Here is a 113594-nt window from a genome sequence, read left to right as displayed (position 1 = left end):
GCTCATCCGGGTGTTGCTCGCCTGGGTGGATCGGCGGGTTCCGGCCGGCCGGGCCTCCGCCTCGCCCGCCGGGGCGGTGGACCGCCCCGCCGCCGAAGCCAGCCGGTCGCCGGGCCGTGCCGCACTCCCCCTCGGGGGACGTCGGCTGGCGCTGCGCACCACGGCGGGCGCCGCGGTGGTGGCCATCGCCATCATGGGCGCCCCCGCGGTGGCCGCCGCTCCGGCCCAGACTTCCGACCCCCTGGTCATCGCCCACCGCGGGTGGGTGTGGGGCGGGGTCGAGAACACCCTGGGCGCCTTGGAATCGGCGGCCACCCAGGACCCCGATCTGGTGGAGGTCGACGTCCAGCAGACCAAGGACGGACACTTCGTCGCCAGCCACGACACGAACCTGCTGCTCCTGACCGGCCACAACGTGGACATCTACGATCTGACCCTGGCCGAGGCCGAAGCCACCACGGTCAGTGCCCGGGGCTTCAGCGACCACATCCCCTCGATGCTGGACTACGTCCGCCGGGCCCGGCAGTTGGGGATCAAGCTCCTCATCGAGCCCAAGGTCCACGGCCATGAAACGGACGACTACCTGGACCGCTTCATCGCCGAGCTCGCCTCGGTGGGACCCCTGGACGACAACATCTACCATTCCCTGGATGCCGATCTCGTGGAATCGCTCAAGGCCCGGCGCCCCGACCTGTCCGTGGGATACACCATCGCGATGACCGTCGGCGGGATCCCGGACGTGAACTGCGATTTCCTGGTCGTGGAACAGGCCTCCTATTCCAAGCAGTTCCTGGACCAGGCCCGCGCGGCGGATCTGCCCGTCTATGTGTGGACGGTCAACCGCGAGGACCGCATCCGCAAATACCTCTACGACGGCGTCGCCGGAATCGTCACCGACCACCCGCAGCGGGCCAGGACCCAACGGTCCCGGGTCCACGCGCATCCGGGCACGGCGTTCCCGCTGCGCGATGTGGTCAAGCATCTGGCCAGCGTGATGCCGACCTCGCATTAGGTACCAGGGGGAATGTCCCAGGCCCCGCAGGGGTTGGCCCGGATATGGACCTGACCACGATTCCCCTGACCACGATGGATGAGCGCACCACGACCCTCAACGACTACGCGGGCCAGGTGGTCATGGTGGTCAACGTCGCCTCGCGCTGCGGACTATCCGGACAATACGAGCAGCTCGAGGAACTCCACCGCACCTATGCCGATCGCGGTTTCACCGTCCTGGGTTTCCCCAGCAACCAGTTCCTCCAGGAACTGCGCAGCAACGAGGCGGTGCTCCAGTACTGTTCGACGACGTACGGCATCACCTTTCCGGTCTTCGACCGCCTCCGCGTGAACGGCCGGAACGAGCACCCGCTGTATACGGAGCTGAAGAAGACGAAGGACGCCACCGGGAAGGCCGGACGCGTGCGCTGGAACTTCGAGAAGTTCCTCCTGCTACCCTCCGGACAGAGGCTGCGCTTCCGTCCCCGGACCACACCGGATGCCCCGGAAATCATCGCGGCGATCGAAGCCAACCTCCCCGACCAGCCACCGACCGATCGGACACGGAACCAGCCATGATCCTTCCCGAGCCGCTCATCCCCGTCTTCCTGAAGGCCACGAAGGCCGGAGAAGAGTTCATCTCGGAGGCCGCGGCCCACCGACGGGTCCGCGAAGGCACGCTCCGCCCGGCCCCCTACGGTCCACCGCGGGGGCTGCGGAACGACGTCGGCATCACCGTGGCGCGCACCGCGGCCGGATGGCCCGCCTACACGCTGCGGCCCCGCAATCCCGGGGCCCGGGGGCACCTCATCTACGCCCACGGCGGCGGATGGGTCAACGAGATCTCCCCCCAGCATTGGCAGCTCGCCGCGCAGATCGCCGCCGAGGCACGGACCACCGTCCATGTGCTGATCTATCCACTGGTCCCCTTCGGCACGGCCGGGAGGGTCGTCGACGGTTTCACCACCGAGGTCCTGAAGTGCCTGGAGAGCGCCGAACCCACCGTCCTGGCCGGGGACTCCGCAGGAGGCCAGATCGTCCTGTCGACCCTCCTGCACCTGCGCGACCGGCACCAGGTGACCCTGCCGCGGACGATCGCCATCGCCCCGGCGGTGGACCTGTCCATGAAGAACCCCGAGATCGCTGCCGTCCAGCCCAGTGATCCGTGGCTCGGCACCCGGGGCACCCAGGTCTTCATCGACCTGTGGCGGGACACCCTGGACGTGGATGACCCCACGGTCAGCCCGCTCAATGGTGACTTGGAGGGTCTGGGCCCCGTGACGCTCTTCTCCGGAACCCGAGACATCCTCAACCCCGACGGCCGGCTCTTTGCACAGCGCGCCGCCCGGGCCGGCGTCGACGTCGAATACGTCGAAAAGCAGGGGCAGCTCCACGTGTATCCGCTGCTGCCCACGGCGACCGGGCGTGCCGCCCGCCAGCACATCGTGGCGCGGGTCCGCGAAGCCACCGCGTAGCCGTCTTCCGCCGCCGGGCCGCCGTCAGCCGGCTCAGCTGCCGCGGACCCCGACCCTGAGGATCTGATCGTCCTCGGGACCGGGGCTGCCTCGTCCGTCAGTGTTGTTGGTCAGGATCCAGAGGTCCCCGTCCGGGGCGGTCGTCACCTGGCGCAGCCGGCCGAACTGTCCCACATAGTGTTCGGTCGAGGTTCCATCCTCAAACACCGGAACCATCCGCAGGGCGGCCCCCCGCAGATTGGCGATGAAGATCGCCCCGGCGGTGATGGTCATCCCACTGGGGCTGGCCTCGGCGGGAGGCCATTGCTGGACGGGATCGGTGAAAGCGTCCTCGTCGGCGATGCCTTCCACCGTCGGCCAGCCGTAGTTGGCCCCGGCGGTGATCACGTTGAGCTCATCCCAGGTGCTTTGCCCGAATTCGGTGGCATAGAGCGTGCCCACGGCGTCCCAGGCCAGCCCCTGCGGGTTGCGGTGCCCGAGGCTGTAGACGTAGGAGTCCTCGAAGGGGTTCGAGTCCGGGATTCCGCCGTCGGGCTCCATCCGCAGGATCTTCCCGCCCAGGCTGTCCCGGTCCTGGGCCAATGAGCGGTCGCCGGTATCCCCGGTGGTGGCGTAGAGCATCTTATCGGGGCCGAACCCCAGCCGCCCGCCATTATGGTTCGTGCCGGCGGGAATCCCGTCGAGCAGGGTTTCGACACTGCCCAGTGCCAGCGACCCCGGTTGGCCAATGAGTTCGATACGCTGGATCCGGTTGCCCTCGGCCCCGGTGGAATAGGCGTAGAGCTGTTCGGTCCCGCGCATCGCCAAGCCCAGCAGCCCGCCTTCCCCGCCATGGACCACTCCGGGGACGACGCCGATCTCCCGGGTTTCGCTGTCCTCCCCCAATTCGAGGATGCGCCCCGAGTCCCGTTCACTGATCAGGGCCGTTTTCTCGCGGAAGACCACCGACCAGGGCGCTTCCAGATCCTCGGCGACCACTTCGGGATCATCCTTCAACACGGACAGGGTCGGGGCGGCTTCTGCGGGCCGGATGGACGAACCGGCGGGGGCCGATCCCTGCCCGGGCGCCGGGGGTGCAGACTCGTCCGTGGGAGGTCCTGCGGTGCAACACGTCAGTGCCAGAGAGGCGACGAACCCGGTGACAGCGAGAAGCGAACCGCGCGGCACGTGCATGCATGGCCTCCTGGCCGGCTGGCTGTTCACCAGGCGTGGGCAGCAACCTCGCTGGCGGGAACGCCGCAACCGGCTCCGACGGCGGCCCCTTCCGCCCAGTATGGACGCTGGCCTGCCAAAGCGCACCCGTGGCACGCCCGGGCGATCCGCCGGTCCGGCCTCCACGGCCCGGGACCCACGTTGACGGGCGGGCGCCCGGCTGAAAGGGTTGGTGCTCTTCGACCACCCAACCTCCGAGGGACCCCGATAGATGAAGATCGTGATGTATCTGGCCGCAGTCGTCGGCGGCCAGGTCTTCACCACCGGTTTGCTGGCGTGGGTCCTGGCCACCTCCTCGGCGAGGTCCCCCGGGGCCGTCCTGTTGGCGGCGTTGGCGCCGACGGCCTTCGTGGGGGCCGCCTGGTGTCTGGGGACCCGCAGCGTCGACGCGCCGGTGCGGACCCCGGGCACCGCGTGGACGGCTGCCTTCGGCACGGGGTGGCAACGCAGCGGATCGGCCCTGCTGGCCATCGGCATCCTGGCCACCCTCGCCCACGCGCTGACCAATGGAAACTCCGTCTGGCCCGCGCTTGTCCTGGTGGCCAGCGGCTTCGTCTTGAGCGGCTTCGGGATCGGCACCGGGCGGTGGATCCGCGCCCGCCGCCCGGATGAGCTGATCAGTGGGCCACGCAGGATGCCCGCGGCCGAACGCCTCCAACGGCAGATGGCCTGCCTGGTCGCGATCGGCTCACAGGCCATCTTCTGGATTTCATTGCTGGCCGGGGCCCCTTCCCGTCCCACCGGCGACACCGGACAGCTGGTCTACCACCTGCTGGGCAACACCCAGCTGGCCCTCTACGCTACCGGCCTGGCCGCCATGATCTGCGGGGCCTACCTGCGGGACCAGGTCCTGCACGATGCCCGGGTCAACAGGGACCAGACGGCGCTGTTGCGTCGGATCATCCGTGGGAGGACGCCGCTGCCCCAGGACGCCGAACTCCGCCGCCAGGCGCTGCGGTTCGCGCTGTCCATGCCCTACCAGTCGTTCTTCCGGGCCATGGTCTTCCCGCTGTTGTTCCTGGCGCAGGCGCTGCAGTACTACGTGGGGGTCATCCGGGGCGAAGGATCGTTCTTCGGCCAAGTCACCTCGTTCGCTCTGGCCGTGGGCCTGGTCCTGTCCACGGCCCACTTCCTGCGGTGGGGACGGGCGGCCCGCCGCTTCGCCCGGCGACAGCCGCAGGGGCCCCCGGTCACCACCCCCGGGGGCTGACACCGCGCGGACCCCGGTCGCCACCGGCGGATTCAGCGTCCGGAGCCGGCCTCCCACAGCGGGACCGGGACCGTGCCACAGGAGCGGCCGCCGGCATCGAGCAACCGGCCCGCCCGCTTATAGTGCCGCACGGTGGCCTGCCGGGATACCACCGTGCACCCCGGGGCCCGCCGGGCCAGCTCCACCTCGAGCCCGCGGACCTCGGAGAACTCATGCACCCACAGGGTCGCCAGCAGGTTCGCGGCCCCCAGCACCTCGGCGCTGAGCCGGCAGCCGGGAAGGTTCCCCAGATAGGCCCCGATCTCCTCCACCGAGGTCGCCGGAACGCTGAGCAGCAGGGAGACCTCGCGTTGTCCTGCCTCGATCTCCAGGGCGGCGTCGCAGCGCAGGGAGAGGAACCCCGAATCGAGGATCTGGCTGATCCTGCGTTGGGCCGTCTGCGCGGATACGCCGCATTCCTGCCCCAGCCGGGCCCAGGACATCCGGCCATCGGAGGACAGCCCCCGCACCAGGCGGGTGTCCAGCGCGTCGGGGACGTGGCCGCCCCGCACCGGCCGTGCCGGGGCGCCCAGTTGGCGTACCTGGGCCGGCTCCAACGTCCCGGACCGCCATTCCGAGGCCCCGCGGTGCAGGGTGGTGGAGAACATCACGTCACGGTGGACCAGCCCGGGAAGCTCGGCGAAGGAGCGGGTCAGGGTGCGCATCAGCTCGTCGTGGGAGGAGGCATAGCAATCGACCAACAGGTCGTGGGGTCCGGAGACCAGCGAAACGGTGGCGAACGCCGGATCCAGGCAGAGCCGTTCGATCAGTTCCGCCTGTCGGGCCGGGGTCGAAGTCAGGTAGGCGAAGGCCGACCAGCCGGCCTCGAGGTACTTCGGCCCCGGGAACGGGGTCACCCAGGCGATGCCGGCCTCGCGCAGGGTCTCCCAGCGGCGGGCCAGGGTCACCGCCGAAACGTCCAGGACCGTCGCGAGCTGCTCCCAGTCGACGCGAGGGGCAATCTGCAGGGCGTGGATGATCTTGAGATCAAGTTCCGAGATCATGGACGATTCCTTCGTGAGTAATCCAAATAATGATGTTTCCACTGGATTTTCCGTGCCCTGACCGTACACCTTCAAAATAGGTGATGTACCGCACATCGGAGGTTCGGCCCCCAGGGCCCGGCCCCCGGCAGAGCCCACCCACCAAGGATTCCCCATGAGAACCACCCACGAGGCCTCCGCACCCATCGTGCGGCGGACCATCACCGGCATGATCGTGGCCATGGCGCTGATCGAGGCGCTCAGCGGCGTCACGCAGGGCTATCTGAACCCGATCCTGCCGGCCCTGGGCCCGAGACTGGACATCGACGACCCGACCATCAACGGGATCTTCCTGATCTCCAACGTCTCCTTCGCGGTGATGACCCCGATCATCTCCCGGCTCGGTGACAGCTTCGGTTATCGACTGGTGCTGCGCTGCTCCACGGTCGTCGTCGCCGCCGGGGTCCTGCTCATGGCCCTGGCCCCGACCCTGCTCACCGTGAGCATCGGCGTCGTCATGCTCACCTGCGTCGTGGGTTTCATCCCGCTGATGATGGGCATCCTGCGCGTGACCAGCTCGGCCGACACCCGGCGCGGCGTCAGCGTCATGATCGGCACCTTGATGATCATGGTCGGATTCGGCGGCCTGCTGGCCGGTCTGATCGGGGCCCACGATCCGGCCCGCGGGTTCTGGGTCGGGGTGCCGTTCGCCCTTCTGGCGCTGCTCATGACGTTCTTCCTGCCCGACGCCGGGGCCCCCACCCGGGAGCCGATCGCCCTGCTGCCGATGACCTGCTGCTCCCTGGGGCTCGTGGGCCTGGTCATCGCCCTGTCGATGGGCCCGGACTGGGGCTGGCTGTCGGCGAAGACCCTGCTCGCCGGGATCATCGGGGTGGGCCTGCTGCTGTGGTGGACCCGCATCGACGCCCGCGCCGAGAAGCAGTTCATCAACCTGCGCCTGCTGGCGGTCCCGCGCGTACGCAGCGTCTCGCTGGCCACGTTCTTCTTCGGCTTCGCCTCGGTCAGCTATTTCGGGACCAACGGGATCTTCCTGCACGCCGACGCCGAGGCCGCCGGCTACGGTTTCGGACTCGATCCGCTGGCCATCGCCCTGGTCCTCGCCCTGGCCTCGGTCCTCGCCCTCGGCGCCTCGCTGCTGACCGGCCGGGCGCTGACGGCGATCGGCGAACGCACCACCTTGATGCTGGCCGGGGCGACCCTCGCCTCGGGGTTCGTGGTCATGGCCCTGGGGCACGGCTCCTTCACCGGATACTGCGCCGGCTTCGCCTTGTTCAACATGGGCATGGGCATCTACCAATCGGCCACCCGGGCGCTCTCGGTCGAAGGGGTCCCGCTGGAGGAAACGGCCACGGCCGCCGGACTGAACGAACTGGCGCTCTCGGTGGGCATCGCCGTGGGTGCGGCGGTGGTCAAGATGCTCTCCTCCACCTTCGCCGCCGACGGCCATATCCTGATGAAGGGGATGATCGCCATCTGGATCACCCTGATCCTGGCCGCCCTCGTCGCCACCTTGTTTTCCCGCGGGTACACCCCGGTCACCGCATCCGCCCCCACCGAAGAGGTCACAGCATGAATCCGCACCAGACCCGGCACGACGCCGGTCCCGCCATCCAGGAACCGGCCTCCACGATCTCCCGGGCCTTGGACCGCGATCGTGCCACCGTGCTGGAACTGAGCCACGCCCTGCATGCCGACCCGGAGCTCGGCGGGAACGAACACCGCTCCGCGGCCCGGGTGCGTACGGTGCTGGCCGGGGCCGGCTTCGACTTCCCGGACCACCAGCCGGACTCCCCCACCGCCTTCCATGCCACCACCGGTTCCGGGGATCTGGTCGTGGCCGTCTGTATTGAATACGACGCATTGCCGGGGCTCGGCCATGCCTGCGGACACAACGTCAACGGGGCCATGGCGGTGGCCACCGCGCTGGCACTCGCCGACGTCGCCGAAGAGCTGGGCCTGACGGTCGAGGTCTTCGGTACTCCCGCGGAGGAGACCACCGGAGGCAAGGTCGATCTGATCAACGAGGGCTTCTTCTCAGGGGTCCATCTGGCCTTAATGGGCCATGCGGCCGATACGGACGGGGTCGGCTCCGCCTCGTTGGCCCTGGGCTGCTGGGACGCCTACTTCTCGGGGGTTCCGGCGCATGCGGCAATGAACCCCGCGGCAGGGGTCAACGCCCTGGACGCGGTGGTGGTGGCCCAGACGGCCATCGGACTGGCCCGTCAGCAGCTACCGGCCGGGGCGATCGTCTCGCTGGTGGTCCTCGAGGGGGGCACCGCCGTGAACATCATTCCGGCCCGGGCCCACGCCCGGGTGGAAATGCGGGCCCCGTCGGCCGAGACCCTGGTCCTCATCCAGGACAAGATCCGCACATGCCTCGAGGCAGGAGCCCTGGCCAGTGGCGCCACGCTGGAGATCGAACCGCAGGGCCACGATTTCGCCGATCTGCGCCAGAACCGTTTCCTAGCCGAGTCCTATGCCGCCGCGATGGTCGATCGGGGCCGCGAGGTGCCGCTGCTGGAGGCTCCCGCGGCGTCCACCGACATGGGCAACGTCTCGCATCTGGTCGCCTCGATCCACCCGATGGTGGGATACCCCACCGACGGCGCCACACCCCATACCGCCGAATTCGCGTCCTTCGGAACCAGCGAGGGGGCCGATCAGGCAGTGCTCGACGGCGCCTACGGTCTGGCCATGGCGGCGGTCGCCGCCGCCACGGATCCGCGCGAACGATCCCGGCTTCAGTCGGGGATCAGTCCGCGGTGACCCCTGAACCGGCTCGCGGGGCCTGGCGCAGTTCGAACCACCGGTAGGCCTCGGTCCTGGCCTCTTCGGTCAGCACCGTGTACGCGGCAGGTTCGGCGCCGGCATCGCGGGCCGTCTGCTCGAGGTAGTCGCGCAGCACCCACACATCGACGGGGTCCACCAGTTCGCGTAGCTCCAGCGCCGCGTCGAGCGCCTCGTCGCTGAATTCGAGGTCTTCGCAGACTTGCTCCCGGCTCCGACCGGACAGGGACAGGTTCTTTGCGAGCTCTTCGCTGGTGACCTGGCGTTCGGCTGGTTTCAACGTCATGGGTCGCTCCTTCAGCTGATGGGGTCCTTCCCCTGAACCCTACGCGTCCCCGTCAACCCGTGGGCCTCTTCGTCCGGACTCACGTGCGAAGTCCGTGCCTCAAGCAAGACAAAGCATGCTCGAGCGCGGACTCGTGAACTTTCACGCGCCGGATTCGGCCAGCGCTTCACGGATGATTTTAGAACGGGTCTTCCCCTCACGCTCGGCGCGTGCGTCAACGACTGAGAGCTCTTCCTCGGTCAAGCGAAGCGCGACGACCTGAGACGGCCTCGAGCCACGCCCCGGACGGCCTCGGCCTCGCTTCTTCAACGTGTCGGCGAGAGCCGCTCCGCCCCAGGGGCACCGCCACTCCCGGGCACCATGCGCCCGCCGGATTCCAGGATCCGACGGACGTCGCGGTGCCGGCCCCCCGCCCCGGCAACTTCCCCAACTCGGGCTCGGCCACCGGCGTGGGTGGTATTGATGGCTTCCAGCACGGCGGGGGCCTCAGCGGCCAAGGACTCCATGAGCCGCGAGATGGTGACTCCGAGGCAACGAGCCAGAACGCCGCCGGGTCTTGCGCGACGAATGGTTTGCGCCACGGCAGAACGCGGTGTTCACGGCTGTTGGCAGGCTGACGGTTTTCGCAGTCCCGGTCAGCAGGATGGTTCCGGCTTGGGACGAGACACCGGTCCCGTGCGAATCATCTTGAGGTCGAGGTAGCAAGGAGCAAATTTCTTCATCGTCAGGGTGCTCCTTTTCCGGCCGGAATTAAAGACGAAGTTGGGTCTTGTGTTTTTTAATGTGACTCACATAACATTCGTTGTGTAATGAAATTACAGACCTGCTAGCGGCCTTACAGAAAGGAGATCCATTATGCGTGGTGGCATCAACCCCCGTCCTACCCGCCCCTAATGACTTGCTGAAGTGCCCTGTATGCCATATCGATGGCCAGCAGGGCACTTCTCTAATCAAGAAAGTACTCGTATGAATATTGATGGCATCTATGACAGCTATGTCCGCTCTAGTGCTCGGTACTGCCGCGACCTCTTCCGCGCGGCTCAAAATTTCTTCGCAGCGAATGCTCTTGTCGAAGATGTCATCACTGGATCGGGAGTCCCTACTCCTCCTCAGGTCGACGCCATCTCTTCAACCTTCGCTAAAACCAGCACCTGTGCCATAGAAGCGGTGGCTTCAGTCCAAGAATTCGCCGCGGCGCACAACAACTATCCAGATCAGCAGCTTCTCGTGGATTCTGATACCCAGCAGTGGAGGCTCCGTCGGATAGCTGAGCTCGGGGAGCGGATCGCCAATATGACTTCTGCGCTGAGTTCTGGGGCCGATCTGCAGGAGCAGATCTGGGCTGAGCCAGAATACACTCGCCTGTTCACGGAAATGGCTGACATCGTATGTACAAGCGTGACCTGGCAGCGAAGTTTAGCCCTCGAGACACACGGGGAGTTGTGATTTGAGCATCGCCGACGAGAATCACGTCGACTCCGAGAGCCAGCCGAATCCTTTTCGACGCCTTGCTTTCCGGCAGTGGTATGCAGCTACAACACTGCTTGCTGTGAGCACTTCCACCATGGTGGCAGTAACGCTGGCACTCGTCGACGTCACGGCCAGTGTCGCCCTGGCCGGTCTGATCAGCGGCCTCATTCTTGGAATCGAACTGCTGGTAGTGCCCATAGGGGGTGGCTTGGCTGACGTGATCTCCCGTCGGACGCTGTTGCGCCGTGCGCTTTTCGCGGCACTGGCCGCGAACACCGTGCTCGTCGCCTTGCTGACCACCCTGACCCTGGCAGGGGGTGAAGGAAGAGCCTGGATTGCCTGGGCAGTGGTCGTTGCGCTCGTGGTGTCGGCGGGTGCGGCGGGAATCGCCGATCCCGCCCTCGACGCCTCGGCCCGGTCATTGATTAAACCTCCAGAGTTTCCGCGCGCAATGAGTGCCGAACAGGCACGCAGCTCCACATTGCAGATCGTCGGCAGTCCCGCTTCGGGTGGACTCTACGCCCTCATACCGTCAGCCCCGTTTATGCTTCGCGTTTTATGCGACCTGGGTTTCCTCCTGACCTTGCGACACATTCGCCAGGACCTCGGCCCCGTGACACATGAGGGACTAGATAAGGACTCAGGTGCCTCCCCTCGCCGCCGATATGCTCAAGCGCTCCTGGGGTACCGGGAGGCTTTGTCGTTTCTACGTCAACACCGTGCCTTACGGCGAGTTCTGGTCGCTGCGCCACTGGTTAATCTCATGGTTTTTTCCGGTACGTCCTGGACGGTTTTGCACCTGGCCTCAACAGGGGTGAACGCGCTAACAACGGGGATCACCGTCGCCGGGTTTGCTGTCGGTGGACTGATTGGCAGTGCCATAGCCCCGGCACTGACAGATCGATTCCCCCCTGGCCCCCTGGCGATCGTCGGGCTGTCTTGGATGACCGCCATCTTTGCCGGGCTATTTCTGTGTGACGGACGACCGTGGACACTGTTTGTCTTGGGCGTCCTCGCAATGCTTCCTTCTCCTGCGCTCAACGGGGGGCTGTTCGCACACGTGTTCGCCGAGACGTCTCCAGGCATGCAGGGACGGGTGATGGCCACCTTCAGCCTTGTCGGCGGACTCGCCACGGTGGCTGCTCCGATCGTTGCAGGAGCCGCCATTCAAGCTAGGCTTGACGCAACTTTGGGTGTCTTCACCTGCGCAATTGGCGCACTCGGAGTTCTGGTGTTGCTCACCTCTCCAGCAGTGCGGGCCATGCCCCGTCCGTGACCGGTTCTCCTCTTTGGCGTCGCGACTGATCGGACTGAGCGAAGACATGGGCCATGGGCATCGGTGGAACGTCACAACAGGAGGAGTAGCCGCCGAAAACGGTTGAGCGGCCTCATATAGATCCTCCTCAGGCCACCATTCCATGATTGGGCCGTACCGAAAATCAGCTCCGTAGGGGTATCGAATCCTGGAGTAGCGGCCTAACCTTTGGGACACTCGTTTGAGCCTGGGCCTTTCACCGGGCTCCGAATTCCAGGGACCGGCGAAAGACCGAAGCAGGGAGCTCGCGAGCATCCGCCGCGTCCAGAGTGTATCGGCTCCGGAGGCCCGCCTGTTTTGACCTCGGACTGTGATCGGTGCCATCCTACTGTTCATGAACCTGTCAGACAGCTGGACAGCAGGACAGCAACCGATCGAGCGCACGAGCGCCCCCGAAGCGGTCTTCGCCTCCCTGCGAAAGGCCATCGAAGCCGGCGACCTGCCCGTGGGCACCAAACTCAGTTCGGAGGCAGCCCTGGGCGCCCGCTTCGGCGTCAGCCGTTCGGTCGTGCGCGAGGCCCTGCGCTCCTGCGCGTCCCTGGGTCTGACCCGCACCGAGACCGGCCGCGGCACCTTCGTCATCGCCGACCACGCCACCACCGACCTGGTGCTGGGCACCTTCTCCTCCACCGACCTCCTCGAGGCCCGCCCGCATATCGAGGGCCCGGCGGCCCGACTGGCCGCCGAACGACGCACTCCCGCGGATCTTGAACGCCTGGCCTCGCTCATGGAGCAGATGCGGACCGAGGAAGACGCCGAAGCCTGGGTGGAACTAGACACCACCTTCCACCTGGCCATCGCCGCCGCCGGGGGCAATGGCGTCTTCATCAAGGTCATCGCGGACATCCGCGAGGCCATGGCCCGCCAGTCCGAGACCATCAACCTGGTCTCTGGCCGCCGCCGTGCCTCGGAAGCCGAACACCAGAAAATCGTCTCGGCGATCCGGGCCCGTGACCCCGCGGCCGCCGAAACCGCCCTGCAGGAACACCTCGGAGCCGTCCACGGCGCCGTCGACCATCTCGTGAAGAACGGATCCCAGTGAATCTTCCCTCCCACGCCCCGCTCGCCGTCCAGACCCGAGGCGATGCCGTCGAATCCGTCCACTACGGATCCCTGATCACCACCGCACCCGACGGGAGCATCTCCTCCAGCATGGGCGACAGCCAGGCGGGCTTCTACCCGCGCTCGGCCCTGAAACCACTCTTTGCCGTGGGCATGGTGCGCGCCGGCCTGGCCGTGTCCAGCGAACAACTCGCCCTGGCCGCGGCCAGCCACTCCGGTTCCGAGCGCCATCAGGACATCGCCGCCTCCACCTTGGCCGACGCCGGAATGGACGCCTCGGCCTTGGCCAACAGCACCGACCTGCCCTATGGCGCCGAAGAACGAAGCGCCTGGCTGCAAGCTGGAAACGGCCCCACCCGACTGGCCCAGAACTGCTCGGGCAAACATGCCGCGCTCGTCGCCCTCTGCGTGAAACGTGGCTGGCCCGTTCAGGGCTACCTCGACACATCCCACCCGATCAACGAACTACTGCGCAGCACCGTCGAGGACCTCACCGGCGAGAACGTCGGCACCACCAGCACCGATGGCTGCGGAACCCCCGTCTACACCCTGTCCCTGGCCGGGGTCGCCCGGGCCTTCGGCCGGTTGGCCGCGGCCGCCGAGGGCACCGCGGAACGTGCCGTGGCCGATGCCATGCGCGCCCACCCCGAGCTGGTCGCCGGCGAGGGACGTGATGTCACAGCCATCATGCGCGCCGTCCCCGGGCTGGTCGCCAAGGACGGTTTCGAGGGCATCCAGGCCATCGGCCTGCCCGACGGCACGGGACTGGCCCTGAAGATCTCCGACGGCGGGGACCGGGCGCGGATGCCCGTCGCCGCGGCGGCCCTGTCCCGGCTGAGCGACGATCCCTCCCTGGCCGCGGCCCTGCACCCCTTCCTGGCCGTCGGCGCCCTGGGCGGCGGCGAACGCGTCGGCGAACTCACCGCCGTCCCCGCCTGATACTTCCGGGACCGGCCGACACCGCCGTCGTCCCCTCCCCCGCTTTTCCCATACCCACCCAGAGCAACACCCTTCAGGAGCATCACCCCATGTCCATCAGCACCTTGGCCGCCACCCGTCTCGAACACGATCTGATCGGTGACCGCGAAGTCCCCGCCGAAGCCTACTGGGGCGTGCACACGCTGCGCGCCTCGGAAAATTTCCATATCACCGGCCAGCAGGTGGGCTCGAACCCGCACCTGATCCGCGCCCTGGCCCTGGTCAAGCAGGCGGCGGCCCGGGCGAACCGCGAACTCGGTCTGCTGGACGCCACCCGTGCCGAAGCCATCGATGCCGCCTGCGCGGAGATCGCCGGGGGCGCCCTGCATGACCAGTTCATCGTCGACGTCCTCCAGGGTGGTGCCGGGACCAGCACGAATATGAACGCCAACGAGGTCATCGCCAACCGGGCCCTGGAGATCCTCGGCCACGCACGTGGGGACTACCAGCACCTGCACCCCAACGACCACGTGAACCTCTCCCAGTCCACCAACGACGTCTACCCCACGGCAGTGAACGTGGCGGCCTCCTTCACCGCAGCCCCGCTGCTGGCGGCCATCGAAGAACTCGAAACCGCATTCCAGGCCAAGGCCAGCCAATTCCGTACCGTGGTGAAGATGGGCCGCACCCAGCTGCAGGATGCCGTACCCATGACGCTGGGCCAGGAGTTCGGCACCTACGCAGTGACCATCCGCGAAGACCACGACCGGTTGGCCGAGTCCCTGGAGCTGGTTCATGAGATCAACCTGGGCGCCACGGCGATCGGCACCTCGCTCAACGCCCCCGACGGCTATACCGAGTCCGCCTGCCGGCACCTGGTCGAACTGACCGGTCTGCCGCTGACCACCTCCCCCGACCTGATCGAAGCCACCCAGGACGTCGGCGCCTTCGTGCACCTTTCCGGCGTGCTCAAGCGCGTGGCCGTGAAGCTCTCCAAGATCTGCAACGATCTGCGCCTGCTGTCCTCCGGCCCGCGGGTGGGTTTCAACGAGATCAATCTGCCGGCCGTTCAGGCAGGGTCCTCGATCATGCCCGGCAAGGTCAACCCGGTCATCCCCGAGGTCGTCAACCAGGTCGCCTACCAGGTGGTCGGGCACGATGTGACGATCTCGATGGCCGCCGAGTCCGGACAGCTCCAGCTCAACGCGTTCGAACCGGTGATCGTGCACTCCCTGTCGATGTCGATGCGCCACCTGGAAGCCGGCTGCCTGACCCTGGCCCGCAACTGCGTGTCGGGTATCACCGCCAACGAGGACCTGCTGCGGGCCAACGTGGAGAACTCGATCGGCCTGGTGACGGCGCTGACCCCGCAGCTGGGGTACGCCACCTCGACGGCGATCGCCATGGAGGCCCTGCATTCCGGCCGCGGGATCGCCGACCTGGTGCTGGAGCAGAACCTGCTCAGCCGCACCGAACTGGAGGAGCTGCTGCGCCCGGCACGCCTGGCCAACCTCTCCGAATAGCCCCTGTTCCCCGGGGCCACGCGCCGCCCCGGGGACCGGCAGGCCTTGACATTGGATTCCCTGGTTGAAGAATCGGAAGATGAGCACCCCCGTAACGCAGACGTTCACCGCCTTGGGCGATCCGGTGAGAGCGACGATCGTCGACCACCTCTCCGCGACGGATGCCACGGTCGGTGAGCTGGCCGCCCTGTTCGAGATCTCCCAGAGATCCCTGACGCGGCATCTGGGCGTGCTGGAACGCGCCGGGCTGATCACCCGCCGTCGGGAGGGCCGGACGCGCCGCGTTCAGTTGGAAGAACAGACCCTGGATGCCGCGCACCATTGGCTCCAGGAGCGACGACGTCGGCTCGAGCACCGCCACCGACGTCTCGGCGCCGTACTGGCCCGCCTTCCGGAGCACTCCGATCCAACCGTCAGGGGAAAGATCATGAATCCGCACGACATCCACCATCCGGGACTGACCGAACACCGCCGCGTCGGCGAACAAAGCGTGGTGCACCGGCGCGAATTCTCCGCCCCGGCCGCCTTGGTCCAGCGCGCCCACACGGACGTGGAACTGTTCAGGCAATGGATGGGCCCGCGGGGGACCACAGTCCGCGTGGAACGCTTCGATGCGGTCACCGGAGGGGCGTTCCACTACATCGTCGAAGCCGAGGGTGGCGGCAGCTGGCCGTTCCACGGCTCCTATCATGTGGTCTCTCCCGGGCTGATCGTGCATACCTGGGAGTACGAGGAGGACCACGACGTCACCTTGGAGACGCTGCATTTCGTCGATCACGGCGACGGATCCAGCGCCCTGGAGGCCACCTCGACCTACCCGTCCAAACACGCCTGCGACGCCATGATCGATTCGGGCCTGGACGCCGGGATGGACGAGGACTTCGAACGTCTGGACACCGTGCTGAAAGAGGCCCTCGGCTGAGACCTTCGGCGAGCTTGCCGCCTCAGGGCCGCCGGCGCCCCGCCCACAGTCCGGTGAGCAGCGGAACGGCAGACCCGATCATCAGGACGTTGCCCAGCACCACGTCGTCGGGACGGACCAGGGATCCGGCGATGAGCACGGCACCGAAGACCAGGACCGCCACCGCCCGTTGGATGGTGCGCTGCAACCCTGCGACTTGGCGTTCCAGCCGGGGGCTGGCCACCGAGAGGGTCCCGTCTTCGATTCCGGTGATGAGGCCATCCAGGCGTTTGGGCAGCCCCACGGCGACCTTGGCGACATCGAGCCCCTCGCGGGCGACGTCCTGCACGAAATTTCCGCGCTCGTCGCGCAGCAGCTGCCCCGCATAGGGCTCCACCGAGTCCCAGAGGTTGAACTGGGTATCTAGCGTGCTGCAGACGCCCGAGGTCAGGGACATCGCCCGGATGATGAGCAGGAAGTTCTCCGGCAGCTGGAACGGCAACGACCTGACGACGTCCCCGAATTCGGCGGCGAATTCGCGGAACTCGCGCGGGTCCACGTCCTTCAGCTCGGCGAAGCCCATCCCCCCGAAGCGGGCGAAAAGCTGCGTCATGGCCCGCTCCAGTTCGCCCGTATCGGTCGAGGGCACCAACACCCCCACGTCGCCGATCGCGGCTACGAGCCCTTTACCGTCCCGGGAGGCTGCGGCGATCAGTAGTTTCCGCAGTCCGCTTCGTGTACTGGGCGGGACGTCCCCCATCATGCCGAAGTCGATGAACGTCAGCTTCCAAGGGTGCTCCGCAGAGGAGTCGCCGGTTGGGGTGACGAAGATGTTTCCGGGGTGAGGATCGGCGTGGAAGAAACCATTGGTGAACATCTGGTCGAACATGATCGAGGCGAAAACGGGGGCCACCTGTGCCGGATCAATGCCTGCAGCACGAAGCGCCACGGCATCGGTGATCTTGATGGCGGTGACGTCCTCCAGGGTGAGGACGCGGCGGGCGCTTCGCTCCCAGACCACGGCAGGTACGGCCACCCGATCGTCCTCGGCGAATTCGGCGGCGAAGCGCTCGGCATTGGCCGCTTCCTGCAGATAGTCGATTTCCTCGCGGCTCGTCTGGGCGAATTCCTCGACCAGCGCCGGCATATCGGCCCGTTTGGAGACCAGGCGCACATGGCTGAGCCAGCCGCCGACTTTGCGCAGGGCCGCCAAGTCTATGTCGACAATGGCCTCGATGCCGGGTCGTTGAACCTTCAGCATCACCGTGTCGAAACCGGTATCGGCGGCCAGGCTGGGAACCAGCCGTGCCCGGTGCGCCTGCCCGAGAGAGGCTGCGGCAATGGGTGTCTCCTCGACGGCGGCGAAGACCTGCTCCAGCCCGGCACCCAACTCAGCCTCGGCAAGGGCCCGGATCGCGGGGAACGGAACAGGAGGAACCTCGTCCTGCAGACCTTCCAACTCGGCGGTGATCTCCGGCGGAAGGACGTCGAGCCGGGAAGACATGAACTGCCCTACCTTGATCATCAAACCGCCCAGTTCCACCGCAAGCCGATGGAAACGCTGCGCAAAGCGCCGCATCCTTTCGGTCCGCCCCCGGTCCGCCATCCATCTGAGCCCGATCCGTGGAAGGAACAGTTCGAACCACCAGGTCACCACCAGGTGCCAGGCCGCGAAACGCAGGATGCGCCGATAGCGGGCACGGGTGTTCCCGGCCCCCGCCACCGGATCTGCCCGATCCCGACGAACCGACGCCACCCCCGTCAGCCCTGGGCGAGGATCGAGTAGAGCCGACGCCGGGCCTCGTCGAGCACCGTCACGGCTTCCTGCACCTGTTCCGGAGTTCCGGTGCGACCGACCTGCGACGCTGCCTGGGCGAGTTCCACACCGGCCTTGGGAAGCGCCGCGAAACCTGAGCCTGAGGCTGCCCCGCTGGTCTCCCAGGGAGCCGGCTCATCGTTGTCAGCGACGTCTTCCCGGCCCGCCTCGGTGAGCGAGTAGATCTTGCGTCCATTGGATTCCTCGGAACTGATGAAACCCTCGTCGGCGAGTAACTGCAACGTGGGGTAGACGGAGCCGGCACTGGGCTTCCAGCTACCACCGCTGCGCTCTTCGATTTCGCGGATGATCTGATATCCGTGCATCGGGCGCTCTGCGAGCAGGGCCAGAACCGCTGTGCGCACCTCGCCGCGTCCGGCACGCGTGCCCGGGCGTTTCCCGAATCGTGCTCGCAGCTCTTCCACGGCCTGCCACATACCGTCCATGTTGTTGCCGTCGAATCCACCTGACGGATATGAATTACGCATTTTGGTCTCCTTCGGGAATCGCTAACGATGTACAGCGATACTCAACGATATATCGCGATACACGCAAAACCAAGGGAATTAGCCCCCGCTATCCAGCTCCGCACAAAATGAAGGGCCCGCATCCCACGTACCCGAGGACCTTCTGGCGATCCACGCCCACGCTTGGGGCGCTGGCCTTATTGAGGGCTGGCCGACGTGCTGCCTCGTTTTTGAAGACGCGGAACGACGATACCGAAAACACAATACGCAAGAACCCAGGCGACGAGCCCGATAACTAGGAAGTACCCTCCGATGACCAGAATGTCCGTAGCTGTTTGTGCGGGGAACCAGCCACTCAAGCACAGAGCGGGAAAAACCGTCAGGGCCATCACCAAAAAGTGAATAACCGTCTGGCGCCTCAGGGTCCACGCTTCAACGTCGTAGATCACCGAAGCCGCCATGACCGAAGCAACGATGACACCGACAGTCAGCGTGCCGCGTGCGTCTGATGTCTGGTCCAACGCGGCCAATCGCGCCGCAATGCCCGACATGAGCACGAGCGGAATACCGCCCCGTAGCGCTGCTTTCCCCCAGAGCTTCATGACTCAATCGTAGCCGGAGTGGCAATCCCGGGTCGGCCGTCCATAGCTGAAGGAGCGAAGAAGTTCTGGACGAAAACCACGCGCGGATCGGCGCCCTCCCGAAAAACGTATTCGCTTCCAGCGCTCTCCGGTATCTTGTCCTCCATGGTCCTCAATGTGCATGAGCGAAAAATCGCCGCACCCCCAGCAGTGGTCGCTGAGTTGATCGATTCACTGGCCAGCTCCAATGATCGCCTCTGGCCCAGCAATGACTGGCCTGCCATGTGCCTGGACCGAGGACTCGAGGTAGGTTCCGCCGGCGGGCACGGCCCGGTCCGCTACACCATCGAGCACTACGAACCGGGCCGACGGGTGAAGTTCCGGTTCACTGGTCCGGAGGGCTTCCACGGACACCATTCCTTTGCGGCCTTCAGTAACTCAACCGACTCAACGCTGCTTCGACACGAACTGTTCTTGAGGCCGCGGGGTATCGCACTCATCACCTGGCCGTTGTTCTTCAGGCCCCTCCACAACGCCCTAGTGAAAGAAAGTCTGGATCGCGCCGAACGGGAATGCGGTGCTCCAGCCAGATCGCCCTCTCGTCGAACTTTGTGGACCAGAGTGCTTCGGGCCGCACTCTCGCAGCCACTCACACCGCACCGAAAGAACAGCTAAGGAATCCTGGGCCCGGGGTCCGTGTTCAGCGTGACGAATCCTCCGTGGTTAGGGTTTCGATCTGCGCGCGCGGCAGGAAAGCAACATAGACACAGATCGCGGCGATAAATAGGAACACGAAGCACAGCAAGCCCCAGCCCACCGAATCGCTCGAGGCCTCGTAGGGCACAACGCCGACGATGGCCAAAATACTGGCCACCGCAAAACCAATCAAACCGAAGCCACCGGCCTCAATCCCGACGGCGATGGATTTCCCGGTTTGAAACCAATGGCTTTCCTTCAAGAAGCCCCTTGCTGTCGCACCACCAATGATGAACGCCACCGCTGCGAGGGAACAGGCCCCTACCAGCAGCAGTGAAAGAGAGCCATATTCGACGCTGTCGGTGCCGACATGGACAACGGCCCGACTCGGTAGCCATGGGCCCCAGACCAGATAGAGGAGGGGGACTAGGACGATGGAGCTTGCGGGGGCAACGACCAACAAGGCAATTACCCTGCTTCTGCCACTAGTCCGCGAGGACTTAGGTCCGTCAGGAAGTTCAGTCATTTCCCGCTACATCCCCTCTGTAGTGGCCAAGCATCTGCAGCTTCGGCCATCGTATGGCACGGATCAGCGGCGAAAAGCCTTCCGCGCCTCGCAAGCTTCTTTACGATTCGCCAACCACCGTGATGAGGTAGCTGTTGATGTCGGCGACCTTCGCTGATTTCGCCGTGCTTTTGAAACGCAGGACATGGCAGAACGCGGTTTCCGTCCCATCGGCTAGCCGCAGGACCCCATCGACCCCGGCACCACGTCCGTGCGTCAGGAACGTTCCAAATTTCAGCTCGTCAACCGGGGGAAGGGCCAACGCCAATTCCCGGGCTGCCGCGCGCCCGGTCACGGTCTGCCGCCCGACCACCGTCCAGGAAACTTCCTCGTCGAGCACTGCCTCAAGGTGTTCGACGTCGCGTTGCGCGAGGGCGACCACCAGATCCCTGAGGATTTCCTTGCGCGGGGAATTTCCGCAGTCCGGTTCTTCGTCAATGGTGACCATGCGCCGAGTGTACCCAGCATCGCCCGCCGGACCCTCGTCGTACCATCGGTCCATGGCCCTTCGAATTCGCCCTGCGACCCCGGCCGACGCGGCATCGATCGAAGCGCTAGAGAACGACGCCGACCGGCTCTTGATCGACTGGTTGTCCCCTGCTCATTGGCCCCCTGCCCCTTCCGGTGCCTCCAGACTTTCAGCGGACGGATACCTTCTGGTTGCCGAAGAGGGCATTCCACCCGCCATTCTCGGCTTCGTTCATGTCCTGGAAGTCGAGGGGCTGGCCCATCTGGAACAACTGTCGGTGGCCCCCGCACATGGCCGGCAGGGCTATGGCCTACTCCTCCTTAATGCTGCCCTCGCTGAAGCCCGGGTACACGGATATGACCGGGTCTCCCTACGGACCTATGCCGACGTGCCCTGGAATGCACCGTTCTACTCCCGAGCCGGTTTTGTCGAGGTGCTCCCCGCGACCGACTTCCACCGTGGCTTGATCGATACCGAAGAGGATCTCGGGCTGCCTGGCTACGGCCGCAGGGTCCAGATGACGGCATCGCTGAACGACCGTACCGTGGGGCCATGACTTCACCATTGACCGGCGAACAGCTCACCGCCCTCTACGACGCTGAGAACCCGTGGTCGGTGGACGACGCGTTCTTCCTCACCGTCATCAACGAGCTCCCGAGCAGCCAGGTTCTTGATCTGGGATGCGGCACTGGACGACTCACCCGGGCCGTCGCTGCCGATGGTCATCACGTCGTCGGCATCGATCCGGATGCCGAGGCCCTTGATGCCGCACGGAGGAAACCGGACGCCGAGAACATCAGGTGGGTTCACGGAACATCAACCAGGATCCCCGACGGGGTTCTCTTCGATACCGCCATCATGACCTCCCATGTGGCCCAAGCCATTAGCGACGAGGCAGCCTGGGCCCAAACCCTTGAAGGTCTTCATTGGGCACTGGTCCCCGGCGGACGTTTGATCTTCGATTCCCGCGATCCTGCGGCCCGTGTCTGGGAGCGGTGGACTCCGGCCAACACGCGGGATACCTACACACTCCCCGATGGCACGACCGTCGAAACGTGGATTGATTGCACTGTCCCTCGCGACGGGCTGGCACTTCTGACCGAACACCGGCTCCGTCGCGGCCGTGAGGAAGAGACCGCCACGCTGATTCTCTCCTTCCGCACTGAAACACAGCTGCGCCAGGATCTCGCGGTAGCAGGGTTCACTCTCGAACAGGTGCTCGGCGGTTGGGCTGGCGAAGTCATCGGGGAAGGCCAGGGTGAACTGATCGTGATCGCCCGCAAGCGAAGCTGAACACGCGCAAGGACCGGGGCTGTGGCTGTCGCTGGGCCACGACAGATCCATTCGCCCCTCGTGCCCTTGGGGGGCCTGGCTTGCGGGCACTCACAGCTCCACGGTTCAATGCCCCCATGTCAGACTGGGTCGATGATCCCCCAGCCCGACTACCTCAACTACGCAGCGAAGATGCGGCACCTCGTCCTATCCGGCGTCGATATGGAGGTCGAGGCCCGGTTCCTCGACATGATCAGCGGTCGCGGCGCCCGGATCCTCGACGTCGGCTGTGGGATCGGCACTGCCGTTGCTGCCTTGCGCGGCAGAGGCCATGCGGCATACGGGATCGATCCCACCCCCGCAGTCCTCGACGTGGCAGTCGAGCTCTACGAGCCCTCGTGGTTTCGTCCTCTCGGCGCCGTGGAGATCGCCCCGTCACAGCTGGTTCGCCAGGGTCTCCCCGGCTCCTACGATGTCGTGCTCATGTCGGGAAACGTCCCGGCGTTCCTCTCCGAAGCAGAACTCGAGGAAGTCATCGGGCACGTGGCCGAACTGTTGGATCCCGGTGGAACGCTGGTCATCGGAACCACCAGCGCGATCCGCGGCGGGCCCGGAGACCAGGATCAGGCGGCGGCATCAGCCGGCCTGAAGCTGGTTCAGCGCTATGCCGACTGGCATCTGGGCCCGTTCGACGCCGGTTCTCCTTGGTCGGTCGCTGTTTTCTCGGCACCCGGCACGCCGGATCCGCCTCAGGGACCCGACGGGATCTTCATCCTGCGCCGATGACCGCGTCGGTTTCGAGGTTCGTGCGTCGTTGGCCCGTCCTGGTGGCGCCGATCCCTGCGGCGATGACCAAGACGATCCCGATGACCGCTGCCGGACGCGGGACCTGGTCCAGGATGGTCAGCCCGATCAGCACGGCGATCGCCGGTTCCAGACACATCAGGGTCCCGAAGGCGGCGGTGGTCAGCTTGCGTAGGGCCAGCATCTCGAGGCTGAACGGAATGACGGGCAACAGCAGGGCCAGCCCGAACCCCCAGAGCAGGATCGGCCAGTCCAGGTTTCCGAGAACGGAGGGCCCGACCGCGAGCGTGGCGACGATCCCGGCCACCGGCATCGAGATCGCCAAGGCACTGATCCCCGAAACAGCGTCACCGGCCTTCTGGGTAAACAGTACGTAGCCGGCCCAGCAGGCGGCAGCACAGAGCGCGAAGAAGATCCCCACCGGGTCCGTGGCGCCCAACCACGGTTCGGTCAGCCCCAGGACGCCGGCCCCGGCGACCAAGGCCCACCACCGGGCCGGGCCCCGGCCCTGGACGATGGCCACCGACAACGGCCCGAGGAATTCCAGGGCGCTGGCAGTACCCAACGGAATCCGTTCGATGGCGAACATGAAGAAGATCGTCACCCCGCCGGTCGCCACCCCCAGCAAGGCACTGGTGCCCAAGGCGGCCCGGCTGTACGTGACCTTCCACGGCCGTCCCACCACGACCAGGATCACCGCCGCCCAGGACAGCCGCAGCCACGCGACCCCGGCTGGACCCAACGTGTCGATGAGTCCGACGGAGACGGCCAACCCCAACTGGACGCAGACCATCGCGGCGAGCGCCATGAGCGAGCCGGTGCCTGCCGAGTTCTGCGCCAGGCGGGGTGAGGAGTTCATGGGTCCATTGGAACGGAAACACTCCGTCAACGTCCACGTGACAATCCACAACGGATCATCCAGCATTCCTGCACAATAGAAGAATGGAAACCCGGCGTCTGCAATATCTCTACGAACTCTCCCGCATGGGCTCGATGCGCGGGGTCGCCGATCTGTTGGGGACCACGACGTCCACGGTCTCCCAGCAGATCGGTTTATTGGCCCGGGAGACCGGCGCCCGGCTCCTGGAGCCCGACGGTCGCGGGGTGCGGCTGACCCCGGCGGGGCGCCGTCTGGCCGATCATGCCGAGGCCATCCTGACCGCCGTCGATTCGGCGCGCCTGGATCTGGTTCCGGGGGCGGCCCCCTCGGGGACCCTGCGAGTGGCCGGTTTCGCCACGGCGATCCGCACGACCTTGATGCCGATCATCGCCGAACTGGCCGAGCGCCATCCCGGCATGGACATCATGGTCTTCGAACACGAACCGGCGGAGGCGCTGAAACTCCTCGGCGTGGACCAGATCGATCTGGCCCTGACCTATGACTACAACTTGGCGCCCGACCAGGTCGACGCGGGGGTGGACACCTTGCCACTGTGGAGCACCCCGTGGGGCCTCGGCGTACCGACGGCCGCCGCCCACCGGTTCGGGTTCTTTCCCGCCACAGGCACCCAAGACAGGTCGGGGACCACCGCCCCGGATGCGGCCACGGTCTTCTCGGCCTTCCGCGACCACGACTGGATCGGGAATTCACGCAATATCGCCGACGAGACGGTGTTGCGCATCATCTCCTCGATGGCCGGATTCGAACCGGCGCTGCGCCACCAGTCCGACAGCCTGGACCTGGTCGAGGACCTCATCCTGGCTGGTCTCGGCGTCGGGTTGTTGCCCCAGAACCGGCCACCGCGGGAGGGGATCACCATCCTGGAACTGCATGATCCAGAGGTCAGGCTGCGTGCCTTCGCCCGCATCCGGCGCGGTCGCAGCGCCTGGCCGGCCCTGGCACTGGTCCTGGAACGGATCAGTGCTTGACGTAGCCGCTGCGCCCCGCCACCATCCCCGCCGGGAGTTGGACGACCAGGGCCACGAGCAGGACCCAGAGCAACGTCGTCCAGCTGCCCGTGAGGTCGTGCAGCACCCCGGCCAACAGCGGTCCGCTGGCCGACATGGAGTAGCCGATGGTCTGGGACATGGCGCCCAGTTCAGCGGTTGCCGAGCCGCCGCGGGCCCTCAGCAACGGCAACGAGAAGCCGACGCCGGTCATGATCCCGAAGCCCACGCCCATCAGCAGCATCCACAGCAGGGTCGGCCCGGTGGGCGCCACCAGGACACCGATGATCCCCGCGACGGTCAACAGGGTCCCTGCCACGGCCCCGCCGATCTGCGAATGGTGGCGGGCCACGGCGATCGAGGAGATCAGGGCCGGAACGATGGCCGCCAGGTTGGCGATCGACAGGGCGTTGCCGGCTGCGGCGGCAGGCATCCCCGCATCCATGAGGATCACGGGCAACCAGGCGTTGGCCGTATAGAAGACCAGGGAGAGCACCGCGAAATACACGGTCACCGCCCAGGCCAACGGCTGGCGCCAGACGGAGACCCCGCCGTCGTGCGTTTGAAGGTGTCCGGCACCGGTGGCCGGTTGCTTGCTTCCGCGCAGGAAAGGCATCCAGACGGCCAGGCCGATGATCGGCAGGACCCCCCAGAGGGCCAGCGCACCGGACCAGTCCAGGCCCAATGCGCGCTGCAGCGGCAAGGTCAGGCCGGCGGCCGCTGCCGGGCCGGTGAACAGGGCGGTGGTGTACAGCCCGGTGAGGATCCCGGTGCGTCCGGCGTAGTCGCGTTTGATCAGGGCCGGGAGCAGGACGTTGCCGAAGGTGATGCCCACGCCGACCAGCGCCATCCCGGCGAAGAGGAATCCGGTGCCCGGCAGCATCCGCAGCCCGGTGCCGGCCAGGATGATGACCAGTGCACCGGAAATCGTGCGTTCGATGCCGAAGCGGCGTCCGATCCGTGGTGCCTGGGAGGAGAGCAGGACGAAACTGAGCAACGGGGTGGAGGTCACCAGCCCGGCGATGGCCGAGGAGAAGCCCAGCGATTCCTGGATCTGCCCGATCAACGGGGCCACGGCGGTGATCGGCGGGCGGAGGTTCAGGCCCACCACGACGACGGCTACCGCGGCGAACCACAACGGCACCAGCGAACGGTGCGGGGCCGCGGAGGGCTCCTCCGGTGCCGTTCCGGCGCCGGGTTGGGCGGTCGATGGTGCAGCGGTCGATGGTGCGGCGGTCGATGGTGCGGTCTCTGCTGGGTTCATCGTCGTCCTTCGGTGGTGGGGCCCGACCAGCCTAGAAGGACCCTGCTACCCTTTCAACATGGCCAATAACGAGTTTGAGCATTACAAAGGGTGGGCGGTTGACCTCGCCGTCGACCTCGTGAACACGGCGGCGACCGATGATGACCGGCTGCGCGATTCGGCGGACGTGGCCGAACTACTGGCCAGACACCATGTGGCGGCGCGCCGCCCGGCCACCGACGACGATGCCGCCCATCTGCGGGCCGTCCGGGGGCAACTGCGCGTGGTGATGGACGCCGCCGAGATCGGCCAGGCCGCCCCGGCACTGAATTCCCTGGCCGCCGAGGGAGGGTGCACCCCACGGCTTTCCAACCATGACGGGCACGACTGGCATCTGGACCACCACATTCCGGGAGACCTGCTGTGGCGGCACGTCGCCGCCGAATGCGCTGCCGGACTCATGGACTTCATCCTGCGGCATTCCCCGCGACGGCTGCGCAGCTGCGCAGCATCCGACTGCTCCCGCTACTTCGCCGACCGCACCCGCAACGCCTCGGCACGTTTCTGCCCGCAACGCGGCTGCGCGAACAGGACCCGGGTGCGCAGGCACCGCCAGGCCAGGGAACTGTAATGCCCTAATCTTCCGCCGGGGCGTTCCCCGGTGGTGAAGAACACACCCTCAGAGGCGTTCGCGGATCAGGGCGCAGGCACTGGGGATGGGTTCGATGATCTCCACGGCACCGCCCGTGGCCAGCCGACGGGCCGCCTCACTCAACGGTCCCCCGGCGATGATGACGGCGCGGGCGCCGGCCGCCCAGGATCGAAGTGCCGCGCTCTGCAGTTCGGCGAATTGTGCCTCGGGGTCGGTGGCCAGCTGCAACGGGCCCGCGGCAGTGGTCTCGACCCCGCAGAAAAGCCCCGCCTCGGCATGCTCGTCGGCGAGCCGTTCCAAAGAGGAAACCAGACGAGGAGTGGTGGTGGCCATCCCGAACCGTCGGCCGCCCCGGGCCGCGGCCAGGATGGATGCCTGGCCGATGCCGACGACGGGGATCCCCAGTTCCCGGGCCAACCGGCCACGGCCCGGGTCCCCGAAAGCCGCCACGACGACGCCGGCCACCCGGCTGCCTTGGTCCGAGGCCAGGATCTCGTGGACGGTGCGGCAGACTTCGGTCGCTGCCTCGGCCAGGGCCCCGGAGTCCAGGATCATCCGTGGTCCGGAGCGGGCCGTGACCGCGCGCAGTTCATATCCCGAGCCGGCCAGCTCCCGCCCGGCGATGTCGGCCATCAGGGCGGTGGTGTCCTCGTTGGTGTTCGGATTGACCAGCAGCACCAGGCCGCCGGTTCCGGCCGGGGTGGTCATCACGGGTGGCGGACCCCGGACCCCTCGAGCACCGCCGCATAGCCTTCCCGGTAGCTCGGATAGGAATACGTGTAGCCGCTGGCACGGAGCAGGTCGCCCCGCAGGCGTTTTCCTGCCGGCTCCCCCGGGTTCGGTGCTTCCTGCCAGGGCATCCCCAGGCGTCCGGCGAGGAAGGAGAGCACCTGCAGCTGGCTGACCGGCTCCTCGTCGACGCCCAGATACAGCGGGCCCGGCGCATCCACGGCGGTGGCCAGATGCACGATCGCTCCTGCCGCGTCGTCGCGGTGGATGCGGTTGGTATAGCGCCCGGGGACGGACGGGTCGACCTCCCCGGTGCGTACCTGGTCGATCAGGCGCGTCCTGCCGGGCCCGTAAATACCTGACAGGCGCAGCACGGTGCCCTGGGGGGCACGGGCGGCCAGCAGCTCTTCGGTTTCACAGAGCACCGCGGCCGTGGCTGTTGGCGGATCCACGGGGCTTACCTCGTCCATCCATGCCCCGTCGACGTTGGGGTAGACCGCCGTGGAAGAGACCAGAATGATGCGTTCGGGGCGCACACCGTCACGTTCGAGTGCATTCAGGACGTTGGCCAGCCCCTCCCGGTAGACCTGCCGGTAGGCGTCCGCGTTGCGTGCCCCCGCCGCCGGCGCCACGACCACGATGCTGGTGTCAGCCGGCACGGGAGGCAATTCGCCGGTCAGGTCCGCGACCACCGGCTCGATGGCCCCGGGCAGCACCTCGGGCGAACGCCGCCAGCCGACGACGCGATGTCCGAGCGCGGCGAAGCGTAGTCCTGCTTCGGTCCCCACATCGCCACATCCGGCCATCAAAACAGTCATGTTTGGTTTTCTCCTTGAAGAAGTTTCGGGCCTTCCATCCTATGCGTGGTGACAAACTCCAGGCTTCGGTAGACCACCCGGAGGACCGTTGACGACTTCAGATGGTCACGTACTCGTGGGTAAGCAGATTTTTCCACCCGTTCTACATAGGATGCGGATCATCACGTCTTGTGTCCCGGGCCGCCGAGTACCGGGAGGTCTCTCCAGGGGAAACGATGAACTTTTCACCACGCCGTCCCGTGGCACGCTGCGTCGTGGCACTGGTATCGCTGGTCCTGTTCACGGCCTGCGCCGCACCCGCACCCGGACCCCATACGCCACCCCCCGAGAGCACTACCGCCACCCCGAGTGCCGCGGCCACCGATTCGACCCGGATCCGGATGCTGGTGCGTTCCGTGGCCGATGGCTATTTCGAGTTCGAGGCGCCACCGACCTGGACCGTGGAGAAGCTGGAGGTCGATCCTCTGCTGGCCCACCGCCCCGAGGCCGGCCACCTCCGGGTCCTGAATGAAGAGGGCAAGGTCATGGCGGAGTTCGTCTCCGGCGACGCCCCGATGGCGGAGGCGGAAACCGGCGATCAGGACCGGCCCTACACCAGGTTCGATTCGGCCCCGACGTTCATCGAGGACCACGCATTCGTCTACGACGCACTGGGCAAGGACGGTTCGGACGCCTCGATGGCCCTGAGCCCGCAGGAGGAATCCGATGATGAAGTCTCCGCCCTGCCCCGCCGCTTTTCCTATGTGGGCGGCAGCGGCGTGTTCCGCCGGGAGATCGGACCGGATACCCCGCTGGCCGGGGTGTCTTCGAAGCTGAAGGGGACGAAGCGGCTGGAGGCCTACACCCGCACCCATGAATACCTGCAGATCAAGGCGATGCTCACCTCGCTGCAGCAAGCCAAGACGACGCATGTCTCCCCGCCGTGACTTCCGGGTCCGTCACCGCATCCCGGCTGCACTACCCGGCCCTTCCAGAGTCATGAACTCATCCCCCTTGATTCTCCTCATCAGTCGCCTCCGGGCGCGCGGCCCGTGGCGGATGACCGGCCTCCCCCCCAACTGAGAGGCGTAGGCTGAAGCCGCGGTTTTCTTTCACTGTGGGGGGCAGCGAGCATGGGCATGAATTCGAACATCGATATCGCTTCGCTGAATATTGCTGAGCTCACGAGCCTTTCGATCCTCATCGTCGTGCTCACCGTGGGCGTACTCGTTTGTTCTGCACGCATTGCGGTTCGGAACAAGTACCGCAAGCTCGACGAGAGTTCCTTCGGGCCCGGGGTTTCCACGGCTGAAGTCGAGAATCATCAGGTACCCACCCCACTGATGAACCGGGCCACTGGATCCACTGGTACCGGCAGGAGGAGTCCCTGATCGGTGCATCCAGGTGACCCATTGAACCCAGGTCGGCTCGCGGGACCTGCCCCGCGCTGTGCGTTACTCGCCCGTCATGGTGCGCCGGGCACCTCCCTGCCCTGTCGGGTGGACGTTGACGACGGCGGACTGATGATCGAGTTCCGTGCAGTTCCCATCAAGACCCCGGGCAGCCAAGGTCGCCGACCGAGCGGCCTGGCAGTAGCGTGGAGAGAACCAGCCTCCGGGCACCTCGACCAGCGGGAGTTCCACCCAATAATGAAAGTCGCAGCCTTCCTCGTCGCCACCATCGCCGGCACCCTGGCCGTCCTGTGCGCGACCTACGGTGCAGGCCAGGCGGCCCCGGGGTCGCCGGTGCCTGCGATGGTGGCCGGCCTGGGCCTGCTCGTGGTCCTCGGCTCGCTGTTCTGGTGGGGATTCCGGCGGGCCTTGTCCGTGGCCAGCATCCGACGCCGCGAGGGTTCCGCCCTGTTCTGGACCGCCGAGGCCCGGCAGCTGGTCGGCCATAAATTCGCCCTGGTCGGCGCCATCCTCGGCACGGGGCTGGCCGTCAGCGTCATCGCCTTCGCCCTGACCGGCGCCACCGATCTGTCCCCCGAAGCGTTGGGGTCCCTGTCCTTCCAACTGCAGATGGTGTTTGTGGTGGCCGGCCTCACGACCATCATCGTCACGTTCGAGTTGAACAGCGCCCTGCGCAACGCCGCCGAAGCCGCCCCCGGGGAGATGCCCCGGATCAACCAGGCGGTCCTGGGCGGCAAGGACGTCGACCTCACCGACCCTCAACGGCGTGCGGCGAACCGCATGGCGCTCGTCGTCCCGGTCGTCCTGCCGTTGCAGAAATTCGGGTTGTTCTACCTCTACGGCTATTTCGCCACCGCCTTCATCGAGACGCTCCTGACCGGTGAACGCCAGGTGATGCCCGCCGTGCTCCTGGTCTTCATGGGCGTCGTCGTACTCATCTACCTTCCCCATCTGGCCCGGCAGATCCGCCATGCCAGCCATTACGCCCGCACCAACACGCCCCAGCCCGCCCACTGAACGCCCAGACGCCCGGGGCACGAGGACTACCCTCGGCCCCATCGCCGACCCACGGGAGAACAGTCCTCCAGATGAAACCCACCCTCTTCCAACTCCACCTCCTGCTGGCAACGCCCGTGGTCCTGCTCGGGACCCAGGTCGCCGGCCAGCTGGCCCCGGCCTCCCCGGCTCCGGCCCTGTTGTCCGGCCTGGGCCTGTTGCTGCTGTTCGCGGCGCCGCTCTGGTGGCGGCTCAGGCATGCCTTCTCGGAACCCAACCCATTGGGTGGCGGCCCTCCGGAGCAGATCTGGACCGCGGATACGGCCTCTGAGGTCTTCGCCCGTAATTTCGCCCGGACCGGAATCCTCCTCGGGGTGGCCCTGGCGATCAGCGTCATCGTCTTCGCCCTGACCGGTGCCCACGAGCCACCGGACCAGGCGTTGGAGGTGCTCTCCTACATCATCCAGGGGCTCTTCGTGTTGACGGCCTTCACGCTCACCATCACCTCCGTGCCGTTGGATACCGCCTCCCATGACGCGGTCGGTGACTCCCGGAAGTCCATGAAGCGGATCAACCAGGTGGCCTTGGGCGGCAAGGACCTCCCCCTCACCGAGCACGATCGACTGGTGGCCCTCCGCGTGGCGATCGTGGCACCGCTCAGGCTGCGTCTACGGGGCTTCGGCATCACCTTCTTCCTCGCGTTCCTCGCCGTGGGCTTCGGCAGGAACATCGCGCTGGGCGAGGGCGACATCTTCGACTTCCTCCTCCCGGCCCTGCTTCTTCTGCTCGCCCTCATCCGGATCCCCTATGTGGCCGGGCAGTTACGTCGGGCCCGCCACTACGCCAGCGAAAACCTTCCCCGTCCTCTCGCCGAACGCTCAAGCGCCAACGTGGAGGACCGATGAAAACGTGGTTCTTCCTGACCTACACCATCAGCGGAACCGTGCTCGTCCTGTTCGCGGCCCTGGGCGCCGGCCAGTTGGCGCCCGGGTCCCCGGTTCCTGCCCTGGTGACCGGGCTGGGGCTCTTGGTGATCCTGGGGTTCCCGCTCTGGTGGCGGCTCAGGGACGCCTTTTCCACACCGGATCCGCTGCGTGGCGGACGGGCCATCGCCTCCTGGGCGGAAGCCACCCCGGTCATCTTCGCCCGCAGGTTCGCCCTGGTCGGCGCCGTCCTCGGCGGTGGGCTGGCGATCAGCGTCGTCCTCTTCGCCTGGTTCGGCGCCACCAATCCACCCGCCGCGGCGTTTGAAACACTGCTCGGGTACCTCCAGGCGCTGTTTCTGGCCGCCGCCTTCACGGCCATCTTCTCCGCGACGTCCGTGGGGCAGGCACTGCTGCGTGCCGCAGGAAACAGCCAGGAGCAGTTGAAAAGGATCAACCAGGTGGTCCTGCGCGGTCGGGAGATGGACCTGGACGGACAGGAGCAGATCCACGCCGCCCGCGTCGCCTCGGTCCTGCCGGTGTCCGTCCCGTTGCAGACCTACGGTTTCGGTTACCTCTTTGCCTCGACGGGCACGATCTTCGCCCGCCAAGCCCTCGTGGGTCAGGGCGGTTTCTTCGGTATCCTCTTCCTGATCCTGCTGGTGATCTTCGTGGCGGTTCTGGTGCCCCGCACCATGCGCCAGGTGCGCAAGGCCCGCCGCTACGCCAACAAGCACGCCGGTCTGCTCGCCGAATGAAACTGCCCTACCGTTGCCCCGCCTTGGACCTCCACAGCAGATACACGAAATAGGGGGTCCCCACCAGGGCGGTCATGATGCCCGCGGGGATTTGCGCCGGGGCGATGACCGTACGCCCGATCGTATCGGCCAACACCACCATGCAGGCCCCCAGCAACGCGGCAACCGGCAGAACCCGGGCATGGCGTGATCCGACCAGGCTCCTGGCCGCATGCGGTGCAACCAGACCGACGAAGGCAATAACCCCCACCGATGACACGGCGCCGGCCGTCAGCATCACGGCCGTGGCGAGCAGGACCAACCTCGCCGGGGCCAGGCTGATGCCCAAGACCCGCGGCGAATCGTCATCTACGGCCAGCAGGTCCAGGTCACGACGCGCCCCGGCCAGCACCGGCAGCGCGAGCAGCAGCGCCACCAGGGGCGGCAGCACCGAGTCGAAGCTGCGCCCATAGGTCGAGCCGGAGAGCCAGGTCAACGCCTTGGCCTGGTTATGCGGGTCGGTGGAGACCAGGATGATGGCCACCAGGGCCGCCAGCCCGGCGGAGATCCCGACGCCGATGAGGACCAACCGGTTTTGTTGCAGCCCACCGCGGAAGGCCAACCCGAACACCAACACGGCGGTCAGGGTCGAACCCGCCAGCGCCGAGCCGGTGATCAGCCAGGCCCCGGCCAACGGCACCGTGGTGATCACCGCAATGGCCGCCAGTCCCCCACCCGCGGAGACGCCGAGCAAACCGGGTTCGGCCAAGGGATTACGTGAGATGGCCTGGATCAGGGCGCCGGCGAACGCCAGGGCGGCCCCGGCCAACAAGGCCACCACAACCCGCGGCAGCCGGGTGTTCAGGACGGCGGTGACCGTCGGGCCCGCGTTCCCCATCAGCCAGTTCGACAGATCCCCGAGCAACAGTTTTGCGTCCCCCAGCAACGCCCCGGCCCCGAGCAAGCCCACCAGCAGGACCACGAGCCCGGCCACCACCGCCAGATACCTGGCCGGAGACCTCAGCTTCGCCAGGGTATCGCCCATCATGGCCGTTCCGGCATCTCTCATCCGGTAGGCCAGCACCACCAGGAACACCGCCCCGAACACCGTGGTGACGGCTCCGGTGGGCACCTCCACCCCGGCTGCGGCCCCCAGGATCAGGCGCACCAGCACATCCGCACCGATCACCACGATGGCCCCGACCAGTCCGGAGACCGGCAGCAACGCCCGGTGTCGTATGAGTCCGTCGACCCTCGTGGCCAGCAACCTCACGATCGCCGGGGCACAGAGCCCGACGAAGCCGATGGGGCCGGCAATGGTGACCGAACAGGCGGCGAGCAGGACCGCCAGAACGACGGCGGCAATTCGTCCGGCCCGCGGGTCGGCTCCCGCCAGCCGGGAGGCATCATCGCCCAGCGAAAGCAGATCCAACCGGCGGGCCAGCAGGAGCAGACCCACCGCACCGAGCAGGATCAGCGGGGAGAATTCGCGTAGATCGGTGCTGCTGGTATGCCCGATGCTGCCACTGCCCCAGGCCAGCAGCCCGGTGGTTTCCTGGTTGAAGAGCAGCAACAGCGCCGAGGTCACCGAGGACAATCCCAGCGCGATGGCGGTTCCGGCCAGCACCAGACGCATGGGCCCGCCGCTGCCGGAACCTCCCGCCCCGGAGAGCCCCAGGACCAGCAGGGCGGCGGCCAGACCGCCGATGAAGGCCAGCCCGCCGGAGGCCAGCGAAGGCAGGGCCACCCCGAAGGCCGCGACGGCGACGATGACCAGATGGGCCCCGGCGTCGACCGCCAGGGTGTCCGGGGAGGCCAGCACGTTGCGGGTGGCCGATTGCAGCCCGGCCCCGGCGAATCCCAGCGCCACCCCGACGAGCAACCCGGCCAGCAACCGCGGAATGCGTGAGGCCTGCAGGACGGCGGTCTGCTGGTCGGTGCCTTCCCCGCTCAGGATCCGCAGCAGATCGGCCGCCCCCACGGTGGCGGTGCCCTGGCCCAGGTGGATCAGCCCCAGCAGGACCAGCAGGCCCAGCCCGCTGGCGGCGACCACGGCGATCCCCCGGCCCCGGCGTCCCGGCGTCGTCCGCCGTTCTGGGTCCTGGGGCGGGGAGGCCCGTTCGGTGTCGAGACTCATCCGGCGTTCAGGAAGCGGTGAGGGTGGAGACCAGGGACTTGACATATTGAGTCATCGAGGAGGGGCCGCCGAACATCCAGATCCCGTCATCGAGGCGCTCCACGTTCCCGTCCTGCACGAAAGGCAGTGACGTCCACACCGCATTATCCTTCAGCGCGTCGGTGAAGTCCCCGTCGACGGGGCTGCCGATGTAGACAAAATGGTCGGTTTTTAGTTTGGTCAGCGCCTCGACGTCGGTCGTGGCGAGCCCATAGGCGGGGTCGCCCTCCAGGGTCCATGGTGCTTCCAGGCCCAGCTCGGTATTGATATCCGTCAGCAACGATCCTGCGGGGTAGGGCCTCAGGGACACCTGGCCGTCGGCGACCCAACCGTCGGTGAAGGCCACGCGGGCCCCGTCCAGCCCGGCATCTGCGAGGGTGTCCCGCCCCTCGGCGACGGCCTTCTCATAGTCGTCGATGGTCGCCGCGGCGGCTTCCTCGGTGCCGGTGGCCTGAGCGATCAGGTCCAGGTTCTCGGTGGCCTGGTCAATTTGCCGGCTGGCATCGGCCGGGGTGATCACGAAGACCGGGGCCAGGTCCTCGAGCTGGGCGATGACGTTCTCCGGCAGATCCGTGGTGGCCACGATCAGATCCGCGTCCAGCGAAGCAACGGTCTCGAAGCTGGGCTCGCCCCGGGTGCCGATGTCGGTGACCGTATCGTCCAGGGGTTCGGCTGTCACCCAGTCGGTGTAGCCCTTGACGTCGGCCACCCCGACGGGCATCACTCCCAGGGCGACCAGGTCCTCCACGACAACCCATTCGGTGCCGACGACCCGGGTGGCCGGCGCGTCGAGTTCGATCTTTTTTCCACGGGTGTCCGTCAGGGTGACCGGGCCGGCGGACTCGGCCGGGGCCTGACCGTCAGCGGTGCTCCCGGCGGGTTCTTCGGTGGTACCGCAACCGGTCAGCAGCAGGGTCGCAGTGGTCAGGATGAGCAGGGGGCGCAGGAGCTTCATGGGGCAGGGGTTCCTTCGGATCGGTGGTCGGAGGCAGGGGTGTTCCACCGCCGGGGCGGGCGGCGGGCGTGAAGCCGGCAGGTTAGACGAGCGCGCCGGCGCGTTTGCCGAGGGCGTGGGTGCGAAGCCGTCCCGTGAACGGGTCGGTATGGGTGACGACGTCGATGCCGTAGACCCTGCTCAGCAGCCCGGATTCCAGGGCTTGCTCGGCCGGGGCGTTGGCGAGGATGCGGCCTTCGGAGAGGACGGCGATGCTGTCGGCAATATCGGCGGCTTCGTCGAGGTCATGGAGGACGACGCCGATGGCCACCTGATGGTCGCGTGCCAAATCGTGGATCAGGTCGAAGATTTCGACCTTATAGCGCAGGTCCAGATGGTTGGTCGGCTCGTCGAGCAGCAGGATCGAGGTGTCCTGGGCCAGGCAGCTGGCCAGCCAGACGCGTTGGAGCTGACCTCCTGAGAGTTCATGGACACCGCGGTTCGCCAGCTCGGTGATCCCCGTCAGCTCCATGGCGTGTTCGATCGCTGCCGCCCCGTCGGGGTCGGCCGCCCGCCAGCGTCCCCGATAGGGGTGCCTGCCGAATTCCACGACGTCGCGCACACTGAGCCCGTTCGGGACCGGACGGCTTTGCGCCAGCAAGGTCACCCGTTGGGCGAACTCACTACGTTTGAGGGCCAGGGCATCGGTGCTGGCACTGGCTTCTTCCAGCTGCAGGGCCCCTGACTCGGCATCATGCAGCCGGGCCAAAGCGCGCAGGAGCGTCGATTTGCCGCTGCCGTTGGGGCCCACCAGCGCCAGGATGCGGCCGGGTTCCAGCGTGAGGAACGCATGGTGGACGACGTCGGTGCTTCCGTAGCGCAGGTTCAACCCGTCGGCCGTGAGCATGACATTAGGTTTATTGGACATCACGCAAACATATTAGCTTAGGCTCACCTTACTGACCAACCTGTGGTGTGATCCGCATCGGTGTGGGAACCCCATGCCCGGAACCGTGAGCTACTCCCCCGCCACATCGCGGCGCAGTTCGCGTTTGAGGATCTTATGGCTGGGCCCCAGCGGGAACTGGCCGACGAAGCGGATGCGCCGCGGGTATTTATGCTTGGCCAGCCGGGTCCTGCTCCAGGCGATGATGTCCTCCGCGGTGGGCTCTGCGCCGTCGTCCCCGGTATCCCTGATGACCACGGCACAGATCTCCTCGCCGCGTTCCTCGTCGGGAACCCCGATGACCGCTACCTGCTCGATGCCGGGGCAGCGGGAGAGGACCTCTTCGACCTCTCGCGGGTAGACGTTGAATCCGCCGCGGATGATGACGTCCTTGGTGCGGTCGAGCACCGTGATGAAGCCGTCGTCGTCCATGGTGCCCAGGTCCCCCGTGCGGAACCAGCCCTCGATCATCGCCGCTTCGGTGGCTTCCGCGTTGCCGAGGTAGCCGGCGAAGACGTTATGCCCGCGCACCAGGATCTCACCCAGTTCGCCATGGGGCAGTTCGGCAAGGGTCTCGGGGGTCGTGCGGTCGCTGATCATGACGTCGACACCCCAGATCGCCGGCCCCACGGTGCCCGGTTTCACACCGGCGTTAGGGGTGTTCGTGGAGACCACCGGTGAGGTTTCCGAGAGGCCGTAGCCCTCAAAGATGGTCACGTCGAAGGCGGCGTTGAACCGCTCCATCAACGTCTGCGCCATGGCAGCTCCCCCGGAGACGCAAAGCCTGAGTCTCAGTAGTTCGGATTCGCCCTCGGCGGAGGCGAGCAGCTGGTGGAACATGGTCGGCACACCATGGAAGACGTCGACCTGGTGCTCGCGGATCAACCCCAGCGCCCCGGCGCCGCTGAACCGGGGCAGCAGCACCAGGGTGGCGCCGAGCCGGAAGACTGCGTTCATGCTCGCGGTCTGCCCGAAGACGTGGAAGAGCGGCAGGCAGCCCAGCGCCACGTCGTCGTAGTGGACGTCGTTGGCGTCCACCGCCGATACGGTCGCGTTCATCACCATGTTCACCTGCGTCAGGATGGCCCCCTTGGGGGTGCCGGTGGTCCCCGAGGTGTAGAAGACGACGGCGGGGTCCTCGGCTTCACGCGCCACATAGTGGGCCAGCTTCGCCGGTTCCAGTCCAGCGTCCAGGCCCGGGTCTTCCGCGTCCGGCTGTGGCCAGGCGCTGGTCACCACCGGGATCCCCACTTCCGCGGCCGCGGGACCTCCGACCGGCAGGAAGGAGGGGTGGCAGATCAGCATCGTGGCGCCACTGTCGGCCAGCACGTGCACGACCTCCGGGACGGTGAGCAGCAGGTGGACCGGTACGACCACCCCGCCGGCGGCGAGCACGGCATAATAGGAACGTGGGAAGTCCACGACGTTGGGGCTCATGATGGCCACCGCGTCACCGGCGCGGATCCCGGCACCGGCCAACGAGGCCGCCTGTTGAAGCGCTTGGCCCCATAGCTGTGCGTAGGTGTAGGACGTTCCTTCGCTGATCACTGCCGTCTTCTGCGGATACTTGCGCGCCGACCCTTCCAGAACGGCGGCGAGGGATAATGCTGTCATGCCGGGTTTTCCTTCCTGGGATCCGATACGGATGGGGCTGCCAGCAGGGCGGCCACCGAGGTTTCCAGCACTGCTCTGGCGTCGGCAACGGAACGTTCCAGGTACTGGCGCAGCAGTTGCCAGCTGGCCCAGTCGGAGGCGACGACCAGGGCCGCGACGAGTCGTTCCCGCTCCCCCGCCTCATGCCGATCAAGTTCTTCGGCGAAATGGGCTTCGATTTCTGCGCGAATTCTCTCCAGGTTCTGACGCAGATTCTGTTGCAGCACGGGTGAGAAGGGGCGTTGCACATCGGCTGCCCGCGCCAGTGGTGCCAGTTCCTCCAAGGCTGCGGCCCGGTGGCGCGCGTAGGCCTGGATGCGTGCGGGCAGGCCGGTGCCCTCGGGCGGCGGGGTGAAGGCCGAGGCCCGGTCATCGAGTTGTCGGCGGGCGGAGGCGGCCATCACCGCCTCCATATCGGTGAAGTGGCCCCAGAGCGTCCGGGGGGACACCCCCGCGCGTTCAGTCACCTGGCGGGCGGTGGGTTTGAGTTCCCCGTCGGTGATCAGCCCCAAATGGGCGTCGACGATCTGGGAGCGGGTGCGTTCGGCCCGGGCGCTGCGGCCGTCCACGTCGTTCATGCTCGACCATTTCCCGGGGCGCCCTGGCCGTCCGGGGTCGCCTCGGTCAGCCAGGGGGCCGGTTCCAGCGTCGGATCCCCGGTGGCCCGGGCGTGCTGGCGGAGCCGATCGGCGATCCGGGCGCACCCGATCTGCTGGGCGTAGAACATGGGCCCTCCCCGGTAGGCGGGCCAGTTATAGCCTTTGACCCAGATGAGGTCGATGTCCCCGGGGCGTTCGGCGATGTCCTCGGCGAGAATCCGGGCACCTTCGTTGATCATCGGGTAGAGCAGCCGTTCGAGGATCTCCGCGGAGTCGATTTCCCGGCGTTCGATCCCCTGTTCGGCGCTGGCAGCTTCGATGATGTCGGTGACTGCGGGGTCCTCCTGACGCTCACGGCCCTGGTAGGCGAAGAAACCTGCTCCGGTCTTTTGCCCGAACCTGCCGGCCTCGCAGAGCGCGTCACTGACGGCAGCTGTGGTGCCCCGGGCCTGGCGGTTGCGCCAACCGATATCCAGCCCGGCCAGATCGGCCATGGCAAACGGGCCCATGCGGAAACCGAAACCGGTCAACGCGTCATCGACCTGCCCCGGAAGCGCCCCTTCCAGCAATAAGGCCTCGGCCTGGCGGGCGCGGACTTCGAGCATCCGGTTGCCCACGAACCCATGGCAGACCCCCACCACGACGGGGCATTTGCCCAGCCGCCGGGCCAAGGAAACCGCTGTGGCGAGAACCCGGGTCTCGGTGGCCTCCCCCCGGACGACTTCCACCAGTTCCATCACATTCGCGGGGCTGAAGAAGTGCATTCCCAGCACGCGGCCGGGATGGGCCGTGGTGGCGGCGAGTGCGTCCACATCGAGGTAGGAGGTGTTCGTGGCCAGTACTGCGTCCTCGCTGGCGTGGGCATCCAGTCGGGCGAAGATCTCTTTTTTGACGTCCAGGTCCTCAAAGGCCGCTTCGATGATGAGGTCTGCCGAGGCCAGGTCGGCGTAGTCGAGGCTTCCGCTGATGCGAGCAAATTGTTCGTTGGCCCTCTGGGGGCTGCGGCTGCCGTGGGAGACCGAAACGTCCAGAGTCGCCCGGACCTGGGTCAGGCCGCGGTCCAGGGCTTCGGCAGAGGTTTCCACCACGGTGACCGGAACCCCCGCGGTGGCCAGGGCCAACGCGATGCCCCCGCCCATGGTCCCGGCACCGATGACTCCGGCATGCCGCACGTCGCGGGCGGCTGTTTCTCCCGGGGCGGTGGCGAGGGCCCGGGGCGTGCGGCTGGCCCGTTCGGCGGCGAAGAGGTGGCGACCGGCCGCCGATTCGTCGCTGGCCAGCCGCTCCAGGAACTTCTCGCGTTCGAGCTCCGCCCCGGCGTCGAATCCCTGCTCGATGCCTGCGGCGAGGGAGTCCACTGCCGCCCGGGCCGCGAAGGGGTCCTTGGCCTTGCGCAGTGCCGGGGCCGCGAGGCGTTCGATGGTTCCCGGAACGGCTGAAGCTTCGGCGATCCGCCGGTTCAGGTCACGGGTTCTGGTGGGGGGCGTCGACTCGGTTCCGGGCTCCTCGTCGAGCCGGGAAGCCGCCCAGGCGACGGCGGCACAGGAGAAATCCCCACCATCAAGAACCGCGTCGATGAGCCCGTCACCTTCGGCAGTGGCTGCACCGACGCGCGTTCCGGTCAGGATCATGGCCAGTGCCCGTTCGGGCCCGACGAGTCGCGGCAGCCGCCCGGTGCCGCCGGCCCCCGGGATGAGCCCCAAGGTGATTTCCGGCAGCCCGAGCAGGGCCTCGGGGTGGGCGACCCGCCTGTGGGCGGCCATCGCCAATTCCAGCCCCCCGCCCAGGGCCACCCCGGAGATGGCTGCGGTCACCGGCAGGGCCAACGACTCGATCCGGTCCACGAGTTCGGGCAGCGAGATCCTGTCGGTGGAGCCACCGAATTCGGTGATGTCGGCGCCGGCGGAGAAGGCCTTCTCCGTGCCCGTGAGCACCACGGCGCGCACACCTGACAGATCCGCCACGTCATCGAGGGCCTGGGCGATCGCCGTGCGGGCCGCCTGCCCCAGGGCGTTGACCGGCGGAGCCAACAGGGTCAGCAGGACGACGTCGTCGTGCCGGGAGAGGGCGACCCGGGGCGCGGGGCGGGAGCTGCGGTCGGTCATGGAGCCCTTCCGGTGGGGGTGCAGGTACTGGCAGGCTATTGATTCGGCGGCAGGGTTATTTGAAGGCTGAGATGCCGGTGATGTCCCGGCCGACCAACAACGACTGGATCGAGTCGGTCCCTTCATAGGTGCTGACAATGTCCATATCGGTCAGATGCCGGGCGATATGGCGTTCGATGAGTACACCGTTCCCGGCGAGCATGTCCCGGGCCTCGTTGCAGATCCATTTGGCCTTCTGCGCGGTGGACATCTTGACCATGGAGGCCATCGGACCGGTGAGTCGGTCGGTCTCTGCCAGCTCGGCCATCCGGGTGCACATCAATTGCATGGCGGTGAGCTCGGAGAGCATATTGGCCAGCTTGTTCTGCACCAATTGGAAGCTGGCGATCGGTTGGCCGAATTGTTCGCGCTGACCGGCGTAGGTGGCGGCGATTTCGTAGGCGGCCATGGCGTGGCCTACCGCTTCCCAGGCGGCGCCGCCACGGGTTGCGGTGAGTACCCGGGAGACATCGCGGAAGGAGTGGCAGTTCTCCAGTTGGTTGGCCGCGGGAACGCGCAGTTCCGAGATCACGATATCGGATTGCCGGATCGCCCGTTTGCCCATTTTCCCGGTGATCACGGTGGGTTCGTATCCTGCGGGGTAGGTACCGTCGTCGTTCTTCTCCATGACGAATCCCTTGACCTGGCCGTCGGCTGCGTCACGGGCGAAGACGACGACGATATCGGCGGCATCCCCGTTGCCGATCCAGCGTTTATGCCCGTTGAGGACCCATTCTCCGCCCTCGCGGCGGGCGCTGGTTTCCAGGGCAACGGAGTCGGAACCGTGCTCTGGTTCGGTGAGCGCGAACGCCCCCGTGCGCTGAAGCGTGGCCATCTCCGGCAGCCAGCGTTGGCGTTGTTCCTCGCTGCCGAGCATGGCGATGGTCCCCATACCCAGCGATGAGTGCACGCCGATATAGGTGTTGATGGAGCCGTCGCCGCGGGAGATTTCGCGGGCGACGATTCCTGCCGCCCGGCGGCTCAACCCCGGGCACCCGTACCCTTCGATGGTGCCGCCGATGATGCCCAGGCCCGCCAAGCCGGGGCGAAGCTGGTGCGGGAACTCGGCCCGTTCCCAGTACTCATTGATGATGGGCAGGACATCCGTATCGACGTAGGCTCGGATCCTGTCGCGCAGGGCGATCTCCGCATCGTCGAGTTCCTCGTCGAGCAGGAAGTAGTCGCTGGTGACCGTCATACCGTTTTTCACGCTGCCATCCTGTGGTGGGGGGAACTGGCGGGTCGAGCAACCCGAACAATTTGCACACTAACTGCAAATTGTTTCTCGGGCAAGGGTTTTCGGTGGACCGGCGACCGTCTCAGCCGGCCGCCGACCGTGCTGCGGCGATGAAGGCGCGGATCAACCCGGTGTCCTTGACCCCGCGCCGGGATTCCACCCCGCTGGAGACGTCGGCGCCCGTGGCCCCCGAGCTGTTCAGCAGGGCCGCGACATTGTCCACGGTGAGCCCTCCGGCCAGCAGCCAGAATCCCTCAGGGGCCCGGCCGGCCAGCACCGAGGGGTCGAAGGTCTCACCGGCCCCGGGGTCGACGGCGTCCAGCAGGATCCGCTCGGCGGCCCACTCGGCGCGATCGGCCGAGGACAGGGCGGCATACGCCGGGGCGGAGAAGGCCCGCAGGGTGCGATAACCAGCCTCCTGGGCGGCGCGGATATCGGCCAGGGGTTCTTCACCATGCAATTGGACGGTGGACACTCCTGCCGCTGCCGCGGTGGACAGGACGACATCGAGGGGCTGGTTGCGGAAAACCCCTACGGTTTCGACCGTTGCGGGGACGTCGTTGATCAGTTGGCGGACCACCCCCGGCTCCACGGTCCGCACACTGCCGGGGGCGAAGATGAATCCCAGGGCATCGGCCCCGGCCTGGACGGCGGCAGCCACGGTTTCGGGCGTGCTCAACCCGCAGATCTTCACATAGCGTTCGGTCATGTCCGGGCTCCGCTCCTCGCCTCCGCCCGGCAGCTCGCCGGGGTGCTCCCCTAGTATCCTGCACGGGGCCGTGCCTCGGCCAGCCGTCCGAGGGCAGGGCCGGCGGATCAGTCGCCGGGTCGGTCGCCGTCGGAAACCCTGGTGTGGATGCGTTCGCCGTCTCCCCCGAAAATGCTCAGCACCTCCACGGATCGGCCATCCGCCGATCCCATGGCGTGCGGGATCCGGGTATCGAATTCGGCGGCCTCCCCGGGTTCGAGCACCAGGTCCCGATCCCCCAGCAGCAGGCGCAATTTCCCGGAGAGCACATACAGCCAGTCGTATCCATCATGCACGCGGGGCTCCGGCATGACTTGGCGTCCCGGATAGGTCATCCTGAACGTCTGCGTGGGCGAGTTCGGCGGAGACAGCCTGAGGGTCTGGATGCCGTGGTGCATGCTGCGGGTGGGGCGGACGCGCGGGTCGGGCACCTCGGCGGGGATGAGCTCGTCGATGCCGATGCGCAGCGCTCGGGTCAGCGGCAACAGCAGTTCCAGGCTGGCCTGGCGCTTGCCCGATTCAAGCCGCGAGAGCGTGGACACCGATATGCCGGTCTTGGAGGCCAGATCCTCCAGCGTCCGATCCTGCTTCACCCGGGCAGCCCGGAGTCGGGGGCCGATCTGCTCGAGAACCGTATCCTTCACATCTTTCCCTTCTTGCTGTTTCTGCAAAGATATTTGCCATCATAGCAGTGGGGGTTCCACAGTAGAAGCATGAAAACCAACAGCAACTACGACGTCATCATCATCGGCGCTGGCGCCGCGGGTCTCAGTGCAGCACTGATGCTCGGCCGCTCGCTCCGCAGCACGCTCGTCCTGGACACCGGCACCCCGCGCAACCGCTTCGCCGCAGGGATCCAGGGTGTCCTGGGCCACGACGGCACCGCCCCCGAGGACTTCTTGGCCCGCGGCCGTTCCGAGGTCGCCGGCTATGGCGTCCAGTTCGGCACGGCGGCAGCCGCAACCGTCGTGGCAACCGACGCCGGTATCACCGTGACCGATACCCAGGGCCGGCACCATGCTGCCCGCCGCCTCGTGGCCGCCACCGGAATCAGCGATGAACTCCCGCCGCTGCCCGGCCTCGCCGCGGGCTGGGGAACCGATGTGCTGCACTGCCCGTATTGCCACGGCTGGGAGGTCCGCGGTCAACGCCTCGGCATCCTGGCCACCTCGCCCATGGCCCTGCACCAGGCGCAGCTGATCCGCCAGTGGAGCGACGACGTCGTCCTCTTCAGCGCCGGCGCCGGGCCCATCGACGACGCACTGGCCACCACCCTGGCCTCCCGGGACGTGGTGATCGACAACCGGCAGGTCACCGGCATCCTCAGGAACGACGCCGGGGCCCTCACCGGGGTGCGGATGGTAGACGGCGGGCAACGGAACCTCGACGCCCTTTTCACCGCCGGTGAACTCCACCCCCAGGACGCCTACCTTGACGGACTGGGTTTGACGCGGGAGCAGACACCTTTTGGCAGCTTCATCGCCGCCGATCCCACCGGCAAAACCAGTCACCCGAGGATCTGGGCTGCCGGAAACCTCGTCGCCCCGATGGCCAATGTGCCGATGAGCATGTCGGCGGGCACGATGGCTGGCAGCATGGTCAACATGGATCTGGTGACCGAGGATTTCAACCACGCAGCACAGCAGGTTCACGCGGCATGAACGAACGGAGCAGCACCGACATGGAGCACCAACACCACCACGACGAGGCGCCCATCGAGCCGCGCGCCTTCTGGGAAGCCCGGTACGGCGAGCGCGAAAGGATCTGGAGCGGGGCTGCCAACCGGGCCCTGGTGGACGTTGTTTCCCCGCTGAAACCGGGCAGCGCCCTGGATCTGGGCTGCGGGGAAGGCGGGGATTCGCTCTGGTTGGCCGAGGCCGGCTGGACGGTCACCGGGGCGGATATTTCCACCACGGCCCTCGGACGGGCCGCCCAGGAGGCCCGCTCCCGCGGCCTGGGCGCCGAAGACGTCAACTGGCTTCAGGTCGATCTGGGCGAGGACTTCCCTCCGGGGACCTACGATCTGGTCTCCGCCTGCTTCCTGGCTTCCCCGGTGGACCTGCCCCGCGGGGAGGTCCTGCGCCGGGCCGCCGAAGCCGTGGCCTCCGGCGGCACCCTGCTGATCGTCTCCCATGCCGCCATGCCACCCTGGTCCCGGCACCGGCACGATCCCGGCGAGGCCCCCACCTCCCACGGCCCCCACGACTTCCCCACCCCCGCCGAGGAACTCGAACTCCTCGGACTCGACGAGGACCGGTGGACAGTCGTCACCGCGGAGGCCAGGCCGCGGCAGGCCACCGGCCCCGAGGGCGCCGTCGTCGACCTGGAAGACACCGTCATCGTCGCCCGGCGAAACTAGCAGGACCGGGCCCAGGGCATTGCCGGCCCCCGCGGCCGGCGGCCCTGGCCGGGCGGCCGGCTCAGAGCAGGCCGAACCAGCCCTTGGCGATGGCGGCGAAGGCCCCGACGAACGCGATGATCAGGATGAATGCCCGGGCATGACGGTCATGGACGTGGCGCTGGAGTCGTTCACCGCCGAAGATCCCCACCACGATCGCCAGGACGATCAGCGCCCAGTACCACCAGGGCAGGATGAGTTGCTGCTCCGGGGCGAGGAGGACCTTCGACACCACGGAGACGGTTCCGGTGACCGCGAAGAAAGGTTGCATGGTGGCGGCGAAGGAGCGTTGATCCCAACGGGTGAGGACCGCGTATGCACTGACCGCCGGGCCACCGACCCCTGCCATGGAGCTGGTCAGCCCCGACAGCGCCCCGGCGGCGGAACGGATGCCGGGGCCTCCGACGGCGACGCTGGAGCGGGAGAGGCCCAGCGAAAGGAGCAGGGCGATCAGCACGATGATGCCCACCGACAGGGAGAGGACCGCGGACTCCAGCCGGGTGGCGATGAGCGCCCCGATGACGGAGCCGACGACGCTGAAGGCGGCCAGCCAGCGGAACGCGGACCAGTTGATGTCCTTCCAGACCCGCGGGGTGATCAGCGTGGAGGAGACGACGCCGCAGATGTTCACCAGCAGCACCCCCTCATGGGGGCCGAGCAGCAACACCAGGAACGGTGAGGCCAGCATGGCGAATCCCAGCCCGGCGACCCGTTGGGCGACGGCACCGATGAACACCAGGGAGGCCGCCACGGCCAGGAGTTGAAGATCCACCGCTACAGCCTACTGGGGGGCCCTTGAAGTTTGCGTCGGTTCCGAGGAAGCTGAAAAAATCCCCACCGGGCCACGGCAACAATCTCCAGGAGGTACCTCCCATGGCAGGAACGGTCAGCGACTTCGTGATCGAGCGCATCAGGGATTGGGGGGTCAGCCGCGTTTTCGGTTTCCCCGGGGACGGGATCGGCGCCTTCGACGGCGCCCTGGGCCAGGCGGAGCGTGAGGACGACGGGGTGGATTACATCCGTCCGACCCACGAGGAGATCTGCTCGCTCATGGCCACTGCCCACGCCAAGTTCACCGGCGAGGTGGGGGTCTGCGTGGCAACCTCCTCCCCCGGGGTGTTCCATCTGCTCAACGGGCTCTACGACGCCCAGATGGACAACCAGCCCGTCGTGGCCTTCGTGGGGCAACAGGGGCTGAACGCGCTGGGCACCTTCGGCCAGCAGGTCAGCAATCTGGAACGGGCGTTGGCGGATGTTGCGGTCTACGTGCAGACGATCGTCTCCCCCGAACAGGCCCAGGCCGTCGTGGACACCGCTTTCCGCACCGCCCGCGTCCGGCTGGGCCCCGCCGTCGTCATCCTCCCGCACGATGTCCAGGACCAGAAGATGCCCGCACTGCGCCCGCAGAGCTGGGTCTCGCGCTCCAGCGCCGTCGCCCCCTCCACCGCCGTCGTCCCTGCCCACAGTGAGATCCTCAAGGCCGCCGAGATCATCAACGCCGGCTCCAAGGTGAGCTTCCTCGTCGGGCACGGCGCCAACGGGGCCACCGCCGAGGTCCTGAAGGCCGCCGAACTCCGGGGCGCCGGGATCATCACCGCGTTGCGGGCCAAACAAGTCATCCCCTCCGAGGTGCCCCACCATTCCCAACAGCTCGGACTGCTGGGATCGCGGCCCAGCGTGGAGCAGATGGCCGACTGCGACACCCTGGTGTTGCTGGGCACCAACTACCCCTATGCCCAGTTCCTGCCGGAATCAGGGCAGGCCCGGGCCGTCCAGGTCGATCTCAAACCCGAACAGATGGGGCTGCGCTACCCCACCGAGCTGAACCTCTGGGGGGACGTGAAGGAGACCCTCACCGCCCTGATCCCCCATCTGCAGGCCACCACGGACTTCTCCTGGCAGGAGCGTGTCGCGGCGGGCATGAAGGAATGGGAAGCGGAGATGGAGGCCGAAGCCATGGTCTCCTACGACGACGGGGTGAACCCGCGCCGGGTCTACCACGAGCTCAACCAGCGTCTTCCCCCGCGCGCCATCGTCACCGCCGATGCGGGCTCGACCGCCGACTGGTACGGCCACCACATCCGGCTGCGCGAAGGGATGATGGGGGACCTCTCCGGACGGCTGGCCACCATGGTGGCGGCGATGCCCTATGCCACGGCCGCGAAATTCGCCCACCCCGAGCGCAGCGTCATCTGCACGATCGGCGATGGCGCCTTCCAGATGCTGGGCATGAACGAGCTCATCACGATCAAGAAGTACCTCTCGCGGTGGCAGAACCCGCAGCTGATCATCCTGGTCCTGCATAACGACGACCTCAACCAGGTCTCCTGGGAGATGCGCACCGAGGACGGCAACCCGCTGTGGCCGGCTTCCCAGGACGTGGAGACCATGGACTATGCCGGCTACGCCGAACTCCTGGGCTTCCAGGGGATCCAGGTCAGGAGCGATGACGAGGTCGCCGCCGCCTGGGATGTCGCCTTCGCCCACCGGGGGGTGACCCTCATCGATGCCTACACCAGCAAGAGCGTCCCACCGCTGCCTCCGAAGGTCGCCTTCGAGTTCGCGAAGAACACCGGGATGGCCCTGCTCAAGGGCGACCCCGAGGGCCTCGATGTCATGGCCGATACGGCCAAGGCGGTGTTCACCGAAGGGGTGGAGCGGGTCAAGGACACCCTGCATCTGGGGCACGAGCAGAAGCCGGAATCCGGGAACGGGCGGTAACGCGCAACCGGGGACGAATAAGCCTTGCTGGGGGCAGGGCACCGGCCTACATTGGAAGGAACGTCAGCTCCGTTCCCAGGGGAGGAATCATGCGCGTCGTTCTGATCATCATTCGGCTGCTCTTGCTGGTGACGGCGGTCGTGGCCATCGTGGGTGCTTTCACGGTCGTGGGCAGCGAAGCAGGTCGTGAGTTCTTCCACAGCAACCAAAACATGTGGTCGGGCCTGCTGGGTCTGTTCGTGGCCTTCTCGGCCGGGATTTCCGTCGCCGGCGCCGTGAGCCCACGCTGGATCCTCGCCCACCCCGGCGGCGCCCTCTTCGCCCTGGTGCCCCTAGTGGTCCTCCTGCTCATCAGGTTCTATTCGGCGTTCGATCACCCCGTCACCCTGAACGTGGCCCTGCTGGGTGCCTTATTCGCGCTGCTCGCACTGCTTCTGCAGCCGGCCGCAGCGCTGGCCCTGCGCAAGGAAAACGCCCGACGCCCCCGCTCGGTGGACCGCGAACGGGCCTTCTAACTGAGTCCGGCTTCATCCATCGAGACGATGACCCGGCCCTCGCTCGTTCCGGCCAGCAGCGATTCGAAGGCCCGCGGCAGACTCTCAATCCCGGTGAATCCGGTGTGGATCCCGCGGACCGTGCCCTCGCGCACCCATTGGCCGACCTCGGCCTCGAACTGGGGGCGCAGGTCCTCGTGTTCGGTGACGGTGAAGCCGCGCATGGTCAGTTCCCCGTAGATCAGCCGGGTGTAGTTCCGGGGTGCCCCCGACCCGGTGCCCTTCGCCACCGCCCCGCAGATCACCACGCGGCCGCCGTGGCGGAGCATCTCCAGGGCGGCTTCGAGTTGGTCGCCGCCGACATTGTCATAGTAGAGGTCGATCCCCTCGGGCGCGGCCTGCCGCAGCAGGTCCAGGGCTTCGCCATCATGCCGGTTCACGGCGGCGTCGGCCCCCAGCGTGCCGGTGATCAGTTCGACCTTCTCCGCCGAGCCGGCGCAGCCGATCACCCGGGCCCCGCGGGCCTTGGCGAACTGTACGGCGCAGCTTCCCACCCCGCCGCCGGCGCCCGTGACATAGACGTCCTCCCCCGGCTGGACCCGGGCGACATGGATCATCCCGGTATAGGCGGTGAAGCCCACATGCCCCAGGATCGTGAGGTGGTCCTCCAAGGCCAGGTCCTCGGCTTCGGCGCCGATCCGGCGCAGTTCCCCGGCCTCGCAGACCTCGATGCTGCGCCAGTGGACCTTTCCCACGGCCAGATCCCCGACGGCGAACGCCTCGCTGGCCGATTCGATGACCTCGACGACTGCGTCGCTGGCGGGGGTGTCCCCCACCCCGATGCCCGGGCCGTAGGCCGTGCCTTCGCTGCCGATCCGTGAGGCCAGCCCGGCATTCAGGCCCAGGCGGCGGATGGCCACAAGGACCTGCCCCGGTCCGGGGTCGGGCGTCTCGGCGTCGAAGACCCCGAAGTCCGCTGCGGTGACGGTGGAGTCGGGCAGGGCCGTGAGCTGGATTTCCTGACTTTTCATGCCCCCACCGTAGACCCGCCCCGTGCCACCCCCCAAGGTTTGGCACGGGACGGGAGTCATGCGGTCTTCCACCTCCGCCGGGGCGGATTCCCGGCTCTAGACCGGATGCGTGGAGACGAGTTTGGCGTGGACGACGATGTTGTCCTCATGCCGCAGGGTGGCCTTGTCGAACGGTCCCCCGCAGGTGATCACCCGCAGCTCGGCATCGTCGGTATTGGCGTAGGTCCCCGCGCTGGAGAAGGCGTCCTTCTTGGTCTGGATGATCTGGGTGACCTTGAAGACGGCGACCTTGCCGTCGGCGCGGGTCACCGAGATCTCGTCCTTCTTGCGCAGGTCCCCGAGCTTGAAGAACACCGCCGGGCCTTCGTCCTTGGTGGCAGTGACATGCCCCAGCAGCACGGCGGGGCCTTGTTCACCCGGTGAGGGGCCGCGCTTATACCAACCGGCCGGTGCGTCCGGGTCCAACGGGGGGACCCCGATGGTTCCATCGGCCTTGAGGCCGACGTTGAGCAGATCGGTATCGACGTCGATGGCCGGGATCTGCAGGCGGACCGGCTGCGAACGCTTCAGCGGCTTCGGAGCCGGAGCCTGGGTCTGCTTGGGCTTGGGTTTCGGTTTCGGGGCCTTCGACGATGACTCGGTGGTGGTCTTGGTCGGGGTGGCCGACGGCATGGCCGTCGGCGGTGGCGAGGTGGTGGGGGGCGCGCTGGGCGTGTCCGCGATGGCCTCGGAGGCCGGCGGCGAGGGCGGTGGTGCTTCCCCCCGCGCGCCGACTCCGATCAGGACTGCTCCGACGAGGCCGACCGTTGCGGTCACCGCTATCGCGGTGATGCGACGACCGCGGCCGTTGCGTGGGTTTTTCCGTGCGTGCTTCATCGGTTCCAGTCCTTTTCTTCTCCGGGGGTGCCTTTCCTAGTTCTGGTCTGCCTGACGACGGCGGACCATGAAGACACCGGCGCCGGCAGCTGCCAGAACCAGGCCGCCACCCAGGGCCATCGTGGAGGCGTCCATGCCGGCGGTGCTGCCACCACCGGTTTCAGGGTTGCCCTGAGGCATGTCCATCTGCCCGGCCGTCAACGTCCCGCACAGTGCGGGCGCGGTGGCTGCCAACGGCAGTTCGGGAACCAGTGGTGACTTGGCCTCCTGGGCGTCTGCGCCCAGGGTGGCCGGGTCGAGTCCGTGCACGACGACGGAGGCCTGGCCGTTCTTGATCCCGTCGATCGTCTTCTGGTTCATTTCGAAGGTGCGCTCATAGGTGAAGCTGTCACCCATGCCGGCGACTTCCAGGTCGGTGGCCGCCTTGGCACTGGTGTCTCCCTTGGTGGACAACGTGGTGGCCACCTCGCCGTAGGCGGAGCCGCCCTCGGGGGTGCTGACCACGCCGTCGCCGTTCTTGTCGTTGGCGATGGTCGGGCACTTGCCCGTGTCGTTCACGGTCACGTGGACGTGCTGGACGTGCGGGTACGGGTCGCCGTCGAAGGACTTGGCCAGGCCACTGACCTTCTCCGAGACCGTGGCCATGTTCCCGTCCAGGGTGATCGAAGCGGATCCGGAGGCCCCGCTGCCGTTTTGTTCGGTCAGCTGGGCCGAGTAGGAATCCGCTGCCTGGGCCCCTGCCGCGGAGAACGCGACCATACCCAGCGCCATTGCCGGCACGGCCAGTAGTTGGAGGTTCTTCTTCATGATCTTTTCCTTCCATCGGTGGCCCCCGTCTGAAGCGGCGGAAACCGGTGTTCGTGATGCGTTCATGATTCACAACACCTTCTGGTGGTGTCGCACAACACATTCGGAACCCTGCGCGTGTCCGGATTGGAAAGATCGTGAATTATTTTTCTGCCGCGCCTGAACCACCTTCGGCCAACCGCCGTTTCGTCTTGGCGGTGGCCGTGGAAGACCACGGGTCCTCGGGCCACGGATGCTTGGGGTACTTCCCGCGCATCTCCGCCCTGACCTGCGCGTAGGGGCCCGACCAGAACGAGGCCAGATCATCGGTCACCGCCAGGGCGCTGCCGCGCGGGGACAATAGATGGAACAACACCGGCACCCGCTCGTCGACCAGCCGGGGAGTTTCGGCCCACCCGAAGCATTCCTGCAATTTCACCGCGACGACGGGACGGGCCTGCTCGTCACCGATCGCCGGGTAATCGATGCGAACGTTGGACCCGCTGGGGACCTTGAGGCGCTCGGGGGCCAGCTCCGCGAAGCGCGAGGCCTGCGGCCAGGGCAGGAGCCGGCGCAACGGTTCGGCCAGATCGACCGACTTCACGCCGGCCCCGGCGGCCAACGCCTGGAGTTCGGGGCCCAACCAGTCATCCAACCGGCCCAGCAGGGCGCTCTCGCTGACATCGGGCCACGGGGCGCCGAGTTCTCGGTGCAGCAAGGCCATCCGGCGGCGCAGCCCATCGGCTCGGGCGGAGAAACCGATGATGTCCAGCCCACCGGTTTCCAGGGCGGTGGCGACGGCCGCGGCCGCCTCTTCCACGGAGGCGCGGACCGGCGTCGTGCCCAGGACGATGGACCCCAGCCGGCGTTCCCTCCGGGCCAGGACCCGACCCGATTCGAACCGGGCGTGGACCCGGTCGGTCAGCAGATGTCCGGCGGCGGCTTCGGCCGTCTCGGCATCCAACGGTGCCGCGGAGCGGATGACGGCCCCGGTTCCGGCGGCGGCCCGGCCCGCCGCGCGGGAGACCTCGGCGACGGCCAACCACGGCTGCCCTGCCAGCGAGGACCCGGCAGGCAGTCCGGCGCGGGTGCCCGAGGCCAACAGGTAGCTCTGGCCCGCCCCTGATTCGACCCTGCGGGCGATCCGGTCGGGGTAGGCTAGGGCGACGATGAGTCCTGCCTCCGCGGGGGCACCGGGCCCCGAGGCCACGGCGGTGGCAGCGGCGGGGGCCGCGGGCGCCCGGGTGCGGGCCAGGATGGCCTCCAGCCGGGTGGTCTCGCGTTTCCAACTCCGGCTCGCGGGGTCGGACCCGGAGCGCAGGGCCGCCAGCAGCCGGGTCAGATCGGCTCCCGGGGCGCGGGCCTCACCGGCGACCATGGCCACGATCTCGGCGACGGAACGGGCCGCTGCCTTGCGGTTCGTCCCGGCTTGGTGACCGGGAGCTGCCGCCTGCTGCCAGGCGGTCCCGTCGATCAGCGCCCGGGCGAGGCGCGGTTCGGCGGGGATGCCCGAGAGGGTCCGGCCCAGCCCGGTGGCCAGCCCGTTCACGTCGATGGCCCCGAGTTCGGTCAGCACGGCCAGCGCGTCGGCCAGGGTGGTCCGTGGCGGTTCCTGCGGCAGTTTCAGTCCCCTGGCACCGGGGGCGCCCCAGCAGGCCAGGGTCAGGGCCGCGCCGGTCAGTTCGGCGACGGCGATTTCCGGGGTCGGATGCCCCGGGGCGGCGCCGAAGGTCTTCTGGTCGTAACAGCGCACCACGGTTCCCGGTCCCTGCCGTGCGGCGCGACCGGCTCGCTGATCGGCCGAGGCCCGGGAGGCCGAGACCGTGACCAGGCCGGTCATGCCGCGGGTGGCATCGCGGCGGGGTTCACGGGCGAGCCCGGAGTCGATCACCAGCCTCACGCCGGGGACGGTCAGCGAGGATTCGGCCAGCGACGTGGAGACGACCACGCGTGGCGGGTCCCCCGCGTCCCGGCCCTTCACGGCCCGGTCCTGGCTGGCACTGTCGATCTGCCCGTGCAGTTCCAGCACTTCGACGCCCGCGCCGACCCGGCGGCGTAGTGCCCCGGCCACCTGGGCGACTTCCCAGGCCCCGGGGACGAAGACCAGGGCGTCGACGGCGGGGTCGGCGACCAGCGCGCTGTGGTGGGCGGTCGTGGCGGTGGTGGCCACATGATCCAGGAAGGCCCGCGTGACCCCGCGGTCATCCAGCCGGGCCACCGCGGCCGGTTCCCAGCGGGTCTCCAACCGGTGCAGTGCCGAGGGGCAGTCGATCACCGGGGCCGGGCCTTCGCCGTCGGCCGTGGACAACAGGGCGGCAAAACGGGGGGCGTCCAGGGTCGCCGACATGGCCAGGAAGGTCAGATCGCCGCGCAGTTCGTGGACCTCGGCGAGCAGGCCCAGCAGCAGATCGGTGTCCAGGGCCCGCTCGTGGACCTCGTCGATGATGACGGCGCCGATACCCTCCAGCCCGGGATCGGCCAGGAGCCGACGCAACAGGATCCCCGGGGTCACGAATTCGACCCGGGTGGCGGGCCCGGCGTGGTGTTCGCCGCGGACCGTGTATCCGACCCGGTCCCCGACCCGGCTGCCGTCGAGCTGGGCCAGGCGTCGTGCCGCGGCGCGGGCGGCGACCCGGCGGGGCTGGGTGACGATCACCCGGCCGGCCAGATTCGCCACCAGGGGTGGCACCAGGGTGGTCTTGCCGGTCCCCGGCGGCGCCTGGACGACGGCGGTGCCGGCCGGGGCGTTTGCGGCCAGGGCGTCCTCGAGGGCGGGCAGCGAGGCGGCGAAGACCAGCCCTGCTCCGAGGGTTTCCAGGTCGAAGGGCCGGTCGGCGCCGGGGGGCGGGGAAGTCACCCACCCATTGTGCCCGGTGGTGCCGCGGGCCCGGGACCGAACCGGGCCGGGCCGTGCCGGACACCGATCAGTCGAAGACCAGCACCAGCCGTCCACGGATCCCGCCGGCTTCGAGCAGGCGGTGCGCTTCGGCGGCACGGTCGGCCGGCAGGACGTCGGCGACCCGCAGGCTCAGCTGGCCGGCGTCGACGAGCCGGCGTAGCTCGTCGAGCTTCCCGTCCGAGTGGTAGTCGGCGGGGACGAAGACCTGGTGGATGGTGATGCCACGTTCGGTGGGACCGTTGAAGCCGCGCACGGTGGCGAAACCGCCCCCGTCCTTGACGGCCGGCAGCGCCACCTCGTGCTGGACCGCGGCGTCGAGCAGACCGTCGACTCCCTCGGGGTGGAGTCCGCGGATCTGCTGGGCGACGTCCGCACCGCGCGGGACCAGCTGATCGGCTCCGAGGTCCTCGACCAGTTCCCGGTCTTGGGGCGCGAAATCGGCCACCACCGTCAACCCGGCCTGTGTGGCCAACTGGATCGTGTAGCCGCCCAAGGTTCCTGCGGCCCCGGTGACCGCCAGGACCTGCCCGGGCTGCAGGTCCAGCCGCCGCAGTGCCTGCATCGCCGTCAACCCGTTCATCGGCAACGTGGAGGCTGCCTCGAGGGTGGTTCCGGCGGGGATCCCGGCCACCGAATCGGCGTCGGCCACCAGGTAGGAGACGTAGGCGCCTCCGTGTTCGCCATCGGGGACGGCCATGGCCATGACCTCGTCGCCGAGGGCGAAGCCTGCCCCGTCCCCGACCTCGTCGATGACGCCCGCGGCATCCATGCCCGGCACGTACCGGGGCTCCTTCGCCTCGGTGACCGCCGCGTTGGCGCCGGTGCGGATCGAGGTGTCCGTGGGGCTGACGGCGGTGGCACGGACCTTGATTCGTACCTGGCCCGGGCCGGCATGGGGCTCGGGGACCTCGTGGATGGCGAGGGCTTCCGGCCCTCCGAATTCTGTGACTCCAATGACCTTCATAGGGGCGACAACGGCCCCGAAGGGCCGACTATTCCGAGGCGCGCGGTGACCTGGGGCCCGGATATTCAACGACCCGACCCAAAGAATGACATGATCGGACGTGACCACGCCCCCTGACATGTAGGGTCCTGATGTACCTTCCCGCGAGCTTGCCCAGCCCCGATCCCGCCCTGTCCCAGCTGAACCTGGGGCCGTTGACGATCCACACCTATGCCCTGTGCATCCTGGCCGGCATCGCCGCCGCCATCGTGATCACCCAGCGCCGCCTGAAACGACGGGGAGGCAATCCCGAGGTCGTCCTCGACGTCGTGCTGTGGTGTGTGCCGCTGGGGCTGGTCGGCGCCCGTTTCTACCATGTGTTCACGCATATCAGCGACTACTTCTACCCCGGTGCCGACCCCTGGGACATCATCAAGATCTGGGACGGCGGCAACGCCCTCTACGGTTCGCTGCTCGGTGGTGCGCTCGGCGTGTTCATCGGCTGCCGGCGGGCCGGGGTCCGTTTCCTGTCCTTCGCCGACGCGGTGGCCCCGGCCATGCTCGTGGCCCAGGCGATCGGCCGGTTGGGCAACTGGTTCAACCACGAACTCTTCGGCCTGCCGACCACACTGCCCTGGGGTCTGGAGATCGAGTCCTCGAACCCGAACTTCCCCGCCGACGCAGCCATCGGCACCCTGTTCCACCCATTGTTCCTGTACGAGATCATCTGGAACCTCATCGGCGTCGCCGTCATCCTGTGGCTCGAGCGGCGGATGCGTGCCCGCTGGGGCCGCGCACTGGGCCTCTACCTCATCTGGTACGGCCTGGGCCGCAGCTGGCTCGAGGCCATCCGGATCGACCCGACCTCGGACGTGTTCCTGGGCATCCCGGCCAATATCTGGGCCTCCTTCGCCGCCATCGCGGTGGGCCTGGCGATCGTCATCGTCCAGGGGGTCCGCCATCCGGAGGCGGAGACCTCGGTCTACCGCGAGGGCTTCGAGCCGGTGGCCGAAGACACCACGGACGAGAGCACGACGGCGGAGGCAGCCCCCGAGGATTCCTCCGCGGATCCTGCCGAGCCGGCTCCGACATCAGCTCCGGAGTCGGCTCCAGAGGACCACGGCTCCGACCGTTCGACGTCGCCGGACGCCTAGGCACTTCGGGTCTAGCCAGTTCCAGCAGCACTCCAGCGGGGTTCCCGACCATATGGTCGGGGACCCCGCTGTTTTTCCACGGGCCCCTCACAGGGTTGGTTTCCCGGGCTTTCCGTGGGGTGCCTTCGATAGAATCGAAGACATGTTCGAATCAACGAGGACCCCGGAAACCCCGACGGCAGGACCTGCCCCCGGGGTGCTGACCTCGCTGTTGGACCTGTTGCCCATTTTGGGCACCGCCGGCCTGGACGAGGCCGGCCTCATCGACGTCCTGGCCGGCGCCGAAGCAGCGAAGAACGCCTTGTCCGGTCTCCAGGCCCGGGCAGCGGTGGCCCTGGACGCGGCCGTGCGCACCCGCCACCTGGCCGAAGGCCTCCCGGCGGAGAAGGCCGGGGCCGGGGTCCACACCCAGGTCGCGTTGGCCCGGTCCGAATCCCCGCATGCCGGGCACCGGCTGGTGGGGATGGCCCAGGCCGTGGTGAACGAGATGCCCCATGCCCACCACGCTCTGGCCACCGGCCGACTCAGTGAATGGCGGGCCACCCTGCTGGTGCAGGAAACCGCCTGCCTGGACGCGGAGCAACGCCGTCAGGTCGCTGAACAACTGTTGGCCGACCCTTCAGTGCTCGAAGGCGTCGGGACCCGGGCCTTGGTGGCCCGGGCCAGGAAATTGGCCTACGCGGCCTCACCGTCGGCGGTGGTGGACCGGGCCCGCCGGGCGGTGAAGGACCGCAGGGTCTCCCTGCGACCTGCCCCTGACACCATGTCGATCTTGTCCGGGTTGTTGCCGGTGGCCCAGGGCGTTTCGGTGCTCAAGGCCCTGACGATGGAAGCTGACCGGTTGGTGGGTATCGGTGATGGCCGCTCCCGCGGGCAGATCATGGCCGATACCCTGGTCGAGCGTCTGACCGGTCGGGCCAGCGCGGCTGCGGTGCCGGTGGCGATCCAGTTGGTCATGACCGACCGGGCGTTATTCCAGGGTGATGGCGAACCGGCGTTCCTTCCCGGGTACGGGGTCATCCCGGCCCAAGTGGCTAGGGATCTGATCCGCCGGGCCGGTGGCCTTCGTACCCCCGGGACCAGTACCGGCGGGGCTGATGATCTTCCCGCCCCACAGCAGTTGGCGTGGCTCCGGCGGCTGTATACGGCCCCGGAGACCGGGGAGCTGGTCGCGATGGACTCGCGTACGCGGATCTTTCCTGCGGGGTTGGCTCGTTTCATCGAGACCCGCGACCAGTGTTGCCGTAGCCCGTGGTGTGATGCCCCGGTCCGTCACCACGACCACGTGCTGGGGTGGGCTGCCGGGGGCAGGACCACCGCAGCGAATTCCGCGGGCCTGTGTGCTGAGTGCAATTACAGCAAGGAAGCCCCCGGGTGGAGGACCGAAACCGTGACCGGGGCCCGGCATACCACGGTGGTCACCACCCCGACCGGCCACCACTACCGGTCCCAGGCACCACCGCTGCCCGGAGACACCAGCTGAGACCCACCGGCCAGCAAGGCCTACAGGTCCAGTTGGGCCCGCAGATAGGGTGCCGTCCGGCTGCCCGGCGTCGCCGCGACGTCGGCGGGGGTGCCTTCGGCCATGATCTTCCCGCCGGCATCACCGCCGGAGGGACCCAGGTCGATCACCCAATCGGCGGCGGCCACCACATCCATCTCGTGTTCGACCACGACCACCGTGTTCCCGGCGTCGACCAACCGGTTCAGTTGGGCCAACAGCAGCTGTACGTCGGCCGGATGCAGTCCCGTCGTCGGCTCGTCGAGCAGGTAGAGCGTATGGCCGCGGCGGGCCCGCTGGAGTTCGGTGGCCAGCTTGATCCGCTGCGCCTCCCCGCCGGAGAGTTCGGTGGCCGGTTGCCCCAGCCGCAGATAGCCGAGCCCGACCTGCACCAGGGTCTCCAGGCTGCGCGCGGCAACGGGGACCTCCGCCAGGACGTCGGTGGCTTCATCGACACTGAGGGCGAGGATCTCGGCGATGTTCAACCCGCGATAGGTCACCTCGAGCGTCTCGGGGTTGTAGCGGGTTCCGTGGCATACCGGGCAGGGGCCGTAGCTTCCGGGCAGGAACAGCAGTTCGACGGCGATGTACCCCTCGCCCAGGCAGTTCTCACACCGGCCGCCGGCCACGTTGAAGGAGAACCGTCCGGCCCCGTAGCCGCGGCTCCGGGCCAACTCGGTGGCGGCAAACGTCTTGCGGACTGCGTCGAAGAGGCCGGTATAGGTGGCCAGGTTCGATCGAGGGGTCCGTCCGATGGGCTTCTGGTCGACCTTGACCAGCCGTCCGATGCGCTCGGCCCCCAGGATGGCCTTCACATGCAGCGTCTCCTCATCGGCCCCGGCGGCGCCATCGTCGTCGGCCGGTTCCACGGCGGGGGTCCGGACCAGTTCACCGACCGCATCGGCGAGCACCCGGCTGACCAGCGTCGATTTACCCGACCCCGAGACACCGGTGACCGCGGTGAGCACCCCCAACGGGATGCGCACATCCAGGTCCACCAGGTTGTGCAGCCCCACCCCCTGCAGTTCCAGTTCCCCTTCGGGCCTCCTCCCGGCGGAACCCCGACGGGGCCGGTCCTCCGCGTCGAAGAGGAAGGACCTGGTGATCGAGCCCTTCACCGCTTTCAGCCCGTCGACCGGCCCGGAGTAGAGCACCTCTCCCCCGCCTTCACCGGCCCGTGGACCGACGTCGACGATCCACCCGGCCCGGCGGACCACATCCATGTTGTGTTCGACGACGAACACCGAGTTGCCTCCGGCCTTCAGTTCTTCCAACACGGCCAGCAACGGTTCGGCATCGGCGGGATGCAGTCCTGCGGAGGGTTCGTCCAGGACGTAGACCACCCCGAACAGTCCGGAGCGCAGTTGGGTGGCGATCCGCAGCCGCTGCATCTCCCCCGGGGACAGTGTGGTGGTCCCGCGGTAAAGGCTCAGGTAGCCGAGCCCGAGCCCGATCAACACGTCGAGCCGCTCGACCAGATCGGCGGCAACCGTTGCGGCGACCTCACTGTGCTCGCCCGAGGACCCCGAGGACGGGGCCGCGGTGGATTCGTAATCCTCCTCGGTCAGCCCGGCCGTGGGTTGGAGTAGCTGGGCCAGCTCTCCAAGCGGGAGCCGGTTGATCTGGGAGATCGACCGGCCGGCGAAGGTGACGGCGAGCGCCTCGGCGGTCAGACCGGTCCCGCCGCAGGCACGGCACGGCCCGGAGACCATGAACCCCAGGACCTTCTCCCGCATGGTCGCCGATTTGGATTCGGCCAGCGTGTGCATCACATGGGACTTCGCGCTCCAGAAGCGGCCCTTATAGGGTTTGGCGATGCGGTCGCGTTCCGGGGTGACATGGACGACGGGTTGTTCATCGGTGAACAGCAGCCAGTCCCGGTCCTGCTGCGGCAGCATATGCCAGGGGGAGTCGACGTCGTACCCGAGTTCGGTGGCCACGTCCCGCAGGTTCTTTGCCTGCCAGGCCCCCGGCCAGGCGGCAATGGCCCCCTCGCGGATGGTCAGCGACGGATCCGGGACCAGGGTCTCCTCGGTGACGGTATGGGAGACACCCAACCCGTGGCACTCCGGGCAGGCGCCGACGGCGGTATTGGGTGAGAAGGCGTCGGAATCCAGCCGGGTGGCACCCTGGGGGTAGCTGCCGGCCCGCGAAAAGAGCATGCGCAGCGAGTTCGACAACGTGGTCAGGGTCCCGACGCTCGAGCGTGAGCTCGGCGAGCCACGCCGCTGCTGCAGGGCGACGGCCGGGGGCAGCCCGGTGATCGATTCGACCTTCGGGGTGTTGCCTTGCTGGATGAGCCGGCGGGCATAGGGGGCCACCGACTCGAGGAAACGGCGCTGCGCCTCGGCGAAGATCGTGCCGAAGGCCAGCGAGGATTTCCCCGAACCGGAGACCCCGGTGAACGCGACGATGCTGTCCCGCGGGACATCCACGTCCACTTCGACCAGGTTGTTCTCCCGGGCCCCGCGGACCCTGACGAAACCATCAGAAACACTCCGGCCGGGAACCATCTGCGGCCCGGCATCCGCCTTGGATTCACTCACCCGTCGAGCCTAACAACTGAGCGCCCTTCCACCGGTAGATGACGACGTCAAATGGGTCATGACCCCTTGCGAAGCGCGGGCCCCACTGGTAGTCCTGAGGGTGTCAGCCCACGACGGCGGACGCCGTCCCATGGGTCGCGGAAAGGTGGGTCCATCGTGGCCAAGCATGGCGAGGAAGCACACGAGCCGACGGCATCCGAACTGGAGGTCGACGACGGGCCGAAGGATTGGGCGGCAGGGGTCCCCGGCGTCACGCATTCCATGGGTCCTGCCTTGGCGCAGATGGGGCCGACGCGGACCGCCAAGACCGTCATGAAGCTGAACCAGAAGGACGGTTTCGACTGCCCCAGTTGCGCCTGGCCGGACCCGCACCATCGCAAGACCTTCGAATTCTGCGAGAACGGGGCCAAGGCCGTCACCTGGGAGGCCACCCCGATCCTCATCGACTCCGCCTTCTGGGCCGAGCATTCGGTCACCGAACTACGCTCCCGCACCGAATACTGGTTGGGACAGCAGGGCCGGCTGACCGAGCCGGTCTACAAGCCTGCCGGCGAGGACCACTACCGCCCGATCTCCTGGTCCGGGGCCATCGACCTGTTGGCGACCGAACTGAAGTCCCTGGACTCCCCCGACGAGGCGGTGTTCTACACCAGTGGGCGCACCTCCAACGAGGCGGCCTTCGCCTACCAGCTCTTCGCCCGCGGTTTCGGAACCAACAACCTGCCGGATTGTTCGAACATGTGCCACGAATCCTCCGGGTGGGCCATGGGCGAGAGCATCGGCGTCGGCAAGGCGACCGTGGCCTTCGAGGACTTCGAACGCGCGGACCTGATCATCATCATGGGCCAGAATCCGGGGACCAACCACCCCCGCATGCTCACCGAATTGGAGAACTGCAAACTCAACGGCGGTCACATCGTGGCCATCAACCCGCTGCCCGAAGCGGGGCTGCGCCGGTATAAGAATCCGCAGAAGGTCCGTGGCATCGTCGGCCGGGGCACCGACATCGCCGACCAGTTCCTGCAGATCCGCCTCAGCGGGGACATGGCCCTGATGCAGGCGGTCTCCAAACGGGTCCTTGACGCCGAGGCTGCCCACCCCGGCACCGTGCTGGACCATGACTTCCTGGACCAGCATTGCCAGGGGCTGGAGGAGCTGCGAGAACACCTGGCCGGGCTGGATGAGGAAACGGTGCTGGAGGCCACCGGCCTGGAATCGGCGGAGATCGACGAACTGGCCCACCGGTACATGGCGGCGGAGAACGTCATCATCACCTGGGCCATGGGGATCACCCAGCAGAAGAAGGGGGTCGACACGATCAAGGAGATCATGAACCTCCTGTTGCTGCGCGGGAACATCGGCAAACCCGGCGCCGGGGCCTCCCCGATCCGGGGCCACTCCAACGTCCAGGGCGACCGCACCATGGGCATCTGGGAGCAGATGCCCGACTCGTTCATGGATGCCGTGGCCCGCGAGTTCAGTTTTGATCCTCCCCGCCACCACGGTTTCGACTCGGTCCAGACCTTCGAGGCGATGCAGCAGGGCAAGGTCAAGGTCTTCGTCGCCCTCGGCGGAAACCTGGTCTCGGCGGTCTCGGACACCGGGGTGGCCGAAGCCGGCATGGCCGGCACCGACCTGACCGTGCAGATCTCCACGAAGCTCAACCGCTCCCACACCGTCACCGGTGCCGCTGCCCTGATCCTGCCGACCATGGGCCGCACCGAAATCGACATCCAGGAGTCCGGGGAACAGTTCGTCTCCGTCGAGGACACCGTTTGCGCGGTGCACCCCTCCTGGGGCAACGTCGAACCGGTCTCGCATCAGCTGCTCTCCGAAACGGCGATCGTCAGCCGGCTCGCCCACGCGGTCCTGGGCGAGCGGATCGACGCCGACTGGGTCGGGTTCGAGAAGAACTACGACCTCATCCGCGAGCACATCTCCCGCGTGGTCCCCGGCTGCGAGAACTACAACCAGCGGATCCGGCGCGAGGGCGGGTTCATCCTCGCCCACGGCCCGCGAGACACCCGCACCTTCCCGACCCCCACCGGCAAGGCCATGCTCACGGTCAACGAGCTGGAATACCTGTCCCGTCCCACCGGCACGCTGATCCTTCAGACGCTTCGCTCCCACGACCAGTTCAACACCACCATCTACTCCAACAACGACCGCTACCGCGGAGTCCGCAAGGGCCGTCAGGTGGTCTTCGTGAACGCGACCGATCTGGCCCAGCTGGGTTTGAAGGACGGGGACCATGCCGATGTCCACGGGGTGCACGACGACGGGGTGTCCCGGGTCATGCGCGGTTGCCGGTTGATCGAATACCCGACGACCCCGGGCTGCGTGGCCGCCTACTATCCGGAGGCCAATGTGTTGGTCCCGCTGTCCCTGGTGGCAGAAGCCAGCAACACCCCGGTCTCCAAGGCGGTCCTTGTCCGGCTAGAGAAGGTGGACGCCGAGGTACCGGTGGGCTAGCGGTACCCACCCGCCACGCATTGGTGCCCGCCGGAGACCTGACCTACCGTAGGGACCGGCATGCCAGCACCAAGCATCGATGGAGGACCCATGTCCCAGCCGGGGCCGTACCCGCAGCAGTACCCAGGCCAGAACCCCTACCAGCCCCATGGCCAGTACCAGGCTCCCCCGCCACGGGGCATGAGCATTGCCTCCATGGTGCTGGGAATCGTTTCGATCTTCGCCGGTTTCACCTTCGTCGTACCGATCGTCGGCCTGGTGCTGGGCATCATCGGGCTCCAACGCGAGCCGGCGGGCAAGGGCATGGCCATCGCCGGTCTCATCCTCAACGGCCTGATGCTGCTGGGCTGGCTGCTGCTCATCGCCGCCATCATCTTCCTCGGCGGGATCTTCGCCACCATGGACTACTCCTCCACCATGAACACGTGATCCGCCGTTCCGCCGCGCTGATCTCCAGCGGACTCCTGCTGGCCTTGGTCCTGGGACCGCTGACGGTCCTGGTCTCGGCCGTATCGGGCGTGACGAGCATGGCCGGCAGCTTCTACGGCATCACCGACGGACCGGGAACCGGCGCCCTGGTCGTGCTCTGCCTCGGTGGCCTGCTGGTCCTGGCCGGTTGGATCATCGCGATCATCGGTTTCCACCGTCTGGCCGGCACGGTCGATGCCCTGGGCCGGCACCATTTCGGCCCGTAGCCCCCGGCCCCGACCCTCGAGGCACCAGCACCCCGTTGAGTCCTGCCGCGTCGTCATGCGGCCCCCGGTTCCCCGATGCGCGATAATGGTCGAAGCATCCGCTTCGGCAAACCGCCACGAAAGGCCGCCCCATGAGCACGCTGAAGGAACAACTCCGCCTCGATATGACCGCACACATGAAGTCCGGCGACAAGCTGGAACTGATGACGTTGCGCAACGTCCTGGGCGAAATCAACACCCGCGAAAAGGGTGGCAAGACCCCGATGGAGATGGACGACCAGCAGGTCACGGCCCTGCTACAGAAGGAAGCATCCCGCCGGCGCGAGACCGCCGGGACCTATACGGAAGCCGGCCAGCCCGACCGGGCCGAGAAGGAAATCGCCGAAGCAACGTTCATCGAGTCCTATCTGCCGGCACCGCTGACCCGGGACGACGTCGTCGCCATCGTGGATCGGGCCATTGCCGATCAGAGCGTCGACGGGGTGAAGCCGGGGATGCGCCAGATGGGCCAGATCATGAAGACGGTGTCCGCGGAAGTCGCCGGACGCTTCGACGGCAAGACCACCAGCACCCTGGTCAAGGAGCGGCTGGCCTAGGGCTCCTTGCGGCCGCTCCTCCGCCGGTCGGGACGGTGGCCCCGGCGCTGGGCCAGCCGGTGCATGGCGATCCGGCGGGCCTTCATCGGCAACCCGAACCTGCGGTGGGTGTAGATGATCAGCCCGAGGGCGAAACCCCCGGAGGCCATGATCGACAGGGCGGTCCCCCAGCCGCCGATCAGCCACCAGTCCTCGGGCCACCGCCACCACTCGGGGGCCGGTGGGCGCAGCCCCCACACCACGCCGCTGGCCAGCAACAGGCTCGCCCCGGTCGAGCTCCAGAAGATCCGCCAGCGGGTCTTCACGCTTTCGGCGGCCAATTGGTAGGCCCTGGCCTTGACCGGGTGCATCAGCTTCTCGGCCCACCAATAGCGGGTGGAGAGCACGGCCAGTCCCGCCACGATGCACAACAGCCCGGGGCCGGGCAGGACCAACGCCAGCACTCCGACCACCAGAAGCAGCCACCCGGCGATATTGACCGCCAGGGGCTTGAGCCAGACGTGTACGAAGGTGGAAGCCATTTCCGCTAGTTTACCGGAAGTACCCGGGGTCCAAGGGGTCGAGGCCGGCTCGCCGCGTTACGGGCGGTAACCTGTGGAAGGGCCCACGAAACCCGTCGCCGGCGCAGTACACCGGTGCCCGTGGCCCTCGAGGCGCCAAGCAATCCAAAGGACGAACACATGGCAGTCACCGACCCGCAAACGCCCGCTCCCGGCGCGGGACTCATCCGGGGTGCCGACGGGCTGCTGCGCCCCGTCTGGGCCACCGAGGGGATGATGCGGCAGTACTACGACACCGAATGGGGTCTGCCGATCCGCGATGAACAGGGCCTGTTCGAACGCCTCAGCCTGGAGGCCTTCCAATCCGGCTTGTCCTGGGCGACGATCCTGCGCAAGCGGGAGAACTTCCGGGCCGCCTTCGCCGGATTCGATCCCGATCGGGTGGCCGCTTTCGGCGAGGACGACGTCGAACGCCTGCTGGGCGATGCCGGCATCGTGCGCAACCGGGCCAAGATCCGGGCCACCATCGGCAATGCGGCAGCGACCATCAAACTGCGCGACGAGGAAGGACTGGCCGGGTTCATCTGGTCCTTCCAGCCTCGGACCACCCCGCGTCCGGCCACGATGCAGGAGGTCCCCACCACCTCGCCCGAATCCATGGCCCTGTCCAAGGCACTGCGCACCAAGGGCTTCTCCTTCGTGGGCCCGACCACCATGTTCGCCCTCATGGAAGCCGTGGGCATCGTGGACACCCACCTGCTGGGCAGCCACCGGCGTGGCAGTTCGGGCGTATGGCCATGAGCCGTGCTTCGGCACCGGACTGGCGTCACCTGGGCCTGGTCGTCGTCGGGGGGATGGTCGGCACCGCGGCCCGCGAAGGCCTCACCCTGGCTGTCCCGGGAATCAACGGGCTCCCCACCACCATCTTGATGATCAACATCATCGGCGCCTTCCTGCTGGGGCTGCTGCTGGAATCGCTGCTGCGTGCCGGCAGCGACGAGGGCCCCCGCCGGATCATGCGCCTGATGCTGGGCACCGGATTCTGTGGCGGGTTCACGACCTATAGCGCCTTCGCCGTCGATGCCCTGCTGCTCTTCAACGGCCAGGGGCCGGTGGGTGGTCCCGGGGCCGGCCTGGCCCTGATCGCCGCCACCGTACTGATCGGGGCCGCCGCCACCTGGGCCGGGATCGCGACCGCCGGCCTGCGACGCCCCCGCCGGGAGGCCAGGCCATGACACCGCTGCTTTTCATCGCGCTCTCGCTGGCCGGAGGTCTGGGGGCCGGCACCCGGCTCCTGGTCGACGGCTTCATCAAGTTCCGTACCCCGGCGGCCTTCCCGGTGGGCACCCTGCTCATCAACGTCTCCGGTTCGTTGGTGCTGGGCCTGCTGCTGGGACTGTCGCTGTCCTTCATCGTTCCCGAGCCGGCCTATCTGGTCGCCGGCACCGGGTTCCTAGGCGGTTATACGACCTTCAGCACCGCCAGTTTCGAATCCGTGCGCCTGCTGCAGGAACGTCGCTACCTGGCCTCACTGGCCAATGGCCTGGGGATGGCGGTGCTCTGCGTGACGGCGGCCGGCGGCGGATTCTGGCTCGGTTCCCTCGCTTAGGCGTTGCCGGTAGGCTCGGGCCTTCATCCCCGAAGACCGTACCCGAGCCCTGTTGGAGGCCACCGATGTCAGCGACCTTTTCCCCCGGCGACCACGTTGGCTGGAACTCGGAAGCCGGACCCGTCAGTGGGATCATCCTCAAGAAACACACGCAGGACGTCGAATACAAGGGCCATATGCGCCGGTGCTCCCCGGAGGATCCGCAATACGAGATCCGCAGCGACAAGACCGACCACATCGCCATGCACAAGGGGCCGGCGTTGACCAGGATCAAGAAGTAGTTCCGACCCCGTCCAACCCCGGCCCCATGGACCCGATCAGGCTCAGCTGTTGGCGATGGCGTCCTTGAGCGAGCCGAGGATCAGCGCCACGGAATCCATGTTCGCGTTCGGGCCCATCAGGCCGATCCGCCAGACGGTCGCGGCATACTGTCCGACGCCTCCGCCGATCTCCACGCCGTAGGTCTTCAGCAGGTACGAGCGCACCGCAGCCGAATCGACCCCCTCAGGCACCTTGACGGTGGTCAGCTGCGGCAACCGGTGGCCTTCCGCGGCGAAGAGCTCCAGCCCCATGTCCTTCAGGCCTTGTTGCAAGGCGGCGCCAGCCGCCTGGTGGCGTGCGGTGACGGCCTCGAGGCCTTCGGCCAGGACCCGATCGATCCCTGCCTCCAGGGAGGCGACCATCGCGACCGGGGCCGTGTGGTGATAGGTGCGCTGACCTCCGGAGGAGCCGGTGGTGGCGTAGCCACCGAGCAACCCCAGGTCCAGGTACCAGGACTGCGGCTTCTGCACGCGGCGTTCGAAGGCCCGGTCGGAAATGGTGAACGGGGCCAGTCCCGGGGCCACCCCCAGGCACTTCTGTGTACCGGCGTATCCGACATCGATGCCCCAGGCGTCGGCTTCGATCGGCATGCCACCGATGGAGGTGACGGCGTCGACGATCAACAGGGCGTCCCCTTTGATGGCGCCCAGCGCGGCAATGTCGGAGACGACGCCGGTGCTCGTTTCGGCATGGACGGCGGCAATGACCTTCGGGGTCGGGTGGGCGGCGGCCACCCGGTCGGCGTCGACGGGTGTCCCGTATTCGTGGTCCACCCGGACCACCTCGGCGCCGACGCGGGAGGCGACTTCGCACATCCGCTCACCGAAGAGCCCGTTGACGGCGATCACGGCCACGTCACCGGGGTTGATGGTGTTCACGAAGGCGGCTTCCATACCGGCCGACCCGGTGCCACTGAGCGGAAGGGTCCGGGTGTTCTTCGTTCCCCACAGCGTCCGAAGGCCTTCGCAGGTCCGGTCCATCCGGGCGATGAAGTCCGGGTCCAGGTGTCCCAAGAGCGGCAGGCCGAGCGCTGCGGTGGCCTCGGCGTACGGGTTGCAGGGGCCGGGTCCGAAAAGATGGCGGGTGGGGACGATCTGCTGCATGGGGACTCCCTGGGTTCGATGGCGCGGCACTGGCCGCAGGACAAGGCCTTCGCCTTCCACCATAGGCACGAAATGTCGCTCAACGGAATCCGACTTCCACGCAGGTGGTTCCAAAATGTCGGAGGCGGCTGGTGACTTGGAGGCACTGGAAGTGACGGCTTCCGGTCATCGACACTGCACCGCAACCGCGGCGCACCATTTTGGGGAGGAAACATGAATACGAAAACCATCTGGGCGGCCCTGGCGCTCGCCACCGGACTGGCCCTGACCGGCTGCACCACCTCGGGCGGCCCGGAGGCCGGCAGCGGGGCCGATGAAGCCTCCGCCCCGGCCGCCGACGCCGTGGCGGAGACCACCGGGGACCAGTCCACCCAGGGGGTGGCCGACTTCGGGAGCGCGTGGACCTGGGACGACGGGCTGAAGCTGACCGTCAAGCCCGCCGGGCTTTCCACCGCCGGTGAATACGCCTCCGGTGCCGAGGCCTCCGATGGAAAGATGTACGTCTTCGATGTCTCCCTCCAGAACGGAACCTCCGAGGTCTTCGACCCGGCGATCCTGACGGCATCGGTGGCCTACGGGGACGAGGGGACCCAGGCCGAAGGCGTCTTCACCGAGAAGATCGATGGTTTCTTCGAAGGCAAGGTCCTGCCGGGCAAGAAGCAGAGCACGCGGGTCGCCTTCGGCATCCCGGCCGGCGAGCTCGACGACGTGACGCTGACGTACCTGGTCGATTTCGACCATGAGGACGCGCTCTTCTCCGGCGCCCTGGCCAAATAGCGCCACGGCAGCTCCGGTGGCCGGATCCGTGGCCGGAAGGCCCCGGATCCGCCCGCCGGCGGGGACCCCTTTACGCTGCCGAGCGACCCGGTTACGCTCGGCCCATGGCAGTGCGAATCAGGACCATCCAAACGGCTCTACCCGAAACGGTCCTGCATCAGGACCAGGTCCGCGATGTCTTCGCCGACCAACCCGACCTCACCCGGCTGGGACAACGGCTGATCACCACCTCCTTCAATTCCTCGGCCATCTCCACCCGCCGCACTGCGTTGACCGAACTGAGCCTGGAGCAGACCGAAACCACTCCGGTGTTCTTCGATGCGGCCACCACCCGGCTGCTCAGTCCCAGCACCAAGGTCCGCAACGACGTCTTCACCCGCGAAGCCAAGGCTCTATTCACCGAATCCGCCCGATCCGCGCTGGCCGCCTGCCCGGATCTGGGCCCCGAGGACGTCACCCACGTCATCACCGTCTCCTGCACCGGCTTCTACAACCCGGGACCGGACTACCAGATCGTCAGGGCCCTCGGCCTGCCCGCCTCCACCCAGCGCTACCATCTGGGGTTCATGGGCTGCTATGCGGCCTTCCCCGCCCTGCGCGCCGCCAAAAGCTTCTGCGAGGCCGAACCGGACGCCGTCGTCCTGGTCGTCAGCACCGAATTGTGCACCTTGCACGTACGCAGTTCCAACGACCCGGACACCATCATGGGCTCAGCACTCTTCGCCGACGGCGCCGCCGCGGCAGTGGTGACCGCACGTCCCGCCCCGGCGGGAACGACGTCCCTGGAACTCGACGCCTTCGAAACGGTCCTGACTCCGGTCGGTGAGGAATCGATGGCCTGGAACATCGGCGACGAGGGGTTCGAGATGGTCCTGGGGACCTATGTCCCGCATATCATCGACGAGCATATCGTCGGGGCGTTGGCCCCGTTGCTGGCCCACGATCCCTCGATCGGGGAAGAGTACGCGGACCTCACCCATTGGGGCATCCACCCCGGAGGCCGGGCCATCCTGGACAAGGTCCAACACCGTCTGGGGTTGGACGAACGCCAGCTGGAACCGGCCCGCCGGGTGCTCAACGACTACGGCAACATGTCCAGCGCCACCGTCCTGTTCGTGCTCAAGGACATCCTGGAAGGCGTCAGCGAGGCCGACGATCCCGCCGGCGAGCGCGTCTGCTCCATGGCCTTCGGGCCCGGGTTGACCGTGGAGACCGCGTTGATGACCGTGGCCCGCACCGGGGCGTAGTCCAGCGATGCGCCGCGCCGAGACCGCGACCGAGGAAATGGACCGGCCCGACTGCGATCCGGTGCTGTTGTGGCGGACCTACCAGCAGTTCCCGCTGGTCAACGCGCTGGTCTCCGGCTGGCGCGGGGTCTATCGCGACCTGATCCGCCCGGCCCTGCCCACCACCAACGCCACCATCCTGGACATCGGTTGTGGTGGTGGGGACATCACCCGCGCCCTGGCCCGGCGGGCCCGCGCGGACGGGTTCGACATCACGGTCACCGGCATCGACCCCGATCCGCGGGCCTACCGTTTTGCCTCCCGGACTGCCACGGGCCGGCCCGGGGCCGAGGTCGTTTTCGAACAGGCCAGCAGTTCCGATCTGGTCGCTGCCGGGCGCAGCTTCGACGTCGTGGTGTCCAACCATGTGCTGCATCACCTCTCCCCCACAGGACTCGACGTGTTGTTGGCCGACACCGAGCAGCTCACCCGGGCCGTGGCCGTGCACGCCGATCTGCGCCGTTCACGCCTTGCCGGCCTCCTCTTCGGTGCCGCGACCCTGCCGCTGGCCGGGACCTCCTTCATCAGACGCGACGGGCTGACCTCCATCCGGCGGAGCTACCTTCCCGCCGAACTGCGGGCCGTGGTCCCCGGGGGATGGCGGGTCCAACCTCGGCGTCCGTTCAGGAACCTGTTGATCCACCGGCCGGACCCCCTACCGTGATCGACGTGCTCATCGTCGGCGGTGGCCCGGCGGGGCTGACGCTGGCGATCCTGCTCACCCGAGCGGGCCTCACCGTCCGCGTCGTGGAGGCCCGGGATACCCCGCAGGAGCATTCCCGGGCCATCGGCCTGCATCCCCCGGCCGTGGACGTGCTGCACGCGGCGGGCATCGCCAAGGAGGCCATCGCCTCCGGGGTGCCGATCCGCCGGGGTCTGGGACTGAGTTCCGGACGTCGCATCGCCGCCTTGGACTTCGACGTCCTGACGGGTCGGCATCCCTTCATCCTCTCCCTACCCCAGGCGACCACGACCGAACTACTCACCGCACGGTTGCGCGAACTCGACCCACAGGCCCTGCTCGTAGGCCACGCACTGACCACTTTCCGCCAGGACGATCGCGGCATCCACGCCACGATGACCGGGCGGCCGGCCCCGATAACGGCCCGCTACCTGGTGGGCGCCGATGGCGTCGGGTCCACGGTCCGCCCGCTGGCCGGGCTGCCCTTTGCCGGAAGCCTCTACCCCGACCACTACGTGATGGGGGATTATCCGGACACCACCGGCTTCGGGGCCACCGCCGCCCTGCTGCTGCACCCCGAAGGGATCGTGGAGTCCTTCCCCCTGCCCGGGGGCCTCCGCCGCTGGGTGGCCTGGCACCGGCCGGCCGATGCCACCACGCTCCCGTCACTTATCGAACGACGTACCGGCTACCGGGTCGACCCCGATGCGGCGACGATGCACAGCAGGTTCCGGTGCTCGCATCGGGCGGTCGCGCAGATGGTGCACGGACGGGTCATCCTGATCGGCGATGCCGCCCACGAGATCAGCCCCATCGGCGGGCAGGGCATGGCGCTGGGGTTGCTCGACGCCGCCGCCCTGGCCCCGCTCCTCACCCGGGCCGGTACGAAGGGTTCAACGCCCGCCGATCTGCTGGCAGGCTTCTCCCGGGACCGGTTGCGTGCCGCCGCCCGGGCGGGACGGCAAGCCCACCTGAACATGGCCTTGGGGCGCCCCCTGCCCCGGGTGCTGGATCAGGTCAGGGCCGCTGCGATCACGGCCGTGGCCCGCAGCAAACCACTGACCGACGCCGTGGCCCACCGGTTCACGATGAGCCGGGGTTTCCGCTGAGGCTCCCCGCTCATGCCTGCGCGGTGGAGTCCTCCGGTGGATAGGTGATCGTGGTTCCCACCACGTGGGCGAAGGACGTCAAGGCATGCGCGGTGGCCTTGGTCGGGCTGAATATATCCAGCACCTCGAAGCCGCGGACGAGCATCGCGTCCCCAATCATCGAGCGGTGGCAGCGCCAGGGGACGGCTTCGGCGCACATGATGGCCACGGACCGTTCGGTGGCGCTGGCGATCAGCTCCTGGATCCCGGCGTCGAACCCAGGGGTCTGCATGTAATCCGCATAGCCCCGGAAGGAGGCGTTGCGCCAGCCGGTGTTCGGCGAGGCCTTCGTGGTGTGCCGGAGCCCGCCGAGGCTTTCGATCCGCTGGTAGTCCACTCCGTGATCGGCGAGGTGGCCCGGGAGCTGGTCGATGCCGAATTGCGGGTTGTGCCGGGATCCGGGCACCGTGCGCACATCCACGATCCGTTGCACCCCATGGGCCCGGAGCAGCTCGACGAACTCCGCGATCAGATGCGTGGAATGTCCGACCGTATGGAGGATGGCGCGTGGCGCGGCAGCCGCTGGGGTGCTCATGGTTCCATCATGCCAGCGCTGCTCCCCGACGACCGCCACACGAATTTCAATTGATTGACGCTCGTCACGTAACTGATATTCTGACTTTCATGAGCTGCCCCTACTCGCAAGACACCCCTGAAACCCCCGGCGCCGATACCGCTACCGGCGAACGCGATATCGAAGAGACCGTACGCACCGACTTCCGCAACGAGATGTCCTACGGCGGGTACCTGGATCTGGATAAGGTCCTGCACGCCCAGCACCCCCACAGCAATCCCGAACACCACGACGAGCTGCTGTTCATCATCCAGCACCAGACCAGCGAGCTCTGGCTCAAGCTGGTCCTCCACGAGCTCGTCGAAGCCCGTCGCCTCATGGACGCCGACGATCTGGGCAAGGCGCTGAAGTGTCTGGCCCGGGTCAAGCACATCCAGAAGGTCCTCACCGACCAGTGGTCGGTGCTGGCGACCCTCACCCCGCGTGAATACGCCCAGTTCCGCGACACTCTGGGCTCGGCCTCCGGCTTCCAGTCCTGGCAGTACCGCGCCGTGGAATTCATCCTGGGAAATAAGCACCGCGGCATGCTCAAGGTCTTCGAATCCCATCCCGAGGCCCACGCCATGCTCAGCCAGCTCCTCGAGGAGCCCACGGTCTACGACGCGTTCCTCGCCGCCCTCTCCCGCGCCGGCTACAGCATCCCCGAGGAGATCCTGCACCGCGACTTCTCGAAGGCCTGGGTGCTGCACGAGGAACTCATCCCCGTATTCAAGGAGATCTACGAAACCGAGGAGACCCGCTGGGGCTTCTACCAGGCCTGCGAGGATCTGGTGGACCTCGAGGACAACTTCCAGGCCTGGCGCTTCCGGCACCTGCGCACCGTCCAACGCACCATCGGCTTCAAACGCGGCACCGGCGGCTCCTCCGGCGTCGATTTCCTCCGCCGCGCCCTGGACCTGACCTTCTTCCCCGAGCTCTACGCCGTCCGCACCGAAATCGGCAACTAGCCCGAAAGGCCCTTCCGCATGAGCACCTCCCCCGCGTCCCCGACCAGCGACGAGCTGGACGCCGCCGATCCACTCGCCCTCTACCGCAGTCGCTTCCTGGTCCCCGCCGCCGATCCGGCCCGGCCGCTGACCGCCTATCTCGACGGGAACTCGTTGGGGCGGCCGCTGGCCGCCACTGCCGAACACCTGGCCACCTTCGTCCGCACCGAATGGGGTGCCGGGCTGATCCGCAGCTGGGATGAGCAGTGGATGGACGAGCCCACCGTCCTGGGAGACCGCCTCGGGGAGGTCGTCCTCGGTGCCGGGCCGGGGCAGACGCTGGTCGGGGACTCGACGTCGGTCCTGCTCTACAAGGCGCTGCGGGCGGCCTTGGACCACCAACAGGGAGCCGATCCGCGGCGCTGCGAGATCGTCATCGATGCGGGGAACTTCCCCACGGACCGGTTCATCGTCGAGGGCATCGCCGCCGAACGGGGGGCGACCCTGCGGTGGATCACCCCCGATCCGGCGACCGGGGTGACCGGCACGGATCTGGAACAGGTCCTCTCCGATCGCACCGCCGTCGTACTCCTGAGCCATGTGGCCTACCGTTCGGGCTACCTTGCCGACGCCGAAGCCATCACCGCCCAGGTCAAGGATGCCGGGGCCCTCATGGTCTGGGACCTGTGCCATTCGGTCGGCGCCGTCCCGCTGCACCTGGATGCCTGGGGCGTCGATCTGGCGGTGGGTTGTACCTATAAGTATCTCAATGGCGGCCCCGGCTCCCCCGCGTTCGTCTACGTCGCATCGGCACTTCACTCCACGCTCCGCCAGCCGATCTGGGGGTGGATGGGGGCCGCCGACCCCTTCGGGATGACGGAGACCTATGAACCGGCCGGTACGATCCGCCGGTTCATCACCGGAACCCCACCCATCCTGGCCATGCAGCCGCTCAAGGACATGGTGGAGCTGATCGCCGAGGTCGGCATCGAGGCCATCCGCAGCAAATCGGTGGAACTGACCGAGCATGCCCTACGGCTCTGCGAGGAACGCCTCTCCCCCCACGGCGCCCGGCTGGCCAGCCCCCGTGAACCTGCACAGCGTGGTTCCCACGTGACCGTGGACCACCCTGACTTCGCCGCGGTCACCACCCGGCTCTGGGAGCAGGGGGTGATCCCCGACTTTCGCCCACCGGACGGCTTGCGCATCGGCCTGTCGCCCCTGAGCACCAGTTTCGCCGAACTCGAGGTGGGCGTCGAGGCGATCGCCGCCGCACTGACCGACATGAAATGAGTGCCGTCCTCGACGACATGGACTCCCGCCCCGGGAGCACCACGTCGTTGCTGCGCACCATCATCGGGCTGTATTTGCGCGGGGCCGGGGGGTGGATGTCTTCGACCCAACTGATCACCCTGATGGAGGCCGTCGACGTGTCCCCGGCCCTGACCCGCACCGCCCTGAGCAGGCTGCGGCGCAAGGAAGTCCTCACCGCCTCCACCCGCGGGGGCGTCTCCGGTCATGCCGTCGGGGAGCGGGCCCGGCAGATGCTCGAACGCGGCGACCGCAGGATCCACGAACCCCGGTCCATGGGCCCCGACGATTCCTGGTGCCTGGTCTACTTCACGGTGCCCGAAACCGCTCGTGGGCTACGCCATCAGTTGCGCCGCCGATTGCATTGGATCGGGTGCGGCACCGTGGGGCCGGGACTGTGGATCTGCCCCCGCTACCTGCAGGCCGAGACCGAGGAGATCCTGGAGGACCTGGGGCTGCGGGATCGTTCAGTGCTCTTCGTGACCGGACGCCCCCAGGCCGCCGGTTCCCTCCGCGAGGCCGTGGCCGGCTGGTGGGACCTGGAGGAGCTGGCGGGGTTGCACCACGCATTCCTGGATCGGCAGCGCGATGTCCCTTCCGTGCCACCCGCCGAGGGGGCGGCCGCCTTCGCCGCCTATGTGCGGTGCATCGACAGCTGGCGGATCATTCCCTACCTCGACCCGGGGCTACCGACCGACTGCCTGCCGGAGGATTGGCCGGGCGCGGCCAGCAGCAACCGCTTCCTCCAGCTCCGCGATGCCTACCGACCCGAGGCCCTGGCCTACGTCGGATCCATCAGGTCCGTCCCCCAAGCCGTCTGAACCCAGTCCCTCACCGTCCGGCACCCCGGCGTGCCCCGGGAACGCGGTGTAGCGTGTGGCCATGACGCCCCCAGGACCCGCTGCCCGCTTCCTCGCCCTGCATCACGGCCCGACGCCGTTGCTGCTGCCCAATGCCTGGGACACCGGGTCGGCGCGGTTGTTCGCCTCGATGGGGTTCCTTGCCCTGGCCACCACCAGCAGCGGGTATGCCGCCTCGCGGGGCCGTCTCGACGGAGGGCTGACCCGCGAGGAGACCTTGAAGAATGCGGCCGAGCTCGTGCAGGCGACGGAGCTGCCGGTCAGCGCCGACCTGGAGAACGGGTTCGCGGACCAGGCAGCAGCCGTCGGGCGGACCTACGACCTCGCGTTACAAACCGGGCTGGCCGGCGCCTCGATCGAGGACTCCACCGGGGACCCGGACTCCCCCATCCACGGGATCGAGGCCGCCACGGAGCGGGTCGCTGCCGCGGCAGAGGCCTGCCACCGCGGGCCGGCGCCGATGGTGCTCACCGGCCGGGCCGAGAATTTCCTGCATGGACGCCCGGATCTGGCCGATACCATCCACCGCCTCCAGGCCTACCAGGAGGCGGGGGCCGACGTGCTCTACGCCCCGGGGCTCACCCGGCTCGAGGACATCCGGTCGGTGGTGGAATCGGTGGACCGCCCGCTCAACGTGCTCGCCACGGCGGGGACACCGCCGGTCTCCGCCCTGTCCCGGGTGGGTGTCGGCCGCGTCTCGGTCGGTGGGGCCTTCGCCTTTGCCGCCCTCGAGGCCACCGCCGCGGCGGCCCGCGAGTTCCTCGACGAGGGAACCTCCGGGTACACATCGCAGTCGAAGACCGGCAAGGACCTCGCCTCGCGGATCTTCCCCGCCTGAGCCCCGACACACGAAGTGCCCGCACGGTGGACCGTGCGGGCACTTCGTGTCCTGACGAAACAACGGCGGCTCGCCATTGGGGGGAAAGGCGAACCGCCGCTGCCGTCTGGCGGGGGCAAAGCTCCCGCAGTTCAGGGTCCGGGGCGCTGCCCCGGGGCCGACCTGATTACTTGGTCGGCAGGTTGATGGTCTGGCCCACCATGATCACGTTGGGGTTGGAGACCGTATCGGTGTTCACCGAGTACAGGCCCTCCCAGCCGCTCAGGCCCTGGGCGTTGGCGATCTTGGACAGCGTGTCGCCGGCCTTGACCGTGTAGTTCTTGCCCGAGTCGGTGGCCTTGACCGTGGCGACGTGCTTGCCGGTCGACTTGACCTGCTGCTGCGGCGCGGCCTTCTGGACCGGTGCCTGTGCGGTGTGCTTCGGAGCAGCCTTCTGGACCGGAGCCTGCTTCGGCGCGGCCTTCTGGACCGGAGCCTTCTTGGTGGCCTGCTTCGGGCCGGACGGTGCCTTGCCGGAGATACCCAGCTTGGCGGAGCATGCGGGCCATGCGCCCCAACCCTGAGCAGCCTGGACCTTCTTGGCTACGCGGATCTGCTCGGACTTGCTGGCGTGGTTGGCCTGACCGCTACCGCCGAAGGCCTTCCAGGTGCTGTTGGTGAACTGCAGTCCACCCTTGAAGCCGTTGCCCGTGTTGATGGACCAATCCCCACCGGACTCACACTGCGCGAGTGAATCCCAGGTGCCTGCAGGTGCTGCGGAGGCGGGAGCTGCTCCGATGCCTGCTGCCGCGCCGGCCAAGGCCAGGGCTGCTACACCACTGCTTGCGCCGATGCGGGAAATCTTCGAAAACTTTTTGCTGTTCTGCTGGATCACAGTTTCTCCAGGGGCCACCTGTGCGCTCCAGCCGTCCCCGGCCCTCATTGCGCGATCGTCCGGCGTCGATGTCGACTCCAAATTTAGTGGGCAGTCAGGTGGACGATCGAAAGGTACCTGAACTGCACTCCGTCTTGCACCACCCCGAACGGCGAGGTGTTATCAAAACGTGACTTGATTACGATAACTATACGATGGGGGGCTGCGTCAACTACGAACGTCCCCCTGGGGAGACGATCCACAAAAAGTTTACAGCTCAAACCCCGTGATCTCGCGGCAGAATCGATGTATCTGTGATTCCTGTGAGTCTCGGATCGGAGTAGAGATCGGGAGTCCGGACGGACGCCCGAACCCGTTTTTGCTCGGTATTATCCGTAATCCGACCGTTACCGACGTCCTAGGTCACGGTCTCCTGACCTTCAGCGGCGACCCAGCACGTGCCGCAGCGCCGGTTCGAGCTCGGGCTCACGGAAGGCGTAGCCGAACTCCTCGATCCGCCTCGAGGAGCCCCGCTGGTCCGACCGGGCAATTTCGCGGGCCCCCTGGCGGCCCAGGAGCAGGGCCGGGCCGAAGCCCGGGACCGTGAGTCCTGCCGGGCGGTTGAGCACCCTGGCCAACGTGACGGCATAGTCCCGGGCGTCCACCGGATGCGGGGCGACGGCGTTGACAGGTCCGGAGACCCGGTCCTCCAGGGCGGCATGGGCGAAGATCCCCACGACGTCATCGATGCCGATCCAGCTCTGCATGCCGGCCCCGGCCATGCGACCTCCCAGACCGGCGACGAACAACGGCAACAATTGCTGCAACATTCCGCCGGAGGGGCTCTGGACCAGCCCGGTGCGGACGTTCACCACCCGGACCCCGGCCCGTGCCGCCGGTTCGCACGCAGCCTCCCAGGCGAGACAGACATCGGCGAGGAAATCGGTTCCCGGAGGGCCGTCCTCGCTCAAGTCCGTCGGGGCCTGCGCGGGGCGGGCTTCCGGGGAGGCCCCGTAGTACCCCATGGCCGAGGCGGCCACGAGGGTGCGCTGGTGTCCGTCCGCCGACAGGTCGGCCAGCGTCCGGGCGATCAAGGAGGTCCCCACCGTCCGCGATGACATGATGCGTTGCTTGGTGGCTGCGGTGAATCGCCCACCGATCGGGTGCCCGGCCAGGTGGATGACGACGTCGCAGCCCGCCAGCGCCGCAGTGTCGATCCGTCCCGCATCCGGATCCCAGGAGATTTCATCCGTTTCCGTTGCCGGCCCCCTGACCAACCGGAACACCTCGTGCCCGCCGCCTTGGAGCAAGGCCCGCAGCTGGGTGCCGATGAGTCCGCCGGCCCCCGAGATGGCGATCCGTTTCGAGGATGAATCGGCTCCGGAATGCCGGGAGTGGAAGAGCAGGTCGCCGATCACCTGGCGTTCGCGGTATCCGAACATGCGCTTCAGCTCGGTGTTGAAGCGTTCCTTCCCCCACTCCCGGATCCGCCCTCCGGGACCGGAACTGCTGGCCAACGGAAGGTCGTAGGAGACGAAATCACGCATGAGGGTCCCGCCGTCGTCCTCCTCGAAGACGTGCTCATGACGCCAGGAGGCCAGGGGCCCGGATTCCATGACGTCGGTGAAACTGCGCCCGGGGACCAGCCCGACGTGCCGGGCGTGCCAGGGGATTTCGGGTTTGGCCCACCCGGGCAGGTGCAACGGTCCGGCGACGGCTCCGATGGCCGGTCCCAACCCCAGCCCCAGTTGCCCCGGCGCCCCGATGCCGATCACCGCCGTGGAGCCGACGTTCACCCCATCGCTGGGCTCACGACGCACGCTGCCCGAAAACGGGGCGAGCAACCTGACCAGGGCACCGGGACGGGAAAACCAGGCGAAGGCCTCCTCGCGGGGAACCGGCAGGCTGGTGGTGAATTCGAAGTCTGGCAGGGGATTCTCCATGCCCCGAGGCTACGCGTCATCCCCCGGGCCCACCATCGCCCGGGGCCGCCCGCGGGCCCGGGTCGGGGCAACTCAGTTGACGGCGGCACCCAGGGAGAGCAGCGACCAGTACGCACACCCGATGATGACCAGAGCGAATCCGGCCAGCCAGACCGCTGCGGGGACCCCGGTGGCCCGGGCCAGGATGTAGGCATCCGAGCTCTCCAGCCGACGACGCCGGACGTGGACCGCGGCGACCTTGAACCAGTCCTTGACCGCCCCCACCACCAGGGCAATGCCCAGACAGAGGACGACGTAGGCGGAGAATTCCCCGTCGGTGAAGAGCACCAGAACCTGGGCCAGGGCCGCGCATCCAACGGCGATCACGATCCCCACCAGATTGCGGATGAACAGCAAGGCCACCAACAGCAGGATCGCCCCGATGGACAGGGCCGCCCCGGCCCACCCCGAGGAGGCGGCCCAGATCATCGCCGCCCCGGCGACCGCCGGGGCCGGATAGCCCCAGAACCCGGACCAGGCGATGCCGGCACCGCCCCGGCCGGCGCTGACCGTCTCCCCGGAATGATTCAGGTTCAACCGGATGCCGCGGACGATCCGTCCCGTCATCAACGCTGCCAGCGCGTGGCCCAGCTCGTGGACGAACGTGACATACAGGCCGAACCAACGCCACGTGGCCCGCGGCACGCAGAGGGCGACGGCAACGGCGATGATCAGGACCAGCGTCAGGGCCTCGGCATGGAGGGAACGGCCACGGGTGAAGCCGACCAGCAGCGCCTGCCACCAGGAATCAACGGAAATCTGCTCAAGCATGGGTTAGAGGGTAGGGCACCGGGCTGTGAAAAACGTTCTGGCCGGAATCGTCATCCGATCGTCATGTTGTGGTCCGTTTACCCCGCGGTGGGTTCCTTAGGCTGGGAATCCACCTTCTTTACCCAGGAGTAATCAGTGCACGACCCCACCCCCGCCGGGACCGACCGTCCCACGCTTCGTTCCCGCCTGTCCTCCCGGCCCCGTACCGCGCTGCTGGCCGGGATGGCCGTATTGGCCGTGACCGCCGGAGCCATCCTGGTCGGCGGGCAGGGGCAGCCCCAGGGGCAGGAGGCGCTCTTCTCCGACGGCTTTCCGATGGCGCGCCCGATGGCGGCCGGGGACGCGCAGGCGGTCACGTTCTCCGTGGTCGGGGACTCCATCACCGCCGATCACGCCTATCCGGAGCAGGTCTCCCGGCGGATCGTCGGCGAGAGGTCCTGGGCCGTCTTCGCCCAGGACCCCGCCACGACCTTCGCCGGCGGATGGGCCCGGGGAGGTGCCACCACCGCTCAGATGCTGGACGGCTACACCCCCGTGCCCTCCGACGTGCTGGTGGTGATCGCCGGGACCAATGACATCCGCGCCGGGGTCCCCTTCGAACGGATCGGGGAGAACCTGCAGGACATCATTGCGCAGGCGGATTCCGACCGGGTGCTCGTCTCTTCCGTCCCGCCGCGGAACGAATTCCGCACCCGCACCGTCGAATACAACGCGTGGTTGCACGATTTCGTCCTCGAGCAGGGGTGGGGCTGGATCGACGGGTCCCGGGGCCTGCGCGATTCGACCCATCCGGAGGTCTACGCCGAGGGCCTGAGCTACGACGGCACCCACCCCACGGCGGAAGGGGCCCGGATCCTGGGCTCGGCGGTCCAGGCCGCCCTGGGCACCCAGCCCACGGCCCAGGACACCACGGTCGACCTGCCCTAGCCACCCCGTCCCGGGAACAACGAGGGGCGGTCGGGTCTGCGTTGCACCGCAGACCCGACCGCCCCTTGCGGTATCGACGGGTGCTCCTACTGCATGGACTCGAGTTCGCGGCCCTTGGTTTCGGTGACGAACTTGAAGACGAAGAAGAAGGACAACAGGGCAAAGAGCGCGTACAGCCCGTAGGCGAAGACCAATCCGGCCTCGGCCAGCGACGGGAAGGTGGTGGTGACCAGGAAGTTGGCCAGCCATTGGGCGGCTGCGGCCACCGAGAGGGCCACGGCACGCATCTTATTGGAGAACATCTCACCCAGCAGCACCCAGACCACCGGCCCCCACGTCGCGCCGAAGGCGACGACGAACACGTTGGCGGCGATCAGCGCGATCACGCCCCAGGGCTGCGGCAGCGACACGTCGTCGCCGGTGCCCATCGCCTGGCTGAAGGCGACGGCCATCAGGCCCAGGGCGACGGTCATGCCGGCTGAACCAGCCAACAGCAGGGGCTTGCGGCCCACCTTGTCGACCAGCAGGATGGCGACCACGGTCACCAGGATATTGGTGACCGAGGTGATGACGGTGATCGTGAACGAGTTTTCCTCGGTGAAACCGACGGACTTCCACAGGCTGGTGGAGTAGTAGAAGATGACGTTGATGCCCACGAACTGCTGGAAGACCGAGAGCAGGATGCCCACCCAGACGATCGGCAGCAGCCAGCCCTTGCCTCCCACGAGGTTGCGCAGGCCCTGGTTCTTCTCGGTGCTGATGGTGGACTTGATCGAGGCGATCTTCTCGTCGACCTCGTCCCGGCTTTTCAAACCGACGACCTCATGCAGGACCTTGGCGGCCCGGGCCAGCTGGCCGCGGGCCACGAGGTAGCGCGGGGACTCGGGGATCTGCCAGGCCAGTGCCCCGTAGAGGACTGCCGGGATGATCTCGGTCAGGAACATCCAGCGCCAGGCTTCGATACCCAGCCAGCTCACTTCGGAGGCGCCTCCTGAGGTCGCCGCGATGAAGGCGTCGGCGAGCAGGGCGACGAAGATGCCCAGCACGATCGCCATTTGCTGCAGGGAGGCCAGCTTGCCGCGACTGTGCGCGGGGGCGACCTCGGCGATGTAGGCCGGGGCCAGGACCGAGGCCATGCCCACGCCCACACCGCCGATGGTGCGCCAGATGATCAGATCCACCGGGCCAAAGGCAAAACCGGAGCCCAGGGCGGAGATCGTGAACAAGACGGCCGCGACCAGCATCGCCCGCACCCGGCCCTGCTTATCGGCGAAGGGTCCGGCGAACCAGGCGCCGACCATGGCGCCCAGGAGTGCGCAGGAGACGGTGAATCCCAAAAGGACCCCGCTGAGGGCGAATTGTTCCCCGATGGCGTCGACGGCACCGTTGATCACGGCACTGTCGAATCCGAAGAGGAATCCGCCCAATGCGGCGACAATGGAAACCATCACCACTTTTGTGGGGGTCGAGTCATGTTCTGTTGAGACGCTCATGCCCGCAATCGTACGCCTTTGCGCCCCTGCCGGGCAGAGGCTGGCGGGGGCACGGAAACGCCGCGAAACATGAACTTGATCACCCCCCGACCCCGGGCCCCATCGCCGGTCGGAATGCGTCTTCCCCGCGCCCACCGAGCCGGGCGGAAACCGGGCATCGATCGCCTCCGCGACAGCTTCAGAGATCGCCATGAATCGCAATTCATGATTGATTGTCAATCAACTCACTTGCCATGTTCGCAAGTCCTGTTCTACTGTTGGCCCCATGCCAACCGCCGAATCCTCCGCCGACACACTCGCAGACCGTGCCCGGCGGGCCATCCACGACTCGGGACTGGCCCAACGTGACGTCGCCGCCCTCATCGGCATCGACGAGACCAAACTGTCCAAATCACTCAAGGGCATCCGACGCTTCAATCCCGAGGAACTGACCCTGCTGGCCACCAATACCGGCGTGACCGCCAATTGGCTGCTCTCCGGCTCCGACTCCACGGCAGGAGCCTCGGTGGCCCCCTCCTCGGGCATCCTGCCCACCCGGCACCGCGAAGACACCACCTCGGCCCGCAAGCGCCGGCTGATCATCGAACAGTCCTGGTGGCTCTTCGCCGAAATGGGCCACGCCAACGTCAGGATCTCCGATATCGCCCGGGAAACAGGCATGTCCCCGGCTTCGGTGCACTACTACTTCCCGACGAAGCTGGAGATCTTCGCCGAGGCGCTGCGCTACTCGGTCAAGCTGGCCTTCGACCGCCAGGTCACTGAGTTGCACGCCATCCCGGATCCGGTCCAGCGGCTCAAGCAATTGATCCGCCTCCAGCTCCCCGAAGGGGTGGCCGGACGGGCCGAATGGTCGATCTGGCTGCAGACCTGGGGACAGGCCGCCGTGGACCCGAGCCAACGAGACAACCATTCACATGGCTACGAACGCTGGCGCCAAACCGTGGAAGGCATCATCGCCGACGGCCAACGCAGCGGGGTGTTCCGCTCCATCGACGCCGCCGATCTGACCTTGGACATCACCAGCCTGATGGACGGCCTGGGCATCAAGGTCCTGACCGGCATGCTGACCACCGTTCAGATGCAAGAGCACATCGAAAATTTCATTGACCGCACCATCGTCACCCCCGAGGAGTCATCCCATGAATCGTAAAGTCATCGTCACCTGCGCCCTGACCGGCGCCGGGGACACCACGTCCAAGAGCGAATTCGTTCCCGTCACCCCGGATGAGATTGCCGCCGATGCCATTGCCGCGGCCCGGGCCGGCGCCTCGGTCGTCCACATCCACGTGAGGGATCCCGAAACCAAGCAGGGCTCGCGCGATACCGAGCTCTACCGCGAGGTCGTGCGCCAGATCAAGGAATCGGACGTCGATCCGGTCATCAACCTCACCGCCGGCATGGGCGGGGACCTGGTGGTCGACCCCTCCGAGCCGACGGCCCAGTTGCCGGGCACCGATCTGGTCTCGGGGCTGGAGCGGCTGACCCACGTCGAGGAGCTGCGCCCGGAGATCTGCACCATCGACTGCGGTTCGCTGAACTTCGGCGAAGGCAGCAACCTCTACGTCTCCACCCCCGACATGCTCCGCGAGGGCGCCGCCCGCATCAAGGAACTGGGTGTGAAGCCGGAGATGGAGATCTTCGACACCGGCAACCTCTGGTTCGCCAACGTCATGGTCGAGGAAGGGCTGATCGCCCCGCCGCCGCTCTACCAGCTGTGCATGGGCATCCCCTACGGCGCCCCCGTGGATCCTGCCCTGCTGCAGGCCATGGTGAACATGCTGCCCGAGGGGGCCCAGTGGACCTCCTTCGCCATCGGCCGCAACCAGCTGCCCTGGGTCGCCCAGTCGGTGCTCCTCGGTGGCCACGTCCGCGTCGGATTGGAAGACAACCTCTACCTCTCCAAGGGCGTGAAGGCCACCAACGCACAGTTGACCGAACGTGCCATCGGCATCGTCACCGGCATTGGTTCCTCCGTGGCCACCCCCGACGAAGCCCGCGAAATCCTCAAGCTCGAAAAGTAAGGCCTGATTCATGAGCAACTACCCCAACCTGCACGACGTCGAAACGGTGGCCTGCGTGGGCATCGGCACCATTGGTGGCGGCTGGGCCGCCTACTTCCTGTCCCGCGGTTTCCGCGTCCAGGCCTGGGACCCCTCCGCCGATGCCGGTGACAAGTTGGCCGCGCTGATCGATGCCGCCTGGCCGGCGCTGACCCAGTTGGGTCTGGCACCGAATGCTTCCAAGGACAACTGGTCCGTCCACGCCGAACTCGCCGACGCCGTGTCCGGTGTCGGGTTCGTCCAGGAAAGCGCCCCCGAGGACCTGGACCTCAAATCGGATCTGCTGGCCCGGATCGACGCGGTGACCGACACCGACGTCGTCATCGGTTCCTCCACCTCCGGTTACGGGATGAGTGAGATGAACCAACGTGCGGCCCACCCCGAACGCCTGGTCGTCGGCCATCCCTTCAACCCGCCGTACCTGATCCCCCTCGTGGAGGTCGCCGGCGCCGAAGGCACCGATCCGGCAGCGGTGGCCTGGGCCTCGCAGTGGTATGACTTCATCGGCAAGTCGGTGATCACCATGGACCGTGAGGTCCCGGGCTTCATCGCCAACCGCTTGCAGGAGGCGCTCTGGCGCGAGGCCCTGCATATGATCGACAACGGTGAGGCCACGGTCGAACAGATCGATCTGGCCATCACCGATGGCCCCGGCCTGCGCTGGCCGATCCAAGGCCCCATGCTCACCTTCCATCTGGCCGGTGGGCCCGGCGGCATGGCCCATATGCTGGACCACTTCGGCCCCTCCTTGAAGTCGCCGTGGACCCGGCTCGATGCCCCGGAACTGACCCGGAAGCTGCGCGATGACGTCATCGCCGGTTGCGACGAGGAAGCCGGCGAGCGCGGCTTCGCCGATCTGGTCGCCGAACGCGACGCGGCCATCATCGCCGTCCGCACCGTGATCGGGGAGCTGAAGGCGGCACCGAAGGCGGCGGTCTAGGTGGCACTGGAACCGTATTCCACGGCTGTCCTGCCCGAATGGATCGACTATAACGGCCACCTCTCCGAGGCCTACTACGTCCTCGTCTTCGGTTTCGCCACCGATGCGGCCATGGAGACGCTGGGCCTGGGCCCCGTCTACCGGGAGGCCACCTCCAATTCGCTGTACACCGTGGAGGCCCACGTCAGGTATCTGGATGAAACCGGTCTCGGCGCCGAACTGGAGGTCACCACCACGGTGGCCGGCTCGGGGGCCAAGAAACTGCATCTGGCCCACACCATGCGGGTCGACGGCGCGGTGATTGCCACCGAGGAGATCCTGGGGCTGCATGTGAGCCAGGAAACGGGGAAGACCCTTCCCTTCGGACAGGACATCCTGGACGCCATCGAAATCCATCGCGATGACCCCCCGGACTGGAGCGGCCGATCCATCACCTGCTAGCCATCCGCCTACTCCAGGAGCCCCACCGTGACTTCCTCCCCACCTTCCCTCTTTCCCATGCCTCCCCCGGCAGCCCGCGCCCGACGTTCCGGTCCTGAGGGATTCAGCCGCCGGGCATTGCTCGGCAGCGGCATGGCCCTCGGCCTCGGCGCCGTGCTGACCGCTTGCGGGGCCCAACCGGCGATCATCGCCGCACCGACCGGCGATCCACAAACCGGCGGGACCCTGCGCGTCGGGCTCTCCGGAGGTGGCGCCTCAGACACCCTGGACGCCCACATCCCGGTGAACACGACGGATATCGCCCGCGTGGTCAACCTCTACGAAGCACTGCTGTACCGGGATGAGAACTACGACCTGCAGCCGCTGCTGGCGCTGAGTGCGACGCCGGATGAAAAGGCGATGGTCTGGACCGTGAAACTGCGTCCAGGAGTCGTCTTCCATGATGGACGCCCGGTGCGGCCCGAAGACGTCGTCGCCACGTTCAAGCGCATCACCGATCCCGAGGATCCCAAATCCGGTGCCACGGCGCTGGTCGTCCTCGACGAGGTCGCGATCGTGGGCAAGGACACCGTTGAATTCCGGTTGAACTCCCCGTCGGCGACCTTCGACGACTCCTTGGGCCAATACTCGATGGGGATCGTCCCCGCGGATTACGACGCCGCGAAGCCGGTGGGAACCGGCCCCTTCAAGGTCAAGAGCTTCTCGCCCGGCCGGCAGTCGGTCTTCTCCCGCAACGACGGCTATTGGCGCGATCACGAGCCCTATCTGGACGAGTTGGCCATCCTGAACTTCGATGATGACGACGCGATGATCAATGCCCTGCTGTCCAGCCAGGTCGACGCGATCGGACAGATCCCGTTGGCACTGACCGAAGTCATCGGTTCGGACCCGCGTATCGGGATCCTGAACTCGGAGACCGGCATGTGGCTGCCGTTCACCATGCGGGTGGACCGCAAACCCTTCGACGACGTCCGGGTCCGGCAGGCCTTCAAGCTCGCCGTGGACCGGGAGCAGATGATCGAGCAGGTCCTCAGCGGCCACGGCACCATCGGCAACGACGTCTTCGCCCCCTTCGACCCCGGAACGACCGGGTTGACCCAGCGCACGCAGGATATCGCCAAGGCCAAGTCCCTGCTCGCCGAGGCGGGGTACCCCAACGGACTGGACGTGGAGCTCGTCACGGCCCCCATCCAATCCGGCGCCGTCGAGGCGGCCCAGGTCTTCGCCCAACAGGCGGCGGCCTCCGGGATCAGGGTCAAGATCCGCCGCACCGACACCACCACCTATTTCGGCGACGACTACCTCCAATGGGACTTCGCCCAGGACTTCTACTACACCCGCAACTTCCTGCCGCAGGTGGACAACTCCCTGCTGAAGGATTCCCCCTATAACGAAACCCACTGGGACAACGCCGATTTCGTCGACCTCGTCAACCAGGCCAAGGCCACCGTGGACGAAGACCAACGCAACCAGCAGATCGCCAAGGCCCAACGCCTGCTCTACGACGAAGGTGGATACATCATTTGGGGACACCCCAACCAGGCCGATGCCTTCCAGCACTATGTCGCCGGACTGGTACCCAATAAAACCGGGCTGGCCCTGTCCGGCTACGAATTCCGTCGTGTGTGGATGGGAGGCACGAAATGATCCTCAAACTCGTTTCCCGACGCCTGTTGGTCAGCGTGCTGATCCTGCTGGTCGTCTCCATCATGGTCTTCGTGGCCACCCTGCTGCTCCCCGGAGACCCGGCCCAAGCCGTGCTCGGCCAACAGGCGACCCCCGAACGGCTCGAGGCGCTGCGTGAGCAGATGAACCTCAACGACCCGGTGGTCATGCGCTACCTCTCCTGGCTCGGAGGACTGTTCACCGGCAACTTCGGCTACTCGGCGGCCACCGCCGGCCCGGTCTCCGCCCTGATCGGCGAGCGCATCACCGCCTCGCTGGTCCTGATGGGCATCGCCGCGGTCATCAGCATTCCGGTGGGCATCATCGTGGGCACCTACAGTGCCTTGCGTCGTGGCCGCTTCGCCGACCATGTCGCGACCACCACTTCGCTGGTCCTGGCCGCGATGCCCGAGTTCGTCATCGGCATCGTGATGATCACGCTCTTCTCCACCACGGTCTTCAAGATCCTTCCCTCCGTCACCCTGGCCCCGCCGGGTGAACCCGTCTGGAACTATCCGCTGCAGCTGGTGTTGCCGGCCCTGACCCTGGTCCTGGTCGTCACCCCCTACATCGTGCGGATGATGCGTGCCACGATGATCGAGGTGCTGGATTCCGGCTTCGTGGAAATGGCCCGACTCAAGGGCGTCCCGGAGCGCACGGTGATCCTGCGCCACGCAGTCCCCCATGCGCTGGGCCCCGTGGCCCAGGTGGTCGCCATCCAGTTGGCGTGGATGGCCGGCGGCGTGGTCGTCATCGAGTTCCTGTTCCGCTACCCGGGCATCGGCCAGGCCCTGGTCGACGCCGTGTCCAACCGTGACGTCCAAGTCGTCCAGGCGATTTCGATGCTCATCGCCGCCGCCTACATCGTGGTGAACCTGCTGGCCGACATCGTCGGCATAGCCACCAACCCGAAGCTCAGGACGGAGTCCGCCCGATGAGTACCAACAACACCCCCACCGACATGGCCGGATCGGCCATCGACGACGAAGTCTCCTCCGCCCCCGGGTTGTTCCGGCGCATGATGCGCCAGAAGCAGGCCAGGATCGGCGCCGTGCTGACCGGGATCGTGCTGCTGGTGGCCCTGGTGGGCCCGCTGCTGCTTCCCTGGGCCACCGGATTCACCAGCACCTCCTTCTCCGGTAGGCCGTTCCAACCGGACGGCATCTTCGGAACCGACAACCTCGGCCGCGACATCCTCAGCCGTTTCCTCGACGGTGGACTACGGCTGCTGGCCTACGCGGCCCTGGCCACCGCCCTGGGCATGGTGGTCGGTGTGGTGATCGGCATGGCCGCCGCCTACTCACGGCCCTGGCTCGACAACCTGATCATGCGCTCCAACGACGTCCTGCTGGCCTTGCCGCAGCTGGTCTTCGCCCTGTTGGCGATCACCGTCCTGGGCCCCAAGGGCTGGGTCCTGGTGACCGTCATCGGCATCACCCACGCCCCCCGGGTCGCCCGGGTGACCCGTTCGGCGACCGCCTCGGTGATCACCGAGGACTTCGTCCGCGCCTCGGAAATGTATGCCGTCCCGAAATGGAAGATCCTGCTCAAGGACGTGCTGCCGAACATCACCGGCCCCCTCATGGTGGAACTGGGCCTGCGCATGACGTACTCCATCGGTTTCGTCGCCGCCCTGTCCTTCCTGGGCCTGGGCATGCAACCACCGACCGCCGACTGGGGCCTGATGATCAACGAGAACCGCATTGCGTTGACCGTCCAACCCTGGGGCGTCATCCTGCCGGTGGTGGCCATCGCCATCCTGACCGTCGGGACCAACCTCCTCACCGATTCCCTGGCACGGGCCTCGGCCAACCTGAACGCGGGAGAATGAACATGGACACCGTGAAGAACGAAGCACCAACCGTCGCGGCACTGCGGGCCACCGACCTGCGGGTCGCCACGCTGGCCGGCAAGGAGATCCTGCACGGGATCGACTTCGAGTTGCACCCGGGACGGATCCTGGCGCTGGTCGGGGAATCCGGATCGGGGAAGACCACCGCGGGCCTGGCCTGCATGGGTCATTTCCGCCAGGGCCTGAAACTGACCGCCGGCTCCGTCCATCTGGGTAGCGAAGAGGCCTCGGGCAACCTGCTCGAGCTCAGCGCCCCGAAGGTCCGGGTCCTGCGGGGCGGATCCATCTCCTATGTCCCGCAGGACCCCGCGCTGTCGTTGAACCCCGCCATGCGGATCGGCGAGCAGGTCCTGGAGACGCTCCAGGTCCACGGCTTTGGTGCGAACGACCACGAGCGCGCCGCCCGGGTGGACGAGGTCCTCACCGAGGTCGGCCTGCAGAACGATGCAGCCTACCGCCGCCGCTACCCCCACCAGCTCTCCGGTGGACAGCAGCAGCGCGTGGGGATCGCCATGGCCTTCGCCTGCCGTCCCTCGGTGATGATCCTGGATGAACCGACCACCGGCCTGGACGTCACCACGCAGGCACTGGTCCTGGAAACCATCCACGAAATGGCCGAACGGCATCAGGTCGCGGGCCTGTACATCACCCATGATCTGGCCGTCGTCGCCACGGTCGCCGACGAGGTCCTGGTCATGCTGTCCGGCGACGTCGTCGAACGGGGCTCCATCCAGGACGTGTTGTTCTCGCCCCGGCACCGCTATACCCGCAAACTGCTCGCCGCGGTTCCCGACCTGGCCGGCAAACGCCGGGTGGGCGATGTGGAGGCGATCACCGGGGAACAACCCCTGCTGATCCCCGGGCCCCACGCCCCCGGGGAGCCGCGTATCAACACCATCCCCGAAGCCTCGGCAGCAGAGTCTTCCGCGGACGCAACGTCGTCGTCCACCGAGGTCCTCTCGGTCTCGGGGCTGGAGCTGTCCTACGGTCCGGCCCGGATCCTCGACGGAATCGACCTCACACTCGAGGCGGGCGAGTCGATGATGCTGCTGGGCGAATCAGGGTCGGGCAAGACCACGCTCTCGCGGTGCATCGCCGGACTGAACGACGACTACCACGGCACCGTTTCGCTCCGTGGCACCGCACTGGCCGAGGGGACCCGTGGGCGCACCGCCGAAGAGCGCCAAGCGATCCAGTACGTGTTCCAAAGCCCCTTCTCCTCACTGAATCCGCGGCGCAGCATCTGCGAATCGGTGGAGGTGCCCTTGGAGATGGCCGGGATATCCAGTCGGCGCAAACGCCGCACCCTGGTGCACGAGGCGCTGGACCAGGTCAAGCTGGGCTCCAGCTACCTGGACCGCCGGCCGGGCGAACTCAGCGGTGGCGAGCGCCAGCGTGCTGCCATCGCCCGCGCCCTGGTCAACGCGCCCTCGGTCCTGGTCTGCGACGAGATCACCTCCGCCCTGGACGTCTCCGTCCAGGCCTCCATCCTGGACCTGCTGCGCACCCTGCAGTTGGACACCGGGATGTCGATGCTCTTCGTCACCCACAACATCGCCTTGGCCCGGCATATCTCCCAACGGCTGGCCGTGTTGCAGCGCGGACTGATCGTGGATCTGGGCCCCACGGAAGAGGTGCTGAACAACCCGCAGCACGCCTACACCCGTCAGCTGCTCGACCATGTCCCCACGTTCTAAGGAAGCTCCCACCATGCCCACCGACACCTCGCCAGCGCCTTCACCAGCGGGCGGTTCGGCATCCCTCACCCTGCAATCCCATAACGATGCGGCTCTGCCCGCGGCGGACTTCGCCATGCTGCAGGAGACGTTCGCCAAACACCTCCAGGCCAGCGCCGGCGGGATGTCCTTCTGTGTCTACCGCGAAGGCGCCCCCGTGGCCCGTTTCCATGGGGGCACGACGGTGAAGGCCGGAATGGACCCGGCACCGGGACTGGCCGGCCCGGCCGTCTGGGACGAAAACACCCGTGCCGTGCTGTTCTCGGGAACCAAGGGCCTCGTGGCGACCGTAGCCGCGATCGTCGTCGGCCGCGGCCAACTCGACGTCCGCCGTCCGGTCGCCGACTACTGGCCGGAGTTCGCCGCAGCCGGCAAGGCCGACGTGCCGGTGTCGATGCTGCTGAACCACACGGTCGGGCTGGTCTATGTGGACCCCGAACCCGACGGGGAAAACACCAGGTACGACAACCGGCTCAACGCCTCCATCCTGGCCGCCCAGGCCCCGCTGTGGGAACCGGGGACGAAGGTCGCCTACCATGCGATCACCTATGGGTACCTGATGGCCGAGCTGCTGCTCCGGGCCACCGGCCAGGACATCGGCACCCTCATCCGCGAACTGCTTGCCGAGCCGTTGGGCCTGGACCTGCACCTGGGACTGCCCCCGGAACTCGACGGAAGGGTCGCGACCATCTTCCGGGCCGATGACTACGCGATCAGCACCTTCCTCAAGGATGCCGAACGACGCCGGATCGTGGACCGGATGTATGCGGGCTCGCTCACCGGGGAGAAGGACTGCTTCAATTCGGTGGAGATGCGCCGCGGGCAATTGGCTGCCGGCGGAGGGATCGCCACCGCCGAATCCATGGCCAGCCTCTACTCCCAGCTGGCCGCCCCGGGACAGACCCTGGTGGATCCCACGGCCCTGGCCGACGCCACCGGGACCTGGTCCGAAGGCGTCGACGCGGTCAACGACCGTCCGCTGCGCTTCGGCCTCGGCTACGAGCTCGCCGACCCGATCGGCACCTACGGCCCCGTGGCCCCGGCCTTCGGACATTCCGGTGCCGGCGGCGGACTCCACGGGGCCTGGCCGGGCAAGAACATCGGCTTCTCCTTCCTGATCAACGAGATGCTCTCCGAGGACCAGGACCGGCGCGTGAAGGACCTGCTGGCGGCGCTCGCCCGGATCGTCTAGTCCCGGGGCCGGGGTTTCGCCCGCCGGGGCCCCGGCGCTGCCGCTACTGTGTGGGTATGCAATCCCCCATCGAGAGCTACCTGCGACGGCTGCACACCGAATTGTCGAGCCTGCGCGACGGGACCCCCTACCAGGACATCCCCGCGACCTCCCATGGCAACCCCGACGACTTCGCGATCTGCCTGGCCACGGTCGACGGCTACGTCTACGAGGTCGGCGATGCCGATACCGAGTTCTCGATCCAATCGGTGTCCAAGCCGTTCACCTACGGCCTGGCCCTGGAGGACCTGGGCCCGGACGCGGTGGACGAGAAGATCGACGTCGAACCCTCCGGTGATGCCTTCAACGAGATCTCGCTCTCCGAGGGCACCGGCCGGCCGGCCAACGCGATGATCAACGCCGGGGCCATCGCCGCGACCTCGCTGATCAAGGGCTCGGGCGGACGCCAGGGCTTCGAGAGGATCCTGGCCACCTATTCGGATTTCGCCGGCCGGCCGTTGAAGGTCCGCGAATCGATCTACCGCTCGGAGATCCGCACCGGCCACCGCAACCGGGCCATGGCCAACCTGCTGCGCAGCTTCAACGTCATCGAACACGACCCGGAAAAGGCGCTGCGCAACTACTTCCGCCAATGCTCGGTGATGGTCAACGCCCGGGATCTGGCCCTCATGGCCGCCACCCTGGCCAACGGCGGCACGCAGCCACTCACCGGCAAGGAGGTCATGGGGATCGATTCGGTCCAGCGGGTGCTTTCGGTGATGATGACCTGCGGCATGTATGACGACGCCGGATCGTGGACCAGCGCCGTGGGCATGCCCGCCAAATCCGGGGTCGGCGGCGGCCTGCTGGCGGTCCTTCCCGGCCAGTTGGGCTTGGCGGTCTATTCCCCGCCGTTGAACGAGCACGGCTCCCCCGTGCGCGGGGTGGCCGCCTCCGAACGCATGGCCGCGGACATGGAACTGCATTTCGTCCGGGCGGCCCGCATGGGCCGCTCGGTCATCAGCGAACGCTACGACCTGACCGAGGCTCCCTCCGGGGTCCGCCACAACGACGACGCCGCGGCGGTGCTCGAAGAGCACGGGCACCGGGCGCAGATCCTCGAACTGAACGGGGACCTGCTCTTCGCCGGCGCCGAGTCGATGGTCCGGGCCATCAGTGCGCTGCCCGAAGAGGTGGAGCTGGTGATCCTGGACGTGCGCCGGATCGACGAGGTCGGGGACGTGGCCCTGACCATGCTCTCCGAGGTGCGCGACGGGCTGGTCGAGGAGAAACGCCGGCTGATCCTGATCGAAACCGAGGGGGTCATCGCCGATGCCATGACCGCCGGACGCAACGACGTCCCCGTCTTCGGCACCCGCAACGACGCGGTGGAGTGGGCCGAGGAGTGGATCATTGCCCTGCACGGCGGCCCCGGGCTGGTCCCCGACGTCGTACAGCTGCCCGACTTCCCCGCCGTGGGACCCCTGGAGCCGGAACAGATCACTGCCCTTGAAACGCATATGGAGGAACGCACCTACGACGACGGGCAGGTCATACGGCGGGTGGGACAGAAGTTCGGCGGCGTCTATTTCATCCTCTCGGGCAAGGTGGCCACCACCAGCACCCAACAGGGACACCGGTTCCGCCATGCGACCCTGGGCGCCGGCATGACCTTCGGCGAGATCGCCCTGGGCGGGGACCGCGGCCAGTCCCTGCGCGTCACGGCCGAGGGGCGGGTCCAGCTCAAGGTACTGCCCGCCGAAGCCATCGCCCACCTCGAGGCCGATGATCCGTCGTTGGCCCTCTCCTTCTGGAAGGCGGTGGCCCGCGACGCCTACACCCGCGTGGAGCAGAGCTTCCGCGAGGCAGCCGTGCGCGAACGCGACCAGACCTTCCACGACGAAACGAACCGCTGAAGGGCCGACCCGACCCGCTGGCGTCGTTCCCCAGGACACATTATTTCTTAAATTGCATAGGTCTTTGATATAAATAACTTATGCAAAACATGACGCGGACCCCCGAGCCGGAGGAAATCTCCGACGTGGCCGGGCTGCTGGAGGAACTCTTCCGGCTCTCCCGGCGGCTGACCCCACCCGGGAACTACTCGTTGACCGTCTACTCGGCGTTGGCCTCGCTCAAACGCCATGGAGACGCCCGCCTGACGGCACTGGCCGCCCATGAGGGCGTCAGCCAGCCCTCGATGACCCAGGCCGTCGGCCGGCTCAAACGCGAAGGCCTGGTCCAGCAGGTCCCCGATCCCAGCGATGGTCGAGCCGTCCTGATTTCGATCACGGACACCGGCCTGGCAGCCCTGGCCGCCCGGAGCCAACGCCGCAGCGAAGGCGTCGCCGAGCTGCTGGCCGCACTGGATGCCACCGATCAGCATTCGATCATCGCCGCGACCGGGGCCCTGCGCCGGCTCATCGACGCAGCCCCCGACCAACGCCCCGACGGCAAATAAGCACAGCACCAACCCATCCCATATCCCTCGATTGGAGCACCGATGACCGGAGCACCAACGACCAGCCCTTCCCGGCCGGCCAGTCCCTTCAAACAACCCAAAGCCGTCTGGGTGCTGGCCTTCGCCTGCGTCGTCTCCTTCATGGGGATCGGCCTGGTGGACCCCATCCTCCCCGCCATTTCCGAACAGCTGGAGGCCTCGCCCAGCCAGGTGACGCTGCTGTTCACCAGCTACCTGCTGGTTACCGCCGTCGCGATGCTCTTCACCGGGTGGATCTCCAGCCACATCGGGGCCAAACGCACCCTGGTCTACGGCCTGACGATCATCGTCATCTTCGCCGCCCTGGCCGGCTTCTCCGGGTCCATCGACGGCATCGTGGGCTTCCGCGCCGGGTGGGGTGTCGGCAACGCGATGTTCATCGCCACCTCGTTGGCGGTCATCGTGGCCTCGGCCAGCGGCGGCTTCGTCGGGGCCATCGTGCTCTACGAGGCGGCCCTGGGCCTGGGCATGGCCGCCGGGCCGCTGGTTGGCGGCCTGCTGGGCTCCATCTCCTGGCGCGGCCCCTTCTTCGGGGTCGCCGGCCTGATGCTCATCGCCCTGATCGCCACCATCGTGCTGGTGGAGCCCACGCCCAAACCCGTGAAGAAGACCTCCATCCTGGATCCGCTGAAGGCCCTGCGCCACCGCGGTCTGCTGACCATGTCGCTGATGGCCCTGTTCTACAACTGGGCGTTCTTCACCGTGCTGGGCTACGCCCCCTTCCCGATGGGCCTGGACGCGATCCACCTGGGCTTCGTGTTCTTCGGCTGGGGTGTCCTGGTCGCCGGGTTCTCCGTCTTCGGGGCCCCCTGGCTGCAGCGCAAGCTCGGCATCGCCGGCACCTTGTACATGAACCTCTCGCTCTTCGCCGTGACGATCCTGATCATCGGCATCTGGGTGCACAACACCTCGGTGCTCATTCCGGCGGTCATCGCCACCGGCATCTTCATCGGCATCAACAACACGGTCACCACCCAGGCCGTCATGACCGTCTCACCGGTCGAACGCTCCGTCGCCTCGGCCGCCTACGGCTTCGTCCGCTTCATCGGCGGCGGCCTGGCCCCGCTGGCCGCCGGCAAGCTGGTGGAGCACTACAACATGCATGTGCCCTTCATCCTCGGCGCCGTGGCCCTGGTCATCGGCCTGGTCATCCTGATGTCGGGACATAAGCTCCTCCGCAAGGCCGAAGAAGCACAAGCCGCCGATACAGCGGCGGCAGGCTCCACCGGGGAACCGGGCACCGAAGCACCCGAAGACGCCCTGGCCATTGCCGACCGCCGGATCATCCCCGTCGAACATGCAGCCACCGCCGTCGTCCCCGAAGGGCTCCAGGGAGCCGTCGTGGCGGCCATCGGCTCCTCCGACTCCGCCGACCGGATCGTGGACAAGGCCCTGCGGGTCGCCGCCGCCGCGAAACTTCGGGTCGACGTGATCCACGTCCTGGAATCGGTCATCGCCAGTGATGCAGCAATCGACGGCGAGGACCTGGACACGGCGTCGGCAGCCGTGCGCGCCCAGTTGGATCGCCTCGCCGCCGCAGGCGTCGGCGCCGCCGGATACGTGTTGGGCACCGGGCCGGGCCGCCCCGAGGACCATGCCGGTGCCGGACGAGCGGTGGCCGAATATGCCAACCGCATCCAAGCCAGGTCCCTGGTCATCGGGGCCCCGACCCATGGCGGGCTCTCCGCGCTCATGGACGCCTCCGCCAGCCAGGAGATCTGGCGTACCGCCCACACGGATGTCACCATCGTGAACCCGGAGGCGGCGCAGCCCGTCGGGCCCTGACCGGGTCTTGCACGATTCCGTTGGCCCGTCCGGCACCTGGTGCCGGGCGGGCCTTCGCCGTCCCCTGCCGCCGCGGTGCCTGCGGCAGCCCTGGCGGACCGGCAGGCGGGGACAAGAACCTAGCCGGCCGTGGACTCCGCGTGCCTGCGACGGATCAGTGTCAGCCGCAGGACGGACAGGGCCACGGCCAGGGCCAGGCACGGCAGCATATAGGCAACGAGGTCCGCATCCGTGGCCAGCGAGACGGCGCCGAGGGCGATGGTCGCGACCATGAACACCCAGGCCAAGGGGGTGATGATCTTCAGCATGGCCCGCTCCTCCCCAGGATTCCATTGGTCCCTTCCCGGGCCCTGGGCGGGCTTGCTGCCCGGTGACCCGGCGGTTGTCCTGTCCGGCCACCGTAGGTTCCCCGCAACGCGGAGCACAAGAGGCACGTGCCTGGTTCCCGAAGCGTCGGTCGGCACTGTTAGATTCGAGCCCTGTCCGTTGGTAGGTCCGCGGCTGAGATGAGAAGGAGTGTGGATGTTCCTGCTGGATGCCGTGGAGGCCACCGAGCCGCCACCCTTGGTTTTCTCGGCTTCCGATCTGGTCACGGCCAGCGAATGCGAATACCAGAGTCTGTATAAACTCGACGTCAAACTGGGCCGCCGCGAGAAACCAGACTTCCCCGAGGACGCCTTGGCATCCCGCGCCGCGGACCTCGGTGATGTCCACGAACAACGGGTCCTGGAGCAGCTGGAACACACCCACGGTCCCTGGGACCAGGCCAGCGGCACGGGGGTCCGCCGGATCAACAAGGCCCCCACCATGGACCGGGCCACGCTTGAACGGCTGGCTGCCGACACCACCGAGGCCCTCACCCTCGGGGCCGACGTCGTTTTCCAGGCCACCTTCTTCGACGGCGAATTCCTCGGGTTCGCCGACTTCATCGTCCGCGGGGCCGACGGCCGCTACGCCGTCTGGGACTCGAAACTGGCCCGCCATGCCCGGGTCACCGCACTGCTGCAACTGGCCGCCTACGGGGACCAGCTCGAACGTCTGGGATTCGACCCCTCCCCGGTGGCGACCCTGGTGCTGGGCGACCTCGAACACAGCGACCATCCGATGCCCGATCTGCTGCCCGCCTACCGCGAGCTCCGGACGCGTTTTCGCCGGCTGACCGCCGAACACCGCGCCGCGGGGACCACCGTTGACTGGAACCGTCCCGGACTGCGGCGGTGCGGGACCTGTGATTACTGTGCCGAACAGGTCGCCGCCCACGATGACCTGCTGCTCATCGGCGGCATGACTGCGGCACGACGGCGGACCCTGATGGCCGAGGGCATCACCACCATGCATCAACTCGCCGAGCAGCCGGCCCCCGCCGGAGAGGACCCGGATTCGGGTCTGGGCCGTCTCCGCGAACAAGCCAGGGCCCAGACCGGGCTGATGGAATTCGACGGGTCCGCCAGCGTCGGGGAGCACACGGTCTCCTACCGTGTGCAGCCCACCCATGCCATCGGCGAGCTACCGGCCCCCAGCGACGGCGACATCTTCTTCGACTTCGAGGGCGACCCGCTCTGGCAGGACCCCGAAACCGGCACCTGGGGTATCGAGTATCTCTTCGGCGTCATCGAACACGACACCGGCACCCCCGTCTTCCGCCCGTTCTGGGCGCATTCCCGCGCCGGGGAGAAACGGGCGTTCCTGGACTTCCTGGACTATATCCAACAACGCCGTCAGCGGTGGCCCGACCTGCACGTCTACCACTACGCCCCCTACGAGAAGTCTGCGCTGCGCAACCTCTCGGTCCGGCACACCGCCGGGGAAGACACCGTGGATGCCTGGCTGCGCGAGTCCCTGCTGGTGGACCTGTATGACACCGTCCGCCATTCGGTGCGCATCTCGGAAAGCTCCTATTCGATCAAGAAGCTCGAACCGCTCTACATGGGCGCCGATGGCCCGCGGGACGGAGTCACCAACGCGGGGGCCTCGGTCGTGGCCTATGCGATCTACGCCGCCGACCGCGAGGCCGGGAACACCGAGGCCGCCGCATCGACCCTGGCCTCGATCTCCGCCTATAACGAATACGACTGCCTCTCCACGCTGCGCCTGCGTGATTGGCTGCTCTCACTGGCCGCCGACGAGCCGACCCCCGACCCGTCGCCCGGCACGGCCACCGGCGTCCTGCCCGGCACCGGGGCCCCGGCACCGGACGCGTATGAGCCCAGCGCCGAGGAACTGAGGCTGCAGTCCTATCTGGAGCTCGACGCCGATTTCTCATCCCTTCCGGACGCGGACCGCCCGGCGGCACGGGCCGACCACGCCGCAGTGGCCATGGTCGCCGCCGCCACCGGCTACCACCGGCGCGAGGACAAGCAGTTCTGGTGGGGCCACTTCGACCGGCTCGAATCCCCCACCGAGGACTGGGCCGAAACCCGGGGAGTCTTCCTCGTGGACTCCGCCGAAGTCCTCGAGGACTGGACCCGGCCACCGCGCGCCCGCACCGAACGCCGCGTCCTGGAACTGACCGGAACCGCCTCCGACGGAACCGATCTGCGCCCCGGCACCAACTGGTTCCGCATGTATGGCCCTCCCGTCCCCTCCGGCGCCGACGTCCCGGTCGATGCCGAGGGCCATCCGGTCCCCGCGGCGCGGGGCGGGATCTTCGACACCGCATTATTGTCGGTGGAGGTCAGCGGCCACGCCACGGTCCTCACGGTCGCCGAGAAATCCAGCGGGAGGATCCCCCCGTACCCGCAGACACCCATGGCACTGACCCCGGGGCGGCCCATCATGACCGTCAGCATCCGCGAATCGTTGGCGGAGCTGGCCCGCCAGGTCGGCTCCACCCTGGTGGTGCCCTCCCCCACCTCGGACCCGGGTGAGGCCCTGCCGGTGATCACCACCCCGCCGAAACTGCCCCACCACCCGGGGCTGGATATCCTGCGCCGGTCCACCCCGCGGCTGGCCAGTCTGGGCCGCCTTCCCGCGGTCACCGTCGATGACGAAGGCCGGGGGGACCATATCGGGGCGATCACCGAGGCCGTCGCCGACCTGGATCGCTCCTATCTGGCCGTCCAGGGCCCTCCCGGTACCGGCAAGACCCATGTCGGCTCCCATGTCATCGCCGCCTTGCTGGACCGCGGCTGGAAGATCGGGGTGGTCGGCCAATCCCATGCGGTCGTGGAGAACATGCTCGGAGCGGCCATCAGCAAGGCGGGGGTCGATCCGGAGCGGGTGGCCAAGAAGCCCAAGGACCCCCTCGTCCCCTCCCCTTGGTCGGTGACCGATGACAAGAAGTTCGCCGCCCTCCTCGAGTCCGAGGGCGGGGCGCTGATCGGCGGGACGGCCTGGACGATGACCGGAAAACAGGTTCCCGCCGGCTGTCTGGACCTGCTGGTGATCGACGAAGCCGGGCAGTATTCACTGGCCAATACGCTCGCCGTCGCCCGGGCCGCGGACCGTTTGCTGCTGCTCGGTGATCCGCGGCAGCTGCCCCAGGTCACCCAGGGGACCCACCCCGAACCCGTCGACGATTCGGCACTGGGCTGGCTTTCCGAAGGGGCCGCCACCCTCCCGGGACGGTTGGGCTACTTCCTCCCGGATTCCTGGCGCATGCACCCGGCCCTGTGTGCGAAGGTCTCGGTCCTGAGCTATGCCGGGCACCTGGCCTCGGCCCCGGCCGCCGCGCGGCGCCACCTCGAGGGGGTCGCCCCGGGAGTCGGCACCGTGCTGGTGGAGCACCACGGCAACGCGACCTCCAGCCTCGAGGAGGCCGCGGAGATCACCGCCCAGGTCGGCCGGCATCTGGGGCTGCGCTGGGACGACGGCGGACGCAGTCCGGTCCGCGGGTTGGGGCCCAGGGACATCCTGGTCGTCGCCGCCTACAACGCCCAGGTCAACGTGATCCGCGAGGCCCTCGATGCCGCCGGGTACGAGGACGTCCGGGTCGGCACCGTGGACAGGTTCCAGGGCCAGGAGGCCCCGGTGGTGCTGGTGTCCATGGCGGTCTCCGCCGCCGAGGAAACCCCACGCGGCATGGATTTCCTGCTCAACCGCAACCGGATCAACGTCGCCGTGTCGCGGGCACAATGGCGTACCGTCATCGTCCGTTCCCCCGAACTGACCAATTTCCTGCCCACCCGCCCCGAGGGGTTGGCCGAACTCGGGGCTTTCGTGGGGCTCTGCGGCTAAAGCAGCAAGGCTGGAGCCTCACCGTGCCAGCCGCCCCGATGCCGGGCAGGTCCTGCGGGCTCAGCCGTCGTGCTCGAACTCGCCCCGCATCGTGTTCAGCGTGCGACGGATGTTCTTGCGCTGGAACTCCGCGAAAAGCTGGCCGCCGGTGACGGCGCGGTCAAAGGCCCCGGCAAGCCAGTCCGGCCATTTAGACCTCCCATCGGTCCAGGTCTCGGTGACCCGGGTGCCCCCGTCAACGTCGTCGAGGTCGTAGGCCCAACTGGCGATCCTGCCGCGGAGCATCGGCCGACGGACACCGATCCTGCCCACGTCGAAGGCGAAACGTCGCCCCGGGTCCGACGCCGTGACGACACACCGGGTGATCCACCGGGCCCGCCCCCGACGATTGGTCCCCTCGAAGATCTCTCCCACCTGCAGCGGACGGCCCACCGCGGGGGTCGTGGCCCCGGTGTTTTCCGGGCTCCAGCGGGGCATCTGGGCGGGGTCGGCGAGCTGGGTCCAGATCGTCTCGGCGTCGACCTTGATGTCGACGCTGTCGCTGACCTGCATGGTGCGCTTCATTCGGGTCCTCCCGATCGTTGGCCCGGCCGCTGAACATCAACCGTGTTCGGAGCGTACCTCCTCGCGTCGGCGCCGCGAATTGGACGAAACCGCGACCGGCCCCTGCTAGCGTGTGGCCATGAGTGCATTCCACGGTCTCGTTGCCTATCCCGTCACCCCCTTCGACGACTCCGGGGCGATCGATCATCCGGCCCTGCGCCGTCATCTATCCACGCTGGCGGTTTCGGGGGTCGATTCCATCGTCGTGCTGGGCTCCTCCGGTAGTTTCGCCTACCTCGACGCCGCCGAACGCGCCGCAGTGATCACCACCGCCGTCGAGACCGTCCGCGAGGTCAATCCAGCACTGCCCGTCCATGCAGGGGTCAGCGCCGTATCCACCGCCGAACTGATGCGCCACGTCGAGGCGGCCGTGGCGGCAGGAGTCGACGGGCTGCTGCTTTCCACCGTGTCCTATGTGCCCCTGAACGACGACGAGGTCGCCACCCAGTGCCGGCTGGTTGCCGCCGCCTCGGATCTGCCCATCTGCCTGTATTCCAACCCGGCGACCACCAACTTCTCCTTCTCCCTGGACCTCATCGCCGAGCTGGCCGCCGAGCCGACGATCGTGGCGATCAAGGAAACGGCCGCCGATCTGGCGACCTTCATCGAACGCCACGAGGCCTTGGCCTCCCGCGTCCACCCCGGTTTCAGCCACGGCATGAGCGGGGACGCGTTGATCGCCGAGGCGGGCTTCGCCGCCGACGCCTGGCATTCCGGACCGGCTTCGGTGCTGCCGGCCCACTTCGGGGCGCTGCGGGCCGCCCTGGTCGACGGGGACATCGTCGAAGCGAACCGGCTGCAGGAGGAACTCACCCCGTTGATGCGCGAATTCAATGCGTTGCGCAAACTCAGCAACCTCCACGCCCTGGCCCGTGCGGCAGGCATCGATTCCGGGGAACCACGCCGCCCGCTGCTCCCCCTGCCCGGCAGCAGCCAGCGGGACCTGGCCCGGCTGCTCGGGGAGCTGTCCGAACCGCTGTAGCGATCCGGCACCGCCCCTGTGCACCAAGGGTTCGAACTCCCGGGTAACTCGTGCTAGACAAGGGGGCATGAAAATGCGCAATTTGGCGGGTTCCCCGGTGAACCCGCTGGGGCTGGGGTGCATGAACCTCAGCCACGGGTATTCGAACTTCCCGAGCTACGCCGACGGCGCCAGGCTCCTGCGTCACGCCCTCGATGCGGGGGTGGACCATTTCGACACGGCCACCCTGTACGGCAGGGGGTGCAACGAGGAACTCGTCGGCGCCGCCTTGGGAAAACGCCGTGACGACTACTTCCTGGCCAGCAAGTGCGGGTTGGAGATCATGGCTCCGGGAGAACGCGGACGCATCGACGGCCGACCCGAAACCATCAGGGCCCAAGCCGAGGCCTCGTTGGACCGGCTGGGCACCGATTTCATCGACCTCTACTACCTGCACCGCCTGGACCCGAACGTGCCGGTGGAGGAAAGCGTCGGCGCCCTGGCCGACCTCGTGGCCGAAGGGGCCATCGGGGCCATCGGCCTGTCGGAGGTCTCCACGGCCACCCTCTACCGGGCGGCAACCGAACATCCGATCGCCGCCGTGCAGAACGAATACTCGCTGGCCACCCGGAACTCCGAACTGGGCGTGCTGGATGCCTGCCGCGAGCTGGGTACCTCGTTCGTGGCCTTCAGCCCGCTCTCCCGGGGCTTCCTGGCCGGCACGCTACTCGATCCCTCCGAACTCCCGGAGCAGGACCTGCGCCACGTGTTGCCGCGTTTCACCGCCGAGAACTATCCGGCCAACCTTCAACTGCTCGATTCCTTCCGCCGGGTCGCCGAACGGCTGGGCCTCACCTGCTCCCAGCTGGCGCTGGCCTGGATCCTGGCCCAGGGCGATCACGTCCATGCCATCCCCGGCACCACCAGCACCGGGCACCTCGACGAGAATCTGGACGCCGGTTCCGTCGCCCTCGATGAGGCCACGGCCGCCGAGGTCGGGACGATCATCAACTCACAGACCATGCACGGCGCCCGGTACAACCCCGGTCAACAGCGGACCATCGACACCGAGGAGTTCACCGCCGCGCAGGCCTGAGCCGACCTATTCCTCGTCCTTCGGGGCGTGCCGGCTCCGGGCCGGGTCGATGACCTCCTCCACGTCGAAGAACTTCTCCAGGACGTGGTGCTTGCCCTTCAGCGCCGCGTTCATGCTCAACCCGTCCACGTTGATGCGGGCCTGGCGCACATAGTCGTCGGTGAGCTGCATCCAGGCGGGGGTCGAGGCGTCGATGCCGAAGTAGAAATCGAAGCCCGCCTTCTTGAACAGCTCGTATTTCGCCCCGGAATACGCGGCGGTGCCCGACATGTCGGCGCCGAACGGGAAGATCAGCAGGTCGGTGTCCCCCAGGATGGGGCTGACTTCCTGGTCCCATTTCCTCGTGTCGGCCTTCAGCCGCGCCATCGTCGAATTCGTGACGTTGGAGTGGCCCCAGGTATGGGAGGCGAAGACCCAGCCCTCGTCCTTCAGGGCCCCGGCGACCTTCTTCGCCTTCCTGGTCTGTGCCTTCACGTCGACCTCCGGGTCATCCCCGTATTCGATCTCGCTGGTGCGGTAGCCCAGCACCCCGTTGTAGCCGGTCAGTCCGAGGATGCCCTTGCTGCCGTGGTAGGAGAAATCGGGGTGCTCACGGACGAATGCGTCCACGACCGTGGGCAGGTCGTAGTCCCCATGGACCGTCGTTCCGGAGGGGGCCTGGTAGGTGTTGGTGATGTTCCCGTCGTCGTCCAGGGTCAGATTCGTGGCGAAGCCGTCGCCGTCCATGTATTCGTAATAGCTGACGTCGTCCTCGGAGAGGACCAACGGCTTCTTGCCCTGCGGCAACTTAATCGGCCGGTATTCCATCTCCCCGTCGGCGTTTTCGCGGGCGATGTCGTGCGGGTTGACCAGCACATAGCCCTTGTCGTAGACGGAGGCGAGGATGGCCTTGAATTCCTTGACCGTGACCATGTAGTCGGCATATCCCTGCGCACTGGGTCCGGGGGCGAAGGCCCGCTTCGGGTCAACGATCAGCGAGTGGAAGAACAGGTGGGAGATCTTCGAGTTGTCCTCCCAGGTCACCGCCTTCTTCTGCTGCGCGGTGATCTTGTCGATGAGATCGGACACGTCCCCGCCCTCGAGATCCTCGAGCTGTTCCAGGGCGGTGGAGTAGTCGTAGTGCGCCGCCGCCGTCCTGGCCTCATCGATCGCGGCCTCGCGCTGGTCCGCTGCCGAGGGCCCCTCGGATCCGCCGTCTGGTGCCAGGCCCGGCCCGGAGGCCCAGGCGCCCCCTCCGGGAGGCCCTTCCTGGCCACCGGATTCCGCGGCGCAGCCCGACAGGCCCAGGGAAACGGCCAGGGCGGAGGACAGAAGCAGGGCACCGGTGGAGCGTGTTCTCCTGGCGGAGGACATTATTGCTACCTCTTTCAGCACGTCGAGCGGACGAAGGCCGGCGGGGGTGCGATCAAACATCCGCTGTCTTCCACGCTAGCCCCGACCTTTGATCCGGACGCACGCGACACGTCGGTTGTGGCCTAGAATGACCATCCGGCCCTCGACGGTGCGAACGCCGTTCGTCGCGCTGCCGCGGCTTCCTTTTCGACCATCACCCGTCCATCGTCGTCCCCCACCGTGTGGGGCGGAAAGTAGCAGATGCCTTCAATCGAACCCGCCGTTGCGACGTGGGCCGACCAGCAGGAATTCAGGTCCTCCCCCGCCTGGAAGCTGCTCTCGGCGACGCCGTGGACGGTCGCGTTCCTGCGGGCCGAGTTCACCCAGGCCCGTCCCCGCGTGGGGTTGGAGGCGTTCCATGCCTCGTTGCAGGCCTTCCTACGGCATCTCCGCTCCGCCGGGACACCGCTCAACGACGCCTGGCAGGCCCAGCAGTACGCCGATTCCTGGGTGCGGGCCGGATATCTGGCGCGGCCGCTGATCGATGGCTCCTTCGTCTACGAGCCGACCGCCCATACCGCCCGGGTGCTGACCTTCCTCGAAGGCTTCTCCGGCTCGGGGACCAATTTGAACTCCTCGCGCTTGAACACCCTGCTGACCAGCATCGAGTCCCTGGCCCATGAAACCGATCCCGACCCCGAGGCGCGGATCCGCCAGCTCGAAGCCGAGATCGCCGAACGCACCGAACGGGTCCGGGCCCTGCGTTCCGGGGCCGCCCCGGCCGTGTTGCCGGCCGACGGGGCCATGGCCGCGGCACGCAGCATCCTGGATCTGGCGGCGAACCTGCCGGCCGACTTCAAGCGCATGCGCGACGGTGTACGGCATATGCTCCACCAGGTCAGACGGGAGATCATGGAAGGCTCGGTGGCCAAGGGCGTGGCCGTCGGCCGGGTCTTGGAAGGTGATAGGCAACTGCGCAGCACCGCCGAAGGCGAGACGTTCCGGGGGTTCACCGAGTTCCTCAACGATCCGACCCGGCAACACCGCTTCCGCCAGGCCATCAACGAAGTACTCGAACGTGATTTCGTCGATGGCCTCAACGCCCAGGAACGCCATACCCTGGCCACCTTGCTGCGTGAGCTGCGCCGCCAGGCCGCCGAAGTGCATTCGAGCTATGGCAAGCTCTCGGAATCCCTGCACGCCTTCGTCCAGTCCGACGAATTCCGCGATTCGGTCCTGCTGCGCCGGACGGTGCGTAGCGCCGAACTGGCGGTCGCCGGTTCCGAGGCACTCGGCCCCCGGACCCCGGTCACTGCGGTGAAGCTGTACGCCCCGGCCTTCTCGACCCTGTCGGGCCTGGGGATCTTCGACCCCCAGGAGCATGTGGCCCCACCGAAGCTCGCCGAACCGCCGGCGATGAGCAGCGCCGACATCCGACGCACCCCCAGCACCCCGAAGGCCGATGCCGACCGGCTCGACACGGCCATCGCCACCGCGGTGGACTCCGCCGCGGGCCCCCTCACCCTCGGTTCCGTGTTCGCCGGGCTCGAGACCAGGGACCACCATGTGAACACCATCCGCTACCTCATCGAGGCCGCCCGCACCGCCGGACGGGACGTGGACACCACCAGATTCGAGTCGATCACCTTCAGCCAGGTCGACGGCTCCGAACGCACCGCCTACCTGCCCGTGATCACCTTCGCGAAGGACACCGAATGAGCCACCCGGACCCCGAATCCCCCGCCCTCGCCCCCCACGGTGCCTCCGGGGACGACGACCAGACCCCGGACACCGCGACCCCCTCGGGCCGCCGGGCCGAGGGAGAGCTCTTCGACGGGGACACCGGCAGATTCGAGTTGGCGCTGCGCCAGGCGCTGATCCGCTTGCTGCGCGGCCCCTACCTGGACGGGAGCGCCGATGCGCGGCTGTGGCAACTGGTGCTGGACCGACGCCGGGAGATCTCCGCCTTCGTTGCCGAGCTGTTCCTGAAGCTGCAGATCGATCCCGAACGGAAGATCGCCCTGCTCGTACCGGTGCCGACCCAGACCGTCCACACCACCGCGATCGTGCCCCGCAAGCCGCTGCGCCGCGAGGAGACCCTGTTGGCGCTGCGGTTGCGGCTGCTGCTGGACCGTCATGCCGGCACCGGAACCGATCCGGTGATCTCCCGCGCCGGGGCCCGGGAGCTCCTCGAGGAGCATCGCCATCCCGGGGCCCTGGACGATAAGCGGCTCGAGGAGCTCACCGATTCCTCCTTGGCCCGGCTGGCTGCCCTGAAACTGATCCTGCCCACCGAACTCGACCACGAATACCGGGTCTCCGGGGCCCTGGCGCTGGCCCTGCCCTTCGATTCGATCGATGAGATCCCCGCCTATCTGCAGTCCCTGGACCGGGCCGCCGACGAGGGGATGGAGCCGACGCTGGAACTGGATTCCGACGTCGTCCCCGATGACCCGGAGGACGACTCCGGGAAGCCCGACGACGACGCCGAAGATGACCCCGTGACCACCACCAACCCCGAAGGGGCGGCCCAGTGACCATCTCCCAGACCCTGCCCTTCGGTGAGGCGATCAACCCCGGACAGCAGCGCCTGTGCTCGATCCAGGTCATCAACTGGGGCACCTTCCACGGCCGGCACGAACTGTATGTGGACCGCGACGGCACCTTGCTCACCGGCCGCCCCGGCGTCGGCAAGTCCACCCTGTTCGACGGAATCGGCCATATCTTCCATGCGGCCCCTCGACTGAACGAATCCGCCCATGAGGCCTCCACCCGCAAGGACCGGCGCACCACCTACTCCTATATGCGTGGACGTCGCTTCACAACCGAAACCGGCACCCTGTATCAACGTCCCGGCGCCACCTGGAGCGCCGTGGCCCTGACCTTCGAGGACGGGTTGGGGACCCGGACCTGCATCGCCGTCCTGTTCGACCTTCCGGCCCAGGGCCTGGAGGGCCAGGTCGGCAAGCACTATGTCATCGGGGACGGCACCCTGGATACCGCGGCGTTGGAAGAGCACGGCTCCCGCAGGTTCTCGCCGTCCTCCCTGATGAAGGTGCTCCCCGGGTTCGAGGCCTTCGATGTCCACCGCACCTTCGCCGAACGGTTCCGCCGGCGCCTGGGTATCGACAACGACAAGGCGTTCTCGCTGCTGCGCACCCTGCAGAACGGCAAAGGCCTGGACCGCGGGGTCAACCAATTCTTCCGCTATGAGGTCCTGGAGGTCCCCTCGACCTTGAAGGCCGCTGCCGGCGCGGTGGAGGACTTCTCCCATCTGCGGGGGATCCACCGCCAACTCGAGGAGGCCCGCGCCCAACGAGATGCCCTGGAGCTGGTGCCCGAACAGCATCGACGCCACCAGGAACTCACCGAATCCCTGCGCCACCTCCAGGGCCTGGGGCGGCATCAATTGCCGCTGCTGCGCGAACATCTGGCCGCCGAACTGCTGGGCACCCGCTCCGCCGCCATCGCCGCCGAACTGAAGGCCAACCGCACCGCCATTTCCGAGGTCTCCGAATCCCGGACCGTGCTGGCCGAACGGGTGCGTTCACTGACCGAACAACACGACTCCCATGGAGGCCAGGCGGTCCAGGCGCTTGAACGTGAACTCGAGGCGGCCCGCTCACGGTTGGCCGAGCGCCAAGGGATCGCCTCCACCCTGAAGGCCCGCATGCACGACGCCGGGGTGGCGCTGACGTTCTCGGCTTCCGGTCTGCAGGCGGCCCGTCGCCAGGCGGCGGTGACCGCCGAAACCCTGCAGGGGGTGGCCAAGGATGCGACCACCATGGAACACGAGGCGATCGCCGCGTCCATGGAGGCGCGCGAGAAGGCGCAGAAGCTGCGCCAGGACATCGATTCCTACGCCCGCAGGGGCTCGAACATCGACGGCCTCTCGGCGGCGGCCCGCCGCCGGATCTGCTCCGAAACCGGGATCGCGGCCGAGGACCTCCCCTTCGCCGGGGAGCTCATGGACATGGCCCCCGGGGCCGGCCCCTGGCGCGCCGCGGCGGAGAAGGCCTTGCGCTCACTGGCCACCACCCTGTTGGTCGGCGGCGAGGACATCGAACGGGTGACGGCGGCGGCGGATCGGTTGGAAGGCTATGGCAGGTTGCGGTGGATCGACCTCTCGGCCCACGTCCCCGGCGGCCGCGACGGGGACCCGGTGGCCACCGCCGCCGACCAGGCCCTGGTGACGAAGCTGGAGTTCAAGCTATCCGAGGCCGGCCAGTGGTTGCAACGCAAGATCGCCGCCGACCACGATTTCATCTGCGTGGCCACCGATGCCGACCTGCACGCCGAACGACGGGCGATCTCCCGGGCCGGGACGATCAAATCCGGCCGCGGTTCCTTCGAACGCGATACCCGGCCCGTGGCGGCCTCGGACTACCTGTTGGGCTTCACTAACGAGGAGAAGATCTCCGAACTGACCGTCCAGGTCGACCAGTTGGACGCCGACCGGGCCCAAGCCGAGGAGCTGGCCGCCGAACGCAGCCGTTCCAAGGATTCCCTGGCCCGCAAACTCTCCCTGCTGCGCGAGCTGGTCGCTGACGAACGTCCCTTCTCCGCGCTGGATTCCTCGGTCCAGGGCGCCGCCGTCGAGGAGCTGGAGACCCGGATCGCCGAGGCCATGGATTCCAGCACCGACCTGGCCGGGCTGCGCACCGCCCTGGAGACGGCCCGCACCGAACTGGAATCCGCCGTCGGACGGCTGGCGGTACTGCGCAACCAGACCGCGACGCTCGAGTCCCGGGCGGCGACCGCGAGCACCCAGCTCGAGGCGGCCCGTGCCTCCAGCGCCGCGGCCGCCCCGGAGGCGCAGGCCCGTGAAGAGCTGGGCGCCGAGCCGCTGCTGGCCGAGGCAATGCACCGGTTGGAGGCCGGCGAGGACTTCGACCTCGCCGAACTGGATGCGGCGGTGTCGGCGACCTCACTGGATCTGGGCGAACGCACCACGGAGGTGCGTGAACTCGTCTTCTCCACCGAGGCCACGCTCACCGAGACGTTCCGCCAATTTGCCCGCGACTTCGGCATGACCACCTCTGCTTCCTTCGGCACCGGCATCGAAAGCGCCCCGCACTATGTGGCACTGCACCGGGCGATCGTCCAGGAGGGGCTGCCGCAACGCCAGGAGGAGTTCCGCGAATACTTCTCCAACCGTTCCTACGAACGCTTCTCGGATCTGCTGCAGCTGTTGGAGGAGGAACGCCGCGGGATCGGTGAACGCATCCTGCCGTTGAACCAGATCCTGGCCGATGTCCCCTTCGAGCATGGCTCGTACCTGCGTCTGGAAGTCACCACGGTCGTCCCGGAAGAGGCCCGCGATTTCCGCACCGCGCTCAAGGAGGCGCTCGGCAACGCCTACGGCTCCCGCGGGGTGGAGGAATTGAGTGCGAACTACAAGGCGTTGGAGCAGCTGGTGGACGCCCTGGACGATCCGGCACGGCAAGCCTGGCGGGATACCGTTCTGGACGTGCGCCAACATGTGCGGATCAGCTGCAACGAGCATAAGCCCGGCGGTGAGATCGAAAACGGGTTGGAACCGGGCACGCTCTCCGGCGGTGAGGGCCAACGCTTCACCTCGTTCATCATGGGCGCCGCCTTGGCCTACCAGTTGGGCTTCGCCCTGCAGGGCTTCACGACCTACGGGACCGTGATGATCGACGAGGCGTTCATCCAGGCCAACGCGGAGTACGCCGCCGCCGGCATCAACGCGCTGCAGGAGTTCGGCTTCCAGTTGTTGCTGGCCGCCCCGGAGGACAAGATCGATCTGGCCCTGCATCTGGGTTCGGTCTCGGACATCATCAAGCATCCCGCCTCGAACGTCTCGGGTTTCGTCGAGACCGGCCGCTCCCCCGCCCTGGCCACGGACATCATCCTGCGCTGAGCCGTGGGGCCGGCCCCGGACCGGCGGCTACGGGTGGAAGCGCTGTTCGTGTTCGGCATGGCGTTCGGTTTCGATCTGGAACGTCGAGTGCTCGATGGACACGTCGAAGTGCCCGGCCACGCAGTCCTGCAACGAGTCCAGCATGCTCGAGGCCCTACCGTCGTGGAAGGCATCCTCATGGACCACGACGTGCGCGGTGAGCACCGGCAGGCCGGTAGCGATCTGCGAGGCGTGCAGATCGTGGACCGAAAGGACTAGATCCTGGGAGAGCAGGTGCCGTCTGACCTCCTCCAGGTCCAACCCGCGCGGGGTCGATTCCAGCAGGATGGACGTCGTCTCACGCAGCAGCCGGAACGCCCGGGGCAGGATCAGGGCACTGATGAACATGGCCGCCAGTGCGTCCGCGCGCATCCACCCGGTCGTGCTGATGACGATGGCGCCGACGATCACCGCCACCGAGCCGAGGGCGTCGTTGACGACCTCCAGGAAGGCGGCGCGCATGTTCAGGTTCGCCCCGCGTCCGGAGCTGAGCACGACGATCGCAATGATGTTCCCGACCAGTCCGACGATCCCGAAGACCAGCAGCCCGGTGGCCGCGACCTCGGGCGGGGCGAAGAGCCGGCGGATGCCGTCGATCATGGCATAGAGTCCAACGGCGAGCAGCAGCGTGGACTGGGCGGTGGCCGAGAGCACCTCGGCCCGTCGGAAGCCCCAGGTGCGCCGGTCGGTGGCCGGGCGTCCCATGAGGGTCGCCGCAGTCAGGGCCATGAGCAGGCCGGCCGCGTCCGTGAGCATGTGGGCGGCATCGACGAGCAGGGCTAGCGAGCCGGTGACGACCGCACCGATGACTTCGGCAATGAGAATGACCGCGGTGATCCCGAACGCGATGGCCAGCCGGGGCCGGTGCTCGACGGCTCCGCCACTGTGGTCGTGGGAATGCGAATGACTCATGTGCACTCCGGCCCGGTGCGGTGGGACTCGTGCCAATGGTGGGCGGCCAGGGCGACCTCGTTGCCGCTGTCGGCCAACAGGGTCTCGGCGGCGAGAAGCAGGACGTCGATGTGCTCGGGTTCGGCCAGCGAGTACATGCTGGCGCGGCCGACCGGCCGTGACGACACCAGCCCGCAATCACGCAGGCAGGTCAGATGTGCGCTGACCGTGCTCTGGGCCAGGCCCAGATGCTCGGTCAGTTCCCTGACTTTATGTTCCCCGGTGCGCAGATGGCGCAGGATCAGCAATCGGGTCGGATCGGCCAGCCCGTGGAACAGGGCCGCCGCCGGGGCCAGCGGTCCCGTCGTCGGTTCGCCCTTCCGCATTATCATCGTCATATAACGATGATAGCCGTATCCAGCGTTGATTGCGAGGGGCCTTCCCGCCTGCCGGAGCCGGCGGGAAGACTGCGGACCTCAGATCAGGGACCCCATCCCCACCCGGGAACGCAACCAGTCCCGGGGGCGGAAGCGCTCACCATAGACGTCGGCCAGCTCGTCGGCCCGGGCCACGAAGCCCGCGATGCCCCCTTCGTGGTTCGTGATGAAGGTGGCGGCCCCGCCGGTCCCCGGGGGGAACCCGACCCCGAAGATCGAGCCGATATTTGCCGAGGCAGTATCCGTCAGGACGCCATTCTCGAAGCAATGGGCCGTCTCCAGCGCCATGCGGAAGAGGTAGCGGTCCTGGATGTCCTTCGAGGCGAGCTCGGTCCCGCGGGCGAAGTGTTCCCTGAGCCCCGGCCACAAGGTCTTGCCGCCGCCTGTCGGATAGTCGTAGAACCCGCCTCCTGCGGCGCGGCCTTTTCTGCCATAGTCATCGACCATCGTGTCAATGAGGCGTTCCCCCGCTGCGGGTTCGCGGACCGCACCGGCGGCCGCGTATTCCTTTTCTTCTTCGGCCCGGGTGTGCTGGGCCAGCGTCAGCGAGACCTCGTCCAGCAGAACCAGCGGAGGGGCAGGGAAGCCCGCCTGGGTGGCTGCACGTTCGATCACATGCGGATCCACCCCCCTCCTCCAGTAATGCCGTGGCCTCCACGATCAGCGTCCCGAAGACCCTGGAGGTATAGAACCCACGGCCGTCCCCGACGGTGATCGGGATCTTCCGGATCTGCTGGACCAGATCGTAGGCCCGAGCGACGGTGGCATCCGAGGTCTGGTCTCCTCGGATGATCTCCACCAGCTTCATCTTCTCCACCGGGGAGAAGAAATGGAGCCCCACGAAATCCTATGGGCGTCCGCTCGTGCCCTGCAGCGTTGAGATGGGCAGCGTCGAGGTATTCGAGCACAGCAGCGCCTCGGCAGGCAGCTCGGTTTCGGCTTCAGCGAAGACAGCGGATTTCAACTCGAGGTTCTCAAAGACCCCCTCGATGACCACCTCTGCCCTCGCCAGGTCTGCGGCCCGACCCGTCGGGTGGACTCGGGCCAGGATCGAATCCGTCGATTCCTGGTCCAGCCGCCCCTTGGACACCTGGCTGGCGAGCACATCCGAGACATGGGACTTGCCCTTCTCGGCACCCGCCTGATCGACGTCCTTCAGCACCACGTCGATGCCTGCCCGAGCGCAGGAATAGGCGATCCCGGCGCCCATCATCCCGGCGCCCATCATCCCGGCGCCGAGGATCGCGACGGTGCCGACTTTCTGCGGCTTCGGCCCCTGCGGGCGGAGCCGGCCTGAACCGATCGACTGCTGGTCGAAGAAGAAGGCCTGGATCATGGCCTTGGCCGTGCGGCCAACCACGAGGTTGGCGAAGGCCCGCGACTCGATACGGCATGCGGTATCGAAGTCAACCAGCGTCCCTTCCACGGCCGTGCTGAGGATCGCCCGGGGCGCCGGAAGGTCTGCTCCCTTGAGCTGTTGGCGCAGCAGTGCAGGCAGGGACGGAAGAATGGCGGCCATCGATGGCGATGCCGCGGTTCCACCGGGAATTTTGTATCCCTTCGCCGCCCAGGGTTGGGTATTCGGCTCCTCCTGCTGCTGGTTATGGGTCCAGGCTCGAGCGGCGGGCAGCAGTGCCTCGGGGCTGTCGACCAGTTCATCCACGACACCCTGCTGGTGTGCCGCCTCGGGGTCACGCTGTTGACCCTGGAGCAACCAGTCCATCAACGCCTTCTGGATGCCCAGCATCCGCACCATCCGGGTGATTCCGCCGCCGGGCAGCAGTCCCAGCCCTACTTCGGGGAGGCCGAATTTGTTTCCGGGGCTGTTCACCGCGATACGGCGATGGCAGGCTAGCGCAATTTCTAGTCCGCCGCCTAGTGCCGTGCCATTAAGCGCAGCCACCACCGGGACTCCCAGCTGCTCGAGGCGCCGCAGTTGGGCTTTGATGGTTTGGGCCTGGTCGAAGAGTTTATCGGCGTCTTCGGCAGTGGTCCGATAGATCGCTTCGAGGTCCCCGCCGGCAAAGAAGGCCTTCTTGGCGCTGGTCAGGATGACTCCGGTGATCTCTTCCCGCTGCGCTTCCAGCATCTCGACGGTTTCGGCCATCGAGGCCTGGTAGGCGTCGCTCATTGTATTGACCGAGGCCTCGGGGTCGTTCATGGTCAGGGTGACGATTCCGTCGTCGTCGCAGAGGGTGGCGAGGCCACGCTCGAGCTCACGCCGTTCAAGTTCGTCGACCAGGGTTCCCAGGATCATGGCGCCGGTTGCCCCGA

Annotated in this window: 105 protein-coding genes and 1 pseudogene (1 of these 106 running past the window's edge); 63 read left to right on the top strand and 43 right to left on the bottom strand. The window is 67.5% G+C overall.

Annotated features, from left to right (window positions below):
* The 3 genes in view from ACT3S2_RS04055 to ACT3S2_RS04045 are tightly spaced (at most 44 nt apart) and all read left to right on the top strand, a layout consistent with a single transcriptional unit that may run on beyond the window.
* Positions 1 to 1012, top strand: partial view of a glycerophosphoryl diester phosphodiesterase membrane domain-containing protein gene (locus ACT3S2_RS04055; RefSeq protein WP_444554998.1) — the 3' portion only. The gene continues 764 nt to the left of window position 1, outside the view; the window shows 1012 of its 1776 coding nt (coding positions 765–1776); its start codon lies off the left edge, out of view; its stop codon occupies positions 1010 to 1012.
* Positions 1013 to 1056: 44 nt separating this feature from the next.
* Positions 1057 to 1572 carry a glutathione peroxidase gene (locus ACT3S2_RS04050; protein WP_444561274.1) on the top strand — a complete coding sequence of 172 codons (516 nt, stop codon included), beginning with the start codon at positions 1057 to 1059 and terminating at the stop codon, positions 1570 to 1572.
* On the top strand, positions 1569 to 2468 hold the full coding sequence (locus ACT3S2_RS04045; RefSeq protein WP_444554996.1) for an alpha/beta hydrolase fold domain-containing protein: 900 nt from the start codon (positions 1569 to 1571) through the stop codon (positions 2466 to 2468). The genes ACT3S2_RS04050 and ACT3S2_RS04045 overlap by 4 nt, the downstream gene beginning before the upstream one ends.
* Positions 2469 to 2501: 33 nt before the next feature.
* Here ACT3S2_RS04045 and ACT3S2_RS04040 read toward each other — a convergent pair whose 3' ends face one another.
* Positions 2502 to 3641 (bottom strand): PQQ-dependent sugar dehydrogenase, encoded by a 1140-nt coding sequence (locus tag ACT3S2_RS04040; RefSeq protein WP_444554995.1) that lies wholly within the window; start codon positions 3639 to 3641, stop codon positions 2502 to 2504.
* Between the two features lie 250 nt (positions 3642 to 3891).
* On the opposite strand from ACT3S2_RS04040, the gene ACT3S2_RS04035 reads away from it, so the two are divergent.
* Positions 3892 to 4890, top strand: coding sequence for a hypothetical protein (locus tag ACT3S2_RS04035; RefSeq protein WP_444554994.1), 999 nt, complete (start codon positions 3892 to 3894; stop codon positions 4888 to 4890).
* Between the two features lie 32 nt (positions 4891 to 4922).
* On the opposite strand, the gene ACT3S2_RS04030 is transcribed toward ACT3S2_RS04035, so the two are convergent.
* Positions 4923 to 5933, bottom strand: coding sequence for an Lrp/AsnC family transcriptional regulator (locus tag ACT3S2_RS04030; protein WP_444554993.1), 1011 nt, complete (start codon positions 5931 to 5933; stop codon positions 4923 to 4925).
* A gap of 154 nt (positions 5934 to 6087) precedes the next feature.
* On the opposite strand from ACT3S2_RS04030, the gene ACT3S2_RS04025 reads away from it, so the two are divergent.
* Positions 6088 to 7506: an MFS transporter gene (locus tag ACT3S2_RS04025; protein WP_444554992.1), complete on the top strand. Its 1419-nt coding sequence runs from the start codon at positions 6088 to 6090 to the stop codon at positions 7504 to 7506.
* On the top strand, positions 7503 to 8699 hold the full coding sequence (locus tag ACT3S2_RS04020) for a M20 family metallopeptidase (RefSeq protein ID WP_444554991.1): 1197 nt from the start codon (positions 7503 to 7505) through the stop codon (positions 8697 to 8699). The genes ACT3S2_RS04025 and ACT3S2_RS04020 overlap by 4 nt, the downstream gene beginning before the upstream one ends.
* Here the strand turns inward: ACT3S2_RS04020 and ACT3S2_RS04015 are convergent.
* Together ACT3S2_RS04015 and ACT3S2_RS04010 are read right to left on the bottom strand one after the other, a co-directional pair.
* Positions 8686 to 9006: a DUF2316 family protein gene (locus ACT3S2_RS04015; RefSeq protein WP_444554990.1), complete on the bottom strand. Its 321-nt coding sequence runs from the start codon at positions 9004 to 9006 to the stop codon at positions 8686 to 8688. The genes ACT3S2_RS04020 and ACT3S2_RS04015 overlap by 14 nt on opposite strands.
* A 141-nt stretch (positions 9007 to 9147) precedes the next feature.
* On the bottom strand, positions 9148 to 9249 hold the full coding sequence (locus ACT3S2_RS04010; RefSeq protein ID WP_444554989.1) for a ribbon-helix-helix protein, CopG family: 102 nt from the start codon (positions 9247 to 9249) through the stop codon (positions 9148 to 9150).
* Positions 9250 to 9972: 723 nt separating this feature from the next.
* Between ACT3S2_RS04010 and ACT3S2_RS04005 the strand changes: the two genes are divergently transcribed.
* The 6 genes from ACT3S2_RS04005 to ACT3S2_RS03980 all read left to right on the top strand — a co-directional run bounded on the left by ACT3S2_RS04005 (position 9973) and on the right by ACT3S2_RS03980 (position 16216).
* Positions 9973 to 10452 (top strand): hypothetical protein, encoded by a 480-nt coding sequence (locus ACT3S2_RS04005; RefSeq protein ID WP_444554988.1) that lies wholly within the window; start codon positions 9973 to 9975, stop codon positions 10450 to 10452.
* Positions 10453 to 10555: 103 nt separating this feature from the next.
* Entirely contained in the window at positions 10556 to 11752 is a 1197-nt protein-coding gene (locus tag ACT3S2_RS04000) for a hypothetical protein (RefSeq protein ID WP_444554987.1), read from the top strand.
* Between the two features lie 373 nt (positions 11753 to 12125).
* On the top strand, positions 12126 to 12833 hold the full coding sequence (locus tag ACT3S2_RS03995) for a FadR/GntR family transcriptional regulator (RefSeq protein ID WP_444554986.1): 708 nt from the start codon (positions 12126 to 12128) through the stop codon (positions 12831 to 12833).
* Positions 12830 to 13792 carry an asparaginase gene (locus ACT3S2_RS03990; protein WP_444554985.1) on the top strand — a complete coding sequence of 321 codons (963 nt, stop codon included), beginning with the start codon at positions 12830 to 12832 and terminating at the stop codon, positions 13790 to 13792. The genes ACT3S2_RS03995 and ACT3S2_RS03990 overlap by 4 nt, the downstream gene beginning before the upstream one ends.
* 89 nt (positions 13793 to 13881) lie before the next feature.
* Positions 13882 to 15294, top strand: a complete 1413-nt coding sequence (locus ACT3S2_RS03985) for an aspartate ammonia-lyase (protein WP_444554984.1) — start codon at positions 13882 to 13884, stop codon at positions 15292 to 15294.
* A gap of 79 nt (positions 15295 to 15373) precedes the next feature.
* Positions 15374 to 16216, top strand: coding sequence for an ArsR/SmtB family transcription factor (locus tag ACT3S2_RS03980; protein ID WP_444554983.1), 843 nt, complete (start codon positions 15374 to 15376; stop codon positions 16214 to 16216).
* 22 nt (positions 16217 to 16238) lie between these two features.
* Here the strand turns inward: ACT3S2_RS03980 and ACT3S2_RS03975 are convergent, their stop codons facing one another.
* The 5 genes from ACT3S2_RS03975 to ACT3S2_RS03955 all read right to left on the bottom strand — a co-directional run bounded on the left by ACT3S2_RS03975 (position 16239) and on the right by ACT3S2_RS03955 (position 20768).
* Complete coding sequence (locus ACT3S2_RS03975) at positions 16239 to 17951, bottom strand: ABC1 kinase family protein (RefSeq protein WP_444561273.1); 1713 nt, start codon at positions 17949 to 17951, stop codon at positions 16239 to 16241.
* Between the two features lie 5 nt (positions 17952 to 17956).
* On the bottom strand, positions 17957 to 18499 hold the full coding sequence (locus ACT3S2_RS03970; RefSeq protein WP_444554981.1) for a PadR family transcriptional regulator: 543 nt from the start codon (positions 18497 to 18499) through the stop codon (positions 17957 to 17959).
* 176 nt (positions 18500 to 18675) lie between these two features.
* Positions 18676 to 19080, bottom strand: a complete 405-nt coding sequence (locus ACT3S2_RS03965; protein WP_444554980.1) for a DUF3021 domain-containing protein — start codon at positions 19078 to 19080, stop codon at positions 18676 to 18678.
* 679 nt (positions 19081 to 19759) lie between these two features.
* The gene (locus ACT3S2_RS03960) at positions 19760 to 20218 is read right to left on the bottom strand and encodes a hypothetical protein (protein WP_444561272.1); all 459 of its coding nucleotides are present in this window, start codon (positions 20216 to 20218) and stop codon (positions 19760 to 19762) included.
* 163 nt (positions 20219 to 20381) lie between these two features.
* Positions 20382 to 20768: a hypothetical protein gene (locus tag ACT3S2_RS03955; protein ID WP_444554978.1), complete on the bottom strand. Its 387-nt coding sequence runs from the start codon at positions 20766 to 20768 to the stop codon at positions 20382 to 20384.
* Positions 20769 to 20820: 52 nt separating this feature from the next.
* Here ACT3S2_RS03955 and ACT3S2_RS03950 point away from each other — a divergent pair, with 52 nt between their 5' ends.
* The 3 genes from ACT3S2_RS03950 (at position 20821) to ACT3S2_RS03940 (ending at position 22847) form a co-directional block, all read left to right on the top strand.
* Complete coding sequence (locus tag ACT3S2_RS03950; protein WP_444561271.1) at positions 20821 to 21345, top strand: GNAT family N-acetyltransferase; 525 nt, start codon at positions 20821 to 20823, stop codon at positions 21343 to 21345.
* Complete coding sequence (locus ACT3S2_RS03945; protein ID WP_444561270.1) at positions 21342 to 22082, top strand: class I SAM-dependent methyltransferase; 741 nt, start codon at positions 21342 to 21344, stop codon at positions 22080 to 22082. Before ACT3S2_RS03950 ends, ACT3S2_RS03945 begins: the two co-directional genes overlap by 4 nt.
* Before the next feature lie 132 nt (positions 22083 to 22214).
* Positions 22215 to 22847 carry a class I SAM-dependent methyltransferase gene (locus ACT3S2_RS03940; RefSeq protein ID WP_444554975.1) on the top strand — a complete coding sequence of 211 codons (633 nt, stop codon included), beginning with the start codon at positions 22215 to 22217 and terminating at the stop codon, positions 22845 to 22847.
* On the opposite strand, the gene ACT3S2_RS03935 is transcribed toward ACT3S2_RS03940, so the two are convergent.
* Positions 22831 to 23724, bottom strand: coding sequence for an EamA family transporter (locus tag ACT3S2_RS03935; protein ID WP_444561269.1), 894 nt, complete (start codon positions 23722 to 23724; stop codon positions 22831 to 22833). The genes ACT3S2_RS03940 and ACT3S2_RS03935 overlap by 17 nt on opposite strands.
* Positions 23725 to 23807: 83 nt before the next feature.
* Here ACT3S2_RS03935 and ACT3S2_RS03930 point away from each other — a divergent pair, with 83 nt between their 5' ends.
* On the top strand, positions 23808 to 24734 hold the full coding sequence (locus ACT3S2_RS03930; protein WP_444561268.1) for a LysR family transcriptional regulator: 927 nt from the start codon (positions 23808 to 23810) through the stop codon (positions 24732 to 24734).
* On the opposite strand, the gene ACT3S2_RS03925 is transcribed toward ACT3S2_RS03930, so the two are convergent.
* Positions 24724 to 26016 carry a CynX/NimT family MFS transporter gene (locus tag ACT3S2_RS03925; RefSeq protein WP_444561267.1) on the bottom strand — a complete coding sequence of 431 codons (1293 nt, stop codon included), beginning with the start codon at positions 26014 to 26016 and terminating at the stop codon, positions 24724 to 24726. The two genes, ACT3S2_RS03930 and ACT3S2_RS03925, sit on opposite strands and share 11 nt — an antisense overlap.
* Before the next feature lie 58 nt (positions 26017 to 26074).
* Between ACT3S2_RS03925 and ACT3S2_RS03920 the strand changes: the two genes are divergently transcribed.
* The gene (locus ACT3S2_RS03920) at positions 26075 to 26626 is read left to right on the top strand and encodes a CGNR zinc finger domain-containing protein (RefSeq protein WP_444554971.1); all 552 of its coding nucleotides are present in this window, start codon (positions 26075 to 26077) and stop codon (positions 26624 to 26626) included.
* A gap of 48 nt (positions 26627 to 26674) precedes the next feature.
* Here the strand turns inward: ACT3S2_RS03920 and ACT3S2_RS03915 are convergent, their stop codons facing one another.
* Both ACT3S2_RS03915 and ACT3S2_RS03910 read right to left on the bottom strand, forming a co-directional pair.
* Complete coding sequence (locus ACT3S2_RS03915) at positions 26675 to 27355, bottom strand: aspartate/glutamate racemase family protein (protein ID WP_444554970.1); 681 nt, start codon at positions 27353 to 27355, stop codon at positions 26675 to 26677.
* Positions 27355 to 28194: an NAD-dependent epimerase/dehydratase family protein gene (locus ACT3S2_RS03910; protein WP_444561266.1), complete on the bottom strand. Its 840-nt coding sequence runs from the start codon at positions 28192 to 28194 to the stop codon at positions 27355 to 27357. Before ACT3S2_RS03910 ends, ACT3S2_RS03915 begins: the two co-directional genes overlap by 1 nt.
* Positions 28195 to 28409: 215 nt before the next feature.
* On the opposite strand from ACT3S2_RS03910, the gene ACT3S2_RS03905 reads away from it, so the two are divergent.
* From ACT3S2_RS03905 to ACT3S2_RS03885, 5 genes are all read left to right on the top strand, one after another.
* Positions 28410 to 29120: a hypothetical protein gene (locus ACT3S2_RS03905; protein WP_444561265.1), complete on the top strand. Its 711-nt coding sequence runs from the start codon at positions 28410 to 28412 to the stop codon at positions 29118 to 29120.
* 192 nt (positions 29121 to 29312) lie between these two features.
* Positions 29313 to 29564: a hypothetical protein gene (locus tag ACT3S2_RS03900; protein ID WP_444554967.1), complete on the top strand. Its 252-nt coding sequence runs from the start codon at positions 29313 to 29315 to the stop codon at positions 29562 to 29564.
* A gap of 258 nt (positions 29565 to 29822) precedes the next feature.
* Complete coding sequence (locus tag ACT3S2_RS03895) at positions 29823 to 30602, top strand: hypothetical protein (protein WP_444554966.1); 780 nt, start codon at positions 29823 to 29825, stop codon at positions 30600 to 30602.
* A gap of 71 nt (positions 30603 to 30673) precedes the next feature.
* Entirely contained in the window at positions 30674 to 31486 is an 813-nt protein-coding gene (locus ACT3S2_RS03890) for a hypothetical protein (protein ID WP_444561264.1), read from the top strand.
* Positions 31483 to 32262 (top strand): hypothetical protein, encoded by a 780-nt coding sequence (locus ACT3S2_RS03885; RefSeq protein ID WP_444561263.1) that lies wholly within the window; start codon positions 31483 to 31485, stop codon positions 32260 to 32262. Before ACT3S2_RS03890 ends, ACT3S2_RS03885 begins: the two co-directional genes overlap by 4 nt.
* Before the next feature lie 7 nt (positions 32263 to 32269).
* Here the strand turns inward: ACT3S2_RS03885 and ACT3S2_RS03880 are convergent, their stop codons facing one another.
* The 9 genes from ACT3S2_RS03880 to ACT3S2_RS03840 form a co-directional block, all read right to left on the bottom strand.
* The gene (locus ACT3S2_RS03880) at positions 32270 to 34378 is read right to left on the bottom strand and encodes an iron ABC transporter permease (protein WP_444554963.1); all 2109 of its coding nucleotides are present in this window, start codon (positions 34376 to 34378) and stop codon (positions 32270 to 32272) included.
* A 7-nt stretch (positions 34379 to 34385) separates the two neighbouring features.
* Positions 34386 to 35372, bottom strand: a complete 987-nt coding sequence (locus ACT3S2_RS03875) for an ABC transporter substrate-binding protein (RefSeq protein WP_444561262.1) — start codon at positions 35370 to 35372, stop codon at positions 34386 to 34388.
* 82 nt (positions 35373 to 35454) lie between these two features.
* The gene (locus ACT3S2_RS03870) at positions 35455 to 36279 is read right to left on the bottom strand and encodes an ABC transporter ATP-binding protein (protein WP_444554961.1); all 825 of its coding nucleotides are present in this window, start codon (positions 36277 to 36279) and stop codon (positions 35455 to 35457) included.
* A 90-nt stretch (positions 36280 to 36369) separates the two neighbouring features.
* Entirely contained in the window at positions 36370 to 37911 is a 1542-nt protein-coding gene (locus tag ACT3S2_RS03865) for a long-chain-fatty-acid--CoA ligase (RefSeq protein ID WP_444561261.1), read from the bottom strand.
* The gene (locus ACT3S2_RS03860; RefSeq protein WP_444561260.1) at positions 37908 to 38528 is read right to left on the bottom strand and encodes a TetR/AcrR family transcriptional regulator; all 621 of its coding nucleotides are present in this window, start codon (positions 38526 to 38528) and stop codon (positions 37908 to 37910) included. The genes ACT3S2_RS03865 and ACT3S2_RS03860 overlap by 4 nt, the downstream gene beginning before the upstream one ends.
* Positions 38525 to 40654, bottom strand: coding sequence for a 3-hydroxyacyl-CoA dehydrogenase NAD-binding domain-containing protein (locus ACT3S2_RS03855; RefSeq protein WP_444561259.1), 2130 nt, complete (start codon positions 40652 to 40654; stop codon positions 38525 to 38527). The genes ACT3S2_RS03860 and ACT3S2_RS03855 overlap by 4 nt, the downstream gene beginning before the upstream one ends.
* Before the next feature lie 55 nt (positions 40655 to 40709).
* Positions 40710 to 41903, bottom strand: a complete 1194-nt coding sequence (locus ACT3S2_RS03850; protein ID WP_444554957.1) for an acyl-CoA dehydrogenase family protein — start codon at positions 41901 to 41903, stop codon at positions 40710 to 40712.
* A gap of 109 nt (positions 41904 to 42012) precedes the next feature.
* Positions 42013 to 42639, bottom strand: coding sequence for a phosphoribosylanthranilate isomerase (locus tag ACT3S2_RS03845; RefSeq protein ID WP_444561258.1), 627 nt, complete (start codon positions 42637 to 42639; stop codon positions 42013 to 42015).
* 107 nt (positions 42640 to 42746) lie between these two features.
* On the bottom strand, positions 42747 to 43322 hold the full coding sequence (locus ACT3S2_RS03840; protein ID WP_444554955.1) for a helix-turn-helix domain-containing protein: 576 nt from the start codon (positions 43320 to 43322) through the stop codon (positions 42747 to 42749).
* Between the two features lie 69 nt (positions 43323 to 43391).
* Here ACT3S2_RS03840 and ACT3S2_RS03835 point away from each other — a divergent pair, with 69 nt between their 5' ends.
* Together ACT3S2_RS03835 and ACT3S2_RS03830 are read left to right on the top strand one after the other, a co-directional pair.
* Complete coding sequence (locus ACT3S2_RS03835; RefSeq protein ID WP_444561257.1) at positions 43392 to 44339, top strand: NAD(P)/FAD-dependent oxidoreductase; 948 nt, start codon at positions 43392 to 43394, stop codon at positions 44337 to 44339.
* Positions 44336 to 45037 (top strand): methyltransferase, encoded by a 702-nt coding sequence (locus tag ACT3S2_RS03830; RefSeq protein WP_444554953.1) that lies wholly within the window; start codon positions 44336 to 44338, stop codon positions 45035 to 45037. The genes ACT3S2_RS03835 and ACT3S2_RS03830 overlap by 4 nt, the downstream gene beginning before the upstream one ends.
* Positions 45038 to 45098: 61 nt before the next feature.
* On the opposite strand, the gene ACT3S2_RS03825 is transcribed toward ACT3S2_RS03830, so the two are convergent.
* Positions 45099 to 45848 carry a sulfite exporter TauE/SafE family protein gene (locus ACT3S2_RS03825; RefSeq protein ID WP_444554952.1) on the bottom strand — a complete coding sequence of 250 codons (750 nt, stop codon included), beginning with the start codon at positions 45846 to 45848 and terminating at the stop codon, positions 45099 to 45101.
* Positions 45849 to 45949: 101 nt separating this feature from the next.
* Here ACT3S2_RS03825 and ACT3S2_RS03820 point away from each other — a divergent pair, with 101 nt between their 5' ends.
* Positions 45950 to 47797, top strand: a complete 1848-nt coding sequence (locus tag ACT3S2_RS03820) for a thiamine pyrophosphate-requiring protein (RefSeq protein ID WP_444561256.1) — start codon at positions 45950 to 45952, stop codon at positions 47795 to 47797.
* Positions 47798 to 47886: 89 nt separating this feature from the next.
* Positions 47887 to 48312, top strand: coding sequence for a hypothetical protein (locus ACT3S2_RS03815; protein ID WP_444554950.1), 426 nt, complete (start codon positions 47887 to 47889; stop codon positions 48310 to 48312).
* Here the strand turns inward: ACT3S2_RS03815 and ACT3S2_RS03810 are convergent.
* The 5 genes from ACT3S2_RS03810 to ACT3S2_RS03790 all read right to left on the bottom strand — a co-directional run bounded on the left by ACT3S2_RS03810 (position 48309) and on the right by ACT3S2_RS03790 (position 54847).
* Complete coding sequence (locus tag ACT3S2_RS03810; protein WP_444554949.1) at positions 48309 to 49322, bottom strand: zinc-binding dehydrogenase; 1014 nt, start codon at positions 49320 to 49322, stop codon at positions 48309 to 48311. The two genes, ACT3S2_RS03815 and ACT3S2_RS03810, sit on opposite strands and share 4 nt — an antisense overlap.
* Positions 49323 to 49418: 96 nt before the next feature.
* Entirely contained in the window at positions 49419 to 50198 is a 780-nt protein-coding gene (locus tag ACT3S2_RS03805) for a class F sortase (protein WP_444554948.1), read from the bottom strand.
* A 36-nt stretch (positions 50199 to 50234) separates the two neighbouring features.
* Entirely contained in the window at positions 50235 to 51005 is a 771-nt protein-coding gene (locus tag ACT3S2_RS03800; RefSeq protein ID WP_444554947.1) for a hypothetical protein, read from the bottom strand.
* Between the two features lie 142 nt (positions 51006 to 51147).
* A complete protein-coding gene (hrpB, locus tag ACT3S2_RS03795) occupies positions 51148 to 53841 on the bottom strand; it encodes an ATP-dependent helicase HrpB (protein ID WP_444561255.1) in 2694 nt (897 codons plus the stop codon).
* A gap of 67 nt (positions 53842 to 53908) precedes the next feature.
* Complete coding sequence (locus ACT3S2_RS03790; protein WP_444561254.1) at positions 53909 to 54847, bottom strand: NADP-dependent oxidoreductase; 939 nt, start codon at positions 54845 to 54847, stop codon at positions 53909 to 53911.
* A 131-nt stretch (positions 54848 to 54978) separates the two neighbouring features.
* Between ACT3S2_RS03790 and lgt the strand changes: the two genes are divergently transcribed.
* Together lgt and ACT3S2_RS03780 are read left to right on the top strand one after the other, a co-directional pair.
* The gene (lgt, locus tag ACT3S2_RS03785) at positions 54979 to 55980 is read left to right on the top strand and encodes a prolipoprotein diacylglyceryl transferase (protein WP_444561253.1); all 1002 of its coding nucleotides are present in this window, start codon (positions 54979 to 54981) and stop codon (positions 55978 to 55980) included.
* Positions 55981 to 56122: 142 nt separating this feature from the next.
* Entirely contained in the window at positions 56123 to 57463 is a 1341-nt protein-coding gene (locus ACT3S2_RS03780) for an HNH endonuclease (RefSeq protein ID WP_444561252.1), read from the top strand.
* Positions 57464 to 57483: 20 nt separating this feature from the next.
* Here ACT3S2_RS03780 and uvrA read toward each other — a convergent pair whose 3' ends face one another.
* The gene (gene uvrA / locus ACT3S2_RS03775) at positions 57484 to 59994 is read right to left on the bottom strand and encodes an excinuclease ABC subunit UvrA (protein ID WP_444561317.1); all 2511 of its coding nucleotides are present in this window, start codon (positions 59992 to 59994) and stop codon (positions 57484 to 57486) included.
* 189 nt (positions 59995 to 60183) lie between these two features.
* Between uvrA and ACT3S2_RS03770 the strand changes: the two genes are divergently transcribed.
* The 4 genes from ACT3S2_RS03770 to ACT3S2_RS03755 all read left to right on the top strand — a co-directional run bounded on the left by ACT3S2_RS03770 (position 60184) and on the right by ACT3S2_RS03755 (position 63790).
* Positions 60184 to 62499, top strand: a complete 2316-nt coding sequence (locus ACT3S2_RS03770) for an FdhF/YdeP family oxidoreductase (protein WP_444555401.1) — start codon at positions 60184 to 60186, stop codon at positions 62497 to 62499.
* Between the two features lie 90 nt (positions 62500 to 62589).
* On the top strand, positions 62590 to 62928 hold the full coding sequence (locus ACT3S2_RS03765; RefSeq protein WP_444555402.1) for a DUF4190 domain-containing protein: 339 nt from the start codon (positions 62590 to 62592) through the stop codon (positions 62926 to 62928).
* On the top strand, positions 62925 to 63194 hold the full coding sequence (locus ACT3S2_RS03760; RefSeq protein ID WP_444555403.1) for a hypothetical protein: 270 nt from the start codon (positions 62925 to 62927) through the stop codon (positions 63192 to 63194). Before ACT3S2_RS03765 ends, ACT3S2_RS03760 begins: the two co-directional genes overlap by 4 nt.
* A gap of 131 nt (positions 63195 to 63325) precedes the next feature.
* Positions 63326 to 63790, top strand: coding sequence for a GatB/YqeY domain-containing protein (locus ACT3S2_RS03755; RefSeq protein ID WP_444555404.1), 465 nt, complete (start codon positions 63326 to 63328; stop codon positions 63788 to 63790).
* Here ACT3S2_RS03755 and ACT3S2_RS03750 read toward each other — a convergent pair.
* Positions 63787 to 64311 carry a PGPGW domain-containing protein gene (locus tag ACT3S2_RS03750; protein WP_444555073.1) on the bottom strand — a complete coding sequence of 175 codons (525 nt, stop codon included), beginning with the start codon at positions 64309 to 64311 and terminating at the stop codon, positions 63787 to 63789. The genes ACT3S2_RS03755 and ACT3S2_RS03750 overlap by 4 nt on opposite strands.
* A 159-nt stretch (positions 64312 to 64470) precedes the next feature.
* Here ACT3S2_RS03750 and ACT3S2_RS03745 point away from each other — a divergent pair, with 159 nt between their 5' ends.
* From ACT3S2_RS03745 to ACT3S2_RS03730, 4 genes are all read left to right on the top strand, one after another.
* Positions 64471 to 65091: a DNA-3-methyladenine glycosylase I gene (locus ACT3S2_RS03745; RefSeq protein ID WP_444555072.1), complete on the top strand. Its 621-nt coding sequence runs from the start codon at positions 64471 to 64473 to the stop codon at positions 65089 to 65091.
* Positions 65088 to 65525 (top strand): fluoride efflux transporter FluC, encoded by a 438-nt coding sequence (locus ACT3S2_RS03740; RefSeq protein ID WP_444555071.1) that lies wholly within the window; start codon positions 65088 to 65090, stop codon positions 65523 to 65525. Before ACT3S2_RS03745 ends, ACT3S2_RS03740 begins: the two co-directional genes overlap by 4 nt.
* Positions 65522 to 65899, top strand: a complete 378-nt coding sequence (locus ACT3S2_RS03735) for a fluoride efflux transporter FluC (protein WP_444555070.1) — start codon at positions 65522 to 65524, stop codon at positions 65897 to 65899. Before ACT3S2_RS03740 ends, ACT3S2_RS03735 begins: the two co-directional genes overlap by 4 nt.
* 65 nt (positions 65900 to 65964) lie before the next feature.
* Positions 65965 to 66180 carry a DUF2945 domain-containing protein gene (locus tag ACT3S2_RS03730; protein ID WP_444555069.1) on the top strand — a complete coding sequence of 72 codons (216 nt, stop codon included), beginning with the start codon at positions 65965 to 65967 and terminating at the stop codon, positions 66178 to 66180.
* 42 nt (positions 66181 to 66222) lie between these two features.
* Here the strand turns inward: ACT3S2_RS03730 and ACT3S2_RS03725 are convergent, their stop codons facing one another.
* A complete protein-coding gene (locus tag ACT3S2_RS03725) occupies positions 66223 to 67323 on the bottom strand; it encodes a pyridoxal-phosphate-dependent aminotransferase family protein (protein ID WP_444555068.1) in 1101 nt (366 codons plus the stop codon).
* 213 nt (positions 67324 to 67536) lie between these two features.
* Between ACT3S2_RS03725 and ACT3S2_RS03720 the strand changes: the two genes are divergently transcribed.
* The 4 genes from ACT3S2_RS03720 to ACT3S2_RS03705 all read left to right on the top strand — a co-directional run bounded on the left by ACT3S2_RS03720 (position 67537) and on the right by ACT3S2_RS03705 (position 71177).
* Positions 67537 to 68100: a hypothetical protein gene (locus ACT3S2_RS03720; protein ID WP_444555067.1), complete on the top strand. Its 564-nt coding sequence runs from the start codon at positions 67537 to 67539 to the stop codon at positions 68098 to 68100.
* Positions 68101 to 68204: 104 nt separating this feature from the next.
* Positions 68205 to 69347 (top strand): type III polyketide synthase, encoded by a 1143-nt coding sequence (locus ACT3S2_RS03715; RefSeq protein WP_444555066.1) that lies wholly within the window; start codon positions 68205 to 68207, stop codon positions 69345 to 69347.
* Between the two features lie 7 nt (positions 69348 to 69354).
* Positions 69355 to 70050 carry a methyltransferase domain-containing protein gene (locus tag ACT3S2_RS03710; protein WP_444555065.1) on the top strand — a complete coding sequence of 232 codons (696 nt, stop codon included), beginning with the start codon at positions 69355 to 69357 and terminating at the stop codon, positions 70048 to 70050.
* Positions 70047 to 71177 carry an FAD-dependent oxidoreductase gene (locus ACT3S2_RS03705; RefSeq protein WP_444555064.1) on the top strand — a complete coding sequence of 377 codons (1131 nt, stop codon included), beginning with the start codon at positions 70047 to 70049 and terminating at the stop codon, positions 71175 to 71177. Before ACT3S2_RS03710 ends, ACT3S2_RS03705 begins: the two co-directional genes overlap by 4 nt.
* Before the next feature lie 10 nt (positions 71178 to 71187).
* Here ACT3S2_RS03705 and ACT3S2_RS03700 read toward each other — a convergent pair whose 3' ends face one another.
* Positions 71188 to 71751, bottom strand: a complete 564-nt coding sequence (locus ACT3S2_RS03700; RefSeq protein WP_444561251.1) for a DUF488 domain-containing protein — start codon at positions 71749 to 71751, stop codon at positions 71188 to 71190.
* Between the two features lie 89 nt (positions 71752 to 71840).
* Here ACT3S2_RS03700 and kynA point away from each other — a divergent pair, with 89 nt between their 5' ends.
* The 4 genes from kynA to ACT3S2_RS03680 all read left to right on the top strand — a co-directional run bounded on the left by kynA (position 71841) and on the right by ACT3S2_RS03680 (position 75725).
* Complete coding sequence (gene kynA, locus ACT3S2_RS03695) at positions 71841 to 72737, top strand: tryptophan 2,3-dioxygenase (RefSeq protein WP_444555062.1); 897 nt, start codon at positions 71841 to 71843, stop codon at positions 72735 to 72737.
* Between the two features lie 18 nt (positions 72738 to 72755).
* Positions 72756 to 74009: a kynureninase gene (locus tag ACT3S2_RS03690; RefSeq protein WP_444555061.1), complete on the top strand. Its 1254-nt coding sequence runs from the start codon at positions 72756 to 72758 to the stop codon at positions 74007 to 74009.
* The gene (locus ACT3S2_RS03685) at positions 74006 to 74848 is read left to right on the top strand and encodes a PaaX family transcriptional regulator (protein ID WP_444561250.1); all 843 of its coding nucleotides are present in this window, start codon (positions 74006 to 74008) and stop codon (positions 74846 to 74848) included. Before ACT3S2_RS03690 ends, ACT3S2_RS03685 begins: the two co-directional genes overlap by 4 nt.
* A gap of 61 nt (positions 74849 to 74909) precedes the next feature.
* Positions 74910 to 75725 carry an isocitrate lyase/PEP mutase family protein gene (locus tag ACT3S2_RS03680; protein ID WP_444561249.1) on the top strand — a complete coding sequence of 272 codons (816 nt, stop codon included), beginning with the start codon at positions 74910 to 74912 and terminating at the stop codon, positions 75723 to 75725.
* 166 nt (positions 75726 to 75891) lie between these two features.
* Here the strand turns inward: ACT3S2_RS03680 and ACT3S2_RS03675 are convergent, their stop codons facing one another.
* From ACT3S2_RS03675 to ACT3S2_RS03665, 3 genes are all read right to left on the bottom strand, one after another.
* Positions 75892 to 76599 (bottom strand): transglycosylase family protein, encoded by a 708-nt coding sequence (locus ACT3S2_RS03675; protein ID WP_444555058.1) that lies wholly within the window; start codon positions 76597 to 76599, stop codon positions 75892 to 75894.
* 419 nt (positions 76600 to 77018) lie between these two features.
* On the bottom strand, positions 77019 to 78521 hold the full coding sequence (locus ACT3S2_RS03670; RefSeq protein WP_444561248.1) for a TIGR01777 family oxidoreductase: 1503 nt from the start codon (positions 78519 to 78521) through the stop codon (positions 77019 to 77021).
* 72 nt (positions 78522 to 78593) lie between these two features.
* Positions 78594 to 79331 carry a M50 family metallopeptidase gene (locus tag ACT3S2_RS03665; RefSeq protein ID WP_444555056.1) on the bottom strand — a complete coding sequence of 246 codons (738 nt, stop codon included), beginning with the start codon at positions 79329 to 79331 and terminating at the stop codon, positions 78594 to 78596.
* A gap of 135 nt (positions 79332 to 79466) precedes the next feature.
* Here ACT3S2_RS03665 and ACT3S2_RS03660 point away from each other — a divergent pair, with 135 nt between their 5' ends.
* On the top strand, positions 79467 to 80258 hold the full coding sequence (locus tag ACT3S2_RS03660) for an SGNH/GDSL hydrolase family protein (protein ID WP_444555055.1): 792 nt from the start codon (positions 79467 to 79469) through the stop codon (positions 80256 to 80258).
* 86 nt (positions 80259 to 80344) lie between these two features.
* On the opposite strand, the gene ACT3S2_RS03655 is transcribed toward ACT3S2_RS03660, so the two are convergent.
* Complete coding sequence (locus ACT3S2_RS03655; RefSeq protein ID WP_444555054.1) at positions 80345 to 81751, bottom strand: sugar porter family MFS transporter; 1407 nt, start codon at positions 81749 to 81751, stop codon at positions 80345 to 80347.
* Positions 81752 to 82016: 265 nt separating this feature from the next.
* Here ACT3S2_RS03655 and ACT3S2_RS03650 point away from each other — a divergent pair, with 265 nt between their 5' ends.
* The 12 genes from ACT3S2_RS03650 to ACT3S2_RS03595 all read left to right on the top strand — a co-directional run bounded on the left by ACT3S2_RS03650 (position 82017) and on the right by ACT3S2_RS03595 (position 95901).
* On the top strand, positions 82017 to 82901 hold the full coding sequence (locus ACT3S2_RS03650; protein WP_444555053.1) for a TetR family transcriptional regulator C-terminal domain-containing protein: 885 nt from the start codon (positions 82017 to 82019) through the stop codon (positions 82899 to 82901).
* Complete coding sequence (locus ACT3S2_RS03645) at positions 82891 to 83772, top strand: 3-keto-5-aminohexanoate cleavage protein (protein WP_444561247.1); 882 nt, start codon at positions 82891 to 82893, stop codon at positions 83770 to 83772. The genes ACT3S2_RS03650 and ACT3S2_RS03645 overlap by 11 nt, the downstream gene beginning before the upstream one ends.
* Positions 83773 to 83782: 10 nt before the next feature.
* Positions 83783 to 84751: a 3-hydroxyacyl-CoA dehydrogenase NAD-binding domain-containing protein gene (locus tag ACT3S2_RS03640; protein ID WP_444555051.1), complete on the top strand. Its 969-nt coding sequence runs from the start codon at positions 83783 to 83785 to the stop codon at positions 84749 to 84751.
* Positions 84752 to 85192, top strand: coding sequence for a thioesterase family protein (locus tag ACT3S2_RS03635; RefSeq protein WP_444555050.1), 441 nt, complete (start codon positions 84752 to 84754; stop codon positions 85190 to 85192).
* A 27-nt stretch (positions 85193 to 85219) separates the two neighbouring features.
* Positions 85220 to 86839 carry an ABC transporter substrate-binding protein gene (locus tag ACT3S2_RS03630; protein ID WP_444561246.1) on the top strand — a complete coding sequence of 540 codons (1620 nt, stop codon included), beginning with the start codon at positions 85220 to 85222 and terminating at the stop codon, positions 86837 to 86839.
* Positions 86836 to 87795 carry an ABC transporter permease gene (locus tag ACT3S2_RS03625; protein WP_444555048.1) on the top strand — a complete coding sequence of 320 codons (960 nt, stop codon included), beginning with the start codon at positions 86836 to 86838 and terminating at the stop codon, positions 87793 to 87795. Before ACT3S2_RS03630 ends, ACT3S2_RS03625 begins: the two co-directional genes overlap by 4 nt.
* Positions 87792 to 88688, top strand: a complete 897-nt coding sequence (locus tag ACT3S2_RS03620; protein ID WP_444555047.1) for an ABC transporter permease — start codon at positions 87792 to 87794, stop codon at positions 88686 to 88688. Before ACT3S2_RS03625 ends, ACT3S2_RS03620 begins: the two co-directional genes overlap by 4 nt.
* A 2-nt stretch (positions 88689 to 88690) precedes the next feature.
* Positions 88691 to 90406: an ABC transporter ATP-binding protein gene (locus ACT3S2_RS03615; RefSeq protein WP_444555046.1), complete on the top strand. Its 1716-nt coding sequence runs from the start codon at positions 88691 to 88693 to the stop codon at positions 90404 to 90406.
* A gap of 13 nt (positions 90407 to 90419) precedes the next feature.
* On the top strand, positions 90420 to 91637 hold the full coding sequence (locus tag ACT3S2_RS03610) for a serine hydrolase domain-containing protein (protein ID WP_444555045.1): 1218 nt from the start codon (positions 90420 to 90422) through the stop codon (positions 91635 to 91637).
* Positions 91638 to 91693: 56 nt separating this feature from the next.
* The gene (gene glsA / locus ACT3S2_RS03605; RefSeq protein WP_444561245.1) at positions 91694 to 93532 is read left to right on the top strand and encodes a glutaminase A; all 1839 of its coding nucleotides are present in this window, start codon (positions 91694 to 91696) and stop codon (positions 93530 to 93532) included.
* Positions 93533 to 93612: 80 nt separating this feature from the next.
* Positions 93613 to 94077, top strand: coding sequence for a MarR family winged helix-turn-helix transcriptional regulator (locus ACT3S2_RS03600; protein WP_444561244.1), 465 nt, complete (start codon positions 93613 to 93615; stop codon positions 94075 to 94077).
* Between the two features lie 42 nt (positions 94078 to 94119).
* Entirely contained in the window at positions 94120 to 95901 is a 1782-nt protein-coding gene (locus tag ACT3S2_RS03595; protein ID WP_444555042.1) for an MFS transporter, read from the top strand.
* Between the two features lie 119 nt (positions 95902 to 96020).
* Here the strand turns inward: ACT3S2_RS03595 and ACT3S2_RS03590 are convergent, their stop codons facing one another.
* Positions 96021 to 96209, bottom strand: a complete 189-nt coding sequence (locus ACT3S2_RS03590) for a hypothetical protein (protein ID WP_444555041.1) — start codon at positions 96207 to 96209, stop codon at positions 96021 to 96023.
* A 214-nt stretch (positions 96210 to 96423) separates the two neighbouring features.
* Here ACT3S2_RS03590 and ACT3S2_RS03585 point away from each other — a divergent pair, with 214 nt between their 5' ends.
* A complete protein-coding gene (locus ACT3S2_RS03585) occupies positions 96424 to 100077 on the top strand; it encodes a TM0106 family RecB-like putative nuclease (RefSeq protein ID WP_444561243.1) in 3654 nt (1217 codons plus the stop codon).
* 60 nt (positions 100078 to 100137) lie between these two features.
* Here ACT3S2_RS03585 and ACT3S2_RS03580 read toward each other — a convergent pair whose 3' ends face one another.
* Positions 100138 to 100641, bottom strand: coding sequence for an SRPBCC family protein (locus tag ACT3S2_RS03580; RefSeq protein ID WP_444555039.1), 504 nt, complete (start codon positions 100639 to 100641; stop codon positions 100138 to 100140).
* A gap of 118 nt (positions 100642 to 100759) precedes the next feature.
* Here ACT3S2_RS03580 and ACT3S2_RS03575 point away from each other — a divergent pair, with 118 nt between their 5' ends.
* Together ACT3S2_RS03575 and ACT3S2_RS03570 are read left to right on the top strand one after the other, a co-directional pair.
* Positions 100760 to 101662, top strand: coding sequence for a dihydrodipicolinate synthase family protein (locus tag ACT3S2_RS03575; protein WP_444561242.1), 903 nt, complete (start codon positions 100760 to 100762; stop codon positions 101660 to 101662).
* 67 nt (positions 101663 to 101729) lie between these two features.
* Positions 101730 to 102737 carry an aldo/keto reductase gene (locus ACT3S2_RS03570; protein WP_444555037.1) on the top strand — a complete coding sequence of 336 codons (1008 nt, stop codon included), beginning with the start codon at positions 101730 to 101732 and terminating at the stop codon, positions 102735 to 102737.
* A 6-nt stretch (positions 102738 to 102743) separates the two neighbouring features.
* On the opposite strand, the gene ACT3S2_RS03565 is transcribed toward ACT3S2_RS03570, so the two are convergent.
* Positions 102744 to 104090 carry a polysaccharide deacetylase family protein gene (locus ACT3S2_RS03565; RefSeq protein WP_444561241.1) on the bottom strand — a complete coding sequence of 449 codons (1347 nt, stop codon included), beginning with the start codon at positions 104088 to 104090 and terminating at the stop codon, positions 102744 to 102746.
* Positions 104091 to 104330: 240 nt separating this feature from the next.
* On the opposite strand from ACT3S2_RS03565, the gene ACT3S2_RS03560 reads away from it, so the two are divergent.
* Genes ACT3S2_RS03560 through ACT3S2_RS03550 form a run of 3 tightly spaced genes read left to right on the top strand, consistent with a single transcriptional unit; the run spans position 104331 to position 109953 of the window.
* Complete coding sequence (locus ACT3S2_RS03560) at positions 104331 to 105788, top strand: DUF3375 domain-containing protein (RefSeq protein WP_444555035.1); 1458 nt, start codon at positions 104331 to 104333, stop codon at positions 105786 to 105788.
* The gene (locus tag ACT3S2_RS03555; protein WP_444555034.1) at positions 105785 to 106606 is read left to right on the top strand and encodes a DUF4194 domain-containing protein; all 822 of its coding nucleotides are present in this window, start codon (positions 105785 to 105787) and stop codon (positions 106604 to 106606) included. Before ACT3S2_RS03560 ends, ACT3S2_RS03555 begins: the two co-directional genes overlap by 4 nt.
* Positions 106603 to 109953, top strand: coding sequence for an ATP-binding protein (locus ACT3S2_RS03550; protein WP_444555033.1), 3351 nt, complete (start codon positions 106603 to 106605; stop codon positions 109951 to 109953). Before ACT3S2_RS03555 ends, ACT3S2_RS03550 begins: the two co-directional genes overlap by 4 nt.
* Before the next feature lie 27 nt (positions 109954 to 109980).
* Here ACT3S2_RS03550 and ACT3S2_RS03545 read toward each other — a convergent pair whose 3' ends face one another.
* The 4 genes and pseudogenes from ACT3S2_RS03545 to ACT3S2_RS03530 form a co-directional block, all read right to left on the bottom strand.
* A complete protein-coding gene (locus tag ACT3S2_RS03545; RefSeq protein WP_444555032.1) occupies positions 109981 to 110904 on the bottom strand; it encodes a cation diffusion facilitator family transporter in 924 nt (307 codons plus the stop codon).
* Positions 110901 to 111281: an ArsR/SmtB family transcription factor gene (locus ACT3S2_RS03540; RefSeq protein ID WP_444555031.1), complete on the bottom strand. Its 381-nt coding sequence runs from the start codon at positions 111279 to 111281 to the stop codon at positions 110901 to 110903. The genes ACT3S2_RS03545 and ACT3S2_RS03540 overlap by 4 nt, the downstream gene beginning before the upstream one ends.
* 78 nt (positions 111282 to 111359) lie before the next feature.
* Complete coding sequence (locus ACT3S2_RS03535; protein ID WP_444561240.1) at positions 111360 to 111935, bottom strand: 3-hydroxyacyl-CoA dehydrogenase family protein; 576 nt, start codon at positions 111933 to 111935, stop codon at positions 111360 to 111362.
* Positions 111936 to 112080: 145 nt separating this feature from the next.
* A pseudogene (locus tag ACT3S2_RS03530) lies at positions 112081 to 113451 on the bottom strand (3-hydroxyacyl-CoA dehydrogenase NAD-binding domain-containing protein); the annotation flags it as partial.
* Positions 113452 to 113594 lie beyond the last annotated feature (143 nt).

This window comes from Arthrobacter sp. AOP36-A1-22, from assembly GCF_052377615.1.
GTDB lineage: Bacteria > Actinomycetota > Actinomycetes > Actinomycetales > Micrococcaceae > Arthrobacter_H.
This window is presented reverse-complemented; position numbering and strand designations above follow the sequence as displayed.

Coding starts and splice junctions, on each gene's coding strand:
- ACT3S2_RS04050 (WP_444561274.1), top strand. CDS start 1,057: ATGGACCTGACCACGATTCCCCTGACCACGATGGATGAGCGCACCACG.
- ACT3S2_RS04045 (WP_444554996.1), top strand. CDS start 1,569: ATGATCCTTCCCGAGCCGCTCATCCCCGTCTTCCTGAAGGCCACGAAG.
- ACT3S2_RS04040 (WP_444554995.1), bottom strand. CDS start 3,641: ATGCACGTGCCGCGCGGTTCGCTTCTCGCTGTCACCGGGTTCGTCGCC.
- ACT3S2_RS04035 (WP_444554994.1), top strand. CDS start 3,892: ATGAAGATCGTGATGTATCTGGCCGCAGTCGTCGGCGGCCAGGTCTTC.
- ACT3S2_RS04030 (WP_444554993.1), bottom strand. CDS start 5,933: ATGATCTCGGAACTTGATCTCAAGATCATCCACGCCCTGCAGATTGCC.
- ACT3S2_RS04025 (WP_444554992.1), top strand. CDS start 6,088: ATGAGAACCACCCACGAGGCCTCCGCACCCATCGTGCGGCGGACCATC.
- ACT3S2_RS04020 (WP_444554991.1), top strand. CDS start 7,503: ATGAATCCGCACCAGACCCGGCACGACGCCGGTCCCGCCATCCAGGAA.
- ACT3S2_RS04015 (WP_444554990.1), bottom strand. CDS start 9,006: ATGACGTTGAAACCAGCCGAACGCCAGGTCACCAGCGAAGAGCTCGCA.
- ACT3S2_RS04005 (WP_444554988.1), top strand. CDS start 9,973: ATGAATATTGATGGCATCTATGACAGCTATGTCCGCTCTAGTGCTCGG.
- ACT3S2_RS03995 (WP_444554986.1), top strand. CDS start 12,126: ATGAACCTGTCAGACAGCTGGACAGCAGGACAGCAACCGATCGAGCGC.
- ACT3S2_RS03985 (WP_444554984.1), top strand. CDS start 13,882: ATGTCCATCAGCACCTTGGCCGCCACCCGTCTCGAACACGATCTGATC.
- ACT3S2_RS03980 (WP_444554983.1), top strand. CDS start 15,374: ATGAGCACCCCCGTAACGCAGACGTTCACCGCCTTGGGCGATCCGGTG.
- ACT3S2_RS03970 (WP_444554981.1), bottom strand. CDS start 18,499: ATGCGTAATTCATATCCGTCAGGTGGATTCGACGGCAACAACATGGAC.
- ACT3S2_RS03965 (WP_444554980.1), bottom strand. CDS start 19,080: ATGAAGCTCTGGGGGAAAGCAGCGCTACGGGGCGGTATTCCGCTCGTG.
- ACT3S2_RS03955 (WP_444554978.1), bottom strand. CDS start 20,768: ATGGTCACCATTGACGAAGAACCGGACTGCGGAAATTCCCCGCGCAAG.
- ACT3S2_RS03950 (WP_444561271.1), top strand. CDS start 20,821: ATGGCCCTTCGAATTCGCCCTGCGACCCCGGCCGACGCGGCATCGATC.
- ACT3S2_RS03945 (WP_444561270.1), top strand. CDS start 21,342: ATGACTTCACCATTGACCGGCGAACAGCTCACCGCCCTCTACGACGCT.
- ACT3S2_RS03940 (WP_444554975.1), top strand. CDS start 22,215: ATGATCCCCCAGCCCGACTACCTCAACTACGCAGCGAAGATGCGGCAC.
- ACT3S2_RS03935 (WP_444561269.1), bottom strand. CDS start 23,724: ATGAACTCCTCACCCCGCCTGGCGCAGAACTCGGCAGGCACCGGCTCG.
- ACT3S2_RS03930 (WP_444561268.1), top strand. CDS start 23,808: ATGGAAACCCGGCGTCTGCAATATCTCTACGAACTCTCCCGCATGGGC.
- ACT3S2_RS03925 (WP_444561267.1), bottom strand. CDS start 26,016: ATGAACCCAGCAGAGACCGCACCATCGACCGCCGCACCATCGACCGCT.
- ACT3S2_RS03920 (WP_444554971.1), top strand. CDS start 26,075: ATGGCCAATAACGAGTTTGAGCATTACAAAGGGTGGGCGGTTGACCTC.
- ACT3S2_RS03915 (WP_444554970.1), bottom strand. CDS start 27,355: ATGACCACCCCGGCCGGAACCGGCGGCCTGGTGCTGCTGGTCAATCCG.
- ACT3S2_RS03910 (WP_444561266.1), bottom strand. CDS start 28,194: ATGACTGTTTTGATGGCCGGATGTGGCGATGTGGGGACCGAAGCAGGA.
- ACT3S2_RS03905 (WP_444561265.1), top strand. CDS start 28,410: ATGAACTTTTCACCACGCCGTCCCGTGGCACGCTGCGTCGTGGCACTG.
- ACT3S2_RS03900 (WP_444554967.1), top strand. CDS start 29,313: ATGAATTCGAACATCGATATCGCTTCGCTGAATATTGCTGAGCTCACG.
- ACT3S2_RS03895 (WP_444554966.1), top strand. CDS start 29,823: ATGAAAGTCGCAGCCTTCCTCGTCGCCACCATCGCCGGCACCCTGGCC.
- ACT3S2_RS03890 (WP_444561264.1), top strand. CDS start 30,674: ATGAAACCCACCCTCTTCCAACTCCACCTCCTGCTGGCAACGCCCGTG.
- ACT3S2_RS03885 (WP_444561263.1), top strand. CDS start 31,483: ATGAAAACGTGGTTCTTCCTGACCTACACCATCAGCGGAACCGTGCTC.
- ACT3S2_RS03880 (WP_444554963.1), bottom strand. CDS start 34,378: ATGAGTCTCGACACCGAACGGGCCTCCCCGCCCCAGGACCCAGAACGG.
- ACT3S2_RS03875 (WP_444561262.1), bottom strand. CDS start 35,372: ATGAAGCTCCTGCGCCCCCTGCTCATCCTGACCACTGCGACCCTGCTG.
- ACT3S2_RS03870 (WP_444554961.1), bottom strand. CDS start 36,279: ATGTCCAATAAACCTAATGTCATGCTCACGGCCGACGGGTTGAACCTG.
- ACT3S2_RS03865 (WP_444561261.1), bottom strand. CDS start 37,911: ATGACAGCATTATCCCTCGCCGCCGTTCTGGAAGGGTCGGCGCGCAAG.
- ACT3S2_RS03860 (WP_444561260.1), bottom strand. CDS start 38,528: ATGAACGACGTGGACGGCCGCAGCGCCCGGGCCGAACGCACCCGCTCC.
- ACT3S2_RS03855 (WP_444561259.1), bottom strand. CDS start 40,654: ATGACCGACCGCAGCTCCCGCCCCGCGCCCCGGGTCGCCCTCTCCCGG.
- ACT3S2_RS03845 (WP_444561258.1), bottom strand. CDS start 42,639: ATGACCGAACGCTATGTGAAGATCTGCGGGTTGAGCACGCCCGAAACC.
- ACT3S2_RS03835 (WP_444561257.1), top strand. CDS start 43,392: ATGAAAACCAACAGCAACTACGACGTCATCATCATCGGCGCTGGCGCC.
- ACT3S2_RS03830 (WP_444554953.1), top strand. CDS start 44,336: ATGAACGAACGGAGCAGCACCGACATGGAGCACCAACACCACCACGAC.
- ACT3S2_RS03820 (WP_444561256.1), top strand. CDS start 45,950: ATGGCAGGAACGGTCAGCGACTTCGTGATCGAGCGCATCAGGGATTGG.
- ACT3S2_RS03815 (WP_444554950.1), top strand. CDS start 47,887: ATGCGCGTCGTTCTGATCATCATTCGGCTGCTCTTGCTGGTGACGGCG.
- ACT3S2_RS03810 (WP_444554949.1), bottom strand. CDS start 49,322: ATGAAAAGTCAGGAAATCCAGCTCACGGCCCTGCCCGACTCCACCGTC.
- ACT3S2_RS03805 (WP_444554948.1), bottom strand. CDS start 50,198: ATGAAGCACGCACGGAAAAACCCACGCAACGGCCGCGGTCGTCGCATC.
- ACT3S2_RS03800 (WP_444554947.1), bottom strand. CDS start 51,005: ATGAAGAAGAACCTCCAACTACTGGCCGTGCCGGCAATGGCGCTGGGT.
- ACT3S2_RS03790 (WP_444561254.1), bottom strand. CDS start 54,847: ATGAAGGTCATTGGAGTCACAGAATTCGGAGGGCCGGAAGCCCTCGCC.
- lgt (WP_444561253.1), top strand. CDS start 54,979: ATGTACCTTCCCGCGAGCTTGCCCAGCCCCGATCCCGCCCTGTCCCAG.
- ACT3S2_RS03780 (WP_444561252.1), top strand. CDS start 56,123: ATGTTCGAATCAACGAGGACCCCGGAAACCCCGACGGCAGGACCTGCC.
- uvrA (WP_444561317.1), bottom strand. CDS start 59,994: ATGGTTCCCGGCCGGAGTGTTTCTGATGGTTTCGTCAGGGTCCGCGGG.
- ACT3S2_RS03765 (WP_444555402.1), top strand. CDS start 62,590: ATGTCCCAGCCGGGGCCGTACCCGCAGCAGTACCCAGGCCAGAACCCC.
- ACT3S2_RS03755 (WP_444555404.1), top strand. CDS start 63,326: ATGAGCACGCTGAAGGAACAACTCCGCCTCGATATGACCGCACACATG.
- ACT3S2_RS03750 (WP_444555073.1), bottom strand. CDS start 64,311: ATGGCTTCCACCTTCGTACACGTCTGGCTCAAGCCCCTGGCGGTCAAT.
- ACT3S2_RS03745 (WP_444555072.1), top strand. CDS start 64,471: ATGGCAGTCACCGACCCGCAAACGCCCGCTCCCGGCGCGGGACTCATC.
- ACT3S2_RS03740 (WP_444555071.1), top strand. CDS start 65,088: ATGAGCCGTGCTTCGGCACCGGACTGGCGTCACCTGGGCCTGGTCGTC.
- ACT3S2_RS03735 (WP_444555070.1), top strand. CDS start 65,522: ATGACACCGCTGCTTTTCATCGCGCTCTCGCTGGCCGGAGGTCTGGGG.
- ACT3S2_RS03730 (WP_444555069.1), top strand. CDS start 65,965: ATGTCAGCGACCTTTTCCCCCGGCGACCACGTTGGCTGGAACTCGGAA.
- ACT3S2_RS03725 (WP_444555068.1), bottom strand. CDS start 67,323: ATGCAGCAGATCGTCCCCACCCGCCATCTTTTCGGACCCGGCCCCTGC.
- ACT3S2_RS03720 (WP_444555067.1), top strand. CDS start 67,537: ATGAATACGAAAACCATCTGGGCGGCCCTGGCGCTCGCCACCGGACTG.
- ACT3S2_RS03715 (WP_444555066.1), top strand. CDS start 68,205: ATGGCAGTGCGAATCAGGACCATCCAAACGGCTCTACCCGAAACGGTC.
- ACT3S2_RS03710 (WP_444555065.1), top strand. CDS start 69,355: ATGCGCCGCGCCGAGACCGCGACCGAGGAAATGGACCGGCCCGACTGC.
- ACT3S2_RS03700 (WP_444561251.1), bottom strand. CDS start 71,751: ATGAGCACCCCAGCGGCTGCCGCGCCACGCGCCATCCTCCATACGGTC.
- kynA (WP_444555062.1), top strand. CDS start 71,841: ATGAGCTGCCCCTACTCGCAAGACACCCCTGAAACCCCCGGCGCCGAT.
- ACT3S2_RS03690 (WP_444555061.1), top strand. CDS start 72,756: ATGAGCACCTCCCCCGCGTCCCCGACCAGCGACGAGCTGGACGCCGCC.
- ACT3S2_RS03685 (WP_444561250.1), top strand. CDS start 74,006: ATGAGTGCCGTCCTCGACGACATGGACTCCCGCCCCGGGAGCACCACG.
- ACT3S2_RS03680 (WP_444561249.1), top strand. CDS start 74,910: ATGACGCCCCCAGGACCCGCTGCCCGCTTCCTCGCCCTGCATCACGGC.
- ACT3S2_RS03670 (WP_444561248.1), bottom strand. CDS start 78,521: ATGGAGAATCCCCTGCCAGACTTCGAATTCACCACCAGCCTGCCGGTT.
- ACT3S2_RS03665 (WP_444555056.1), bottom strand. CDS start 79,331: ATGCTTGAGCAGATTTCCGTTGATTCCTGGTGGCAGGCGCTGCTGGTC.
- ACT3S2_RS03655 (WP_444555054.1), bottom strand. CDS start 81,751: ATGAGCGTCTCAACAGAACATGACTCGACCCCCACAAAAGTGGTGATG.
- ACT3S2_RS03650 (WP_444555053.1), top strand. CDS start 82,017: ATGCCAACCGCCGAATCCTCCGCCGACACACTCGCAGACCGTGCCCGG.
- ACT3S2_RS03645 (WP_444561247.1), top strand. CDS start 82,891: ATGAATCGTAAAGTCATCGTCACCTGCGCCCTGACCGGCGCCGGGGAC.
- ACT3S2_RS03640 (WP_444555051.1), top strand. CDS start 83,783: ATGAGCAACTACCCCAACCTGCACGACGTCGAAACGGTGGCCTGCGTG.
- ACT3S2_RS03625 (WP_444555048.1), top strand. CDS start 86,836: ATGATCCTCAAACTCGTTTCCCGACGCCTGTTGGTCAGCGTGCTGATC.
- ACT3S2_RS03620 (WP_444555047.1), top strand. CDS start 87,792: ATGAGTACCAACAACACCCCCACCGACATGGCCGGATCGGCCATCGAC.
- ACT3S2_RS03615 (WP_444555046.1), top strand. CDS start 88,691: ATGGACACCGTGAAGAACGAAGCACCAACCGTCGCGGCACTGCGGGCC.
- ACT3S2_RS03610 (WP_444555045.1), top strand. CDS start 90,420: ATGCCCACCGACACCTCGCCAGCGCCTTCACCAGCGGGCGGTTCGGCA.
- glsA (WP_444561245.1), top strand. CDS start 91,694: ATGCAATCCCCCATCGAGAGCTACCTGCGACGGCTGCACACCGAATTG.
- ACT3S2_RS03600 (WP_444561244.1), top strand. CDS start 93,613: ATGCAAAACATGACGCGGACCCCCGAGCCGGAGGAAATCTCCGACGTG.
- ACT3S2_RS03595 (WP_444555042.1), top strand. CDS start 94,120: ATGACCGGAGCACCAACGACCAGCCCTTCCCGGCCGGCCAGTCCCTTC.
- ACT3S2_RS03590 (WP_444555041.1), bottom strand. CDS start 96,209: ATGCTGAAGATCATCACCCCCTTGGCCTGGGTGTTCATGGTCGCGACC.
- ACT3S2_RS03585 (WP_444561243.1), top strand. CDS start 96,424: ATGTTCCTGCTGGATGCCGTGGAGGCCACCGAGCCGCCACCCTTGGTT.
- ACT3S2_RS03580 (WP_444555039.1), bottom strand. CDS start 100,641: ATGAAGCGCACCATGCAGGTCAGCGACAGCGTCGACATCAAGGTCGAC.
- ACT3S2_RS03575 (WP_444561242.1), top strand. CDS start 100,760: ATGAGTGCATTCCACGGTCTCGTTGCCTATCCCGTCACCCCCTTCGAC.
- ACT3S2_RS03570 (WP_444555037.1), top strand. CDS start 101,730: ATGAAAATGCGCAATTTGGCGGGTTCCCCGGTGAACCCGCTGGGGCTG.
- ACT3S2_RS03565 (WP_444561241.1), bottom strand. CDS start 104,090: ATGTCCTCCGCCAGGAGAACACGCTCCACCGGTGCCCTGCTTCTGTCC.
- ACT3S2_RS03560 (WP_444555035.1), top strand. CDS start 104,331: ATGCCTTCAATCGAACCCGCCGTTGCGACGTGGGCCGACCAGCAGGAA.
- ACT3S2_RS03555 (WP_444555034.1), top strand. CDS start 105,785: ATGAGCCACCCGGACCCCGAATCCCCCGCCCTCGCCCCCCACGGTGCC.
- ACT3S2_RS03545 (WP_444555032.1), bottom strand. CDS start 110,904: ATGAGTCATTCGCATTCCCACGACCACAGTGGCGGAGCCGTCGAGCAC.
- ACT3S2_RS03540 (WP_444555031.1), bottom strand. CDS start 111,281: ATGACGATGATAATGCGGAAGGGCGAACCGACGACGGGACCGCTGGCC.